Source organism: Paralteromonas sediminis, assembly GCF_003820355.1.
GTDB lineage: Bacteria > Pseudomonadota > Gammaproteobacteria > Enterobacterales > Alteromonadaceae > Alteromonas_F > Alteromonas_F sediminis.
The window spans coordinates 113,682-229,024 of the sequence record NZ_RPOK01000004.1 but is presented as its reverse complement, the minus strand read 5'-3'; the positions used below and the strand labels follow the sequence as shown (position 1 = coordinate 229,024).

Genomic DNA, 115,343 nt, shown 5'->3' with positions numbered 1-115,343 from the left:
GGTCCTGCGGGTGGGGATGAATTAAATCAGTTGCATCCGGGTGTCAATTACGGCTGGCCGGTAGTGACGCTGGGGAAAGACTATTCCGGTGCAAGGATCTCACCGTTTACGGCGTACGGTGGAATGCAAAACCCATTAGTAAACTGGACGCCATCTATTGCACCTTCAGGGATGGCTTATTACGCGAATGTGCATTCCCAATTTCCGTCCTTGCAAGGGCATGCACTGGTTACAACGCTGGTTGACAAAGCCCTTTATGCGATACATCTCGCAAACGGTCAGTTTTCGCAGCGCAAAGCGTTTAGCGATATTTCAGGCAGGTTGAGAGATGTGATTGTTTCTCCACGAGGGGAAGTAGCAGTGTTGAAAGACGGCGCGCAGGCCTCATTAATCTTATTAACAAGCGAGAACTGATCCCACCATCAACAATGTGAATAGCGGCTATAATAAGAGTAGCCACTATATTCATTCAAATTATGGTCGTAAGTGGTTATAATTCCGCTGTTTTACACATATGTGCCTTGCCCACTCTCCCGGCAAAGCCAGAAAATAAATTTAAGAGGACATCATAGTGTTAGAAGCTTATCGTAAGCACGTAGAAGAGCGTGCAGCAGAAGGGGTTCCACCTAAGCCACTCAATGCAGAGCAGGTCGCCGGTTTAGTTGAATTACTGAAAAACCCACCCGCAGGCGAGGAGTCTTTTCTACTGGAGCTTATCTCTGAACGCGTTCCTCCCGGTGTGGACGAAGCCGCTTATGTTAAAGCCGGCTTTTTGAGCGCTATTGTAAAAGGTGAGGCCACCTCTCCGCTCATCGACAAAGACGCAGCAGTGCAACTGTTGGGTAATATGCACGGTGGCTACAACATTGAAACACTGGTTGAATTACTGGATGATGCTGACCTAGCAGAACTTGCTGCTGAAGAGCTTAAGCACACCTTACTTATGTTCGATGCCTTCCACGATGTAGAAGAAAAGCACAAAGCAGGCAATGCGCATGCTACTGCCGTCATGGAGTCATGGGCAGAAGGTGAGTGGTTCACATCACGCCCAGACCTACCTGAAAAGGTGACGTACACGGTATTTAAAGTAACAGGTGAAACCAATACTGATGATTTATCACCTGCACCAGATGCATGGTCACGTCCCGATATTCCTTTGCACGCTCGTGCTATGTATAAAATGACTCGCGATGGCCTTACGCCAGAAAAGCATGGTGAAGTAGGTCCTCTGGCGCAAATCGAGGAAGTTAAGGCAAAAGGCCACCCTGTAGCTTTCGTGGGTGATGTTGTTGGAACTGGTTCATCGCGTAAATCAGCAACAAACTCTGTACTCTGGTACTTCGGTGAAGACTTGCCTGGTGTGCCGAACAAACGTGGCGGCGGAATTTGCATTGGTAGCAAAGTGGCGCCAATTTTCTTCAACACTATGGAAGATGCCGGAGCGTTGGTATTTGAAGCCGACGTTGAAAAAATGAACATGGGCGATGTTATCGATATCTTCCCTAAAGACGGCAAAATCACGAATACTGAAACCGGTGAAGTACTGGCTGAGTATAAGTACAAGTCACGTGTAATCTTAGACGAAGTACGTGCTGGTGGTCGTATCAACCTAATCATTGGTCGCGGCTTGACTGAAAAAGCCCGTGAAAGCCTTGGAATGGGCGCATCAGACTTGTTTATGAAACCTGAACAACCGGTTGATACGGGCAAAGGGTTTACCCTTGCACAAAAAATGGTTGGTAAAGCCTGTGGCGTTGAAGGTATCCGTCCAGGCACATACTGTGAACCTAAAATGACGACTGTTGGCTCTCAGGATACCACCGGTCCTATGACTCGTGACGAGTTGAAGGATTTGGCGTGTCTTGGCTTTAGTGCAGATTTAACGATGCAGTCTTTCTGCCACACCGCGGCTTATCCTAAACCGGTCGATATCGACACACAGCATACTTTGCCAGACTTTATTATGAACCGGGGCGGTGTAAGCTTGCGCCCAGGTGACGGTATTATTCACTCTTGGCTAAACCGCATGCTATTGCCTGATACCGTAGGTACAGGTGGTGACTCTCACACCCGTTTCCCACTGGGCATTTCATTCCCGGCGGGCTCTGGTTTGGTTGCATTTGCCGCGGCAACGGGCGTGATGCCACTTGATATGCCTGAATCTGTTTTAGTTCGCTTTAAAGGCGAAATGCAGCCAGGAATTACGTTGCGCGATCTGGTTCATGCAATCCCGCTGTATGGCATCAAACAAGGCCTGCTCACTGTTGAAAAGAAAGGTAAGATCAATGCTTTCTCAGGTCGTGTACTTGAAATTGAAGGTCTTGAGCACCTGACTGTAGAGCAAGCCTTCGAGTTGTCAGACGCATCAGCAGAGCGTTCTGCGGCAGGCTGTACAATTAAGCTATCTGAAGAATCTATCGCAGAATATTTGCGTTCTAACATTACTATGCTTCGCTGGATGATCAACGAAGGCTATGGTGATCCTCGTACCCTAGAGCGTCGTGCACAGAAGATGGAAGAGTGGTTGGCTAACCCTGAGTTGATGGAAGCCGATGCCGATGCAGAATATGCTGAAGTGATTGAGATTGACCTTGCTGACATTAAAGAGCCTATCCTGTGTTGCCCGAATGACCCAGACGATGCAAAAACCTTATCTGATGTTGCTGGTGACAATGTTGATGAAGTCTTTATTGGCTCGTGCATGACCAATATTGGTCACTTCCGTGCTGCAGGTAAGCTGCTTGAGCAATACAATCAAACACTGCCTACGCGTTTGTGGATTTCTCCACCTACTAAAATGGACAAAGCGCAACTCATGGAAGAAGGTTACTACAATATCTATGGCCGCGCCGGTGTGCGAACAGAAATGCCAGGATGTTCATTGTGTATGGGTAACCAGGCGCGTGTACTCGCGGGTGCGACAGTATTGTCAACATCTACTCGTAACTTCCCTAACCGCTTGGGAGATGGCGCTAACGTCTATTTATGCTCTGCAGAACTGGCTGCAGTTGGTGCGATTGTTGGTCGTATCCCCACTGCTGAAGAGTATATGGAGTACGCTGGCAAAATCGACTCAATGCATTCAGAAGTATTCCGTTATTTGAACTTTGATCAAATGGAAAGCTTCAAGGAAGCAGAAGAGAAAGCCAAGGCGAATATTATTCCAACTTTGAATTTAGCGTAGTATTTGCAATAGCTAATTCGTATAAGCCGGACAAGTAAATTGTCCGGCTTTTTTATTGCCAATTATCCAATAGCTTAGTAATGTCTGAATCCACCAGAATATAGGAAGTCACATAGGTATGTCGCATAGGGCTCAGCTGCTATTTGTATTGTTAAGCATGTTTTTTCTTGTCAATCCGGCAAGCTGGTCACAAGGCGAGCCAAGCCCCGTAGTTTTTGACACTCTCCAACTTTCGATTAATGGCATTCCCCTTGAACTTGAACATGCCGTTACCTATGAGCAAAGGGCAAGAGGCTTAATGTTCAGAAAATCGATGTGCGCTGATTGTGGGATGATATTTACGTTTAGCCGTCCTATTGAAGCAAGCATATGGATGAAAAACACCTATATTCCGCTCGACTTGGCATATGTAGATACGGAAGGTCAGATCACAGGTATTTATACCCTGGAACCACATGATTTAACGTCGGTTGTTTCCAAAAAAAAGGTGCGCTATGCCATTGAAATGAACCGTGGTTGGTTTGAAAAGAACGGAGTGAAAGTGGGTGACACTGTGGTCCTCAAAGAGTAAATGAAAGGCAATAATTCGTGAGTAATAGATTAAATATCGCAAAATTCGGCGGTACAAGCGTTGCCAACTTTGAAGCTATTTGTAATTGCGTCAAGGTAATTAAAGGTAATTCAGATACCCGGGTCGTGGTGGTGAGTGCTGCCGGTGGAGTGACTAATTTACTGGTTGAGTTAGCACACCATGCAATGACACATGTCGAAATACAAAAACGTATCGATGCAATCAAAGATATAGAGTTCAAGATCCTTGGTCACTTGGCACATGCAGAAGATGTTAAAGAGAAGCTCGGTGTTTTGTTATCAGAATTGGATACACTGGCGTTTCATGAAGAGATCCATCATACCGACTCCTTAAAAGACCAGCTGTTGTCTCTGGGCGAGCGTATGTCTTCACTTTTGGTTGCCGCCATACTTAACGAACAAGGGCAAAAAGCGCGAAATTTTGATGTTAGGAACGTATTAAAGACAGACAGTGTTCACGGCGCGGCTACGCCAAATCTAGCGCTTATAAAAACACAGGCATCGAGGTTACTTAAGCCTGAATTGGCGGACGCTATTATAGTTACGCAGGGCTTTATTGGCTCGGATGAAAATGGCATGACGACAACGCTAGGGAGAGGGGGATCTGATTTCTCTGCAGCGCTATTGGCCGAAGCACTTGATGCCGATAGTTGTGAGATCTGGACAGATGTTATTGGAGTCTACACAACCGACCCGCGTATTACTGACCAAGCCCGACCGATTCCCGAACTAAGTTTCGAGGAAGCCGCAGAAATGGCGACATTCGGTGCAAAAGTGTTGCACCCTGCGACCATGGAGCCTGCATTGCGACAGAACATTCGTGTGTTTGTTGGATCAAGCCGTGAACCGGAAAAAGGCGGAACCTGGCTGGTGAAAGACTGTAAAGAAGAACCCCCGTTTCGCGCTATTACGCGTAGAAAAGAGCAAGTGATGGTGACAGTCAAAACGCCGAAAATGATGTATGCACAGGGCTTTTTGGAGCGTGTTTTTGCGATTATTGCCAAACATAAGCTCAGTGTTGACTTGGTAACAACGTCCGAAATTTCGGTAGCGTTCACGTTGGATAACCCTGCCAACTCTGTAGCCCAAAGGCTTAACAAGCAGACGATTTCTGAACTTGAAACTATGTGTGATGTGACGGTAGAAGACGGCTTTGATTTGGTGACGATAGTGGGTAACCACATGCAAAGTGCGAAGGGCTGTACAGGTAAAGTTTTTGCTGCCTTAAATGATATTGAAGTGCGTATGGTGTGCTTTGGTGCTAATCCTCACAATATGTCTTTTTTGGTCAAAGAGGCTGTCAGCACACAGGTTGTAAAAGGGTTGCATAGTGTCCTATTTGAGTAAGGGTAAAATGCAAGGAAGCCAGGCATTGCAACCCCTTATTTCTCATGCCGAGTTAATGTCGGCTAAACGCATCCTTTTTATGAGCCATTTAGCCTTGGGTGACTTTGTTTACCACGGTCCCTATTTAGCTGCGCTAAAAGCCAATTATCCCCATTTAGAATTAGACATTTGGTTTGACGACAATAAGAACCGGTCAAAAGGATGGAAAAGTGAAAGAAATGAAGCGTTGACAGAAAGAATAAAAGACAGCGGCATTGCTACTGTCATTTTTCCTGTGGCCGGTAGCAATGATGAGAGACAAAAACTGATTCGTCGTGGCAATCGTCGTCAGTACGATATCATTTTTTATTTTTCAGCTAATCGCTCTTTGCAATTCGCTAAGTTGGCAAAGCAAATCGCAAGCACGGCTATAATTGTTGGCAATACGCCCCCGAAGGCATGGCTCAATTTACGTGAATATGCTTACTATAGGCACGTAAAGCGCAAATTTGTACTCGATGAAGTAACGGGCAAAAGAGAGCTGGTAACACACATTTTTGACCGTTGCAGAGAGCGCTATGAGCGGTGCTTTGGTCCCCTAAAACTACATAACACGCACAAGCAGGGGTTACCGGTTAATACTACCGAGAAAAGTCGTGGTGTTATTTCAGCCTGGATATCACAACAGGTTAGTGATCATTCAAGCCCCCTCGTATTACTCAATCCATTTTCAGGTTCTCAGAAACAAGATTTGAGTGCAGAGGCTTTTACCAGTGTTATAAACGCTATTTTTACGCACTATGAACAAGCGCACATCATCGTCAATGTACCGGCTTCATCAGAAATCGGTGTAAAGGCAGTACTAAAGGCCCATGAACTAAACCAAAACAGCCAGATAAGTTTATTCACGCAAAGCGATAATATTCACCTCCTGCCAGCATTGTTGCAGCAGGTAGACTTTATTGTCACGGTGGAATCAGCAATTACCCATTTTGCGTCTACTCTCCATTGTCCGCAATTGGCTATCGTTCGAGAAAATGCTGCGAGTCGGAGACCTATAGAGTACGTAGACCTTTTTTGGTGCCCTGAACGGATCCATAATGTAAGAGGAATAGAGTTGGCGCCGAAGGTTATCAGCGCCATGAGGTCACTTAAACTTTAAATTTGCGGATGGACTGTTGTAACTCTTCAGCTAAACGCGCTACTTCGTGGCTGGATTCTGACGTTTGCTGAGCCCCCGTGCTGGTCTCTTCAGCTATGCCGACAATCGTTTCAAGTTTTTCACTGATTTCCTGAGAGACTACATTCTGCTCTCTCGCTGACTGCTCGATTTGACTGCTAACATCGTGAGCTTTGTGGACTGCCTGAGTGATAGTGTCGAGTGCTAATGTTGCTTTTTCTGTCTGCTCAACGCATACGCCAGTTTGTTCTTTACCCTGATTCATCACTGCTACCGCTTTTTCCGCACCGGCTTGCAGTACTTCAATCATTGCATTGATTTCCTGTGTTGATTGCTGCGTTCTACTTGCCAGGGTTCTAACCTCATCGGCTACTACGGCAAAGCCTCGGCCTTGTTCTCCAGCACGAGCTGCCTCAATAGCGGCATTTAGTGCTAGCAAATTGGTCTGGTCTGCAACGCCGCGAATAACATCTAATATACCACCGATGCTGGCGCTGTCCTGATGTAGCTTGTTAATGACTTCTGCAGCTTCGTCAACATCTTTGGCGAGTACTTCAATAGTATTTCGGTTTTCAAGAGAAATCGTTTTGACTTTTTGGGCCTCGTCGTCAGCCTCCTGAATTTTACTCAGCGTATCTTCTGCGCTTTGTGTGACTAATTGAGAGGTAGAGTGCATTTCCGTTGTCGCTGTTGCAACCTGAGCAATCTGAGACTTTTGGTTCTGAATCGATGACGTGGTCTGCATGGTAACCGCTGACGTTTGCTCAGAGGCAGCAGCAAGTTGCTCTGCTCTAGCATGAATACCCTGAATCAATGTTTTCAGGTTATCAATTAACTTATTACAGTTCCTGGACAGTTGGCCAAATTCGTCCTTCTGCGAATCGTCAAGTCTGTGAGTGAGATCGCCTGAAGAGGCAACATTCAATAGTTCATTCACTCTAGCCAATGGCCTTGTAATGGCAATAACGGTTAAATAGCCAATAACCGCAGCCACCGCTAACGAGATAACCACCACAATAACGACCTGAATAGTGCCGCTGCTAACCGAACTTTGTACCCTCTCTTCAATTTCTTTCACTTTGCTATCAGCCAAGCCCAATAGATTCTCAAGCTCGACGATGCCTTCTTGGCTATTCACGTCTGACGCATTTAACGATGCCTCTGCTTGGTTTCGCTTAGTTAATCGCTCAACGTGCAGGTTGACTATACCGTCATTGGCTAGGACAGCATTGGAAGCCGTGCTGATAAGGTCTGCAATTTCATCGATTGTGCCTGTTGAATCTTGACCGTTGGCCGCGGTAACCATTTCACCAAGAAGCTCATTAACTTGGCCCACTACCAGCTCCACTTCGTTGCCAATTGTCTGAGCACGCTGAAGTGTTTGCGTTTTGATATATTCATTGGAAATGGTTAATAGCGTGAGAAGGCGAGTCTCAAGTCTTGCGCCAACCTCTAGAGCATTTTGCAATGCACGGCTTTCGGAGACTTCATCGAGATCGCCAAAGTCAAGAATGAGCGTAGATGCATCATCAGCGTTATATTCGACGTCTTCTAAACGCGAAGATATTTCGCCCCTAAGGTCCAGAAACTCTTGTTTGTAGGTATATACGTTCTGTACATTTTCTGCATAACTTTCATAGGCTTGTTTAACATTTGCAAGCGTGGCACGCAGGTGGGGATCTTTTCCTACAACAGTTTCCAGCAGAGAAATTTCTGATTCAAACTCTTCTTTACTGGCCTGGTAACGTTGCTTTTTATCACCCAAACCGTCCAGTGTGTCTTCAATGTAAGCTTCAAAGGTGATCCTGCCCATGTTGATAAAGCTGGTCTTCAGCGCATTACTTGCCGACAGAGTGGGGATGGCTAGCTCGTTCACCTCTGTCGTCGCGGAATCAATGCTGTTTAGATTGACGAATGATGACACGCTAATGACCACAAGGAGCAAACTGATAATAACGAAACCGCCAATAATGCGTGCTGCAACCGTAATATTCATGAGAAGACTCTCTTAGTTATTTTGCTGTTATTTTTGTTCTTGCTTAGTATCTATGTTGATTCTGACAAAAATTCATACACTTTTCACTAGACTTTTGTCATTTATCCTAATAGCGGCAGGGGAGAGGAAAGTTTTAAGCATGAATTGCCATTTTTTCTCGTGTTTCCAGACACCAAACAGTCATCTTGTTGCCCCAAACATATCCTGTATCTAATCCAATATAGTTACTTTTGTTTGTTTTTCCATTCAAACTTGCCCAATGACCAAAAACCACACATTCGTCAGGCTTCATTTTCTTGTTATTGACATCAAACCAAGGTAGAAGAGGGGAACGTGCCAGTTCTGGCGCACACTTTTCTTCAAAGTCCAGCGCAAGTTGAGGTGACAGATAACGCATTCGGGTCATGGCATTGATAACAAAAGTCAGCCGCTTCTTACTGTCTTTTGCCTCTTTCCAGCACACGGCTTCACTGGAGTACATATGCGGCAGAAAACGTTTGAAGTGTTTACTTTGCAGTTTTTCCTCAACTTCCTTTGACAGCCTAATGGCTTTGTCTGTGCTCCAGGAAGGATACAAGCCCGCGTGACAAAGCAGGGTATTGTCGTTAATGCGCCGCGCGAGTGGCTGGTGTCTTAGCCAGTCCGTATATTTGTCTACATCCTTAGAAGCCAACAGTTTTTCTAATTTATCTGCGCGTTTTGAGGCTTTTACGCCACTGTGAATTGCCAGTAGATGCAGGTCATGATTGCCGAGAACGGTTTTAAAGTTGTCTCCAAGGTCATAGAGAAACGCCAGCGTAGACAGAGAATCTTCGCCTCTCGCTACCAGGTCACCTGCCGCCCATAGGGTATCTTTTCCGGGTTGGAACTTAATTTTTTTTAGTAAACGCTTCAGGCCTTTATAACAACCCTGAATATCACCGACAACGTAGTTCACTCTGGGCTCCCTAATTTATACTTTGGGGTGTAGCCAGTCTAAATGGCAGAATTACTGCTGAAAATGATTCAGGTTCACTGTTTGGTGGGCGAGTCTGCATATCATAGCTACCTTGCATCACACCGACCTGTGTGTCGATCACGGCACCGCTGGTATAGCTAAAAAAATCATTGGGGGCAATCACAGGCTGCTTGCCCACAACACCCTCACCATGCACCTCTTTTACTTCTCCGTTGCCATCAGTGATAAGCCAGTGCCGATAAAGTAACTGGATGGGTATGTCGCCTTGATTCTGAATGATGACTTGATAGGCAAATGCAAACTGCCCTTTCTCACGAGTCATAGGGTCATTCAGATACTTTGTTTGAACATGGATAATGACAGGATAGTCCATAGACAAAATCGCTATGACTCATTAATCGTATTGGCGATGGTGGCAAAATCTTGCAATGAAAGTTTCTCTGCTCTTAACCCCGCATCGATCCCGAGCGCACTCAATTCTGCTTCAGATACAAAGTCTTTTAGGCTATTTCGAATTGTTTTGCGACGCTGACCAAAGGCTGCCTTACATACCTTATCTAAATGTTCTACCTGATTAAGTGACACAGGAGCCTGAGTATGAGGTACTAATTTTACAACGGCAGAATTTACTTTGGGAGGTGGGACAAATGCTCCGGGTGGTACCGTCAGGACGGGAATGACATCACAATAATACTGCGCCATAACTGAAAGCCTACCGTAATGCTTCGACCCAGGCGTGGCTGCGAGTCTGTCAACAACCTCTTTCTGCAGCATAAAATGCATATCGACAATGGCATCCTGATGGGAAAAAAGATGAAACATGAGTGGTGTCGAGATGTTGTAAGGCAAGTTGCCAAATACTCGAAGCTTACTTTGTCTCTCCTGGCTTAGCTGGCCAAAATCAAAACGCATCGCATCTTGCTCTATCACCGTCAGTTTCTGATGATGAAACGGATGGTGTCGCAATCGCTCGGCTAAGTCTCTATCCAGTTCAATAACGGTGAGTGCTTCAACGCGCTCACACATAGGTTCAGTTAGTGCCCCTAATCCTGGGCCTATTTCTATTAATACATCATCATTGGTTGGTGCAATGGCGTTGAGAATACGGTCTATGACCAACTCGTCTTTTAAGAAATTTTGCCCAAATCGCTTTCGAGCAGTATGGCCGAGGTGGGTTTTTGTCATTTTTGATGACCTGCTAATTCTATTGCTTTTTCAATCGCCAACTTAAAACTGCCAACGTCTATGTTTCCCGTAGCTGCGAGGTCCGTTGCGGTACCATGGTCTACCGACGTTCTGATAAACGGCAACCCGAGCGTAATGTTGACTGATGCGCCGAACCCCTTGTACTTGAGTACAGGAAGCCCTTGATCGTGATACATCGCCAATACCACATCGGCATCTTCCAGGTATTTAGGCTGAAATATCGTGTCTGCTGGCAACGGGCCCGTAATGTTCAAACCCTCTTCTCGAAGCGCATCTAATGCTGGCTTTATTGTCGTGATTTCTTCAGTACCAATATGCCCGTCTTCCCCGGCGTGAGGATTAAGCCCACAAACAAAAATATGCGGCTGCTTGATGCCGAACTTGAGTTTTAAATCGGTATGAATGATGTGTATGACTTTATGTAGACGCTCTTTTGTTATCGCGCGCGAGACAAATTCCAATGGAATATGCGTAGTGGCAAGAGCGACATTCAACCCTTTTGTTGCCAATAACATGACGACGTCTATGGTGCCAGACTGATGGGCAAAATATTCGGTATGACCACTAAACGAAATGCCTGCTTTGTTGATTGTGCCTTTGTGCACGGGGCCTGTTACTACCGCATCGAAGTTACCTTCCATATTTGCTTGGCAGGCTTGTCTGAGTGTCTCTACCACATAATGCCCATTGTCGCTATTTAGCTGCCCAGCGACGACAGGGACATCTGTTTGAATTGGTTTGATGTAAACAGACTGGGCAGGCAAAACCTGCGTATTGCCTTCAACGTAGTCCACCAAGTTAAGCGGTAAACGCAATTGGCTTGCCCGTTGACGCATAACCTCTGGATCGGCAAATACGACCAGCTGCGCATCCCAGGCGTGCTGAGCAAGCAGAACTACTAAGTCAGGACCTATACCAGCGGGTTCCCCTGGCGTAATGGCCAATCTGATCGGCACCATTTCGCTCTCCAATTAAGAGTTAGTAGGTTCTAATACTTCTATGAATGCCGAATCACGCATTTCTCGAATCCAGTTTTCAGTTTCTTCATTGAATTTTCTGTTAAAAATCAATTGCGAAGCGCGCTCTTCTTTGCGTTTGTCAGTTGCATCATCAACGCGTCTATCGAGAAGCTGAACCAAGTGCCAACCATGCTCTGAACGAACAGGCTCACTAAATTCACCTGGCTCAAGCGTTGCAAGTGCATTTCTGAATGCTGCAACATAGTTATTGGGATCAGCCCAGCCAAGGTCTCCGCCGCGCAATGCGGAACCAGGATCTTCAGAATGTTCTTTGGCAAGCTCTGCAAAGTCGAGTTCACCGGCAATCACTCCTTCTTTAAACTCCACCAACATCTTCTCGGCTTTTGCATCGCTTAGAATGATGGACGGCTTTATAAGAATGTGTCGAGCATTGACTTCTTCAATTTCAACTTTTTCGATGCCGCGTGTTTCCATTACTTTTAAAATGTGAAAACCAGCACCACTTCGAATGGGGCCGATAAGCCCTTCGCCATCGTTTTCCTGAACAGCTTCTGCAAAAAGCGTTGGCATAGAGTTGATATTTAACCAACCCATATCGCCACCTTCCAACGCTTCAGAGCCAGAAGACGAGGCGATGGCGATACGCGCAAAATCTGAGCCGTCATTGAGCAGTTCAATCACGCGGTCTGCTCTGCCACGTGCATCAGCAATGTCTTCGTCGGTCGGATCAGGTGGAAAGCCTATCAAAATATGGCCCAAGCGATACTCTGCCTGCTCTGCACCTTGTTGGTCCATAATGTCAATCAACGCGTCGACTTCCTGCTCCGTAATATAAATACGTCGTCTTACGTTAGCGCGCGTAACTTCACCTGTAATAAGTTCCTGACGAATGCTTTCGCGATAGTCATCATAGGTAATCCCGTCTGCATCAAGCTGAGCGCGTATATCATCAACGGTGACATTTTGGCGTGCAGCAATATTAGCAATGGTTTGGTCAAGTTGAGGATCGCTCACCTGTAAACCCATACGTTCGGCCATTTGCATTTGTAGATTGGTGACAATCAAGCGTTCAATAGCCTGGGTGCGCAGTGCACGCTCTGAGGGCAATGACTGATTGTTCTGTGCAGCATTGCGTTTGACGTCCGCTATCAATTTTTGTATCTCTGATTCTAATACCACGCCCTGGTCGACAATGACTGCCACTCTGTCGAGTAAGACTTCCTGTGCGGTAACAGGTGCCACTGTGAGCCACATTAATGCGACACTTGCTAGACAATTTCGAACTAAATACTTCATAAACTCTCTTATTTGAATTGGTATACACCTGACAAGCAGGTACTAATTTAAACTATAGGGTTGCCGATAGCCAAACATTCCATCTTTTAACATTTGTCTGTTGGATGACCGTGTACCAACACCTTTAAACGTAAACTGAAGCGCGATGCCCGAATCGTACTCATCGGTGCTTTGCGCGCCGGCCATATTAAAACGATTGCTCAAATGGCGCTGTGCAACTACTCGCAATGCCCAGCAACAAGATTCATATTCTATTCCTGTATATAGCTCCACACTCCGATGGCGTTCCATATCACGATAGACACGACCTACCCATTGCCAGTTCTTAGCTATTGGCCAGCTCGCGGACAAACCAAGCTGGTCAATCTTTTCACCGGATAAATTCCTCACATAACGTTGCGTAAACTGTACCAGCTTCTGCTCACTCTCTCTGTATTCTAAAGTAAAACTGCTTCGGTCGACTTTTTCGGTTTCAGACGCCAATTGCATATCAGCATGCAAAAACCATTTCGCATCAATGCGCCAATCTATTTCTGCGGCGACCGCTGAGCGGTTGTCCTGATTTCTGAACGTCGCGACTCTGCTATCAGCAAAGTAAAAAGTCTGACCAATGCTAAAAACAAATTGTTCCCGGTTTTTTTGGTCAATGACTCTTGATGTTACACCGACTGTCACCTGATTATTGTCGCTTATGCGGTCTAGGCCTGTAAACTCACGGCCACGAAAGAGTCCGTCAACGTCTGTTAAAAGCGCGGTTGAATCATAAAAGCCAATTGAATCCTGATTTTCATAAGAGGTATATAGATACTGAAATTTGGGTTCGAGCGTGGTAGTTGCATCGTCGCTCAACCAGCTGCCTTGACGTTCAAAGAAAAGTGCTCCATATAGCCTCGCCTGACCGATAGTTCTGGTAACGTCGTCTTCCAGCGGGCTGTCCTGTGACAGATTGTCTTGCTGGTAATACGTATTAAACAAAGTTGCCTGTGCACTGAGTTCACCCCACTGGCGGCGATAAGGAATGGATAACGTAGGTGCTACGTGTAATCTGAATGCAGTAGGCTCTGTCGTGGCTGCGTTGTCAAAATAGGCAGCCTCTGTGGTCAATTCAAAATCCAGTGCGTTTGATAAATGGGTTTTGTAGTCTAACTTGAACTCAGGCAAAGCCCGGTATGTACTCAGTTCTGTGCCAATGATTTCGAAATCTTTTAAGTATATGCTGGCGTTCAGCTCATCACTGTAATAATTGACGCCAAGAGTCCGAACCATATGCGTGTCGGCGCGGTTATAAAAATCTGACCCCAAATCTACAATGTAATTTTCATCACTCATTCCGTTTACGTTGACGGATACATACCAGTTTTCACTCAGCTGTCCTTCGTGGGTCAAGCGATAAAAATATCGATCAGGTCGGTCGTCAATATCGGTATCTTCGGGCAAATACTCCAAATTGAGCTGTCCATAGCTTGTATTGGTGAGGTATCGAAATTCAGTTTTAAACTGTAACCCTCTATTGGTCATTAAACGTGGTGACAGCGTTAGGTCGTAGTTCGGTGCTATGTTCCAATAATAAGGTTGCTCTATATCAACTCCTGTACTTGTAGAACTTGTAATGTTAGGAAACAACAGCCCGCTTTGTCGCTCTGTGCTTACGGGAAATGCAAAGTAGGGCAGATAAAAAACTGGAATGTCACCCACATAAAAGCGCGTATTTCTGGCTTCGCCTAACGGGGAACCTGGCTTCAGACTTATACTGCTAGCTTTTATTTGCCAATCTTCACCACCAAGCGGGCAGGTGGTAAAGGTCACGTCCTCTAGCTTCACGCCGTCTGATTGTTGAACGGATATATGTTCAGCTTCGCCGCGGCCGACAAACCCTGCCAATTGGTAACGTGAGTTGTCTAGTTGTAATGATTTTGCGATGGAGTCAACACTGACATTTGTACTGTCGACTTTTAGCACAGGGTCCTGATAACGAACATTCCCCTTTGCCGTGACTCGCTTACCATTTTCTTCCACCAATGCCTGCTCTGCACTAATTCGAGCGGTATTGGACAGAATTTGCACATCGCCCATGAAAGTGGCGGTGCGCTCTTCAATGATTTCGGCTTGCTTAGCTGACACCTTTATATGCCCTTCCTGCATCAGCTGTTCGGAGCTGAATTGAATGGGCGGAACCGTACACAAGGTTTGTTGTGCCTGAGCCTGGCATGATAACCCAAGTAAAATAAGGCTTGAGACAGAGATACAAAATTGTCGCGTGGTACTCTTTTTAAACATGCGTTTTGAACAATTGGCAGGCAGAATATTGATAAGAAAGTCGCTATTTTAGCCCTTTCGGGCAGAATAACAAAGCTTAAATCCAAAAGACTGAATTCATTTTTGCTTTTGGTTATAGTGACGCTAAATAAAATTAATATTGAGTAAAATTATGCCGGTGTGGGGAAGAATCCTCGGAGTATTATTTGGCTTTATGTTTTTAAAGATCCCAGGGGCGATTTTAGGCTTAATAGTGGGGTACCTGTTTGACCGTGCATATAGTCAGGACTTTTCTCAGTTAGGTGGTTTTGGGCGCTTTTTTACAAACCCAGACAGTTTTCAGCAGAACGCGGTTTTTTTCAACAGCTTGTTTGCAAGCCTAGGGCACATTGCCAAAGCAGATGGTAGGGTGACTGACAGTGAAATCGCTGTTGCGTCTGCACTGATGGATGAGATGCAGCTTCAAGGCAACGCGCGACAGGAAGCACAAACAGCCTTTCGTGAGGGAAAATCGGCTGACTTTCCGCTCATCGAAACGCTGAAGAGCCTCGTTGAGTTTTGTCATGGAAGACGTGATTTACTGCAAATCTTTCTCGAAATACTGATACAGGCTGCTTTATCCGATGGCGCGCTGAGTCCTCCTGAACAAAAGGTATTGGAAAAAGTTGCGCATGTATTGGGATTCAGTAGAGGGTCATTAGACTTCCTGATTCGTGCGCATATTGCTCAACAGCGATTTAGGCAGGGACAGCACTCACAGGACAGCTCGACACACACCTCGCAACTACCCGTAAAGGAGGCTTATCAAATACTTGGCGTTTCGCCTTCAGACGATGAGAAGACAGTAAAAAAGGCCTACAAGAAACGCATGGCCGAGCACCACCCTGATAAGCTGATATCAAAAGGCTTGCCCCAACAGGCCTTGGAGATGGCCAAGCAGAAAACACAGTCTATTCAAGCAGCATACGAATTGATCCGAAAACAGAAAGGTTGGTAGTAAGGTGTTAATCCGGCTTCAGGACCAAAAAGACATAGAACAATTCACTGAGTACCTTTGGTTGGAAAAAGGGTTAAGTGATTTAACACTTCAGGCTTATAAAACAGACATTAGCCGATTTGCACATTTTGCGAAAACAACCAATAGAAAAAAGCTGCGTGAGGTCAGTGCGGGAGACTGTCAGGCGTTTAAGGAATCCTTGCTCACCGACGGTCTAAAAGCCAGAAGTGTACAGCGCTATATCAGTACACTTAGGCGTTTTTACTTGTATCTCATCGATAATGAGATTCGCCTCGATAATCCTATGAGTAATATTGATTCTCCTAAGGTCGTTAACCCTCTACCGAGCTCACTCACGGAGGCCGAAGTAGAAGCGCTATTAAACGAGCCTCTGTTGGACGACCCTGTCGAATGCCGCGATAAAGCGATGCTTGAAGTACTTTATGCAACCGGACTCAGGGTGACAGAATTGGTCAGATTGTCACTAGACGAAGTCAGCTTACAACAAGGCGTAGTCAGAGTGGTGGGAAAGGGGAACAAAGAGCGTTTGGTGCCACTAGGGGAAGCGGCGATTGACTCGTTACAGATATATATGAGCGAAGCAAGAGGTGCCTTGCTAAAACAGGCTAACGATACTGTTTTTTTAAGTAAACAAGGTAACCAAATGACCCGACAAACGTTCTGGCACAGAATAAAGTTTTATGCGCAGAGAGCAAATGTTAAGCAAAAGCTATCCCCCCATACTTTGCGTCACGCGTTTGCGACGCATTTGTTAAATCACGGGGCAGACTTGCGTGTAGTTCAATTATTATTGGGGCATAGTGATCTCTCAACTACACAAATTTATACACATGTGGCAAAAGCACGATTACAATCGTTAGTGAAAAGCCACCATCCGAGAGGTTAGTGAAAGTGGGTGCGCCTTTTGGCGGTCTGTATAAGCGATGAAGTATGTATTTAAATGACGCCATTGAGGTGCAACAGAAGTTTGGAGTATTTTTTTGTGAATGGGTTTAGAAAAACAATTCTTTTAGCGGTAGCTTGTTTTACCACATTCGGTTGTATGGCTGATGAACACAGTGAATTGATAAAAAAGCTAGAGCAGTCGATGGGATGGGAAGTTACTGCGATAGCTGATGCGCCAGTAGATGGCCTTTATCAGTTGAATACTGCTCGTGGCATTTTTTATGCCTCTAAAGATGGTAAATATTTGATGCAGGCCAGAATTTACAACATGGACGCTGGTATGCGTGACGAGACAGAGGCGGCATTGTCGTCAATCAGGCTAGAAGGGCTCAAACAATTCGACGGTGATTACATAGAATTTAAAGCCAAAGATGAAAAATTCATCGTTACTGTTTTTACCGATATTTCTTGCGGATACTGTCGTCGACTGCACGAGCAAATGGGTGAATATAATGAAAGAGGTATTACCGTTCGCTATTTGGCGTTTCCAAGAGCCGGTACCCAAGGGAAGACGTTCAATGATATGATTTCTATTTGGTGCTCAAGTGATCAACAAGAAGCAATGACACAAGGTAAAGCCGGCGAGAATGTAGAACTCGCACGATGTGAAAACTCCATTGTCGAGCAATATCAGTTTGGCCAGAAAATTGGCGTAAACGGCACACCGAATATTATCTTGCCTAATGGCCGTTTGATCCCAGGCTATCAACCTGCACCTGCTCTGTTGCAAGCGTTACAGAGCGCGGGTTAATACCACGTAGCAATGAATACACAAATTATCCGCCGCCAACCCGTTGGCGGCATGCTGTCTTCTTCTTTGCACCCTGTCATCGATAAGATATATCGGAACCGCGGAGTTACCCAGCTTGAAGATGTCAATACGCAAGCAAAATGTCTGTTACACTTCAAAAGCCTATCCGGCATCCAAAAAGCGGTCGAACTACTGATTGATGCAATAGCTAAACAACGACGCATCGTCATTGTCGGTGATTTTGATGCGGATGGCGCAACAAGCACCGCATTGTGTATGCTCGCACTCAAGAGTTTTGGTGCAAAATCGCTTTCTTACTTGGTACCGAACAGATTTGATTTTGGCTATGGATTAAGCCCTCAAATTGTTGACGTAGCACATCAGGATGCTGCTGATCTCATTATAACGGTAGATAGTGGCATTGCCTGTTTGGAGGGCGTAGCTCACGCCAAAGCCTTGGGTCTTGACGTTATTGTAACCGATCATCATCTGCCGCCTGCTACTTTGCCCGACGCAGATGCCATTGTTAATCCGAATTTAGCAGATTGCGCGTTTCCCTCAAAAAATTTAGCCGGGGTTGGTGTCGCCTTTTATCTTCTTTCTGCATTGCGCAGTGCTATGGCTGACAGAGGGCTATTGAGTAAAACACAACCGCCACCTTCGATGGCACAGTGGTTAGATATTGTGGCGGTTGGTACTGTTGCAGATGTGGTTAAACTGGATAGCAACAATCGCATTTTGGTGCACCAAGGCCTGCAACGCATTCGAGCAGGAAAATGCAGGCCAGGCATTAAAGCGATATTGGATATTGCCAATCGGCAACCCGACAATCTGACCGCTTCTGACTTGGGATTTGTGGTTGGGCCTAGGCTCAATGCAGCAGGCAGATTGGATGATATGTCTACCGGCATTGAGTGTCTGCTGGCCGATGACATTTATCTCGCTCGTCAAATGGCCGCTGATTTAGACAGTCTAAATCAGCAGAGAAAACAGATTGAAAAGACGATGAAACAAGAAGCTGAACAACTGGCTGAAGCGCTTATCGCCGAGCAGTCGGGTGAAGTGCCATCAGCCTTAGTGTTTCATCATTCAGCATTTCATCAGGGTATCATTGGTATCGTTGCTGGAAGAATGAAAGACAGGTTTAACCGTCCAGTCATCGCGTTTGCAGACGCAGGAGATGGAAAAATTAAAGGTTCAGCCAGATCCGTTGAAGGTATTCATATCAGGGATGCCTTGGAAGACCTCAACCGAGAATCCCCCGAGCTGATAGACAAGTTTGGCGGCCATGCCATGGCGGCAGGTTTGACAATTAATTTATCTAACTTGGAGCGATTCAACCAAAGGTTCATGCAAGTGATCGCACGATTGGGCGTCGATCTTGATAGCGATAAACGCGTCTATACCGACGGTCCATTGCCGCTTGATTGCTTGACACTCGATTTTGTGCGCCTGTTGTACGCTTCAGGCCCATACGGGCAAGGTTTTCCCGCCCCAGCTTTCGATGATCAGTTTACGCTGATATCACAACGAATAGTGGGCGAAAACCACCTTAAAATGACACTTGAGCACACTAATGGGCAGCACCTAGAGGCGATTGCGTTTAACATCGATTTAGATGTTTGGCCAAACAATCAAGTTTCCCAGATTAAAGGTGTCTACAAACCAGAGATTAATGTGTTCCGAGGCAAACAAAGTCTGCAACTTGTGTTTGACTACATGGAGGCCTGTGTTTAATGGCAATGGACACGGAACTCATGGGTTATGTTATTCATCATAGGCCCTACCGAGAGACCAGTGTGATTGCAGACTTTTTTACTCGTAGTGAGGGCCGGGTAAGTGCGGTTGTGAGGGGTGTGAGAAAAGCAAAGTCAGACAAGAAGAGTTTGATCCAAGGTTTTCAACCACTGTGCCTGATGTTGATGGGTAAAAGTGAACTCAAAACCCTAAAACATATCGAGGCAAAAGAAAACGCCTTCAAACTACAGGGTGAGGCACTCTACTGCGGCTTCTATATGAATGAATTGCTCACTCGCGCCATTCCAAACGGACTCGCAGTAGAGCTGGTTTTCGATATGTATGAGCAGTGTTTGCAATCACTTACTTCGCTTAAGGACTACGATATCGTTCTCCGGCAGTTTGAGTTTTCGCTGTTGGAAGAGTTAGGTGTAATGCCCGATTTTACTGTGGAAGCACATTCTGGCGCGCCTATTGACCCCAACTCTGATTACGCTTTCACACCAGAAGTGGGTTTTACGCTGGCGCAGTATTCAGAATTCAAAATATGCGGGGCGCATATTCTGGGCTTGCAACAAGAAGCTTGGTCAAATGATAGTCGTAAACTGGCTAAATGGCTTTGCCGTCAAATGTTACTGCCAGTCGTTGGCCAAAAACCTTTAAATAGCCGCGCCTTGTTTAGACGCAGTTAACTGCAGTCATGCTACAATCGAGCTTTATTACTGAATCATAGGAATTCGCGTTAGCATGCTAAACCCCATTTATTTAGGTGTAAATATTGATCACATTGCCACCTTAAGGAATGCGCGAGGGACCCAGTACCCTGATCCCGTGCATGCCGCCGCTATCGCTGAGCGTGCTGGTGCAGACGGCATTACTGTGCACTTGCGTGAAGACAGACGTCACATCAAAGATAGAGATGTAGCGCTTCTGGCACAGACATTGGACACCAGAATGAATTTGGAAATGGCGGTAACAGAAGAAATGATAGCCATAGCGCTAAAAACGAAACCGACATTCTGCTGCCTTGTCCCCGAAAAGCGAGAAGAACTCACTACAGAAGGTGGTCTGGATGTAGTCGGTAACTTGGATGCTATCAAAGCCGCCTGTCAACAATTAGCTGATGCAGGAATTCTTGTATCTTTGTTTATCGATGCTGATCAGCAACAAATTGATGCTGCTGTGACATGCGGAGCGCCTTATATTGAAATTCATACGGGGCAATATGCCGAGGCTGTTTGTCCAGAACAACAAAGTGCTGAACTTGAAAAATTACGTCAAGGCATTGAATACGCGCATAATCAGGGGTTACATGTCAACGCTGGCCATGGTCTCCATTATCACAACGTCCAGCCTATTGCTGCTATCAAGGAAATAGAAGAGCTCAACATTGGGCACGCGATTATCGCCAGAGCAGCATTCGATGGTCTGGAAAAAGCCGTCGCAGATATGCGGAAACTCATGATAGAAGCGCGTCAGGGCTGTCAATGTCAGTAGTCGGTCTGGGTACTGATATTATTGAGATTGCGCGTTTAGGCGATGATCCTAAGCGGTTGAATAAGCTCGCCCAACGAATCTTAACAGAGAGCGAACTGGTTACATATTCAGCTTCATCGCAACCCGTCAGGTTTCTTGCAAAACGCTTTGCTGCTAAAGAAGCGACGGTTAAAGCGCTGGGGACAGGTATTGGAAACGGCGTGAGTTGGCAGCATATCGAGATTTCAAACAATGCATTGGGTGCCCCAGAGTTACAGTTAACTGAAGGTGCCCTTCGACAGGCTGAGGCAATGCATGCGTCTCAATTCGCCATTAGCATCGCCGATGAGCAGCACTATGCTGTCGCTACTGTAATACTCTCAAGAGTGTGAGCTGTGGTTCAATTTTATTCTGCGAAAAAAAAGAAAGCGATACGCACGATTGAGCGCGACAAGCTTAAGGTGACCGTGAATAAGGTAACCAGTCAGGGAGAAGGGCTATCTGCTAACAGAAAGCCGCCACTATTTATTCAAGGTGGTTTGGCGGGAGAAACCCTGTATGTTAAACAGCTCAGTAAGCAAAAACGTTACTGGCGGGGTGTTGCAGATGATAATTCAATAGAAAGCCCGCACCCCGCAAGGCAAACTGCGCCTTGTGAATGGTTTTCAAGCTGCGGCGGTTGTACTACACAACACTGCACGCCATCAACCATGTTGGAATGGAAACAACAGGATCTCGATGCACAATTTAAACGGGCCTTTGCATTAGAACAATTACCCTGGGAAGACGCTATCGTTGGCCCAACATTGCAATACAGACGAAAGGCCAGACTCGCTTATGATGGAAGAGACAAAAACAATATTCGATTTGGTTTCAAAGCGAAACATTCCACGAATATCGTATCGGTCTCTAACTGTATTGTACTGACGGTGCCATTGCAAAACGTACTGAAAACGCTCCATTCACGGTTAACTCGCAGTGCGCCACAACCCATAGGTCACGTGACAGTAATCGAATACGCCAATGGTGTTGGGATAACTATAAACTTTACTAAGGCGCCTTCTGCGCAGGTTATGGCATTTTGGCAGGACCAATTTACCCAATGGCAAGCGCATCAGCGAGTCGATATTTTTTTGCATGTAAAGCAAGCGTGCATAGCACACTTGACCGCGTTTAGTGACGATGCTTTGTTTATTTCAGTTGAGCAGGTATCGCACACTTCTACTGTACTCAAACCCGGTGCAAATGATTTCATACAGGTTAATGAAAAGGTGAATGCGTTGATGGTTGAACGCGCAATAACCTGGTTGCAGCCTAAGAAAAACGATACCGTTTTGGAGTTGTTTGCTGGGCTGGGTAATTTTACTTATGCACTTGCAGAGCGCTGTCTATCTGTTATCGCCTTTGAAGGCAGTGACGACATGGTGCAAAAGGCGAAACAAAATGCGCTACAACAGGGCATAAAAAATATTAATTGGCAATGTGCTGACCTGTCTATGCAGGCAATTGCGAACTCGCTCAACGAGTTTGCTCCAGATCTTATTATGCTTGACCCCTCGCGCGATGGGGCTGAGCAGGCATGCCTTACATTAAAAGATGCGCATGCAAAGCGAATATTGTATGTTTCTTGCAACCCTCAGACTTGGGCAAGAGATGCAAAAATATTGCTAAGCGGTCATTTCAGACTCGCAAAGATTGCCCTGATGGATATGTTTCCGTATACCGCACATACTGAAATGATTGCACTCTTTGAACGCGATTGAGGACTGATACACTGCATGGTTTCAACACGTAAAGTTCACCAAGCAACGCGCCCTGCTTTTGATGATTGGCTGTCTAGTCTTTCGTTGTCCGAGAGAACCCGTGACAAGTTACGTAATGTCATGGACAACCCAGAAATCCTGTTAGTTGGACAGGAGATGGTTGAGATTCTGCATGAACTCAATATGGATGATGTCACGCTGCAAGCCGCCCTAGTGTTTCCTTACTGTGAAAAACACGCATTAAGCGAGGAAGATATTGAGGATGAGTTTGGTACAGAAGTCAAACACCTGATAGTGGGGGTAAGACGTATGGATGCCATTAGGGCGCTATACGGACGCTCCTCCCCGGAACAACGGCTTGACGAACATAACGTTGACAGTATCAGGCGCATGCTATTGTCTATGGTTGAAGATGCGCGCGCCGTTGTGATCAAAATGGCAGAACGGATCTGCGCGTTGCAGCAAGTAAAAAAAGCGGACGAGGAAACCCGCGTTCTAGTAGCTCGCGAATGTGCCACTATTTATGCTCCCCTAGCAAACAGACTAGGTATCGGGCAACTGAAGTGGGAATTAGAAGACCTCGCGTTTCGGTATTTGCATCCAACCACCTATAAACAAATCGCCAAGCAGCTTGATGGAAAACGTAGGGAACGAGCTGATTACATCGACAATATCGTTAATGACATCCAGAGCCTGGTGGACAAACAAGGCGTAAAAGCACATGTATACGGCCGACCTAAACACATATTCAGCATTTACAAAAAAATGCAAAAAAAGGGCCTTACCTTCGACCAACTTTTTGATATTCGCGCGCTAAGGATTATTGCAGATAGGCTTCAGGATTGTTATGCAGCACTGGGCGCAGTGCATGCAACGTATCGGCATATCCCTAAAGAGTTTGACGATTATATCGCTACCCCAAAACCGAATGGTTATCAGTCTATCCATACGGTGATTATTGGCCCACAAGGCAAATCTGTGGAAATTCAAATCCGGACGCAGCAAATGCATCAGGATGCCGAATTAGGGGTGGCTGCACACTGGAAATATAAAGAAGACCGTACAGGCAAAGTCTCTGGCTTCGATGAACGCATTAATTGGCTAAGGCGCATTTTGTTGTGGCAAGAAGAAGTTGCAGAATCCGGCAACTTAGTGGAAGAATTACGCAGTCAGGTATTTGATGATCGCGTTTACGTTTTCACACCTAAGGGTGACATCATCGATTTGCCACTTGGGTCTACGCCGTTAGACTTTGCTTACTACGTACATTCCAATGTAGGTCACAGGTGTATTGGTGCTAAAATCAATGGGCGAATTGTGCCTTTCACCTATCAGTTGCAAAATGGCGATCAGGTAGAAGTCCTTACCGGGAAAGCGCTCAACCCCAGCCGTGACTGGATGCATCCTGGGCTGGGTTATGTGCATTCGTCACGTGCGCGCGCAACCATCCACTCTTACTTCAAAAAGCAAGATAAAGACAAAAATTTACAAGCTGGTAAGGAGATGCTTGAGCGTGAACTAACAAAAGTCGACCTTCCGCTAAAAGTGGCGGGAGAGGCCTGCGAAAAGTACAACGTGAAGAATGTGGATGACTTGTTTGCCTGTATAGGAGCAGGTGATATCCGCGTGATGACAGTGGTTAATTATCTGCAACAACTTCACGCGCCACCACAAGAAAAAGACGACGATTTTGTTCTGAAAAAACGTCAGCATAAACCCAAGGGTAAGCACGACAGCGTAGTGGTAGAAGGGGTAGGGCACCTGATGAGTCAATTGGCTAACTGTTGCCAGCCCGTGCCTGGTGAAGCAATATTGGGCTACATAACACAGGGTAAAGGGGTGAGTGTTCACAAAGAACAATGCCCCCAATTAGCAAATTTGCTGGATAATGCCCCTGAACGTGCCATTGAAGTGAACTGGGCACACTCATTGGCGGTTAGTTTTGAAACCACAATCATTTTGTTCTGTAATGATAGAGATGGCATGTTGCGAGATATTACAACCGTGGTGGCCAACGAAGGTGTTGGGTTACTCGGGGTAAATAGTCAGAGCTTAAAACACAATATGACGGCTCAGATCAATCTCTCGCTTGAAGTGAAAAATGCCGCTGAATTAACCAAGTTGGTTGGAAAGCTAAGACAAATACAAGGTGTCCTGGATGTCAAAAGAGAAGGATAATCTCGCACGATTACTGGCAATAGTGGAAACACTGCGAGACCCTGAGCAAGGTTGTCCCTGGGATCAAAAGCAGACCTTTGAAAGCATAGTGCCTCATACGATTGAAGAGGCATACGAAGTTGCGGATGCAATATTAAGCGGCGACAGAACAGCGATTAAGGATGAATGTGGAGATTTACTTTTTCAGGTAGTGTTTTATGCACAGCTGGCAAAGGAAGAAGGGGCGTTTGATTTTGATGATATCGCGGGTGCTATTTCTGATAAATTGGAAAGGCGTCACCCGCACGTTTTTGGTCAAGGGGGTAGAGACACCTTGTCTGATACTGAGCTAACAGCCCAATGGGACAGTATAAAAGCACTTGAAAACACGTCGAGAGAACGCGAGAGTGTGTTTGACACCCTGCCAACTGGGTTACCTTCCCTGAAACTTGCTTATAAAACGCAGCGAGCCTGTGCCAAAGTGGGGTTTGATTGGGATAACCCTGCTCCCGTTTTGGATAAAGTGAGAGAGGAAGTAGACGAAGTGGCGGTTGAGTTGAACGCACAGCCTTTCAATAAACAACGTCTTGAAGAAGAAATAGGGGATGCCTTTTTCGCTTTGGTTAACCTAGCCCGCCATTGTGATGTTGATGCAGACACCGCATTGAGAAAAGCGAATCAAAAATTTCAAAACAGATTTCGTCAGCTTGAGTCTATGGCAATTGAAGAAAAGCTGGAATTGAAAGACATGTCTCTCGAACAAATGGAGACATGGTGGACTGCAATTAAAATGCAGCAAGCCGATTGAATGAGGATGTAAAGGGTGGATGTACTCGTAAAGCTAACTAACTTACCAAAAGATTTGTGGGTGTATATTGCTATTGATATCTCGCTGACGCTTTTTTTACTCCTCGTGCTTCGTGTTATCCAAAGTAGAATGGCGTCGGTTGACGTTAAAGTAGAATTAAGTGAACGCGATAATTTTGCCTATGGCATAGGTATGGCAGGAGGGTTACTGGCTCTGTGTATTGTTCTGTCGGGTGTGGTTGGACGTCATCTTGATGCGGGCTATTTGCAGGCAGGGCAGGGCCTGCTCTTATTTGGGCTAGTGGGTATCATCTTGGTGCGGTTTGGACGCTTTGTGCACGACAAGCTCGTTTTGCAGCGTATAGATACGCCGGAGCAATTGTCGCAACGCAATGTGGGTGTTGCTTTAGTCGATGCCAGCAGCGCCATTGCCAGTGCTATCATTTTACGAAGCATGATCCTGTGGGTTGAAGGTAGTAACGCAAATGCCATTATCGCGATAGTGAGTGGCTTTATCGTGGTTTTAACTATTTTTGTACTGCTCACGCGCATCTACGAGTGGCGGTTTGCAAGAAACAATCAAAATGATTCATTTCAGGGCGCATTAAAACGAGGACACCTTGCGATAGCTATTGACCATATTGGAAACCTGTTAGGTACAGCCATTATCGTTACTAGCACGGTACATATTCTGGCTTATTCGCCAGAGGCCTATGTGAGCAATGTGACTGGCTGGTTAATAGTGTCTGTCATTCTTTCACTCTCGCTGCTGGTGTTGGTGAGTATTAGCAAGCACGCCTTGCTGTTGGGGGTGAACATCAATCAGGAGATCGACCAGCAACAAAACATTGGTATTGCCTGTGTCGGCTTTGTCTTGAACATTGGGTTTGCACTCATAGCGGTAGGGTTATTCTCGCAATAGTACTGAGTCGCTGAGTCTTTCACAGACGAAGACATCCTCAAACGGCATACTGGCTGGTTCGTCAAGCAAGGCTAATTTATTCTTTTTGGACTGGCTTTTTATCCACAGCTCGGCCTGTGTGGCGCTGCTTCGGTTGACTGTTTGCCAGAGTTGACGTGTTGTAAATGGGCCTTTGTTTCTCAGGTATTTTGCCCCGCCTTTGCGTTCGCCTCTATGTTGAGCCATACGTCGGTTTACGTCTGTTGTAATACCTGTATAGAGTTCACCATGTCTAGTTTCTATTATGTAGATAAACCAAGGTAAACACTGTGGTTGTTGGGTAGTAATGGCTGGTATACTCATTAAAAAGTGTTAAAGGCAAAGTAATGATAATCCCCGATTTTTCTAAAGCCAAGGTTTTAGTCGTAGGCGACGTTATGCTTGACAGATATTGGCATGGCGCTACCGGTCGCATATCACCCGAAGCGCCGGTTCCAGTAGTGAATGTCCAACAAGCCGAAGATAGACCAGGTGGCGCAGCCAATGTCGCAGTTAATGCCGCGTCATTGGGGGCAAAAGTCACCATATTAGGGCTGTGTGGTAAAGACGAAAATGCGCATATTATGTCTGAGAAGTTACAGTCCTACGACATTGCGTCTGCCTTAATAGAAACGCCTGATTATGCCACGATTACTAAGCTCAGGGTGCTAAGCCGGCACCAACAATTGTTGCGAATGGATTTCGAACGCTCGTTCACAGAGGTCGATAAAACGCCACTCATTGCCCGATTTAATGACTTGCTTGAACAACACAATGTTGTGGTAATGTCGGATTATAACAAAGGAACACTCAGTCATATTGAACCTTTAATCCAAGCTGCAAACGCACGGGATATCCCTGTGATTGTTGATCCCAAAGGCGTAGATTTTGCGCGCTATAAAGGCGCCAGTTACATTACCCCGAATGTGGCTGAACTTATCGCAGTAGTAGGAGAGACGCAAACCGAAGTTGAATTAACTGAAAAGGCAAATACGATTCAACAACAGCTTCAGTTAAGAGGTTTGTTGTTAACGCGTTCAGAAAGAGGTATGTCATTATTTGAGGGTGAACATTCACCTTTTCATCTACCAGCAAAAGCACGAGAGGTCTACGATGTAACCGGGGCTGGAGACACAGTAGTATCAACTCTGGCTTGTTGCTTGGGGGCTGCACTCGATATTCGCAACGCTTGCATATTGGCTAACTACGCAGCTAGCCTTGTGGTAGGTAAAGTGGGCACATCCACTGTAAGCGCTACTGAACTCGCTGTGTTTGCGCAACAGGAAGCTGCGCATCTAGATGGTGGAGTAACCAGCGAAGCACAACTTATACAAATGGTCCAAGCCGCTAAGTCTCGCGGTGAAACCATAGTTATGACCAACGGATGTTTTGATATTTTGCATGCTGGTCATGTGTCTTACCTGATGGAAGCCGCAAAGCTGGGAGACAGGTTGATTGTAGCGGTTAATACCGATGAGTCTGTTAAAGCACTCAAAGGGCCAGGGCGTCCTGTCAATAATGTTGAGCGGAGGATGGCGGTATTGGCGGGTCTCAAACCTGTAGATTGGGTTGTACCCTTTGCCGAAGATACACCGGCGAGGTTAATAGGCGAAGTACTTCCAGACATTCTGGTTAAAGGCGGAGATTATAAAATCGAAGATATTGCCGGCGGTAAAGCGGTGACCCTAGCTGGTGGGACAGTGAAAGTATTGAATTTTGAAGATGGTGTTTCTACTACCGGTATTATAAATCAGTTGGTTGAGCAACATAAGCAGTAGCCATTATCATAAGCATTAGGGTAAGCTAAACAACGTATTTGCAAACCCTTGCTAATCATCACAAGGCAGTCATTTTTCATGTATGAAAGTTATTATGGGTTGGACTCTAAGCCGTTTCAGCTTACGCCTGACCCCGCATTTTTTTACGCCAGCCGCTGGCACAAACGTGCTATGTCTTATCTACAATATGGGCTTTCTCAAGCAGAGGGCTTCATTGTCATAACGGGTGGAATAGGCACGGGAAAAACGACTATTGCCAATAGTCTACTCAACGAAATAGAAAACGATATTGTCGCTGCACAAATCGTTACGCCCAAGCTGACGCCAGATGAATTGGTGAAGATGGTGGCGTCAAAATTTGAGCTTGAAGTAGAAACAAATACCAAAGCGGATATTTTGAAAAAGCTGGAAGTATTTCTGTTTCAGCTCGCCAAACAAGGAAAACGGGCACTGTTGCTAGTGGATGAGGCACAAAACTTACCGTTGGAAACCATCGAAGAGCTCAGAATGCTGTCTAACTTTCAACAAGATGGTAAGCCTTTGTTGCAAAGCTTCTTGTTAGGGCAAGAAGAGCTGCAGCCGATTCTACGAGCACCCAATATGGAGCAGTTCAGACAGCGAATTGTTGCTTCATGTCATCTTGCTCCGCTAACCCTAGAAGAGGTGAAGTCTTACATAGAATACAGGCTGCATCATGCCGGCTGGGAAGGCAAAACGCTCTTCTCTGAAGGTGCTTACGATCAAATCTACGACTTTACGCGCGGTGTTCCTCGGAAAATAAATACACTGATGGATCGTATTCTTCTATTTGGTTTCTTGGAAGAGTTGGAATTCCTTGACGAAAGGGCTGTAGCGACCGTTATCGAAGAAGTAAAAAGTGAAATGTTTGAGCCCAATTCAGTGCAATCGGGGGAGCATGGGCCAGCGTCGGCGGCTGGCGATAACAAGGTGTCAGGTGACGAGTCAGATCTGACGCCGAATGGCAATGAAATCAAAGATGCGCAATATTATAAGGCTATATTAAGTGAACTGGTTGATGCGTTAGATGATGCCATTGGTCATAAAATAAGACTCACTCAATACATTGATAAATTACTGAAAAAGAAATACCGAACTTATGTGCGGTTAAAATCGGATGATAAAGATTAAACAAAAAAGGGGCGCAAGCCCCTTTTTATTTGAGTTTATATTTTAAAGAAAGATTAATCCTTTTTTCTTCCAGATCTCGACCACCAAAAGTGGTGTTATCCGTGTTATCTCTATCGAGGTAGCTCAACTCTATATTTGTTGACAAATTTCTTCCTAAAGCATGTCGGTAATTGATTGAAGTGCGCCATGTCTCTGACTCGCCATTAACATCCAAATCACGGGTTTGCTCGGTTTGTATATAACGTACAGACGCTGACAACTTGCCATTTCGGCCTAATTTATAACCAACACTAGTCGAGGCACTAACAGTATCTCGCTCTCTCACTATCTCAACATATTCGTCATTTGAGACGCTTAACGAAATCTGTGACGATAGCCTTTTTCCGGTAAACCCTATAGTGCTTGTTAATGCCTTGCGTAAGATAACTTGGTCTTCTATCTGGAAGTTTGGGTCTGTGAATTGTGCAAACACTTCTCCGGCTTCCAATTCATAGCTTAAGCTACTGGGTTGAAAACAGTCTGAGATCAACGTACTCCCAGCACTACAAACAAACACCCCCAAGCTCTGGGGTTCAGAAACTAGACGACTAAAAGTAGTCACAGACTCTGAATATGAAGCTATCCAGCGGATCCTTTTAGAGTTAAAGGTAAAGTTAACATTGGCACTGTCGCCATAAAAACGCGTTCCAAAGCTAGCACTGATTTTAGTCCTTGGGGAGAACGCCCATTCTGCATCCAACCCGACAAAAGTATCATTATCGTTGGATTCAAAGTCGGTATCGCTCTTATTGGCCGTAATCGTGATGACTCTGGTCGCACTTTGGCGGTAGGATACGCCAATACCAATGGAGTTGAATTCACGAATGGTATTAAATAGATCTAATTCTCTGCCTATTTGGTAGGCCTCATGTTGACCAACTGCTGTAATTCCCCAACTTGGCGCAACCATATAACTAGCAAAGCCAGAACCCTGTCTTGATTCAAAATCACGGCTATTTGACGCAGACCTATCAGTTTTTGAATAGTCACCGTTAACCTGCCAAATGAAATCAGTTGCGTTGTTCTTACTTTGCGCAGTTCCATTGGCAGAAAGAGACTTGTTGTCTACCCCTTGTGCAAGGAACTCTTCATTGCGATCTGCTGTTACAGATGAGTAACTTATAGTGCTTGTGGCATCCAAAAAACTGAATTCTTCTAAGTTGACAGTTGCAGCAAAACGGTTGGAGCGGGTTTTGGATAACTCGTCCTCGTTAAGCAGAAAGTCACTGGCAATGTTGCTATTTATGTTAACGTTATTATAAGACAAGCCACCGTTAGCGGATAAAATAAGAAACCTGTCTAATGGTGTCCATGCCAAATTATAAGTATATTCAGTGTAATCATCGGACCGGTTGTCTTCGTTAATTTCTCGTTCAAGAAACGTGTATCGACTCTGCACACTCGCATTAAACTTTCGCGACCTGTACAGAGCACTGACACCGGGCTCGACAATTATTGAAGCCAATTCCTGGTTTTCTTGCTCGGTCCTCTTTACATCCTGGAAAACACCAGATGATTCGACATCGGCAGTAAATGAAAAATCCGCCAATGCCATTGGAGACAAGGACATCACGGCTAAAGGCAATAGATGACGACCTTTCATGGACATCCTAATCTTCCTGTTCAGCATAGTAATAACCATAGTACCCGGTTCCATCCGTATCAGTGTTGACTGACTTATTTACCACAAAGCCAATTGCCATATCTGGATTCAACCTTCCGACTGCAAACTTAATATCATTGAGTCTTGACTTACCCTCTTCTGTAACTACCACGGCCTGCCCGGCAAAGTTTGCAAGAATAGCGGATTCGTTTATACCGATTAACGGCGGTGTATCTATGATGACTACCCTGTCGGAGTAACGATTGGCAAACTCATCGACAGTGTCATGCATCTTTTTACTGGCGAGGAGCTCCGTCGATAAATGGTGAGATTTACCAGAGGGAATGATTTTCAATTTATCGATATTGGTGTGATACATCACCTCAGAAAGATCACCAACTTCACCCAATAAATAATCCATTAGGCCTTTTCGCTTATCTATACCCAAAGTATTGCACACGTTAGGCTTCAAAACGTCTGCGTCTACCAATAACACGGTTTTGTCTTGCTCTATTGCAATGCTTAGCGCAAGGTTAACGGCCGTAAAGGTTTTTCCTTCAGAAGGTCGGCCACTTGTCACCATGATAATGTTGCTGTTCGTCAGGGTTTGAGATAGTTGGCCAAAACCATTTTGCAGTAGCTTTCGCTTGATTTCGCGATACTCTTCATTGACTTGGCTGCGTTTGCTCAACAGGGATACATGCCCATTTTCTTCCAATCGCTCTAAGTCAATGATGTATGATTTCGCTTTCTTCTCTGACTTCTCTGATGGTTCACTATTCTCACTCGCAATAGCTGGCTCTGGTTTGCTTTCTGAGTCTGCTACTGTCGCGTTTGCGCTGACTGCAGGTGTATCTTCCTGCTTTTCGCTTTGCTGTTGCTTTTTTGCAGCCTCAGCCTCTCTTTGTCGCTGCAGCGCTTTTTCTATTGTATTACTCACAAGACAAACCTCTGCAATAAGTTGATATTCATTAGCTCAGCTGCGACAAGTACAGCGTAAATGGAGACAACGCCACCGGAAGAAACAATAAAAGCCAGTATTCTTAACTTAGCTTTTTTCTTAATATTTGCCTTGTCTAAGTGAGTAACAACACCCCATATTGGGTAATCTGTAATGCTCGATAGCTGTGATCCCCTTACCAAGATTGGTTTTAATTGACTAATTAAAAACGCCAATGCAATACCAGCGCCAAAACCTAGCAACAACACGGAGGTATACATAATTAGGCGCTTAGGGCCAGACGGTTTATTTGGAATAAGGGGCGGTTCAATGATTCTAAACTGCAGTTCATCTGACGAAGAATCAGCTCTTCTGGACAGGTCGGCAGAGGCTCTTCTTGAGAGAAGTTGCTCGTATTTTCCTTTTATAACATCGTAATCTCTATTTAAGTCAGTTTCTTCAGCTTCAATTTGAGGGATAAGATCAATCTTGGCTTCAAGATCATTGATTTTATTGATCAAGCTTCCTTCCTTGACTCTCAGTGAGGCAACCTGACCTTCAAGAAGACTTATTTCTAGTTTAAGCTGCCTGTTCAGTTCGTTAAGCGGTGCACTGGTGCCGTCTTCAGACGCACTAGATAAAAAGGCATCTATTTCTTTCTGTCTGGCGGTATTCAGGCTATCAAGTAAGTTTTGCGCTTCAACAACATCGGGATGTCTTTCTGTAAAGCGTAATTTAAGACCATCAATACGCTCTTCAAGTGCTAAAATTCGTTCGTCATATCTCGTTTTTAAAACAAATGAATCTTCATTGGTCACCCCTAATCCATCGCTTGAACTAGCTCGGGTCAATTGCGCATTGATTGACTGAATAGTTTGTTGGGTTTGCTTTATTTCCAACTGGGTTTGTTCAAGTTGTTGCTTAAGAGCACTCAAACTGCTATAGAAGGTGCCTTCTCTGGGGAGAATGTCGCTATATTGACGTTTGAAGTCAGAACGGCGCAGCTCTGCCTCCCTGAGCTGGTTTTCGTATTCTGCGATTTGTTCGTTTATAAACCGGTCGGCAGTATCAGTCCCCCTGCGGTTGTTACCCAGAGCGCCTTCAACAAAAAGGTTAAGTGTCTCTTGAACGACTCTTTGGGATACAATCGGCTGCTGATGGCGATAGCTTATTGTGTAGATATTGCTTCTGCCTGTTCCTCTTAAACGAATACTGTCTTGCAAACCAGTGACTAAATCTTCGAATGCTGCCTCAGTCGTCGTGGTTATGTCTAAATCTGCGTCCCGCGCGATTTTTTCCACATTATCTCGACTAAGCAGCGTTCTCGCCATCATTTGTATTTCAGCTTGCGGGTTATCCTGAATCGTCAGGCCCTGCAAGAGAGGCTGAAGCACTGACCTTGTATCAACAAAAACAACGGCTTTTGAGTCATAGGTATCAGGTAAATTGGCTACGTAAAAGAAACCCACTGGACAAATTAGCCAGGAGCAGATCATAACGTAGCGCTTTTTTATCCAGATGCCCCTGATATAGTCGAGCACCATATTAATGGTTTGCTGTAAATCCTGCATTGGTTTATTAATTCCGTCTACTGCGTGCCGGTTCTAGAACCAGGCTTCTGGAATGATAACGATATCGCCAGGAAGCATATCTACATTTTTAGTAATATCCCCTTCGCGAATGAGGTCATCTATAGAAAGGTCGAATGTTTTCTTTTGACCATTAATCACCCTAACGAGCTTAGCTTTGTTGCCATTCGCAAATTCAGTTAATCCACCCACAGAGATCATAAGATCTAATAATGTCATATGTTCCGTGTAATTCACTGCACTAGGGTTTAATGCTTCCCCTATAACCCTGACTTGTTCACTCAAAGGGCCGCTGAAGCCATTCACACTTACCGTAACACGGGGGTTGTTGATGTATTCAGACAATACGGTCTCAATCTCTCGGGCAAGCATAGTCGGTGTTCTGCCTGTTACTTCAATATCCTCTACCAATGAAGTAGTCACCTTGCCGTCTGGTCTGACGATAAAGTTGCCCGAAATCTCTGGATTTCGCCAAACAAATATCGACAGTGTGTCACCAGGACCGATCAAATACTGATAGTTTTCAACGTCGGTAGTTAAAGAAGGGCGGGTAGTCGCCTCAGGTAGTGTAACAGTAGAGCATGCTGTTAGGCCGATAACTGACACCAAAAACGCGCTTCGTATAAGTGTACTAAAACTTTTCATTCGAGATCATCCTGCACTCATTGTTGGCTTAAGGTTCAAAATAATTTAATTTACCCATAAACTTTATCCACTATAATGCCATCGACTGAGGTAGTCTATTACAAATCATGACTTTATAAGTTTTAACTTTTTTGAAGAGGCAAAAGGATAAAAGTGGCGTCAAACAAAAAGAACCAAAATAAACGTTCAAATGTGCTTGTGGTAACGGAGGCAATACTCATTGCTTACGTGTGCTACATCGCCCACTTTATTATGTTGCAATTGGGTCATACTCTGCCCGTTGAACTGGAAGCGTTGGCAGTGAATATCGGTGTGATGACCATCGTAATCCTTTTATGTTCACTGTCTGTAGGCTTATATGAAACAAAGTTAAGGGAAACGTTTCGCGGTATTATCAGGCGGATATTTGTGAGTGTTGGCCTGAGTTACTTTGTTGTTGAAATAGTGCTGGAAGCCCTATTTAGTAACATGAAAATTGAGGGCTACTTCCTACCAGCCAGTTTGTGTATGGTCATTATAGTGCTGGTTTTGTTCCGTTACTTTACCAATAGACTTGGTCTGTTAGGTCTTGGTCGAGTGAGCATTGTGGTTTTAGGTGCGGGCGAAAGAGCATCTATCATTGAGCGAAGAATGCGTCGTGATGTGGATCGTATCGGATTTGATTTACTCGGGTTTATCCCTGTGCCGGGTGACAATCGGGAAGAAGGCATTAGAAACGAAAAACTCATTCACCTTAATATAGAGCAAAACCTTCAGCAATTTGTTGCCGAAAATGATATTGAAGAAGTCATTATCGCTTGTGATCAACGTCGTGGCACTCTGCCGATTGATGTCTTATTTGATTGCCGTTTACGCGGGGTGGAAGTGACTGATCTGCTTGATTTTATGGAACGGGAAACCGGGCAGATTGTTGTAAACCTGATGTACCCGAGCTGGGTAATCTATTCCAATGGTTTTCAGACACAAAACTACCTCAGAGACGCTCTTGATTATTCGATTAATGCCTTTTTGGCCACGCTAGTATTGTTTTTTGCTTGGCCATTTATGCTACTGACAGCCCTGATCATTTATCTGGATGACGGTCACCGCACCAAAACGTCGGTGTTTTATAAGCAAGAGCGAGTGGGGCTTAACGGCAAACTATTCAAAATTGTAAAATTTAGAAGTATGCGCCCAGATGCTGAAAAAGATGGCGCCAAGTGGGCCAGTGTTAACGATAACCGCGTTACCCGAATCGGACAGTTCATTCGGAAGTATCGAATAGACGAATTGCCGCAGCTTTGGAATGTATTTAAGGGCGAGATGTCATTTATAGGCCCTCGACCTGAACGCCCGCAGTTTGTTGAACAACTAGTTAGAGAAATCCCTTATTACAATCAGCGCCACAATGTGAAGCCTGGGCTGGCCGGTTGGGCACAGCTTAATTATCCTTATGGCGCAAGTATTGAAGACTCGATGGAAAAATTAAAATTTGACTTGTATTACGTCAAGCATCAGAGTCTTTTACTAGACATGCTGATACTGATTCGTACGGTTGAAGTCGTATTGTTTGGTAAAGGGCGGTAAAACTACTATGCCAAAGTTGTTGGATTCGCGACTTAATGCGATGACGGTAGACGTTGAGGACTACTTCCAGGTATCGGCGTTCGACAATGTCTTATCTCAAAAAGATTGGGATGCCTCCGAATTAAGAGTAGATAGAAATACGCATAAGCTGTTAGATCTCTTTGCTGAGCATGAGGTTAAGTCTACCTTTTTTACGTTAGCATGGGTGGCACAAAAGTGCCCAGACGTCATTAGGCGTATAGTTGACGAGGGCCATGAACTCGCCAGTCATGGTCTGGCGCATCAACGTATTAACACAATGAATAAGCAGCAGGTGAAAGAAGACATTTTCACCAGTAAGGCCATATTAGAAGATATAGGTGGCGTGCAAATTGTAGGCTATCGTGCGCCCAGCTTTTCTATCAATGGCAGTAACGAATGGGCATACGACATTTTAGTTGATGCCGGATTTACCTACTCTTCCAGTACTTATCCTATCGAACACGATTTATACGGCGTGCCGGATTGGCCTCGTTTTAAATATACCCGCCCAGAAGGCATTATAGAGATACCTATTCCAACCATAGTCAAGCAGAGTAAAAATATAGGAATAGGCGGGGGAGGCTATTTCCGCCTTTACCCCTACTGGCTATCCAAACGAAGAATCGACACCTTTATGAGAACAGAAAGCGAGCCGTATAGCTTCTATTTTCATCCTTGGGAAATTGACCCCGATCAGCCTAAAGTTCAAGGCGCAAGCTTTCGTTCCAATGTGCGTCATTACATTAATTTGAAGAAGATGGAAGGTAAGCTGATTCGGTTACTCAAAGACTATCAATGGGGAACGATGAAAGATGCTTATGGCATCAAGACTTAAAAATAATAATGTGAGCGTATTATGGAAAGAGAGGCTTCACCCCAGAAACTGCTGATTTGTTTTTCACTGCTACTCCTGACCTGGCTATTTTTCACGTTTGGGGGTATCGCTAGTGCAGTGGAAATTTGGTATGGCAACGAAATATTTAATCACGGTTTTTTAATCATACCAGCAGTTGTCTACTTTATTTATATTAAGCGAGGGCTTTGGCTTAGCAAAGAGATCCGCTCCTCTTGGCTTGCATTGCCATTTATTATTGGCGGGGTGTTGCTTTATGTGGTCGGCTTCGCAGGTGATATCCAGCTATTTATGCATGCAGCAGCTTTCGGCCTTTTACCCTTTCTGATCTTATCCATAATTGGTGTTCAAGCCGCTTATGCGATTTTGTTTCCTCTGGTTTTTATTGTTTTTACCATTCCGGTTGGCGAACAGCTTATCCCATGGCTACAGGAAGTGACCGCGGATATCTCCGTTTATATGTTAAAGCTAACAGGCGTACCATTATTCCGCTCAGGACTCTACATAGAAATTCCTCAGGGTAGATTTTTGGTCGCTGAAGCCTGCTCTGGCATTAGTTTCTTTATTGCCAGTATTGTTGTGGGGAGTGTTTATTCTTATTTAAATTTTGTCAGCACCAAAAAACGAATAGGCTTTATGGTGTTGTCGGTTGTGTATCCCATCATTGCTAATGCGATTCGGGTATATGGCATCATTCTTACTGGTTATTTGACCGATATGGAGCATGCTGTTGGCGCTGATCATTTGATTTACGGCTGGTTCTTTTTTGCCATTGTTTTATTTAGTTTGTTAGCAATTGGTGAGTGGGTAAGAGACAAAAATGCCGTATGGGAAGTCAAGCTCACGGCTAAAAATCAGGTTAATATTGCAGTCTCTATTCCGCTGATATCAACGATTATCGCCATATTTGTAGCGGGAGTAGTGTGGAAGGGGTGGATGGAAGAAGCCCAAAAAAGCAAAGCGTTGACGCCAGCGAGCTTTATTGATGTACCTTTACCCTTTAATCAAACTGAGCCTGGTGAGCTAACGGAGTTTGTCCCTGATCTTGCCAATCCAAGCGATATTGCCGTGTTTACCAGTGAGGCAACACCGACTCGCAATAACATTATTTATCAGGCTTGGTTTGACGGCCAAAAGAGTGAATTGGTTAGCGGATTACACAGACTCTATAACGAAAAAAGCTGGTCCCTCAGTAAGCAATTTCGTATTGATACCGCCACTGTTATGGGTATGCCAGTTCGTCTTATAAGTGACCCATTAGGTAACCTGCGTTTGGTAGCATCTTGGTATAAGGTGAATTCAGCAGTGTTCACCCAGCCCACCAAGACAAAGCTATATCAAACAGCCAATGTTCTCAGAGGAGAAGGGGCAGCGGGCCTCATGGTTATTGTATCTGTCCCTGTATCTTCAGCAAGCGACGACGCTGTCGACAATGCCAGCAAAGAACTGGTCTCTATCGTTGACCTACTGCAGACTAACCGTAATTAATAATGATGAAAAAAATCCTGTTATTAACTCAAAATTTCCCGCCAATTGAAGGCGGTAGCGGTCGTTGGTTTTGGGAATTGTACTCACGGTTACCCGCTGAGAATATTGTAATAGTTACTCACAATGAGCCAAGTGCAGAACTGGTCGATGAATCGCTTCAGGCAACTGTTATTCGAATGCCCTTGTACAGTCCAGAGTGGGGGATTAAGAGTATGACAGGTCTTAGGTTTTACTGGCGTAATGTGCGCGCCCTGAATGCCTTGGTTAAAGTGCACAACATCGATGAAGTTCACTGTGGCAGGGTAATACATGAGGGGGTCATTGCTTGGTTGTCCAGTTTCTTTGGTGGGAAACCTTATCGCTGTTTTGTGCACGGTGAGGATGTAGAGACTGCCGCGACTAGTCGGGAGCAGGCATTACTCGTTACACAAGTATGTAAGAAGGCACTAAACCTGATTTGTAATAGTGAAAACAGCAAGCAACTCACACAAAACTTTGGTTTTGCGCATTCTGAAAAGTGCACCGTAATTCACCCCGGCGCAGACTTTGACCGCTTCACCATAGCTGAAGAAGACATGGCTTTTAAAGAGCAAATGGGGTGGAAGGGCAAGTTTGTGTTATTGACCGTTGGACGTTTACAAAAGCGTAAAGGGCAGGATCACCTTATAAAAGCGATGCCAGAGATTGTAGCGGCTATTCCTAATTGTTTGTATGTGGTTGTGGGTAGTGGCGAATGTAAGGCAGAGCTTGAAGCTTTGGTTGATGAAAATGGTATGCAAGCTCACGTACAGTTTTTATCCGGCCTTGATGACCAAACACTGATTAGATGTTATCAGCAGTGTGATTACTTTGTTTTGCCTAATAGAACTATCGGCAATGACATTGAGGGGTTTGGAATGGTCCTGGTAGAGGCTCAGGCTTGTGGAAAACCAGTCATAGCAGGTGACTCTGGCGGTACTAAGGAAACTATGTTGTTAGGTGAAACGGGGCATGTGATAGCGTGTGATAATCCGAAAAGTATGGCCCAACATATCGTGCCAATTCTAATTTCACCAAAAAAATCTGCTGAATGTTATCGTGAATATGCAAAAACACATTTTTCTTGGGAAACGCACTTGAGCAAGTTTATAGAAATGTTAGAACGGTGATTTAGTCCAGTCTTGTTTTAACAACTTTAGCTGGGTTGCCAGCCACAATAGACATTGGGGGAACATCTTCTATTACGACCGAGCCGGCGGCAACAATGCTGTTATCTCCAATATTGGCCATTATTAATGACCCATTGCCCAACCAACAATTCTCCCCTATTGATACTTTCTCAAATACACCGCCTTGTTCCTTGATAGGTTTACTGCTGTCACTGAAGTTATGTTGTTTTTTCCCGCTCATAATATGCACACCGCTACCCAGTAAGGTATTTTTACCAATAGAGCAGCGCCCGATATTGCATTGTGGGCCAACATAACAGCCTTCGTGAAGTTCAGTATCATGCTGAGATAACAAAACCAAAAAAGAAATCCTCGCATTAGGATGGCAATGCGTCAGTGTAAAACGGTAGAAACCTGCTCTTAAAAAGCACCCAACTTTTCCAGGGATCAGTGACAATCCCTGGCTAAAGCTACTCAGTACTTCATCTTTTGCAAAGAACAAGCTGATACCAAAAAACAACAGAGTGATTGGGAATATCAAAATGGCAAACATTAAGAACACAGCTTGTTTGATGACATGTCTCACAATGCGACAGCCTCGACCAGCGGTTTTAGTTGGTTTTCCCAGCTATAAGACGCTCTCAAGGCCTGATAGGCTCGTTGTGCTTTTTGTTCAGCATTGTTGCTATTTGTCGCTGCCTCTATGCATGCATTTGCAAAGTGTTGTGCTTCATTGGCAATGAACATGGTTTCGCTATTGGCAAAGCTAATGCCTTCAGCGCCCATTTCAGTGGTAACAACCGGCAAGGCACACGAGGTGGCTTGAAGTACTTTATTTTGAACGCCTCTAGCTAACCTAAAAGGGGCAACAAAAACCGAAGCCATATGGTAATAGGGCAATATATCCTTCACAAACCCAGTAACGTCGATGTCAGGATCTTTGTCCAGAGCTGTGACACTTGATGTTGGATTCATGCCTGCGATAACAAACTTTGCTTCTGGAAGGCGTTGCTTGATTTCTTTCCAGCACTTTTCGTAAAACCAAACTACTGCATCCACATTGGGTTTATAGTCCATTACGCCTGTAAATAAGAATACGGGAAATGGTGGTTTAGCATCATTTTTACCAGGGTGAAAAGCATCAAAATCCATACCATTATTTAACTTGGTTACTGGGACGGTATTGCACACCTGCTTGCTAAAAAGCGCTATTTCTGTTTCAGCTATAAGAAAACATCGATCAAAACTGCGATTTACAGCCGCTTCTAGCTTGCGGATCCCGCGGGACTCACGCTGGTATACCCATTTCATTGGCCCCTTAGTGTTATTGGCATACTGCGCCCACTTATCTGAATCAACATCCATGAAATCCATCAACAGAGTCACGTGTTCTTTTTTAGAAGCTGCGCTCTCCAATACATAAGGAGCAAGGCTTGACGCTGTTAGTAGTATGGTAAGAGGTTCTCCTTGCTCTGCGTCTGTCTGCAATTGTTTATGTAATTGAGAAGAATGAAATGCGCCCACACTAATAGGCGCCCCTTTTAAAAAAGCAGTAATATACCGGAACAAGCGGTTTTGCATGCCAAAGAGGGTCACTTTGATATTAAGGTTCTTGGCCAGCTCAAAAGCTAATTCATCATCTTCTCTTTCATGGCGCAAACTGTATACACGTACCGCATGACCCTGCTCAACCAGATGTTTAATCTGGTGATAGGTTCGCAATTTTTCACCTTTGTTTGGTGGATAAGGCACTCGCTGTGCAACTACAATAATCATTAAATCCAATATATTGCTATTTTTGGATAGTCTATGTCAGACGTTGTTTAGTAACAAACCCATTTCATTGTTATTTCAACTTTTTATTGTTAACTAGCCTTGCTGAGCCTCCATCGCGCGACGTGATTCTGCGATTAACTTGGTTACCGCTGATCACAACATCGTGCGTACTGGTAAACCGGTATTCAATGGCGTTGGGATAACGACCATTCATGAGTATGGTGTTATTAGTGATTTCAGTATGTGGGCTGCTCTCCAATATTATGCCAACATCGGCGAACCGGTGGTGTTTTGCAGTATGAACAATCAAATTATTAATAATTTTTCCGCCTGTATTCTGATTACTGGAATTGCCCATTCCAAACCCAATGCCTCGGTCAGAATCAATAATCGTATTACTAATTACTAAGTTGTTACTGCTATTGTTCCAAATATGAATAGCATGTTGAGCAACCCTCTCAGCGGGACTGGCTATGGCCTTGAAAGTATTGTTAGCAATGGTCCAGTTTCTAATTCTGTGAGCATCTATTCCACCAATGTAATATTGTGGTCCGATGCCTGCAGAATATTCAAAAAGGCAATGAGAGATATGACCAAAGTCTGCATGTGGACTATCACTTTCTTTAGTCGCTGACACCTTAAACAGTTGCTGGTAGGCATCTCTTAGCACGCAGTTTGTTAAAGTAAAATTATCTGCGTCAGCTTCCGCTCTTACTTGGATCAAGTGATGGGAGGCTGCTTCAAGTGTTATGCCACTTACGCTGATGTTTTTTGCAGCAATATCTAGCAGTACTTCAGTAGTGGCGGAAGGTCGCATGCCTTTCCCTCTCAAAATGACATCATTTGCGATGCCGGATGCACTGACGAGCTTTGTATTTGCTTCTGTGAACTGAAGTCGTTTATCTAACTCATAAACGCCTGCAGTAACTTCAATACTGTCCCGAACTTGATTGTGATTTGCTGTAACCAGTGCTTTGTACAATTCTGATTCTGAGCTGACCCGGTGGACATCTGCTTCACTGTTGGTCAAATAACCAACCCAAAATGTGATGCAAATAACGATTTTTGTTAACGTCATTGGAAAGCTCTCATTCATTAAGATATTTCACTATTATTCACTTAGTTGTTTTGGCATTCTACAAGCTGTGGAGAAAAGTACACCATACGAAGTTCGAAGTGCGTTTGCTGTGTGACGATATTTCGGATTTAATTTTGATTTTGTGTTGATTTAAATAGGTAATTGGATTTGTACAACATAATCATGTTTGCTTATAACGAAGAAGCAAACATTAAAACTTCGATTGAAAGCGTATATAAGAATACGGATGCAAAATTAAATCGGTATTTGATTTTGGCAAATGGGTGTACAGATGCCACGGTACAAATTGCCGAGGAATGTAAAAAAACGCTTGAATTTGCTAAATTGGAAGTCGTAGAGATTGAACTTGGCGATAAATGCAATGCATGGAATACCTATGTTCATGATCTGAGTGATGAGGTTGATACGCATTTTTTTTGTGACTCAGACATTAATTTCTCTGATGATTGTTTTTCCAAAATGAGCTCAAAGTTGGAACAAAGCCAACCCGAAACAATGATCATTGCAGGCATGCCGCTATCAGGAAGAAATATAGCGTTCTACAGGTCATTAATTATTGAGAGAGCCTGTTTCTTCGGCAATCTTTATGGGATGAGAAGTTCTTTTATTAAAAGAATTAGAAGCGCTGGGTTCAGATTGCCAGTTGGCCTTAATTGGATCGACTCATTCCTGACCAAGGCAGTAAATACTGACTTGGAGTTCTTCGATCATAATCTCCCAAATCGTACAACCTGGATTGAAGGTGTCGGGTATAAATTTGAAAGCCTTAGCATTACTAAAAAGAGTGACATTAATCTATATATCAACAGAATAGCACGGTACGAATTAGGAAAGCTGCAAGAGGTGATACTTGATAGCACTCCAGTAAAAGACTGGCCAAGAGACCTCAATAGTATTAATCAAACTATTTGGAAAGAATTTAATAAGCGATCAAAACATTTAGGGTTCGTAAAAAAGTATTTGGTTAAAAAGCGTCTTAAGAAGCTTTTGGATAAGGGGTAAGAGCAGAGGGTGAATTGTATGCGCTTGAAACTTTGTGGTACTGGCAATGCGACTTGGTAGAGTTTTTGTCTATGTCTTTTGGTGTTTCGCTTTGTTGCTAGGTGGAGTCTTTGGCGCACAATATGCCATTGAAAAAGGTATTGTTGATCTCTCTAATATCGAAAACTTTGTTAAGAGAACTGTGGATAAAACTTCTAATTATTCTGACAGTTCAAATGCATATCTTGAAAACCCAAGAACTTTTACCACTAAGCTTTCTGAACACTACATGCTGACTTTAGTGGGTGAAACGCGTCTTAAAGCGGGAACATTTGGCGCCTCTCGATTAGCTTGGACGCCAGGAACCATGGCTGTATCACCTGACGAAACACAATTGTTTGTCGCAGGGCATGCACAAAAATCCACAATTGGTGCATTTAGTATTGGCGATTTTGCCTTAGAGAAAAAAGTTTCTGATTTACCTATAGCACCAAATTCGCAACCTTTTCATCCTACCAGGGAAGGAATTGAGTTGCGTGACAGAGAGAATAAAATAGGTCGTATCACTGGGCTTGAAGTCATAAACGGAAAGCTTTGGATGAATATGGCGCAATATTATGATGGCAGTGGAAATCAGCGGTCAACCACTATAATCATAGATAATCCTGACCATATTGGTGGTAGCAGAAGTGGATTTCACGAAATTGAAGGAGCCGTAAGAGCGGCGGGTTGGATGGGAGAATTACCTCAAGTTTTTAAAGCATTTACTCCTCATACTCACTACACAGGATATGCTAGCAACTTACCGATCAACTCACGTTTGTCTATGGGGCCAAGCTTTTATGCATTCACGCCTCGATACGATAAAAAAGAGGGAGGGAGAATTTTTTTTCCAACGGAAGAAGTGTTGAGCTACTCACTGAAAAACCCACTTGGTGTTTATGGTGTGAGTGATAATACAGATATACACAAACTCTGGAACGAGCTGAGTGTCGCCAATATTGGTTTCTTTACTAATAGTGCGACGCATTACATTTTAATCGGCACGAATCGCGCCATGGAGTCTGAAATCTCATATAAAAAACGTAAGTCTGATGGTTCTAAATGCTCAGGTTATTGTTCCGAAGTGAAAGCAGACAAAGTCAATTATTTTTGGTTATATAGTACCAAGGATCTAATCACTTCAATGCGCGGTGATATAGCGCCTTACGAGCTAACTCCCATTGAATTTGGTCGTTTAGAATTATATCGCGACAGCCATTCAATTAGAGGGGCAGATTTTAACCCGACTACGCATACCTTATATATTTTACTCAGTGGAGCTGACGACACTCAAAATCGAAACGAAAGTCAGCCACTACTACAAAAGTATCAACTCACTGAGAGATAGACAACATTAATGAGCAGTCTTGAATTCCAATGAAAATACTTCACGTAACCTATGACATGCGCATAGGTGGTACAGAAATGGTGATTAGGAGCCTGATCGAAGGTGGTCATTGTTCAAAATTCGAAATGTCAATTTTTTGTATCGAATCAAAAATTGGTCCTTGGGGTGAAATGCTGAAAAATAGTGGTATACCGATAATTGCTTTTGACAGAAAGGAAGGCTTAGACCTGACGCTATTACTCAAGATCCGAAAATACATTAGGGCAAATGCTATCGATATTGTCCATTGTCATCAATATACGCCTTGGGTTTATGGTGTTCTGGCTGCTGCAGGAACAAGAGCAAAGGTCATGTTTACCGAGCATGGCCGATTTTATCCTGACCGCAGCAGCTGGAAAAGGAAACTGATCAACCCACTTTTGTCTTACTTAACCGACAGTATTACAGCCATTTCTGACGCCACAAGAAAGGCGTTGGTAGATTTTGAATTTCTTTCATCAAAAAAAATACAGCTCGTTTACAATGGTATTGAGCCCTTTGAACAACCAGTTGGAATTGAGCAATTAAGGATAGAGCTGGGTATCTCTTCTGACGCCCCCATACTGGGAACTATATCTCGATTTGATCCCATCAAAAACCATGTCTTAATGCTCAAGGCCTTTAAGCTAGTTTTGACAAGATTTCCTAATGCTGTATTGATTGTAGTGGGAGATGGGGAGGAAAGACAGAATATAGAAGCATGCATTAACCGGCTAGCAATCAATGACTCTGTCATTTTGACGGGCTATCAGGTATCACCCAAGAAATTTCTTGCACTGATGCAGATATTCCTACTTTCATCTCTAAGTGAAGGAGCATCGATGACATTATTGGAGGCAATGAGCTTACAAAAGCCTTGTGTTGTTACGGACGCAGGAGGCAACGGTGAACTTATTCAACACGGTTACAATGGTTACGTGACAGAAAACAATAACGCTGATGCATTTGCTGAAGCGATAATAAAACTCTTGGAAATTAACAGTGTTAAAGAGTTTGGTCAAAATGGTTATCTTAGGTTCCATGAGCTATTTACCAATACCAATATGATTAAGCGATACACGTCAATATACGAGACGCTGCATGGTTAAATTTCTTACAATCCTTGGACTAATTGCTAGTGCATTTTTGGTTAGTTCTGCACCATGGGTCTCAGCCCTAATTTACTCTGTAGTTTCAGTCATGCAGCCACAATATGTTTGGTTTTGGGTGTTTGAGGATATTCGTGTATTTAGAATCTCTGCAGCTATAGCTATTATAGCCTGGATATTGTGCGCTTTCAGGGGGCAGGTTAACTGGCAAGTATACTCGTCAGGACAATTCAAAGGCATGGTCGGCTTGCTGATAATATTTTATCTTTCTACCTGGCTAACGCCATTTGAGACTTATTCTGCGGCCGTAGGTGGCGATTTAGTAGTGAGCATCTTTACTACCATATTTATTATGTATTTCATTGTTTTAGGTCTTCTTAACAAGCCAGAAATTGTTAAGTACTTTGCATTTATGTTTATTGGCATAACGCTCTACTACTGCTATTGGGCAAATGACCATTACTTCTCGAATAATTGGGCTCAGTTCCTAAATGGGCGTTTGAAAGGGCCTGATTTAAGTCCATACAGAGACGGTAATGTCTTTTCTATTGTTTTTACAACAGGGCTTTCATTCATATTATTCGGAATTCTATATTTCAAGCGAAGTTGGATAAAGATTTCTCTGGTTTTATCGGTGCCTTTTGTACTACATGCATTAATTTTGTTCGCATCTCGTGGCGCTCTCCTCAGCGCTGGCGTGTTGGTTCTATTCTTTGCCTTTGTGGTCAAGTCTAAATCTCTAAATATTGCCATTGTAATAGGCTTTATTGGAATGCTAGTTTGGCAAGGCGGGGCATTGACAGACAGAACTACATCTACCATTGCTAAAGCAAATGACAATCAAGTTGAACGCCCACTTAATCCAAGATTGGTTTCGTGGGGAATTGGTTGGGGACTGGCTAAGGAGTACCCCCTATTAGGAGTGGGACCACAACGGTTCCAATATGCTTCCAGAATCCACTTTCCTGAAAAAGCGAAACATGTTGCACATAATACTTTTTTGAATTTCTCCGCTAATACCGGTTTTATTTCGGGATTTATTTATATCATGTTCTTTTATTGGTCATATAAACAATATAAGTATGTTAAAGCTAATACAGATCAAGATTCGGACCATGGTTTTGTCAATCTTGCTTCTATGGGGGGGCTTATAGCTTTTTTTGTGGGAGCAGTATTTCTGGACTTAATTATCTTTGAACCCTTTTACTTTTTGTTGCTACTAATTTCTGCCAATTACTATATGGTAAAACGAAAAAATGAAGAAAATCCCTTGCAGGATCAGAAAAATGCTACTTATCAAAAGGTTAAAAACAAACGGGCAATATAGTCTTCAAGTATAAAATCATAGAATTGTGATGATACGTGTCATTTAATTCTAAAAACAGGTATTAATAAATATGACTCGGAAGGTTTTTTTTGTTGGCGTCGGGGCACAACGGGCAGGAACTAGTTGGATGTACAATTGCCTGAACAAGCACCCAGAGGTTTTTATGCCTCAGAAAGAAGTTCACTTCTTTGATAGTGGATATGAAAAGGGAACTGATTGGTATTCAAATTTGTTTGAAACGCAAAAAGCAGTAAAAGCAGTTGGCGAGATTACTCCTGATTATATGTCTAAGGAAGTTTTTTTAGAGCGACTTAAAAGGTTTGCGCCTGAGGTAAAAATTATTGTTATTTTGCGTCATCCCATAGAGCGAGCATTTTCCGCGTTTAATTTGTATAAGTTACACGGTAAAGTAAAAAGCAATACGTTCGAAGAAGCTTTAATAAAAGATCCACATATACTCACTCAAAGTTTATATTCAGAGCAATTGGAGTGGATAAATGCGAGGTTCAAGCCTGAGCAGGTTCTGGTGAGTTTTTATGACGATATAGAAATTGAGCCGCTCAATTTTATGAAAAAGGTATTTGTCTTTCTTGGCATTGATGAAAGTTTTGTACCACCCAACTTAACTGTTAAAAGAAACGTGTCCGCCTTGCCAGAAGTGCAAAATTTTCTAAAAATTCCAGTGATCCAGAGTTATCTTTTGAACTCTTTCTTAAAGAAACCATTTATAAAGTTCAAAAAGTCAAAAGCGGGTAAAAAGCTCAAAACAGTTATCCTAACAAAGTCAGAACAATCCTCTAAAATTCCGTCATTACCAGAGAAATACCTCTATAAAGTTGCTATGGACATAGAAAGAGTTTCTGAATTAACAGGGCGAGATTTAAGTAAGTGGATTAAAAAGCTAAAAGTAGACTAGGCCCCATGACATTAAAGTTGAAACATGGCGTGATCGCTGGCTCTTTATCTATTGTTTATCAACTATTTAGACGACTTATTGGCATCGTTTCTCTTATTATTTTGGCTAGGATACTAACGCCTGAAGACTTTGGACTCGTTGCAATCGCACTTATTTTTCTCAATTTTGTTGATGTAATTACTAATTTTGGTGGAAAAAGCTACTTGTTGAGTAGGGAGTCTATAGATGATCAGATGGTCCTTACCAATTGGTCTTTGCGCTTTGTTCTAAAAAATACAGTGGGCCTTCTACTTGCTCTTAGCTCCTTTTTAATCGCAAATTACTATGATGATCAAAGATTGGAGTTGATAATTCAGGTTTTTGCTTTGCAAATTTTTTTAGGAACCCTAGCTAGCCCTGGCCTTATCTACAAACGAAAAAAACAAGAATTAGGCGCAATTACTCGATGGAATATAGTTACTAAGGTTATTTCAACTGCTTTAACAATTTATATTGCTGTACGGTATCAGACTTATTGGGCTTTGGTGCTAGGACAATTAATCAGTGTATGTGGCGGTGTATTGTCAAGTTATATCATTGCACCTTTAAGGCCCCGTTTTACATTTAAAGCAGTGAAGGCGCAATGGGATTTCGCGAAATGGATTTTACCCCAATCTATTCTTAACTTTTTTCGCAGTCAAATAGATGCACTCTTTGTTAGTACAGTGTTTGATAAGGCTATTATGGGTGCTTACAACTCAATGCGTTATTACGCGAGCATCCCCTCGACCATCTTTATCAATCCCATCATTGGTACTACACTAACTCAATTCTCCGAGTTTAAAAACAACTTGCCTTATTTTAGGAGCCAGCTCCAAGTTACATTCTTTGCCTTTTCTGCAATTGCTGCACCAATTATAGACATTATGCGTGTTAAAGATGAGGCAATTGTATTGATCGTGTTGGGGCAAAAGTGGGTCGAGTACGCTGACTTGTTTGGCATATTTGGTGTCTTTATTATAGTGACAACCATCAATAGTATCGTTTCTCAAATTGTAATGCTAAAAGATGCAACTAAGGTCCTGCTTTTCTACTCGTTAGGCTCGATCACCTTTCAGGTACTGTTGTTTACTTTTATGGATTTTCAGGATGTATATCATCTGGCAAAACTTAAGATTGCGATTGATGTGTTTCTTGCGCTCGGTTTTTACTTTTATGTAGTCCTAAAAATTTTAGGCGTCAAAGCTCTGCGAGATATAACATTACCGATGATTTTATCTATAATTTCTGTTGTTGTCGCCAGCCAGGCTATGTCTTTCCTGCCAAGTATCGACCATTTGTTTTTAGGTTTGATGGTTTATTGTAGCGTCTATATGGTGATATATGCCTCAATCCAATTGACGGTAGTCTTTGTTTTGAAAAACAAGGTGTATTGTTTTGGCTATCTTTGGCGGTTGATTGATAGTGTAAAAGGAAAGCTATACCTTTCTTTGAAGAGGGCGAGTTGACCTTGCCAAAGTAAGACTGGGTCAATAAGTGAATTATCTCACCGAAGGAATGTTAGTAACTTGGGAGTAAGGTCAATTAGAGCACATACATGTTATATTCTCCGTTTATCTCAATCGATGATGTAACTTAGAATTCTGGGAAAACTATAATGGACCATCTTGTTTCGGTAGTCATGCCTATGCTCAATGGAAATCCTGAGCATATAAAACAGTCAATCGAAGGCATACTAAAACAGACCTACAAAAATTTTGAGTTTATTATTATTGATGATGGTAGTAACGAAGAAACAAAACAAATACTACAACATTACGCTTCGCGAGATTCAAAGATAATTCTATTAACAAATGACAAGAATTATGGAGTTGGTTATTCATTAAACAAAGGACTGGAAACTGCTAAAGGAGAATTTTTCGCGAGAAATGATGCAGACGATATATCACGTCCCGAGAGACTCAAAATCTTAGTAGAACACATGGCTAACAACCCACATTTAACACTTTGCGGGTCCGATGTGGAATATATTGATATGGAAGGGAAAATAATAGGGTCACATCCTATTAGTGAAGATTCTGAGCTCCTCAAAGCAGAATTGTTGTTGAATAGCCGAATTTGTACTCCTAGTACAATTGTTAGAACTCGTGCAATTAAGGAAGTTGGTGGGTTTCCACAAGTTAGGAATGCAGAGGATTATCTACTTTTCCTTAAGTTAATAGAGAAAGGCTATTTGTTTGGGGGGCTTAGGAAGTCGCTCCTCAGTTATAGAATAAATGAAAATAGCCTCACTAGAAAACACCGCGATGACCAGTTGAAAATTGCATTGGGAGGTTCTTACAAACATGTTTGTCGCGAAATAGAACCTATTGACGAGTTCGCTTTTAAAAGGTTTTGGCTAAGCGTGGCTAGCCAAGGTGAAAACAGAATGCTACTTTCTGATTTATCTAAGGTGCGGCCTATTTTAAAATTCATTCGACGCGAGCCTTCGTATTCAAAAGCATGGGGAGGAATTTTGAAGTGGGTGTTTTGGACAGGATTGAATAAAAACTCTTCCTTCAGAGATCTTGTAATTGCATCGTATTTTCGATTTATATTTAGAGCTTTTTAGCTGCAAAAGGAAAAACTTAATGAAACTATACTATTGGGAGTCAACTCACGGCAATGTAGGGGACGATATTAACCCATGGCTATGGAAAAGGCTGCTCCCAGGTAAGTTTGATGATAATGAAAATTTGTTATTTATTGGGATTGGCACCCTGCTAAACCATCATATTCCAATTGCTGACCGATATATTGTTGCTACATCTGGCTTTGGCTATGGAGAAGAGCCAAAAATAGATGAACGGTGGGAGTTTTTAGCTGTGCGAGGTAAAAGAACAATCGAAGCTCTCAACTTACCAGATGAAACGCTTACTCTTGATGGGGCCTATTTATTATCAAAATACATCGATATTTCAGGAATTGATAAAACTGATGATATTAGCTATATCCCACATGTATTTAGCATGGAAAAAGCTGACTGGGACCATTTTTCTCGGCTAACAAATGTCAATGTGATTGACCCAAGGCTAGCAGTTGAAGATTTCATTATAAAGTTGGCAAAATCACGAGCCGTAATCTGTGAAGCAATGCATGGCGCAATCATTGCTGATACTTTTGGTATTCCATGGTTGCCTGTTAAGATGTATGACCATATTAATGAAAACAAATGGTTGGATTGGACAGAATCATTCGATTTGGGTATTGAGTTCAATTATTTAAAACCTATTTGGATTGGCGACAAGAAAAAATCGAAAAAGGTACAGTTTAAAAATAAGATAAAAAGAAACTTAATAGGTATGAACTTGTTTTCTGGGAAGTTTGATGCTCCTCCTCCTAAAGCATCTAAAGATGAAGATCTTAAACGGTTGGCTAACGAACTCAAAAACATACAAAAGAAAGAGTTTTACCTATGTGACAGAGATTTAATGAACAGTAAACTAAATACGCTAATCGAGCTGTTAAGTGATAAATTTGATACCGAAATTAAGTTTACAAAAGTTATTCTCAACCCTTAACCTTTTTTATATGCCCTATTTTTATGTTTAATTTTTTAAAAAGTAAAAAAGCATCTTCAGAAGTGTTGAACAAAGCGATGCTACTTGTTGTAGGGTTCAATAAGACCGGAACAACATCTATACATCGTTTGGCTCAAAAGTCTGGGTACAATAGTGTTCATTGGGATGAAGGAAAAATTGCTAAACGTATTCTTTATAATGCAGCAAACAATATTCCTTTGTTATCAGGCTATCATGATTCATATCAGGTTTATTCTGATATGGCATTTAGGTGTGGAAACTTTAGATTTGACGCAAATTCCTTGTTTATGCAGTTAGATCATGATTACCCTAATGCAAAATTTCTATACAATTATCGCGACATCGATGCTTGGCTAGAAAGCAGAATTAACCATGGTGAAGTTGTTGATGGTGAGACTAATATTCAATACTATCGTCGATTGTTTGGTACTAGTAACGATCTAAAAATTAAGAACTTTTGGCGCAACGAAAGATTACGATATGAAGATGATATTAGGGCATACTTTGACGGTACAAATAAATTAATTGAACTTAATATAGAAGACAACAAGTTTGTCGATAAATTAAATAACTTTTCAGGCTTTAATTTCAAAATAGATGCTTGGGGGCAACACAATCAAACCTGATAACTATTCAGTAGTGTGGTAAGCCCTACCACACTAGACTCTTTATTGCCTTATAATTGCATAAACCTTAACTAGCTACGATTGCGTGCTCCTCACAACCGTTTATAGATAAATAAAGTTTAATCTATCTATTTTCTGTAGATACCCATCATTTTCTTGGCACACTGCTTCCAAGTGAAAGTTTTGATATGTTTATAGCCTTTTTCTATTAACGCTTGTTGGAGCGATTCATCGGTTACTAGTTTGGCCATCGCATCAGCGAGAGAATCGGCATCCCCAATCAATATAGCGGCATCGCCCGCGGCCTCTGGAAGTGAACTGTTGTCTGATGTGATCACAGGTACACCGTAAGACATGGCTTCGAGTACGACTAACCCAAAACCCTCATATTTACTGGGATAAACAAACACATCGGCATGTTCGTACAGGTTTTTTCTAGTGTCATCAGAGATAAAGCCAGTGATGACGACTTTTTCTTCCAGTCCGTTTTTCGCAATGATCGCCTCAACCTCATCCATGCTCTCGCCTGGTGCTCCGGCAAGTATCAGCTTTTGTTCTATTTTGTCAGATATACGCGCAAAGGCATCCACTAACATAGCAACATTTTTACGCGGCTGAATGGTGCCTAAAAAGAGAATATAGGGTGTGGTATATTCGGCTTCTTGTGAAATGTGGTTACTCGGATCACTCCCTTCAAAACCTTGATAAACCGTGGTTATTTTGTCGTGATCGATACCTTCTTTTACACAATCCCGTTTTGTAGAATCAGACACAGTCACAATATGACTGGCTTGATGCATACTTTTTAACGTCCATTCTTTCAATATTCTGTCTAAACCAGTGCCATGGACTTCCATATAAAAATAAGCCAAATCGTGGATCGTCAGTACGGTTGGAACACTTGTCTTGGGTAAAAAGTGGTTAGGGCCATGAAAAACATCTAACCTGTCTTTCCAAAGCCAAAATGGCAGTACATAGTCCCACCATATTCTGGGACGTGTTGCTGCTAAGTCTCCAGGGCTATAGACAGGCCGATGTTTGACTTGTGGGTGATGAGCGAGCCAATCAAGTTGCTTTTCACCCATACTAGTTTTTTGGTAATAGAGGTAAAAGATATCATCCCTATTTGCCTCTAACAGAGACTCTACCAGTCCTATAACATAGCGGCTAATGCCTGTTTTATGGGAAACCTTAACCGTTTCTATATAGATGCCAATGCGCAAAACCTTGTTCCTTTACTTTCTACGCTGCATGTAATTATCAAACCACATTTGATACATCAGCATACTCCACAAAACAGCGCTATGGTCGTAGGTCTCTGACTGGTGCTGTGACCAAACTTTTTCTACTTCATGCATATTAAAAATATCACAAATCCCCGCTGTTCGTTCAAAAAGATAACCGTACGCTAGGGGTTTTAGTTCGTCTCTAAACCACCTTGCCAAGGGTACAGAAAAGCCCATTTTTCTTCGGTACAGAAGGGACTCTGGTATAAAGGGTTTAAAGATTTCTTTGAGTATGTATTTTTTCTCACCGTCACGGTATTTCTGGTCTGACGGCAGCGCCGCAGCAAATTCGGCGACCCTGTAATCGAGTAGTGGTGCTCTAACCTCTAAAGAGTTGGCCATACTCATGCGATCTACTTTAACCAGAATACCGCCGCACAAGTAGGTTTTAATGTCGGTATACAGGATTTTGCTGAGATGATCGGGCCCCTCACAGGCTTGATAAGCCTCTATGGTAATGGTGCTGGGATGATAGTCACCGAGCTTAGCGAATACGTCACCCTTGGCTAATTTGTCCCAGGTTGCTTGTTTAATTTGGCTATTCGTGATGAAAAAGCCGTACGCTGGGTCATTTGCCAATGTTGTGAGCAATGAATTGGCTTTTTGTGTCACTGGGCCCGGAATTTTTCCACATACCTTTGCTAAAGGTGGGAAAAGGCTTTTCCTGATAAATTCAGGTACGCGCTGACGCCATTTGTTCTCAATATCATCCGTGGTGTATTTTTGATAGCCGGCAAACATTTCATCGCCGCCATCGCCGGCAACGGCTACCGTCACGGCCTGTCGGGCAAGTTCTGAAACAAAGAATGTTGGAATGAGAGAAGGGTCAGCAAAAGGTTCGTCAAAAAAGCTGACAATGTGTTCAATTGAATCAGCGACATTCTGATGAACGGTAAACTCGTGATGCTCAGTATCATACTTTTGAGCTATAACGCGAGCAAATTCTGCCTCATTGTAAGCCTTGTCAGTAAAGCCAATCGTGCATGTTTTTACAGGAGTTTCACTTTGCTCAGCCATCATGGCAACTACCCCAGAGCTATCAACACCGCCACTCAAAAATGCACCGAGCGGAACATCACTGATCATCCGTTGTTTTGTTGCCGTGCGAAGTAGGGCAGTCAGTGCTTCCTGATTTTGCTCCTCAGTGTCTTTTCTTTGTCTGGCAAAACTCACATCCCAATACTGCTCAATCGTTTTGCCCTCGGCAGTGATTGTCATTGTATGCCCGGCTGGTAACTTATGGATGTGCTGAAAAATACTCTTAGGATCAGGGACATATTGGTAAGTAAAGAAGTCATATACTGCATCTAGCCTGATATCCCGAGGAATATTCTCCAGTGTCAATATCGCCTTTATTTCAGAGCCAAACGCAAAGCGCCCACGATCTTCAAAATAATACAGTGGCTTTTTGCCCAGCCTGTCCCTTGCAATAAAGAGTGATTGCGCTTTTTTATCCCACAGCGCGAAGGCAAACATGCCATTTAGCTTATTTACACAGGCTGCCTTTTCCTTTGCATAAAGCGCGAGTATTACCTCTGTATCTGTGTGGCTTTGAAAACTAACGCCTTCAGCTTCGAGTTCTGCTCTCAATTCTAAAAAGTTATAGATTTCTCCATTAAATACGATGACTAAGTTTCCATCAGCTGAAAACATAGGCTGATTGCCCGCCTCTGATAGATCAAGAATACTTAATCGGCGGTGACATAGTCCCACGTTGTCGTCTATGTAAACGCCACCCGCATCGGGGCCGCGGTGGAGAATTGCTTCGCCCATTTTCTGCAGCGTGTCCGCATCGCCTTCTTTTTGTGAAAATTGAGTAAAACCCGCAATACCACACATATGTCCGCCTACAAACTAATATAAGGTCTTAAAAACGCGCCAAGCTGCGTGGCTAAAGAAGTCGGCAGTTTACGCCAAGCACTCTCGATGCCTGAACGAAGCGCGCCTTTTTGGCCACTTGAATGTTCAGGCAGTAAACTGCCTTTACTATCAAAGGTTTGCCATTCCAATAATTCAGGCTCAGCGCCCCATTGTTTCTTGAATTTAAAGGTGCCTTCGTTAAACGTAGAGCGGCCAAAGTCGAAATGCTGAATGTGATTGTCGGCACAATGCGACAACACTGACCAATATAAGAGCATATTGGGAGCGAGCTTGTTGAATGCCTGAATGGTCGACGCCCATGGTATGCAAGCACTACTACCATTTTTTAAAACAATGCCCGCGCCAATGGGTTGCCGATCCGTGTAAACAACACTGATAAGGGCATTGGTCTTGTAGGCAGCAATCACAGCCTTAAACCATTTCTTGGCATGAGCTGGAGAGCCAAGATCGCGCATATTTGTACTGTACACATAGTAGAAGTCGTCAATCAGCTGCAAAGAAGACCTTGTTTTGAACGTGAGACCATTTTTTTCTGCCTTCCTTACTTGGCTTCGAAGCTTACTCTTAAACGATGCCATTAATTCATCTGAGGTATCGGGCAGCGAAAGCATCATTCGGACCTTTTTTCCATCTAGCGTTTGTGCCTCTTGCGTTTCCTTTGATATTGCCCTGATTTGTGTAGCTTTGGCACCTGTACGCTGAGCAAGGGAAATAGCGCTGTCCAACAATTGCTTTTCTACATGCTTATTGTCCGCAATGATGAAGCCTAAATCGCAGTAGGGTAGTGAAACTAATCGATTGCTAATCAAAGGAACTGAAAAGTCTACCATGGGCAAAACGCCCAACACTTCTCCATTACTATTTCTGGCAAGTAGTCCAGCAATAGTTTGCTTATAGCTGTTTTCTACTGCCTTCATCCAGTCAAATCTGTGATAGGGAGTGGCACTGGGATGCTGTTCAACGTAGGTGTTCCAGGCAGCTTCGTCTGAATAAACAGCGCGGGATACATCAATAGATAGCGGTTCATTCATAAGCATTCTGCCATGTTAAAAGTGCCTCTGTATCGCCAGTTTGTTGTAGTAACCTAGCGGCTTCTGTAATGGTAGAGAAAGTAACATTAGCCTGGCCCTGGAGATGTTTTACTGTTCTCGCTATGCGATCACAAATAAGAGAATACGCTTCATGGTTATTTAATAAACCGGTCACACCGTCTATCAAACTTGAACTGTGTAAATACATGTGAATGACTGGATGTTGGTTCTTTAGGCAAACATCAACCAGAGTACACATATCGGTCGCACGGGTTAGTTCTGGGCTAAGATATATCTTTCTTAGCGCGTGCGTGTGCCACAACAAACCAATGGGTTTAAACCAACTAATAGGGGGCGCTGAAAGGGTATTGTGCACCTTATTTGCAAAATCAAAGCATGATCGATTAAACCCGGCACTAACAGGGATTTCCACAAGGTTCCGTTGAGCGCCAGTCACAAGCGGGTTGTCAAAGCTGGGGTAATAAGGTATTTCTGGGGCCCCTTCACACGTAAAATATTCATTTTTGTAAAAGGGATAAACACTGGAATCTACCTGATAACCTCTTGTCTCTAAAAGCTTTAACGTGCGTCCGTCTATGCCCCAGCGTCCGCTGCGAAAAGAGCGGGGTATAACTTGAAACTCTTTAATCAGTTTCTCAGTTAGTGCATCCAGCTTTGCAATGACTTGCTCGTCGGGCAGGTTAATAACATGAGATTCTAACTCTGTGGTTTTTCCATAATAGGGAGGGTTACACCATGGGTGTAAATGCGCACCAATTTCAGCATAACGGCTTCTTGCAATATCCTGCATAACCGTTTTTGAATGCTTATTTGCTGCAACGGCATAATCGACAAAATAGGTGGTTTTAATTCCTAACCCTTCACAAAATGTTAGAAAGTCCGGTAATTTGTCTACGTTGCGAACTGAAAAGTTATCATCGGGAAACTCATCGTCCCAGGACCACTCCTCTTCTGTGTCTATGGTCAATACAAATATAACGTTTTGCTTAGCCATGTTTCCGTTCGTTTAATAAGCGTGTAAACAAGGTGGTGTATTCATTAGCCATGCGCTGAGCGGAATAATGGGTCTCTACATAGCGTCTCGCATTATCTGCCAGTGTTTTTGCTTGAACCGTGTCGTCTAGCAAGGCTTCCCAGTCAGCCAGTATCTGCTTTTTATCATGCAATTTTGCCAACAAACCGGTTTCATTGTGTGTGATAAGCTGATCGATGCCGGGGATATCATAGGCACTGACAGGAATGGCCATTGCGCAGGCTTCCATCAAACATCGCGGTATACCCTCGAGAGTCGATGTCATCACAAAAAGGTCAAAGTCTCTTAGTAGTTGAAGCCTGTCTTGTCTAAACCCGAGATAAGAAATTGCATCTTGGCTTTTTAATGTTTGAGCATAAGCTTCCAGTTTTGGCCTGTCTTCACCATCACCCAGCAACAACAAAGTAATATCTTGTCTTTTTGCATACAAGGCATCAAAAGTATCCAAAATATCAATGATATTTTTTCTGCTAATCATTTGCCCCACAAAGCCAATGGTTTTAATCGCGTCAGCAGGCTTTTTCTGCTTAGTCAATCTAACCGCCTCAACTTCCGACAAATCAACACCATTTTGTATATAAGTAAGATTTTCTTCTTTTACTTTGAAGCGCCTTGCGTCTCCCATGAGTTGCTGGGACAAAGGCGCAACATGGTCTGCATAGCGCATAGCCTGACAACCCGCCCAAATAAACAGCCGCAATTTAATATCATCAGCGTTCTCAAAACCGTGTGGCGTAACAACACACGTTATACCTGCTTTTTTTGCCGCCAGTACACCAATTATGTCGGACTTGTAACCATGAGTGTGCAAAATATCGATGTTGTTCTTTTTTATGAGCTCAGCTAGTCTTTTGACGACGGAGAGGTCGAAGCGACTTTTCATTGGAAGCTGATGAGTGGGCCCGATCTCCTTGAAATGTCTGACTAGTTCAAGATCTTCTGTTCCCGGTTCCAATGTAACAACAAGCTCGCTCTGAGTCTCTTCAGGTAGGTGTTTCGATAAGGCCAGAATCCATCGCTCTGCGCCATAGAATCCTGTCGAACATATAAACTGCAATACTTTCATTAATTGTGTGAACTCGTTGATATTTCGGACCAAAGCCCGTTAATTGTGCCTATTGCCCTTGCAGGGAAATACGCAATATAGAAGTAGATGCAGTGCCACAGCGTTGTTTCTTCCCTAACCAGCCATTTAAGTCGAATAGCGTATACTAAAATGGGAACAAAAGTCATTAAAAGTGCAATGGCAGCCATTGAAAAGCTGCCCATAACAGCCGAACCAATCGTTAATATTGCGAAAGCGCAGGGCATTAATGGAACAAAAAATGACGGCCATTCTGAGAGTGGGATCTTTCTGCCTTTAATGGAGGCCAGATTTGATTGTCCCCGCCAAATCTCTTTTTTGAACATTGGCCTAAACGCCTTGTCTTCGCCAATATGCACGTAGTGTGTCTCGCTGGTGTAATACAAGCCACCAAGCTGGGCTACACGCTCAGTGAAATAGTAATCTTCACAGGTAATTAGGTGCTCTGGAAAGCCACCTACGGCGTCAAAAGTCTCCCGTTTTAAGAACAAGTTCCTGCCAGGTAGGAAGGTCACAGTTGTATCTAAATGTGCATTACTTAGCGCTGTTCTGATACGTTCTAACGGCGGCGCAAAGGCCGAATTAACCTGCATGGCACTTGCTAACACTATGCCTTCTCGCTGTAACGTCGTCAGCATGGTAAGTAGCCAATTGGGCGCTAAATCAATGTCTGCATCTAAAAAAGCAAGGAAACGTCCTTTGGCATGGGACACGCCAAGATTTCTGCTTTTTGAGATAGTTTGTCCGTCCTGACTAAATACTATCTCAAGTGGGAGTGTTGCCTTCATGGCCTGTAACGCATCGCTCGCTTCAGTATTTTGGCTTACAACGATAACTTCTATGGTGTTGCCATTTAATTCTAGGGCTTGGATACTGGCCAGTGTCTGCAACAGCATGTCATCCCTTCCTTTGTGCGGGATGATGAAAGAAATATCCGTCATGGCTTACCTAAAAATCGTTGTAGTTGGGGGAAACGCCGCACTAACTGGCGACGTTCTCTAGACAAAGAAAAATGTAGCAATGTATTTTTGAAGAATGTTGCAAAGGTGTCAGTGCGGTATGTAAAGTCAGTGCGCTCGAGGTTATGTTGTGACCAGAGAAAACACTGTAATCCCATTTTTTCGTACTCTGCATAGTGAGCATTTTGCATCAGCAGGCATAAAACCCGAGTGGTCTTAGTCTCTTCTGACGAGGATAGGCGGGTATAAATGCCTTGTTTAAACCGCGTTATTTTTTCTTGGCATTGCCCCTTTTCTGATTGTGATAGAAAGGGAAGAATAAAGCTTAATACACAGAGTTTTCTGCAATCTTGTGCTGTCCAGGTTTGGTTCGGAAATTCCAATATATCAGCCTTGTCTAAATACAAGTACTCGTGCTCAATCATCCACTTGCCGTAATGTAATAAGCTGTTAATTATGGCGATAGTGGCTGCACAAGGGGCATTGTCAGAGTGTGTTTGTAAAACAGACAGGTAGCGACAAACTGACTGACAGAAAACGGTATAGAACCACGTGTTTTCAACATTGCTCAAATCTCTGCTGGCTAGGTCATCCCGATAACTAAATGTGCTCAGAATGACGTTTTCAGCTTTGCCCATGAAGGCTTGTTTTCCGGTAACTTCGTAGCTGTCAATAAGTGCATTGATATAATTGGCCGTGCCGCGGTCTAGTGGATATTGACCAGTAATCACATCTTTTAAATCAGATCTGCTTCGGTTTCTACAAGCTAAGACTAACGCCATTAGCGTATTGTCACCCTCATAGACAGTTTTAACCCACTGGCATAATTTCAAAACGGCCTGTTTTGATGGAGGATATTGCGTCAGCAAATAATGCAGTGCCAGCCCTTGGGTGTAACAATGCTGACCACCTGGGCCACCGCCACCTGCATGGTCGTCATAAACATTACTGGGCTGATTTGCTGAGTAGGTTCTGTGCGTCGCCGTGTAAGCCTGAACATAGTGGTCTGTGTGCCAAAATAATCCACCTGAATATTCCGGCTTATCATCCTTGGTGTGGTAAATATCAATATCGGCAACGTGTTTTGCTAAATGATCAGCTAAAACAAACCACTGCCGATCGCCTGTTTTGAGCCATTGCGACAGCATGCCAAAAATAGGATCATACTGATTGTTATAATGAGAGATAAAATATGCAGAGTCTTTGTCCAATGCCCGTTCATGATCTGCATAGAGCTCTCCGAAATTACGCCAACCAAACATATCAACGGATTTATTTTTCTGTTCAAAGCCAGCTTTGCCATCCAAAGCCACATTGATTAACTGGTTAAGCGTCGCGTCAGTTTCGCCACCGTGCATACTGGCAATTGCATGCGTAGACGCGACATAATCTGGGTCAATTTTTGCTAATAATGCGCGGCATGTTCCTTCAGTGTGAGAGATCGTAAACGTGCGGGTTTTTTGTTCTCCGGGTTGGAGTTCAATAGGCGGACTGCTCTCAGCACCAAGCAGTGACAAAGATAGCCTTTGCTCTTCTATTAAAAGCTGCGAGGGAAAGTTCTGCCAAAACAGATCAGGCGTTATAAAGCTCATATTTTCTGCACTTTCGCCTTCCACTCTCAAACTCGGTGATGCAGTATCACCTTGTTCAGTAGCATGACCGTTATTTACTAATTTATATCCTTTGAACGGCAAATTGACTTTATTGCTTTTATCTACATGGATTGGGGAAAGCCAGTCATCTCCGCCGCTGGAAGCCTGATGAAGACAAGTCTTACCTTCCGAAAGCTGCCACTGGGCGCTCTCTGAAGTTTTTAAAGAAACCTTGCCTGAGTGAGCAGACTTAAAGCACCAGTTTATTGCTTTGATATTAATACTGTTTGGATCGCCCAAATCCCATTTGCCATTAGGGTGAACCGCTGCGGCAGGGTTTGTTATTGTAATTGCAACGTCAATGTCGCCGTTTATTAAGTTAATAGAAGTGCGCGCTGTTACCTTAACCTGTTTATCTATGTCTGTTGTAACAACGCCAATTTGTGTAATTTCAGCACAAATATAGTGGTGCTTCGAACGATAGACATTGAACTCACATTCAACGACGGCTTCATCCAAATGCGAAACAGGTTCGGCAAACAGGTATTCCAGTGATGACCCGGTGATAGACGGTGTCGAAATGTTTAACAGTTTACGCTTATCAACAATAATCTCGCCTTCTCCAGTAGCAATGTGAAGGCAATGACCTTTTTCTTGAATAGGATAAGTAAGGGAGTGAAAATCTATAACCTTGGCTTTGCGCAAATACAAAGATTTCTGTTGCTTAGCGTCCAATGCTATCAGGGTTTTGATACCAAGCCACTTGATACTGCCATCAGGCCACAAGGTTATCGGTGTAAAAGCGGCATCAAATACCTCAGATGTTGCCGCGTCTATCAGCTCTATGGACTCAATATGCCATATCAAGCCTTTCTGCAGAGGAATTCCAGTTCCCAAAAGTGAGTCGCTCAGATGGAATGCGCCTGCATTAGTGACTGTCAATATATCTGCCAGATGGCTAAGATTACTCTGAGCTTCCATTACTGCTTCGATGTCTTTTTATTCGCATAATTTTCGCCGATGATACACGAATGAATGGTAACTAATAAACATTTGGCTTACTGGCAGGATTAGTTGCCCTTCATGCTTTGACGCGTTTGTTTAACTATGAATGAAAAATAATGTCAGGAAATTTTACAGGTCGTAAATAATTTCTGTGTGAAAAAATGTTAAATTCATTTAAAACAATCACTTAAAAACTTGGCATTCTGTTTGCTATGTTTTTTGTGCGTCTAATTTTTTGTATTTAAGAACACAGGACAACGGAAATGAAAACAGCAAATAAATTAATCGGAGCACTTGCAGCATCAATGCTTACCTGTGCTTCTGCACAAGCTGCACTTATTACTGAGTGGGGCTTTGAATTGGATTCAGCGTTTACTGATTACGTAGGTGGTCAAAATATCACTGAAGATAATACTAATGCTTTCTACAACGCCCCTACTTATGTTGCATGGGGAACAGGCACAGATAAAAATCCTGGCCTTCAGTCATCATTCAACCTCGGCGCTGGAACTAACGGTAACCTTGTTGGGGATGTAGATACTAACGGGGCATTCGTAGACACACTTGAGTTAACTCACAACAACTGGGAAATTAAATCAGGCGGAGCTATCACTGGAGCGACATTGTCAACGCGTCTAAGTTTATCAGCTAAGGCAATTGATGGATTTCCAATTGATCCGATTCTTTTTCCTGACCTGCCACAACAGATTTTCGATATTAATTTCAAAGAAACTAAAAACAGCGGTGACTGTGTTGTTGACGATGATGGCCCAAAATGTAGCGATATTTTAGTCATCAATATAAACGATGCGGGTGGTTTTAACCCAATTTCAGGTGCTTTTGAACAATCTTTCGTAATAGATGGCTACAAGTACACTGCACAAGTTAAGCTTGACGGTTTGACAACACTTGAAGATTCTGTGTGTGCTGCGGCAAATGCAGGTTCTGGTTGTATTGGTTTGACAACAAAAGAACAGCAGTCTAACTCTTTCCAAGGTTCTTTCGCTATTGCTGCCACGTTTGTTTCAGAGCCTGCTGCGATTGCTCTACTGGGTTTGAGCCTTATCGGTCTTGGCGGTTTCCGCCGTTTTAAAAAATAATTTGGCGTTAATAAAAAACCTCCCCTTTTTGGGTAATGCCGTTCACTTAAGGTGAGCGGCATTCTTCTTTTTAGCGAACGGGTATCGACTTTTCGATACTTTCAATACCCTCGGTTAGCTTCGTTCTCGTGTCCCTTATAGCTTAAATTGGCTTGCATGTCTTTCGATATCTAATATCAGTTTATAGGGATATTGCCCAGGGCATAAATCTGCATCTGAGTCAGTTTGTAGATAATATGCGAGGACTCTCTGAAGCTTAATTGATTAGGGAATACGCAGTTGAGTGACTTAGCCATTAACACCACACAATCGACCTCTTGAGGTAGAACAATATCCAGCTTATTAATCAACTGTCGGACGGACTCGGTCCTGAACACTAACATGCCAATGACTGCCCATATCATGGTATCCATGGGAAGTTTGCGTTTGCGCAACGTCGCCACACCATTGGAGCCTAAACAGGCTTGAGCGACTTCTGGCTCTAGCACATCGGCCAAACTGCAAAACTCAGTGAGACGAGAAATCGATGTGCGGGCGAGCGCTTCTAGAGATCGGTCAACCGATCAGAAAATTATATTTCTTAACTGTTCGGCATTACCCTTTTTGGAGAGTTTTTATTCCTTAATTGCTATCTATACCTGTAGCGCATGTATCATGAGAATAAATGCAGATGTGTGCATCAACGGGCATAATAGTTCAGACACTCGTTTCAGAATTTACCGTTGAGCTTTTTAAAAAACTCTTTTTAACAATCCAAAGGGAGAGTAATCTACTTTAGCATCAACTGTTTTAGATATTTGACAAGGCTTACAAACACCGCATGGCTTTTCAAAAATAGGCGTATGACAAAACCAAGTATCGAGCATAAGCTTGTCAAAGCTGTGCTCTTTGGCAATGTCAGCCATTTCTTGCTTTTTGATGTGTAGTACAGGGAACTTATAGTATTTGTAAATTTCCAAATCCTTATTGAAGTTTTCTTTTAATCTAGCGTTTTCTGTCGCAAAGTCCACCATGTTTTCAAGCATAAGCTTCTGCAGTTGGCTTTGATGGTTGTGTTCATGACTTTGAATTGATAGCTCAAGATCATTTAATTGATGTTGTTCCGCAAAAAGTGCGAGCCATTCATATTGAGTTCCCACGTGCATTTTAGATTTTAACGAATTATATGATTCAGAAATTGAAGCGTTAGGCTTAAGCTCCCACCTATAATATATCTTCGTCGGCAACAGCTTGCTAGTACCAATTTTTTCTTTAACTTTTAAATAAATTTTTCTTATCGCAAGGAATTCTTGCCTAGTCGACTTTCTATTGTGGTCCACAATGTAATAAGGTTGTACAGTCTCATTATCAATAAAAAGAGCTTGTAACAACCTAAAAGTTGAATCCCAACCGCCTGTCCATAAAATATTTTTCATAGTTCAAATTTGCCCATAACCTAATATGTTGGGTCATTACTCGATAATTAAGCTTTGAGTTTATCGACAGTGGCTATAGTGGTCAATAAAACTCTTACAGGTTTCATGCCTTATGACTTTCGCTAATCGCCGAAGATTCAAGTTTGTAATCAGAGAGTTATCTCACTCGATGAGTGGATGCGTGAATAAGGTATAAAGGTACGCAAAAGTTCAAAAAAGTACCAACAAAAGTATATAGCTAAAACCAACGATCTGTTAACCTTCGAGAGGTTTTAAATTATTGACAAGCGTTTATGCAAAGCTTTATCAGTTCTTTTCTGTTCGCACTATCAAATAGACTGCGATACTTAAAATCTTCACTATTGTTCAAAGTAAGATTTTACAAGTATCACGGCTACTTTCCCGATTTAAAGAATCCACAAACATTCAGTGAAAAGCTGTGTTACAGAAAGTTCAAGGGAGATGCAGTTGAGTTTTCTAATATCGCAGATAAGTTTGCTGTAAGAGACTATGTCACGAGAATAGTGGGAGAAAACTATTTGATACCATTACTCGGGGCATATGATTTTATCGATAGTCGTATATGGGAAAATTTGCCTTCTTCTTTTGTTTTAAAAACGTCGCACGGTAGTGGTGAAAGGCATGTTCATATAGTTAGAGATAAGAAGAGTGCCAATGATATTGAGGTAATTAATCAAATAAACGAGAGCTTAAAGGAAGATTTTGGGCTGGTAAGTTTGCAGCCTTTTTATAGTGTAAAGAAAAGACTCGTATTAATAGAGGAATTAATTGGGCATGGTGATATAGACGACTTCAAGTTTCACTGCTTTCAAGATGAAGTCTTTATACAAGTTGATATCGATAGGCATGTAGGACATAAAAGAGCACTATATGATCGAAACTGGAATAGGCTCGATTTTCATCTTGGTACATGTACTAGAGCAGAGGTAGGAGTTCCTAAGCCAAAAAACTTAGAAGAGATGCTGACTATTGCAAAAAAATTAGCTAATTCAATGGCATATATTAGAGTCGATTTATACAATGTAGACGGAAAAATCTATTTTGGAGAAATGACCATTGCCCATGGAAACGGCATGTCTCCTTTTACTCCGACTGAAATGGATATGGAATGGGGGAGGTTATGGAGAAATTAAAACGGTGCTCTTTCCTATTCAAGTTTATAACTACAACTTTGTTTGGACCGAGATGATTTTCGTCACTATAGGTATTTTTGGGGAGTGAAATAATGAAAGATGCACCAAGGATTTTATTGGCAGGAATTGCTAAAAACGAAGGGGCTTACCTACCTGAATGGGTTTTTTTTCATTTGAATTTAGGGGTGAAAGGCATAGTCGTATATGTCAATAATACTGACGACAACTCAACTAAAGTTTTGGATAAGTTAGGTGAGCAATATCCTGTTAAATACAAGGTCGTCGATGGTATAGATGGTAATGATGATGAACGTTTACTCAATATGATTGGTGATGATTTTAGAATGAGAGCTGCTTTACATTCTAAAAGCTATGCAGATATTTACTTAAATACTGACCCAGAAGAGTATGACTATATACTTTTTCTCGACATTGATGAGTTCCTCTGTTTGGATAAAAGTATTGAATCGTTGGCTAAGACAGAAATCTTTGAATTTCCAGTCATCCACTTTCAATGGTTTGCAGCATCGGGTGACGATGTTCCTTTTTCACTGCTTGATAAACAACTCAAAGGCGAAATGGACCAGTTTACTAAATATATGGTAAAGACAGGGAGTCCAGATATGAAACTTTATTCTTCTCATATAGCACGATTGTCGTGTGGAAGGTTCAAAGTTTCAGATTCAGGTGTAATAATTCACAGGGTGCTTAGATCTAAAAAGGAGTATTTGGCGTTGATAGCACGTTCTAATCCCTCAAACAGCAATTTGGCTAACGGATTCAAGCTGAATCGAAGAGGGTGGACCAACAAAGGTAGTAAAAATTTACCAGCCAGATTTAGTTACCTTTTTGAGAACTATGAAACTAGGTTTAAGGGTTTTTGTCATTCATGTGGTATCGAGCAAGAAATCGAAACGGCCAGGGCCAATGTCTTAGATAGAGCTGCTGCGGTGGAGCGGAATATTGAAGCCCTAAATTTACAAAATGAACAACTTGGTAGGGTACTGGCTGGCACAGGTCTTAAGCATTTTAGTTTCCTAAAGTGGCTCAAATCTGAGCTGAAAGAAAGAACTATCCGGGCTCTTTTCCATAGTCTTGTATTGCAACACATTCCAATAATGAGTCAGATAAAATTTAAATTGGGAATATATAAAAAAGATAAATTTTTAGATTAGTTTCTATTTAAGATAAGATAATTTTTATTTTTCTTAGTGTGTTTATTAACCTGTTTTTGACATTTTCAGGCCTGTTAGTGATATAGCAGAGCTGATATTTTTGACAAGCCAAACTCTGCTTATACTGATTGTCTCCACCCATAAAGTCATATAGCAGATAACCTTTTTCTGCATAGTAACTTACGGCAAAAGAATGCATGACTAATCCGGGTTGAAAGCGATTATTATCATCAAAATAATCAATGGCTGATAAGTAAAAGAAGACATTGGAACCATTCAAAAAGTTATAGAGGTATCCAAGCAGCTTGTCGCCTGCCTTAAATGTGAGTATTTCTACGCAACTGGTCCCCGAAGGGGTCGAAAGCAGGGCTTCGTGAAATTCGACGAAATGGGGGTTATCAAATCCGCTCCCTACAAGGGTGTGTGCCCACCGAGCTTTGTGTATTCTCTGCAATGCAGTCCATTCGGTTTCGTTGATGCCTTGTGCATGCACTTGCATGTTAATTTCGCCGTAGGCTTCTGAAATGTACTTGCGAGCACGTCTTATCTTACTGCGAGTATTGGAGGATAAACTTTTTAAGTAGTTGTCTATATTAGAAAATGTCGGCTCAAGTTTTACTGAGTATCCCTCAACGTAATCGACACAAGATTCAAAACTTGGATGATTGGTCCAACTATCCTCTTGAGCAGTGAGTGCAATAATCCACTCGTCAATATGCTTTTGCTTACAACACCAATTTAGGAAAGCCTCTGTCGCGTGTTCACGGTGACATGGCGCAACTAAAAGATCATTAAATTCTATCCAAATCTGGTCAAAATCTTCTTTACCCGTTCGGTTTAAATACCCTTGTCGTATAGGTAAACCAGCTACACGTCGAGTGTGAAAGCAAACAAACCCAAGGGCAACAAGCTCTTCAGCAAGATATATTTCGATGCAAAGTGGTTTGAGGTGTAATACTTGTTTAAGCCAAGGGCCTATCCAGAACCAATCAAGAAATGCGTTGGTTTCTGCAAGAGAATCGTATAACGCACACCATTTATGTCGAATGCTCTCTGAGTCAAAGTTGTCAATGGCCTTTACCACATACTGCGTCATCTTGATTGCTGTGCTTTCCGTATTCTTTGACTAAAAGTAAACGCCCTTATAATGCACTATTAAATGCAAAAGAAACAAGGTGTGCTTACATTCATGAGGGTAATTGCTTATTGATAGTATTCTTAATGTCTTTAAGCATCATCCTAAAACTGGGTGATAGGCTTTTCATCAAAAGCTCAGCATTAATGTAATAGGGGGCGCGCTGACCGTGATATTCGATTGTCGGGCCAATCTTTATGAATTTAATCCCAATAAACCCCATGCTTCTGGCTAATCGTGGCTCCATCATCACAAAAGCATGGTTAATCCCCATCTTAAAGGCAATAGAAGCAGCGCTCATATATAAACCAATGGCAATAAATGGAAAACAGCGCAACTCAGTCTCGGAGTAAATCTCTTCGTTTATAACACCCGTGGCCGCGCCAGGGTGGGTATCAAATTTACGCCGTCTAAATTGCTCAGGTACCGCTAATCTGGATAATTCGCAGATTTGGGTTCTATCAAGTTTGTCAGGTGTGAACTCTGGGTGTTCAATAGCATCAGCACAGTATTTCTCAATAGGCAGCAATTGTCCCTCCTCGCGTGGAGTAACTAATCGAATCGTGCCGGCGTATGCCTCAGTTGCAATATGTTGAATAAGACAATGCACAGAAAATGCATCGAATTCATCAACTTCCAATCCGTCGGGTTTGACAGGTTCAAATGCTAACTCGTCGCAGTAAACGTTGTGACGAATCTTAAAGACTTCCTGTTGTAGTTCTTTAGAAGTGGCTACCTTGGGTGCTAAATACTTGGCGAAGTGATTTGAAATTGAAGCGGCTTCTCTCAGCTTTTTATAGCTCTTCCATAAGCGATTCACCTTATCGGCTGCGCCCGCAAATAATCCCATATCTTGGTTACCCAAATTTACGCTCACCGGTTGTATTTTCCACATGTTGCACCATTCACACTCATTGCGAACGGTCTAGTTTGAACAAATTACAAACTTGCTGCTTGGTTTATTGTGCTTCAAATTTGTACTTGAGTATAGCAAAGTATTCGTAAAGTGCATGACGTGTCTTTTCAAGGGAGTGAATGGAGGGCATGGCAATGTAAGGGCTTAACTCACCACTGCTGTGAAAGTTAACACTTACTACGTCTGCATGCATTCCTAGCTCGGCGGATAGTGCAGCAACGCGATAGGCATGGGTGGCTGACGTAACAATGATAATGTTATTTTTGCCAACTATCTGTGTGATGCTCTGCAGTTCTTCTCGTGTCGAGCTGCCCTGCCCAATTATGTGCAGCTGTGACTCTGAAAATCCAAACGTACGGTGCAGTGAGGCCGCTTCTTGCGAATAGTTTACGTTTTCGTCTTTAAGAAAGTTTCCACCTGTGAGGAGAAGAGTGGCTCCGTATTGACGGGCCAAATGGTCTGCCATTAGCTGACGTTTTAGTGAGCATTCTGACCATCTGCTTATGGATGGGGATTTTCCATTTGTCTGATAGAAACAAGCCAAAGGCAATATGAAGTCTGCAGACTTATCCTGAACGTATGGCTCAGCACTAAGAGCCCCATGTTCAAGCGGGTAGATGAGAAGATCAGAGATATAGGGCTGGGAAAACACTAACAACCAACAGATAGCCGTGATATAAAAAACTCTGGCTTTGCGCCTGTGGCCAAACTTATGTAGCAAGGCCCCTGCTATGGAGAGAATAAAAGCCAACTGAATGGGTGAAATCATTGCAAGGGCAATGCTTTTTAACAATGACATAAATAGATAATGAAGACGAAAAAAGGAGTAAATGGTGTCACATTATAAAAGAAAGTTCGAGGCTCGCTTTTTAATATTATGTTGCTTGGTTTTAGGGAGTATTCACAGTGTGCACGCTTCCGTCGTCGACACAATTAAACAGGTTACTCCTTCGGTAGTAGCCATTGGCATAAAAACCCCATTGCAATATCAGGGCAGCAAGGTCTTGGGCACGGGGTTTGCTGTAGGTGATGGTTCCTATGTTGTTACCAATTATCACGTTGTATCTGAACCCCTTGCAGTGGATATTGTACAATTTTATGTGGTGTTATCAGGTACTGGGCAAGAGGTGAATGAAATTAAAGCCGAAGTGCTTGCCATCGACCCTATTCATGATATTGCCATTCTTAAAATGGACAGTGAATTACCCCCCTTAAAAATGGCCAGTTCAACCCTTCTCGATGTGGGGACAGATATCGCCTTTACAGGGTTTCCTATAGGGGCAGTGTTGGGTCTTTATCCGGCAACACACAAAGGCAGTATTGCGGCAATTACACCCGATGCTATTCCTGCGCAAAACGCAGACTTACTGACATTGAACATGTTAAAACGCCTTAAACAGCCGTCATTAATTTATCAATTAGATGCAACGGCATTCCCAGGCAACTCAGGGAGCCCGGTGTATGATCAGAAGACAGGTAAGGTGGTTGGCATTATTAACAAGGTGATCGTAAAAGATACCAAAGAGAGCGCACTTTCAAACCCGACGGGTATTTCTTACGCTGTGCCGGTGGAAAAAATAAAGTCGTTAGCTCAAAAGCACAATGTCGACCTGTGATTTGGACCATAGCTATCACAATTGTCATTTTCAACGTGTACAATAGCGGGCAAATCTTTTTAAACATATAAACGGACATTACTTTAATGAAAGTGTTGGTAACAGGTGCAGCTGGCTTTATTGGTGCTGCGGTGAGTAAAGTACTGATCGCAAGAGGTGATACGGTCGTCGGCATAGACAATTTGAATGACTATTACGACGTCAACCTCAAACACGGTCGTTTAGAAGATGTAAAATCCGTGGAAAACGCGCACTTGTTTACCTTCAAAAAGGTTGCGTTAGAAGACAGAACGGCCATGGAGGCACTATTTGCTGAGTCTGAGTTTGATGGGGTAGTGCATTTGGCAGCTCAAGCAGGTGTCCGGTATTCGATTGAAAACCCCCATGCCTATGTAGATTCTAACTTGGTGGGCTTTATGAATATCCTTGAAGGTTGCCGTCATCATGCTATCGCCCATCTCGTTTATGCATCTTCAAGCTCGGTATATGGTATGAGTGAGATCATGCCGTTCAGTGAGCAACATAATGTTGACCATCCTGTCAGCCTTTATGCGGCGAGTAAAAAAGCAAATGAGTTAATGGCGCATACCTATAGCCATTTATACGGCTTACCCACTACCGGTTTGCGCTTTTTTACCGTTTATGGCCCTTGGGGACGTCCAGATATGGCTCCGTTTAAATTTACCAAAGCCATATTGAACAATGACCCTATCGATGTTTATAACTTCGGCAATCACAGACGTGACTTCACCTACATTGATGATATCGTCAATGGTGTTGTGCATGCGTTAGATACAGTCGCCACAAAAGATGACGCTTGGAGTGCTCAGTCGCCAAACCCAGCAACAAGTAAAGTACCTTATCGGATTTACAACATAGGTGCGCAAACGCCGGTAAACCTGATGGACTTCATTGAAGCGATTGAGAGTGCTTTAGGCAAAACAGCGCAAAAAAATCTATTGCCCATGCAACCGGGTGACGTACCTGATACGTATGCGGATGTTCAGGCTTTAATAGATGCAACAGGTTACAAGCCACGAACAACGCTTAAAGAAGGTATAGGCAAATTTATTGAGTGGTACAGAGCCTACTATCAAGTTTAATGTTTCAGCTGCGCCAGTTTGGCAGGTAAAAACTGTTTTACTGTCTCGTAACCAGCGTTGTAAAGCATGGTTTTTTGTTCTGGCGTCATAGCAAAGTCAACGGCTGACATATTTCCCGTGTCAATGACTACGGTGTGATGCCAAAAGTTTGCATGAACATATTCCCTTGATAGCGCAGTCATAAAAGTGCGTATTAACATGGTGATGTATTGAGGCAGCATAAAGCGTTTTCTGTGATCGAATGAAGGTGCGCTTAGCTGACTGCGCAAGCGAAAACAGACATTGGGTGTACCGTCCCCTTGCCAGTCGTTAAACAAGGCATCTTCAGACAAAATAGCGCCGTCAACTAATAGGTGCTTTTTGTACACGGTTGAGCTGAAGATTAAAGGGATAGACATCGAGTACCTTACTGCCTGAGAAATTTTCATTTCCGGTGAGTTTGCTTTATTGAACACGACAGGCCCACCCCCATTTAAATCGGTTGCGATAACATGAAGTGAAAAGTCCAGGTCGGCAAATGTTTTTCCTTCTAGAAGTTTATCCAACCAACTTTCAAACTTTTTCCCCGATGATAACCCGCCATGCAATAACAGCCTTATTAGAGAAAAGTCACGAAATTGTTTGAAGTCAGTGGAAGTAGCAAGCGCCAGTATCTTCTCTAATGGCATTTTACAGGCGTAGAGCGCCGCAACAATAGAGCCTCCGGAAATACCCACCATGGAATCAAACTCCACGTCGATCTCTTCTAACGCGCGTAATATCCCTATATGCGCTGGTAAGCGCGTCCCGCCACCTGAAAAAATAGGAACAATACGTTGAACCATAAAAGGCTGAAAACTATCAAAAATACTGCGTCATTTAACTGTAGTCGTTCCTGACGAAAATGAGAAATAAGCGCCGGGGCAATTGGCATACCCGGCATCTTATAAATGGTCTATTGTTGTGTTTGGGTGGCTTTCATTTTTTGCCGCATGGCATGAAGTAACGGCTCAGTATAGCCATTGGGCTGGGCTGTACCTTCGAAAATAAGGGCTCTGGCCGCTTGATAACCAAGACTGCTTTCGGGATTAGGCGTCATAGGAATATACTCCTTGTCCGTCTTGTTTTGTTCATCAACCAGCACGGCAAGGCGAGATAAAGATTCGTCTACTTGTTGTTCGCTTACTAGGCCATGTACCAACCAATTTGCAATATGCTGGCTGCTAATTCTGAGTGTTGCACGGTCTTCCATCAGTCCTACGTGGTTGATGTCTGGCACTTTCGAGCACCCAACACCCTGATGAACCCAACGGACCACGTAACCCAAAATGCCCTGTACATTGTTATCTAGGTCATTTTGTATCGCGTCATCGTCTAGCGGTTTGTCATTGAGTAAAGGAATATCAAGAATAGCATCAATGCCATCAAAATCTATTTCTGCTAACGTTTTCTGTACAGCAAACACATCAACGTCGTGATAGTGCAGCGCATGCAATGTTGCTGCCGTGGGCGAGGGAACCCAGGCAGTAGAAGCGCCCGACTTAGGATGGGCAACTTTTGCTTGCATCATATTGGCCATTTGATCGGGAATGGGCCACATTCCTTTGCCAATCTGAGCTTTACCCGACAATTCACACGCTAAGCCTGTAACAACATTCGCTTTTTCGTATGCATGGATCCAGGGACGAGCCTTCAACTCGGCTTTCGGGGCAAACGCACCGGCCAACATAGAAGTATGAATTTCATCACCCGTTCTGTCTAAAAAGCCAGTGTTAATAAACACCACTCTCTCACTGGCTGCAGCAATACAGGCTTTTAGATTAACACTTGTGCGTCTTTCTTCATCCATGATACCGATTTTTAGGGTATTCGGTTCCAAATCAAGCATGGATTCAATCTCACCAAAACATGCATTGGTAAATGCAACTTCTTCAGGACCGTGCATCTTTGGTTTAACGATATAGACACTGCCCGTTTTGGAATTCACGAACTTTCCGCGTTTGAGCAAATCATGTTTGGCGATCAATGACGTGATCACGCCATCCATCAGTCCTTCATAAATCGGGGAGCCATCCAGCAAAATTGCATCAGACAGCATGAGATGGCCTACGTTACGCACAAACATTAAGCTGCGTCCGGGCAAACTGAATGCTTCACCTTTAGGTGACGTGTAGACCCTATCATTATCCATAGTGCGCACAAGGGTTCTATCTCCCTTCGCTATCTTGGCTTCCAAGGTGCCGAGCATCAAGCCTAGCCAGTTTTGGTAAACGAGTGTTTTATCTTCTGCATCAACGGCGGCGACAGAATCTTCACAATCCATAATAGTGGTAATTGCTGCCTCTACGACGACGTCCTTAACGCCTGCTGTGTCAGTTTTACCAATGGCATGCGTTACATCAATTTGTATTTCTATGTGCAAGCCGTGGTGTTTAAACAGCAATGTCTCAGGTTTTTCGGGGTTCCCCGTATAGCCGACAAACAAATTCGGCGAACATAAAACTGTTTCCTGATGGGATGAGGTCACTGCAATTAATTTTGTCGATGCTACCTTGTATTGGCACACATCCGCGTGTGAAGCGTTTTCTAAAGGAATAATGGCATCAAGATAGGCCTTCGCTTTTTCTATAACGGCATCACCACGTTGCTTGTTATATCCTTTGCCAGGGGCTAATTCACCCTCTTGCGGGATAAAGTCTGTACCGTACAACGCATCGTATAAGCTTCCCCACCTTGCATTGGCTGCATTCAGCGCATACCTGGCGTTGTTTATAGGGACGACTAGTTGAGGACCAGCCATGGAGGCAATTTCCGGGTCAACATTATGCGTGGTTATTTTGCACTCAGTCGGTTGCTCAACGAGATAACCAATGGATGACAAAAATTGCTTATAGGTATTAATCTCAAGCGAACCTCCAGCTTTATGGTAGGCATCGATCTTGGCCTGGAGCTCATCTCTTTTGAGTAGCAAGGCTTTGTTTTTTTCCATGTTGTTGGCTAAGAATGCTTCAAAGCGTTGCCAAAATACTGCCTGATCGATACCCGTCCCAGGTAAAGCCTCGGTGTTTATGAATTCATCCAACATGCTGTCAACAGCAAGACGGCCTCTTTGAACGCGTGTTGTCATAACAACCCCTTTTGTTTTGTGTGACCAGGTAAAACGTAATGACCCTAGTGTAGGAGGCTTGGCGATAAATTTTTAATTTATGGTTTCTATTTCAATCATAAGTTTCATGAATGTTTAGGTTGGTTTATTTTGAATGGAATCTGCGACTTCGGTAATCAACCGTCGTAACCAGACATGGCCGGCATCGTGATGCAACAATGCACTCCAGGCCATTTTTAACGCGATTGGCGGAATGTCGAAAGGGGGGGCTTTCAGCGCCAGCCCGGGATCATCTTTGAAAATACTGGCTGCGCGAGTAGGCAGGGTAGCGACTAAGTGCTGATTTTTGGCCATTTGCAAGGCTGAATGATAATGTCGGGTAAAGACTCTAATATCCCGTTGCTTGCCTATTTTGGTTAGCTCTGCATCGACCCATCCGAGCTTTTGTACTTCATTCGGGTCGACACCCACGCCAACACCAAACCCCGTCTTACTGACCCAAATATGCTGACTGCTCAAATAGCTTTCTAAGTCAAAGTTGTCTACCAATGGATGACTAGCACTGATAACACATGAAAAAGTGTCGTACCAAATCACCTTTTGATGGAAGGATAGTGGCAGCTCTTCAAATCGATTGATGGCCATATCCACTTTTCCTTGTTCTACGTCGTGAAACGTAACATCACTGGGAGTTATTATGTCCAGTGTGATGTTAGGAGCAAGTGTTGACAGTCTGCCGATAAGTTCAAGCAGCAGCGTTGATTCTGCGTAGTCGCTGGCCATGATGCGAAAGGTTCTGTCACTCAGTGCAGGATCGAACTCAGTTTTCGGTTGAACAGCACTTTCTAGTTGACTGAGCACATCGCGCACCACGGGTTGCAGCTCAAGGGCTCTTTGCGTTGGGGTCATACCCTCGCTGGTTCTTACCAATATCGGATCATTGAACAATTCTCTTAAGCGCTTCAACCCATTGCTCATAGCAGGCTGGGTAATACTTAACTGGTTTGCCGCTTTAGTGACACTCCCTTCACGCAGTAATACATCAAGATAAACGAGGAGGTTAAGGTCAACTTTTGCAATATTCACAAGATTTGTCATCACGGTAGGATTTGTTATATCTAATGCGGTTTTGCCATGTTAGTCAATCCAGCGGCAATAAAAAAAGCTCCCGAAGGAGCTTTGCATGACTGACTGGTTGGGAAACCTATTTAGTCAAACTGATTCATGGTGTTGTCATCACCTGACGCTTTCAGTGCCTGGTCACCAGAGAAATATTCTTTGTGCGTATCACCAAGGTCTGAGCCAGCCATCGCCTGGTGTTTAACACAGGCGAGTCCCTGACGAATTTCCTGACGCTGTACACCGCGAACGTAAGCAAGCATGCCCTCTTCACCAAAGTAGCCTTTGGCAAGGTTGTCGGTAGACAACGCCGCCGTATGGTAGGTGGGAAGGGTGATCAAGTGGTGGAATATACCCGCTTCACGGGATGCATCTTTTTGGAATGTGCGCACTTTTTCATCTGCGGCCGCCGCTAGCTCACTGTTGTCATAATCGACCGACATAAGGGCATCACGATCGTAAGCTGATACATCTTTGCCTTCTTCTTTCCATGCGTCAAATATCTGTTGACGGAAATTCAGCGTCCAGTTAAACGACGGAGAATTGTTATAGACTAACTTGGCATTTGGTACTTTTTCCCGAATTGCGTTTACCATGGCAGCAATCTGGCCTACGTGCGGCTTTTCTGTCTCAATCCACAACAAGTCAGCGCCATGTTGCAAGGAGGTGACGCAGTCAAGCACTACGCGGTCAAAACCCGTATTGTCTTTAAATTTAAACAAGCCATTGGGCAAGCGAACGGGTTTAACTAACTCACCATTTTGTTTGATTACCAGGTCACCTTCATTGAGTGATGCGATATCGGTTACCGGTGACGTATCGAGGAAAGCATTGTATTGAGATGCTAAATCACCTTTAGACTGAGACACAGGAATTTTCTGTGTAAGGCCCGCTCCTAGAGAGTCTGTTCGAGCTACGATCACGCCATCATCTACACCCAACTCAAGGAAGGCGTATCGTACCGCATTGATTTTGGACAAGAAATCTTCATGTGGGACGGTTACTTTGCCGTCTTGGTGACCACATTGCTTGGCATCTGACACCTGATTCTCAATCTGAATACAGCACGCACCTGCCTCTATCATCTTTTTGGCGAGTAAATAGGTGGCTTCTTCATTACCAAAACCCGCGTCTATGTCGGCGATGATTGGTACCACGTGCGTTTCATAGTTATTGATTTTCGCTTCTATCTCGCCGGTATCCTGACCACTTGCTTTGGCCGCATCAAGTTGCTTGAACAAGTCGCCAAGCTCACGGGCATCTGCCTGGCGAAGGAAGGTGTAAAGTTCTTCTATCAGTGATGCAACGCTGGTCTTTTCGTGCATGGATTGATCAGGTAAGGGGCCAAACTCAGAGCGCAAAGCCGCCACCATCCAGCCTGAAAGGTATAAATAGCTTTTGTCAGTGGTACCCTGGTGTTTTTTCACGGAAAGCATTTTTTGTTGGCCGATAAAACCATGCCAACAACCCAGTGATTGTGTGTAACTGGACGAATCAGCGTCGTAGTCTGCCATGTCTTTACGCATTATGCCTGCGGTGTACTTAGCGATGTCTAGGCCGGTTCTAAAACGGTTTTGAACCACCATTCTTGCTGCATAGTCTGCATTTATCCCACTCCAGGGCGCACCTTGTGAAGCGGTAAGTGTAGTAAGGTGTTTTAAAGCATCTGTATATTGGGACATTGTTTTACTCCTCCCAGATGATGTGTAGGGCACATCGGTGTGTTTTGTTGTTATTTATAGTAGTCATTGCTTTAAATAATGTAAGTCTATGGTATTTATTTTTGGTATTCATGTCATGAATGATTGGCTGGCGTATTTAGTGCGTACGTTTTTTTCTTGAGTTGGCCTATACTAGGGAGAGCTTGCAAATGTGGAAGGGTGACAGATGAGCGGCGTACTTGCTTCCGTTGACCAAAGGACAAAACTTGTCGGGGAGAACCGGCTTGAACTTTTGTTATTCCGGCTTGGAACTCGGCATGTCTTTGCCATCAATGTCTTTAAGGTAAAAGAAGTCATCGGTGTGCCAAAAATGAATGCAATGCCAGGCTCTCACTCGCACCTGCACGGTGTCACTATGTATCGCGGTACATCTATTCCGATTATCAATCTGAACGAGGCCATCAAGCTTCGTACTAGGTCGGATATTGCAGAAGGTCAGGGCAATGTGATCATCACCGAGTACAACCGAAGTGTTCAGGGCTTTTTAATTGCAGAAGTGCTAAGTATCGTGAATACCTCATGGAAAGATATTCAGCCACCACCTAACTCAATCGGCAAGTCTAATTACCTCACTGCCATTACACAGCTTGATATCCAAGGTAAGCGTGAGCTGGTTGAAATTATAGACGTTGAAAAAGTACTAGCTGAGATTATCGATTACGATGTGCGTATCTCTGAAGCTGTGTTAGATCAGGATATTGTTCCCCATTTAAATGGGAAGACGGTATTGATCGTCGATGACTCCTCAACGGCCAGAAAGCAGATTAAAGATACACTCTCTCAGTTAGGTCTATCGTTCATTGAATGTTCAAATGGCTTACAAGCTTTGCGTTTATTGCAAAGCTGGGCTGATTCAGGAGAAAACATCTACGACAAAATCCTTATGATGTTCACAGATGCAGAAATGCCGGAGATGGACGGGTATCGGTTGACGGCTGAGGTGCGTGGCGATCCTCGAATGAACGAGCTTTTTATCGCGCTAAACACATCATTAAGTGGCAGTTTCAATCAGGCCATGGTGGAAAAGGTCGGGTGTGACCGTTTCATCTCAAAATTTCAACCAGACGGATTAGTTGAAGTAGTACAGGAGCGAATGGGCCAAATCCTCACAAACGATTAAAAAGAGGCTGGATGAACACAACTTTGTTGGTAAACTAGGGTCTTATGCAGCGTAAATAGTTTAAAAATAACCATCAAGGAAGTGTGCATGTTGTCGCGTACCCTTTTTAGAAATCTATCTGCCATCGTTTGTTTGAGCACACTTTGTTTGAGTACTTCGGTAGTTGCAGAGACTAAACCCAAAAATATTATTATGGTTGTTGCTGATGGCATGGGGCCGGCATACACCTCGGCCTACCGTTACTACCAGGACGACCCAAGTACACCTGAAGTGGAAACAACGGTTTTTGACCAATTAATCACAGGCAGAGCATCAACCTATCCGGCCAACGTATCTGGCTTGGTGACTGATTCGGCTGCTGGTGCGACAGCGCTTGCTGCGGGCATTAAAACCTACAACGGCGCTATTGGCGTTGATAAAGATAAGCAGCCCGTCAATACTGTTTTGCGCGAGGCCAAACGACGCGGATTAAGAACGGGCCTGGCGGTAACCTCACAAATTGTGCATGCTACACCTGCCTCTTACGTTACCCATAACGAGAGCCGCCGCAATTATGATGCGATTGCCGACAGGTTTTTTGATGATCGTATAGAAGGACAGTTTGTTGCCGATGTTATGTTAGGCGGCGGGACTGATTATTTTATTCGTGAAGACAGAGACCTGGTGGCGCAGTTTATCGACGCAGGCTATCAATACTCCGATGATTACAACAAACTGGCGACTTATCCGTCAGGTCAGAACGTGTTGGGATTATTTGCACCTGTAGGTCTTCCGTGGGCCTTGGATGACAGAAGAGAGAATCGTCTGGCGTTTTTGACCAAACAAGCAATTAGACATTTAGAAAATGAAAATGGATTTTTTCTTTTGGTTGAAGCAAGTCAGGTGGACTGGGCCGGGCATGCCAATGATGTGGCCAGTGCGATGGCTGAAATGCATGATTTAGCGATGACAATGGCTTTTTTACAAGATTATGTAGAAGAAAACCCAGATACATTAGTCGTACTGACTGCTGATCACAGTACTGGCGGCTTAACGATAGGCGCAGGCGGCGATTATCGGTGGGAACCGCTCTGGCTAAAAGCGATGAATGCATCGGCAGTTACTGTTGCACAGCAGTTTCCTCTGGAAGAGAACCCAGTTGAATATGTGAGTGAGACGCTTGGTTTTAGACTCAATGAAACTGAGGCGGAAGCGATTGTGGCTTTGGTCACCGAAGAGGACGTTAGAGCACGCCACAAAGGGGTGACTAAGATTTTGGATGAGCGCACGAACACTGGCTGGACTACGTCAGGACACACTGGCGTTGACGTTGAGGTGTTTGCTATGGGGCCTGGCCGCGCGTCTTTCCTTGGGCATATGGACAACACCGATATTGCCAAAAAGCTGTTCGCACTAATGACGAATCCCAAGCAGTCAAATATGTCGCTAAGTGATCAAACTGATAGTTCTGAATCTGATGGTGAGCAAGAAAATGACGTGTGCGACTTTAAAACCGACTGGCGCTGCTAAGCAAGATTAACACTGATGTTCAGGTTTGCCATAACCGGTGAGCTCCATAAAGCCCTCACCACTGTGGCTTCCCTGAACATTTACTCCACCTTCGTAATAGACGAATGTGCCACAATTCCATTGCGACCGCTTAAACGGTGTTATTTGTACTGACACTGATTTTTCGGGTATTGACAACACCCAGTCAAGCGGCACGTCATCATTTTTTGTCGGTGATAAAGAAAATACGTTTTGCGCGAGTTTTTCTGCTTGTCCGGAAGCACTTATATAGGTGCCGGTATAGAAGTCTGGTTTGTTTTCTATTCTCAACCTGAACACCATAATTTTGTCCCCAGAATCTAAGTGCAGAGAAAACCAATCCCATCCAAGCACGGTTTCATCAACCAACTGTGAAGTCCATTCGTGGTCATACCATGCGTTACCTTTCAGCGTTTTTGTTTCACCATTAATGATAGCCTTTGCTTTGGCAGATAGAAATGGGTAGCTGTAGTAATAGGAAACATGCGCACCGTTGGCTGACTTAGTACTTATACCTTGATCACCGTGAGTCACTACAGGCCCATTGTTTGCAATCTCAATATCTAATTCCGGACCTTGCCAGAAGTCCACGCTCAAGTTTGCTGGGAAGGGAGAAGCTGTTTGCCCCTGCCATAGCCAATTGTCCAGTTGGAGTGAAAAAGGAGATGAGTTAACCTGCAAATATGGCATGGTTGGTTCGGCAAATCGTTCTTCGAAAAAGTGCTCTTCAGGGGTGTGCAAGGAGGCGTGCGCCATATAAGTTTGCTCTCCTTGGCGGTTGAAACGAAACAATGTGTATTGAAATGGGTAGGGACGCTGCGTCTCATCGCGCAATACTATGGTTAAATACCACCACTCAAGCTGATATTCAGGGTGAGGAGCATGATCAGCAGGCAGTTTTACGCCCGTAAGTCTATCCACGTGTTCGTATTGATAATGACTCTGTGGAGATGAAACGTTAGCAAAAATTGATGTTTGCTTAGGCGCGGGGCTACAACCGCTTATCAACCCAGCACACAGTAAAAATAAACCTGCAAAGCCACTGGGCAGACGACGCGCAGAAGCGCGATAGAGCGAAAGCCAGCAGACTACCAGCATACCAATAAAACCACTTAACGCGATAAACCCAATCGCTGACGGTTTAATGTTTAGCGGGTAGGTCCAGCCAAAGGCATTAACGTTCACGATGCTGATTAGAACATGGGAAAGCACTAAACCCGCCGGTATTGCCAGTAGTGTAACAAGCAAACAAATGAGCGCAAACTGAGTGAAAACAGCACCTTGTATTACCCTAAACTGAATGCCTAACGCACTTAGTATGCGAATATGTCCACTCAGATGCCTACTTAACAAGGCTATGGTAATGGCAAAAGAGAGTGCGGAAATAATTAGCGCGACTACAGTCAGGCCGTCTGTGAGTATAAAGGTTCGGTCAAAAATTCCCATCGATAGCGAGAGTAAGCCTGACTTAGTGAGAAAAGAAGCATTAGGTAAAACAGATACCAGTAAGTGTTGGTAATCCTGCCATTTACCTGTGTCAGACATCACGGCTACAACATTGTCTAATTTGCCTGTACCTGCCAGTAATTGAGGTGCGACCAAGCCATTACCATTAGGGTTACCGTAATCGTAGTAGATACCCATAACAGATAGCGTGTGGGTCAGGTTCTCAATTACCAACTCAACGCTATCGCCAACGTAAACGTTGTTCCGATAAGCGAACTGCTGATTGATAAACAGAGCTTCACCTGTTTCAAAACGCTTCCACGGCTCAGTAGCACTTTTGTGGAACGTCAAACCCTCTCTATACTGCGGTGTAAGTGGGTAATCACTTAAGTTTATTGGCGTTTGATTGAGTAGCGCGGGTTTGATTCTACGGTAAATCAAGTTAACGCTGTCATCAACGGGCACGTTTTCAGGCTGGTCGGTGTATACGTAGGCAGGGGCTACGAGGCGTTTGCTTAACCAATCATTGGTCGCAGTTCTGAAGCTGTCTACCATACCAGTAAGGCCGATGATACAAACCAGTGAAATAAAATAGGCACTGGCAGCCAGTTTGCATCGGCTGGAAAGTGCTTCTCCACTTTTTAAAGACCAATGAAGTAAGGCGTTCTTTTTGTTGACCAGATGTGCGAATAGGCGGAAGCAAGTGGGTACTAGGGTAGTCATGACTATACAGCCAGCAAGAATAACGAGTCCAATGGCGGTGAGATCAGCTAGTTTAGTTTGAAAGCTGAAAAGTAGGTAACCGACAATACCAGTAGTAAGTGCTGTCAGTGCAGTAGTGTGCCATGACAGAGTATTGTTTGTCTGAACAAGCTCTGTTTTAAGCGCTTGTTTTAATGGTATGAAAGTGGCGATGGCGACACCAATTACGCAGAGCAAAACACAGAGTAAGGCTACAGAAATAAATGAAACTGAGTCTATAGAAAAAGGGGATCGTAAAAGGTTGGACAGGGTTGCGGTAATACCCGTATCAAACTGCGTAATTGCCCAAAATCCCAAAAGTACACCCAGTAGACTCCCTACAAGACAATAAAAACCGAGTTCAGTTATCAGGCCTACAGTAATGGCTTTTTTTGTTATGCCTAGTTTGTGTAAGTGGGAGATTGTTGTGTGACGGTAAGCCAATAGCATGGACAAGGCGTTGGTAACAATAAACAGACAAACTAGCACCATAAGCCCGCCCATAGCCACTAAGTGAAAAGAAAAGCTCTTACCCATTTCTACAGAGTCATTAGCTTGTATCACTTTTTGTAGTGATAAGTGTTTGGGAAGCATATCAGTAAGGGCCGAGAGCTCATCTGATGAACGTGGCATAAGCAGGTAAATGGCATTGACCTCTTGATTGTCGCTTTGTGGAAAAAGCGCAAAAAAGTCTCTCAAAGGCAGCGCAATAGCATAAGGTGAATTGGCTGTTAGTTGGGGCAGAGGCACATCTCCAACGATCAGAGGAGGGGTGTTTATTTCTGCACCTAAATCGGCGCTGTCTCCGTCTTTTATGTTGAGCAGAGCGGCGGCAGGTTTAGAAATACTGCCAAAGCCAATTGGCGGTAGTGCAGCTGTTGGCGCGCTATTATCGACAATAGTGTTTCTAAATCGGCTGTTTAGCAGGGGGTAAATATCGATGCCCCATATTCGGAACAGTTGCCCTTTTTTATCGAGGGTTTGCATAGTAACGGCAATACTGTCTATCACGCCCTGTTTGCGCAGTTCGCCGTAGTCATCCAGTGTTATTGGCTGGTTTGACCTCGACGTGATGGCATAACTTGGGCCGCTAGTTACTGGCTCTAGGGAAGATAAAGCGGCCTGATTAATGACCAAGACGCTGCTTAAACCTGCTCCAGCGGTGATAAGCGCAAAAAATACCAGTGCTATATAAATCCAGTGCTTTTTAGCGTGCAGAAAAAACAGCTGAAGGATAACAAAATAGGGTTTCATATTGGTTGCAGTGAACCCTGGTAAATCATCCGCGTTTCATCAGCGAGCTTAGCAACGTCCGGCGCGTGCGTAACAACCAGTAAACTGGCTGATGTTTCTTTGGCAAGTGCAAACAGTAAATCAGCCACTTTATTACTGGTATTTTCATCCAGATTACCCGTGGGCTCGTCAGCTAATATCAACGATGGACTATGAATAAGGGCTCTGGCAATGGCTACGCGTTGCTGCTCACCCCCAGACAGTTTGTCGATTGACGCCCTTTTGAGCGTTGTAATGCCCAAGGCCGCTAGAAGTTCATCAACACTGCGCCTAGGCGGGATACCCAAGTAGCGCGCAGGAAGTAAAATATTGTCCTCAACACATAAGCAATCGATCAGATTAAATTGCTGAAAAACCATGCCTATGTGCTCTGCCCGAAAACTGTCCCGTTTGTCCTCTGACATGATGGAGATAGTTTGGTCGGCAAGAAAAATACGACCGCTGCTGCAGGTGCTTAAACCGGCAATCATATTGAGTAACGTTGATTTACCCGAGCCCGAAGCACCCATTATGGCCAACGACTGTCCTTTGCCGAGGGACAAATTAATGTCGGAAAACAGAGGCGTGGGCGAATGGTCAAACTGCTTACTGACTCTTTCTACCCTGAGCATAATGTGTACTGTGCCTCTGTACTGTCTACTTAAGAAATATTTACGTAAAAAGAATGGCTACTGGTTTACAAACTTGTCAATATCTTCGCCGGTAAGTTTTTGTATTTGCGAAAACACATACCACAAAGCACCAACCAGTAAGATTGTGCTGGGTATAACAATGACGGGGTAACTCAAAGCCGTCATTCTGCCTAATTCTTCGGTATAGGCGGTTGTGCCTGGCTCACTGACCAAAATCATTTTGGCTAAGATGTAATTAAGTGCGGAAGACAAGAAAAACGAACCGGCGACAACGTATGAACTTAACGCTAGAACTTTAGAAAAGCCCTCTTGTGCGTTTTGTTCATCAAGCGCCTTATTCAAATTGGCCCAATTAATAAGTTGGTCATTTAGGATAAGAACCTTGACCAAGGGTTTATTGGTATATTGTGTGATCAGCACAGCAAGCCCAATTACACCGGGAATGGCAGCCTCTTTAATTGCCATATACTCTGCAGGAAGTTTTAGCAAACTGATCCCACCCGTGAGCAATACGCTTAAAATCCCCAGAATAGAAAATGCGTTTACTTTTCCAGACTGTTTTAAATCCCACAGGCCATAGCAGAGGGGAAAGGCCAGGGCGACAACTACGCTCCAGGCTGGCCCTAAATACGCTTCCGAGCTACCGTAACTCATAATGGCCACCGGGATAGCAATATTAAAGATTAAGTTGCCGAAAAAGCCCGGTCGTTGTTGCTGTTCTGTTTTTGTTTCAGTCATTTATTAAACGTACCATTTTACGGTTTTATAATAAGCTGGTTGATTATACGAAAAGTTTTTTCTGTTGTCCCTTAGCCCACAGTCTTGCTGCGACTAACCCCATGAAGAATCCGGCTAAATGAAACTCGAAAGAGACACCTGCACGAATGGGTAACACGCCCCACATCATAGAGCCATACACAACAGCGACACACAAGGACAGAATTATGAGCAAAGGTCGCCGGCTTAACCAGCCTCCAATTAAGCAGAACCCGAAGTATCCATAAACCAGACCGCTGGCGCCAATGTGGAAAGCAGGGCGGGCAAAGATCCAGACTAACAGTCCGCTGGTGACGATGATAAACAAGGTGATTTTCCAAAAACGCTTTTGCCCCCACTGCCAAACAATGACCCCTAACACAGCCAACGCAGAAAGGTTGGCAAGCAGATGACCGATACTGGCATGTAGCCAGGGGGCGGTGAAAATCCCGTATAAATGTGAGACAGAACGGGGAATAAGACCAAAATGGTTAAGACCTCGTCCTAACAGTATATTGACCAGCTCCAGTGCAATGAACGAAGCTAAAAAAAGCAAAAAAGGCTGTAATTTAGAAAACACTGCGTTCCTGCCAAAGAGTCAGTCTAAAATGATATGGGGTAAAAATCGGCTCATATCCTGAGTCACGGTTTGCTTGTCCTCACGAATCGACATACCGGCAGGTTGGTCATCTACTAACCAACTACCGATAAGGGTGTGATTATCACCAAATTGTGGAACCGGAGCGAATTGCTGATAGATAAACCCCTCTTCCCCGTATGGACCTTCTGATAGCATTTGCGTGTGACCAGTCGGCAGGTCAATAAGACTAATATTAGCGCCTTCCCTGGAAAGCAAAGGCTTTTTTATCCACTTACCAGACAAACCGGAGGATAGCTCATCTTCAAAATAGGCAGGCAGTAAGTTGGGATGGTCGGGGAAGAGCTTCCACAGTACCGGAAGTAGGGCCTTATTCGAGAGAATAGCTTTCCAAATCGGTTCTATCCAGCCAAGAGTTTGTTCAAGGAGCGGTTCAGCAAATTCTTCGCGTAACATGAACTCCCAGGGATAGAGCTTAAAACAGTCAACAATGGGCCTGTCAGCTAAGTCAGTAAACACGTCCGTGTCGGCAATACCTATGTCTTCTATGTAGACGAAGTGGTTTTCAATGCCTGCTTCTCGTGCACAATCCTGTAGGTACTGCACCGTCCCCCTGTCTTCTTTTGTGTCTTTACAACAGGCAAAATGTAATTGGTCAATCTGGTTAATATAGGCAATTTCTTTAAAGCGCGCGACGAGCTTTTCCTGTAATGAGTTGAATTGATCAGCTGCCTTAGGAATATTTCCAGCGTCCACTTCTTGCTCTAGCCATAACCACTGCCAAAAACCAGACTCATAGAGAGATGTTGGTGTATCTGCATTGTTTTCGAGCAACTTAGCGGGTGACTTGCCGTCATAGACAAAGTCAAGTCTCGAGTAAAGACTCGGATCGCGATGCTGCCAGGAGTCGCGAACAGCATCCCACGCCGTGGCAGGGATTGCAAAATGGCGCAGAACAGACTCATTGTCGAGCACAAAGTCTACCGCTGCCAGACACATCTGATGAAGTTCGGCGGTAGGGTCCTCTATATCCTGTTCTACTTGTTTGAGAGAGAACTGATAATAAGCACTTTCATCCCAATAAGGCTCGCCGTACATGGTATGAAAATGAAAGCCATATTCTTGTGCTAACTTTTTCCAGTGCGCTCGCGGAGGGTGGGGAACGCGAAGCATTACCCTCCCCAACTGCCTTTTCGAGAGCTGCTGCCCCAAGAGGATTTAGCCCTTACACTGCTGCCAAAACCGCCTCGTTTCATCGTGCGATTTACGGTTGGCTTTGGTTTATAGATATCCTCTCTAACTTTGTATTTACGTTTGCGAATGTCGCCGTCAAATACGTAACCATCGGCCATTATCCATCTGGAGCGGAAAGGACTGTGTCTTGAATAAGAGGTGTACATGGGCTGGGTATAATAACGTTTTGGTGAGAGCAGGTTACTCACCATATAGCCCGCCATAAAAGGAATAAAAACGCCGCCTGTGTCGAGCTGACGACACTGATTTGGGCCAAACTCATACTCACAATCATATTCTGTAGAGAACCGCGGCCCCGTCCTTGCTGCTTCAGTTAAGGCATCTTGATAAGCAGATCGACACAAGTCCGCTGCAGAGGGGTAATCGTCAATACAGTCTTCTACAGAGGTGTAAATGTTTGCTTCGGTTCTATTGTCAGCACAAGCACTTAGCATCACTCCGGACATCCCTACAATCAGTGGTTTTAGGGCGAAGGACTTGCGCATTTTTGAAAGGTCTATTCCTCGTGTACGCTTTTGATTTGTTGCGTCCATGATCGCCCCCTTAGTAGGTCATACAAGCCGCGTTAAGCAGGCCCACTGACACTGACATAGCGGCCAGCATGGTGCCAGCAGATACTTCGTTGTTGTTAATGCGTTCTGCGATTTTTGGCATAAAGGTAAATCTCAAAAGTGCAAATGCCAGAGACTGAGCAATAATGGCAACGCCACCCCATATTGCAAAATCGACGAGACTGACAGAATTCGCTGCGGCACCAGACAGCGCGATGGCAAAACCAATTAATGCACCGCCAAACCCAATGGCAGCCGCGGTATTTTTATCTTCTTTAACCAGCTTCCATTCGTCGTGCGGCGTCACGAAGGCATAAACGACTTTGAAAACAAACAAAAAAGCCACCGAGATAGCGAAGTAAAGTGCAAAGTTGCCGAGCCCGGCGATTGAATCGTATAAAGCGTCCATATTGTTTCCTTAACCATTTATTCTTATATCAGCAGGCTGAATATCAAAGCCAGTACTGATGACCAAACATCTATCGGCGTTATTACCAATAATTTTCTCTTCACCTACCACCAAAAGCGATTCTGTTCTGTCGTCATCAAGTGGACGTTCATAAAGCATCATAAATTGGTCAGTTTCACTCGTATCACCGTCTTCTTCGAAGGTCTTTTCCGTAACAGCTACTGGCGGGGAAACCTCGCCAACTGCATTCCAAACACGTGTGAACTCGTTCCCGTCAACCTGATAAGTAGGCGTGGAAATGGTATGGTTCAGTGCTTGCGTCCATTGACTGTCATTACCAATTGTTTGCGTATCATAGAAATACCAGAGCTTTACATCAGTAATATGGTTTTCAGTATCACCGCCGTCAAGAATGATTTGTAAGAACGCATCATCGTCTGTGTAGAACCGAAGCATCTTGCCGCCAGAATCCAAATGGGCCTCGCCTACCGCTTGAATAAGGTGATGCGAAGCGGGCTTTTCTATGGTGAGCTCAGGAGTAATCAGTTTGAGTTTAAGTTCGTCTAGTTCAAACGAACCACCTAAGTAAAGTCCCATTATTTGGGGGGACTCAGGTCTTGATGGCTTTGCGGGTTTGCTACCAAACAGTTTTGAAAACATTTACGCCTCCGAGGCAATGCGCTGCCACTGAATATTATTGACACGCTCATCAGCAATATAAAATAGTTTGTCGCCTGGCTGAATAGTGTCAGTGAATGCGGGATTGACTTTCATTTGTCGATAGCTGCCTAGTGGTGCAATGCTGATGAGTATTGCGTTGTAGTGGCGCTTCAAGTTCACAAAAGCCGTTTCTACCGACATGGTGCCTGTATCGTCGGGTACGGTAATTGAGTACTGCGCCTGTCCATCTTCTACATTCAATAAATCGTGATGTAATATGCTTGAGCCTGGATCAAAAGCTGATTTAGCTAACATTTCTACTGCAACACTGGGCGTGCATTCGACATTCGGGCAGTGGGTTCTTAGCAGGCCAACTAGTGTATCATCATTAAAATAGGCGACTTTATGTGCATCTGGATTTCGGCTTGCGCAATACAGCGCGGTGGTCATGGTGACATCGTCCTGCGGATTATCAATAAGAATGGTTCTCGCTTCTGCTACTTTTGCTCTGTCCATGTCAATATCGTTATTGAAGGATTCGACGCGAACAAACTCAACCTTTCCTGGCATGGGGTTTTCAATATCGGCTTTCACACATAGTACAATTTCTGGCTGTTCGTAAGAGGTATCCCGTTCTCGCAATAACAAATTTAACAATTGAATCGTGCGCTGCTCGTTCCATCCTATCACTAAGATATGCTCAGAAACCTGGAGTGATTTCATACCTTTAAACCCTTTTCTCAACTGAAGTGAAACCCATGCTGCAATCTTCCCAATAACCCAGGCGAATAGCGACAAACCAAAAGGGATGACGTAAAGTGCAACGATCCATTTTCCGGCAATACTCGACGGCGAGTAGTCACCGTATCCTACGGTTGAGGCAGTGACGGTAAGCCAGTAGACAAAATTGCCGTCAGCAACAATGTCTTCTTCTCCGGCCCAATCTAATAACGCAAATGCCACAAGCCCATACAAGAGCGTGAGTATAAAAATGGTCGACCAGTTAGAGTTGGCGAAGTAACGCAGCATGACTTTGCGAACTTTAATCCAAGGTGCCATTTTGCATCCCTACAGAGTAAACATTGGGGATATCATGTCAGACTACCCCCAATGCATTCAAGTACTTACTATTTTCCAAGGATACGGCTAAGTTCATCATCGGCAGATGCCTGGCCACCCTTTATCCCCGCTGCTGCCAGACGCGATTCTAAATCGTCTGTCGACTCAGCCTGGGCTAACTCCTCGGCGGCTTCCAGTTCTGCCCCTTTCAACTTTTGACGTTCCTGAATTCGCGACAGAGATTCAGTAGCAGTTTTCATCTTGCTGTTTGCACCCATGTGGCGCGACGAAACGGAAACCTGAGCCTTTTGAACGGTTTCTGTTGCCTTAACCATATCAACCTGTTGCTCCAAGCGACGTAAATTAGCCTTTGCCTGGTCAATATTGGCTGCCAATTGCTTCTCTGACGTGCGAAACTGATCAAGGTAAGTCTGTTCGCTATCACGCTGAGCTCTCAAGTCTGCCACCTTCTGTGCGCAATCAAGCGCCAATTGTCTATCTGAGTCGGCTGCTTTGCGAGCGTGCGCCTCATATTCAGCAATAGACTGATCAAAGCCGTCAATTTTCTGCTGTGACAATTTACATTTGGCCAAAATTTGCGTGCGTGCGTGATCCGACTTGCGAAGCTCTTCTTTTGCTTCTCGAATTTCCTGTTCAAGAATGCGAATAGCTTGCCCGTCAGCAACAGCTTGTGCTGCTTCAGTGGCACCACCTTTAACTGCAGTAATTAATTTTTTCCATACAGACATATCCGTCTCCTCTATTCACTCAATGCGTGTAAATGACCTTCGTAAGCGTCTAAAAACGCCGCGACATTTTGAAATAAGCTGGCAATTTCAATTTCAATACTCTCTGCCTTTGATTGCGAGCTAAGCGCACCGAAAGCAACATAATATTCTTCGTTGTCGATAGTCGAAATTCCTACAGTTGTTAACGGAAACAACATGTGTGTAGACAAAATGTCGTGATTTAACGCGCCTTTGTCTTTCACCTGTGCTGCACTAAACAACACACTTTCAACCACTATCTGTTCACCGCTTACGGCTAGCCATGCATCCAGCCCATCACTGTTTGCAATCAGCAAACAATCGCCTTCATGCGTTACTACGTAATCGTCTTTGTTTTTTAACAAGTCTTCCAGCTGTGCTAATTCCCACGCCATTTTTATCTCCTTCACCGTGTTGATGTGATACCTGTATGAAAACTTAACATTACCCTTCTGGTACCAGCATGCAATGGAATTATGACTAATTTTCAAGATCAGCCTAGACGTAAGAGATAAATACGTCAATAATAAATACAATCCGAATGTGTAAAAAAATATGTTTTTGTAAATTATAATACCCAAATGTGTAGGATTTTTAGATGTGGCGAGAAACGGTTTCAAGAATTATTAAATCAGAAATGTCTGCCAGAGGCGTCAAATATCAGGATCTCAGTGATCGTCTAAAAACACTGGGCATTCAACAATCAGCAGATAATTTGCGCAACAAGATAAATAAAGGCATTCTTGGCGCCGATTTGTTCGTTCAGATATTATTATGTCTCGAATCACAAGCGTTGGATATGGTGCGGGTAAAAGGCATAACCGAGGATGTAAAAAAAAATGCGCCCAATAAATGAGCGCAAATAGAGCGATAAGTGCCGGGAGGGCAAATATTCAGTTTCTCCGAGAATAGAAGTAAAATGACCACGCACCAAGCTTTTAACGTATCAAAAACGCGTCTAGCGTATTTTTTTTAATACCAATCTTTTAATGCAGGCCAACTTTTAATCATGAAATTGTCAGATTTTCATTTTGATTTACCCGAACATTTAATTGCTAAATATCCAACCGCCCAACGAACAGCCAGTCGGTTACTCACTTTGGATGGGAATACGGGAAAAGTTGAGCACAAGGCCTTTACTGATTGCATAGACCTTTTACAAGAAGGTGACCTTTTAGTGTTCAATAATACAAAAGTTATTCCTGCCAGAATGTTAGGAAAAAAAGAAACTGGCGGGAACGTTGAGGTGCTTGTTGAGCGCATCACCGGAACACACGAGTGCGTTGCGCATGTGAGAGCTAGCAAAGCACCAAAGGCTGGTACACATCTTATTCTTGAAGGCACCGTCAATGTTAAAGTGACGGGTAGGAGAGATGCTTTATTTGAGCTTACATTCGAAGAGAAAGACTCAGTATTAAGTCTTCTCGAAAACTATGGGCATATGCCGCTTCCTCCCTATATTGACAGACCAGACGAAGATGCTGACAAAGACCGATATCAAACGGTATACAGTAAAGAACCAGGTGCAGTTGCTGCGCCCACAGCCGGACTGCATTTTGACAAAGATATACTAAAAAAGCTTGAGGAAAAAGGTATTCAACAAGCTTTTTTAACGCTGCACGTGGGCGCTGGCACGTTTCAGCCTGTGCGGGTTGACGACATAACAACGCATAAAATGCATGCAGAATTCGCTGATGTTCCGCAAGATGTCGTAGACAAAATTGTCGCAACAAAAGCGGCCGGAAAGCGGGTGATTGCAGTGGGAACGACCTCGGTTCGCTCGTTGGAGACGGCAGCCAAAGTCGCCGGAGATCAATTAATCGCCCCTTACTGTGACGACACAGATATCTTTATTTATCCGGGGTTCGAATTCAAAGTTGTTGACGCTATGTTCACAAACTTCCATTTGCCTGAGAGCACCCTAATGATGCTTATTAGTGCTTTTGGCGGTTATGACAACGTGATGCAGGCCTATCAGCAAGCCATTGCTGAAGAGTACCGCTTCTTCAGTTACGGAGACAGTATGCTGATTTCTCGGAAAACTGCGTAGGAAAAAGCCACTAACTAGAAAAAAGTTGCTATACTCCGTGCCCATTTATACGAGTAAGCTGAATTAACTGTGAATGTGAGTATGTAAACCGGCTCACGTATCACCATAGCGTTTTGAATTATATGCAATTTGAACTAGACAAAACTGATGGAAAGGCGCGCCGCGGGCGTCTTGTCTTTGACCGAGGTGTGGTAGAAACGCCCGCATTTATGCCGGTGGGCACTTATGGCACTGTGAAGGGGATGACGCCTGAAGAGTTAGCGGATTCCGGTGCGCACATTTGTTTGGGAAATACCTTTCATTTGATGCTTAGACCTGGCACAGGCATCATTCGCGAGCACGGCGATCTGCATGATTTCATGCATTGGGACAAGCCCATACTTACTGACTCCGGTGGCTTTCAGGTGTTTAGTCTGGGAGACTTGCGCAAAATTACTGAAGAGGGTGTGACTTTTCGTTCGCCAATCAATGGTGAAAAAATCTTGCTCACACCAGAGAAATCCATGGAAGTGCAGCGAGACCTAGGTTCAGATGTTGTTATGATATTTGACGAATGTACGCCTTATCCTGCAACGGAACAGGAAGCCAGGCTGTCTATGGAAATGTCTCTTCGATGGGCCAAGCGCAGTAAAGACGCACACGGTGACAACCCTGCGGCTTTGTTTGGGATTATTCAGGGCGGTATGTATGAGAACCTGCGTGATGTTTCACTGGCTGGCCTAGAAGACATAGAATTTGACGGTTATGCCATAGGTGGATTGTCTGTAGGTGAACCGAAAGAAGACATGATCCGCATTATTGAACATACGGCGCCAAAAATTCCAGAAAATAAACCGCGCTATCTGATGGGAGTTGGAAAGCCCGAAGATATTGTCGAGGCAGTGCGTCGCGGCATAGATATGTTTGATTGTGTTATGCCAACACGCAATGCGAGAAACGGTCATTTATTCGTCACAGAAGGTGTCGTTAAAATCCGCAATGCCAAACACAAAACAGATACGCGACCGTTAGATGAAAATTGCGACTGTTACACTTGTAAAAATTATTCTAGGTCATATCTACACCATTTGGACAAGTGCAATGAAATATTAGGGGCACGTTTGAATACCATTCATAACCTGCGCTATTACCAACGTGTGATGGAAGGGTTACGTGACGCTATTGATAAAGGTGAGCTCGATGCATTTGTTGAAGAGTTCTACGCCAACAAAAATATGCCGGTTCCGGCACTATCATAATTAAAACGAGATTCGGGGAATACCATGGATTTTTTTATTTCTAATGCTTATGCGCAAACAGCGGGTGGTCAACAAGGTGGCGGGCTTGAAATGCTCATTATGTTGGCTGTTTTTGGTTTAATCTTTTACTTTCTTCTTTATCGGCCTCAGGCAAAGCGAGTAAAGGAGCACAAAAATTTGGTTTCTTCTTTGAGCAAGGGCGATGAGGTATTAACCCAAGGTGGGTTGGTTGGAAAAATCACTAAGGTGAGCGACGACAAAGACTTTATTGAAGTATCTCTGAACGAAAGTAACAATATTGTCGTTCAAAAGTCCTCGGTGACTGCTGTATTGCCAAAAGGCACCATGAAATCTCTGTAAGGAACACACTGTGTTAAACCAGACTTCTATTTGGAAGGTTCTCATCACGGTTTTTGTTGTGGCAATGTGTGCATTATACGCATTGCCCAACATTTATGGTGAGGATCATGCCGTACAAATTTCTGCAGGTCGTGACGCACAAGTCACTCAAAGCACAGTCGCAGAAGTTGAAACTACATTGAAAGCGAATGACATCGCTATCAAACGATTAGAGTTTGAAAATGATCAAATACTCGTTCGCGTTTCTGATTCAGATACGCAATTAAAAGCGCGAGAGCTGCTTGAAAAGCAGCTAGGCGATGATTTCTTCGTTGCCATGAATTTAGCGCCGGATACACCAGCGTGGTTAGAAGAGATTGGCGGCACGCCTATGAAGCTAGGCTTAGATCTTCGTGGCGGTGTTCACTTCCTCATGGAAGTGGATATGAATGAGGCCATAAATAAGGCGTTAGAGGACGCCGTGGGTGATTTCCGCACAGCACTTAGAGAAGAAGGCTTGCGATATCGCACGGTCAGACAAGTCGAAGAACATGTAGACATCGTTTTTCGCGATGAGGAAACGCTTGATAGCGCAGAGTTCTTTCTTCGAAATCGCAACAGAGATTTAACCTTCACTGAGCGTGATGGATTGGTGCTTAGGGCGTCTTTTTCTGAGGCGCGTTTGGCAGAAATTCGCGACTACGCGGTTAAACAAAACATTACCATTATTCGCAACCGTGTTAATCAGCTTGGTGTTGCTGAGCCGCTTGTGCAAAAGCAGGGTGCTGAACGCATTGTGGTTCAGCTTCCGGGTATTCAGGATACGGCAAGAGCCAAAGAAATCCTCAATGCTACGGCGACTCTTGAGTTTAGGATGTTGGACCAGACAAATGATATTCGCGATGCACTGAATGGGCGTGTGCCTGCAGGTTCACAAATTGTTGAAGATCAGCAGGGTGTTCCGCAATTGCTTGAGAAGCGCATCATGCTTACGGGTAACCACATTATTGATGCCAATAGTGGCGTAGATGAGTACGGTATTTCTCAGGTTAACATTTCGTTGGATTCGGAAGGCGGAAACAAGATGTCACGTGCAACACGTGGCAATATTGGACGCCCTATGGCAACGGTATTTATTGAGTACAAAGCCACCGATGAGCGTGACGAAAACGACAAACTTGTTTTTGAGAAGCATGAAGAGGTGATTAGTGTTGCCACCATTCAGGCGCAGTTGGGTAGTCAATTCCGTATCACAGGTTTGGACTCACCAAAAGAAGCACGAGACTTAGCGCTGCTTCTTCGCGCAGGTGCCCTTATTGCCCCTATACAGATTGTTGAAGAACGGACTGTTGGGCCGAGTCTGGGACAGGAAAATATTGATTTAGGTATGCAAGCCATCATGTGGGGCTTGGCCGCCGTACTGGTCTTTATGCTTATCTATTACAAAGCGTTTGGTGTGGTAGCTAATGTAGCTTTGTTAGTTAACCTGGTCATGATAGTCGGCATTATGTCCATGATCCCTGGCGCAGCCTTATCGCTTCCGGGGATGGCAGGTATTGTCCTTACGGTCGGTATGGCAGTAGATGCAAATGTGCTGATATTCGAGCGTATACGCGAGGAACTGAGGGACGGAAGAAGCCCTCAACAGGCCATTCATCATGGCTATGACAGTGCTTTTAGCACTATCCTTGATGCCAATATTACTACCTTTATCGCAGGCATGATCCTGTTTGCAGTAGGTACCGGGCCAATTAAAGGCTTCTCAATTACGTTGATGATTGGTATTTGTACATCCATGTTCACCGCTATCCTGTTTACCCGTGTTCTTGTTAATGCGGTCTGGGGTGGTCGTCGTGTTGAAAAACTGGCAATTTAAGGGGTTACAGACATGCAACTATTGAAATTAACCTCTACTGTCGGCTTTATGAAATTGCGCATGCCCGCAATGATAGTGTCGACATTGCTTATTTTAGCTTCTTTGGCTTCACTGGCAGTAAACAAGCTCAATTGGGGGCTGGACTTTACCGGTGGGACCCTGATTGAAGTGGGCTATGAAGAAGCTGCCAACCTAGAGTCTATTCGGTCATTACTTACCCAAGCGAATTTTGGCGATGCTATTGTGCAAAATTTTGGTAGTAGCCAAGATGTTTTGATTCGTATCGCGCCCAGAGAAGGGGTGAAAGCCGTTGATATTGGTGATCAGGTTATCGCTGCGCTGCGATCTGACGGTACTGCGGTTGATATGCGCAGAATTGAGTTTGTCGGGCCCAATGTGGGTGATGAACTTACAGAGCAAGGCGGGCTGGCTATGCTGGTAGCCCTGATCTGTATTCTGATATACGTGGCGATGAGATTTGAGTGGCGATTTGCATTGGGGTCAGTTGCCGCTCTAGTCCATGACGTGATACTCACACTCGGCCTGTTTTCAATTTTACAGCTAGAGTTTGACCTAACGGTACTTGCAGCAGTGTTAGCGGTAATTGGATACTCACTGAACGACACCATTGTGGTTTCAGACCGCATCCGTGAAAACTTCAGGAAGATGCGCAAAGGTGAGCCGATTGATATTATTAACGAGTCGCTTACACAAACTATGAATAGAACGATCATAACGTCTTTAACCACTATTCTAGTGCTATTGGCATTGTTTTTTAAAGGCGGTGCTTTGATCCACGGGTTTGCTACAGCGCTATTGTTTGGTGTGATTATTGGTACTTATTCGTCCATTTACATTGCTAGCTCTGTCGCCTTGTCGCTGGGGATCAGTAAGGAAGACTTGATGCCACCAGAGGTTGAAAAAGAAGGTGAAGATTTAGAACCCCTTCCGTAACCAAGGCTTCTACTAAAAAACCCGCTTAAGCAAGCGGGTTTTTTGTTTACATCGTCTCTTGGTGTATTGCTTCTCTGAGTGCGGTGGGAATAAATAATTTATCAGCCAGTTGAGCAAGATACTGCTTTGACGCCAACTGGTTAGTGTCAATAGCCAGTACTGACGCAGTGTAGACCTCGATAGCCGTTTCTGAATCGGGTGTGGCAGTCACGAGAGCGTCCAACGATAATGGATTTCGAAGCTCATCAAATAATGATGCTTTCTCTTCTACCGACAGGGTCATTTCTTCTACATGGGCAAAAATACGTGACTGTTCCTGTGGATCAAGGTGTCCATCGGCATATGCTGCCGTGATCATTGCGCGCATAATAAGCAGTTGCCCGTTATCACTTTGGTTGTCTTCTGCAATCTGTTCGAAGCGTTGCGCGGGTATGCTTTCTGGCACATAGTTAAAACGAGAATGTTGAGGCGATTGAGCGCCTTTCGCGGTGCTATATTGCTGATAGGCTTTCCATGCTAACCCTCCCACTGCCGCGAGGGCACCCACTTTAAGCGCAGTTTTACCTGCCTTTTTAGACTTTTTGCCCATTACCATATTGGTTAATGAGCCACCTACTGCGCCTCCTGCCATGCCGCTAAGGAATCCACTTTTACTGAGTCCAGATAACATTTTATTAAGGTCTTTCATTTTATTCTTCTTCCTAGCCATGAATTGTCCATATCATCCATACTGACATGAATAATCAGGGGTTCAAACAGTCTGATCCAGATCAACCCATCCTCTTTTTCGAAGAGTAGACTATAAATAGGGGGAAAGATATGACCAACAACAAGCCTATACAGCAGATTAAGCCAATACAACATTCAGACTCTGGTATCCAAAGTGCAACCGCGAAGACGCCTAGCTTGGCCGAGCGAAGACACAGTGAACAGTATATCAATGAAGCATTTCGCTCAGGTGAATACCCCTATAAAAGAAAAGTCACGCGGCAGTTTTATGAGCAGCATAAGCATGAACTTCAAGTCGAGCTATTAAAGCTTCAAAAGTGGGTAAAGGAAACCGGGCAGCGTGTAGTCATATTGTTTGAAGGGCGTGATGCCGCAGGGAAGGGCGGAACTATCAAACGTTTCATGGAGCACCTCAACCCTCGTGGAGCCAGGGTAGTCGCACTAGAAAAGCCCACAGATGAAGAAAAAGGGCAGTGGTATTTCCAGCGGTATATAAAGCATTTGCCCACGAAAGGCGAGATCGTATTATTTGACCGATCATGGTACAACCGTGCCGGTGTTGAGCGAGTCATGGGATTTTGTGAACCCAATGAATATTTAGAGTTTATGCGACAAGTCCCTGAACTTGAACGCATGCTGGTTAGGAGTGGAATACGCTTATTTAAGTTTTGGTTTTCTGTGACACAAGACGAGCAAACCCGACGCTTTAAAAAGCGAGAACTTGACCCTCTCAAACAATGGAAGCTAAGTCCTATCGATAAGCTGGCGCAAAGTAAATGGGATGACTATACCGAGGCAAAAGAAGCCATGTTTTTCTATTCAGACACCGCCGATGCACCTTGGGTTGTGGTCAAGTCGAATGATAAAAAGCGAGCAAGACTTAACTGTATGCAGCACTTTTTGCATTCGCTTCCTTATCCCAATAAGAACCTGCATATAGCCAAAGCGCCTGATCCTCTCATTGTTGGGCAGGCCTCCACTGTTATTGAACGGGACGAACACATACTGGGTAAATCACTACATCCAGAACAATCCAGATAGCTTTTACTATATTTCTCTTCAAGTAGGTTGCACATTACGACGTAAGATAAGGTATATTCAACCCTAATAAGTTGAAGGTATATTTCTTATGGCTGATTTTCAGTATGACTATCTCATTGTTGGTGCAGGCCTATTTGGTGCAGTATTTGCTCGCCAAGCTTTGGATATGGGCAAACGGGTGATAGTTGTAGATAAAAGAAAGCATACCGGCGGCAATATCTTTTGTGAAAACATTGAAGGAATAAATGTCCACAAGTATGGTGCGCATATTTTTCATACGAGCAACAAGGACGTTTGGGAATACGTAAATCAGTTCGTATCTTTCAACAGATACGTAAATTCCCCAATAGCAAACTTTCGCGGGAAACTGTACAACCTGCCTTTCAACATGAACACTTTCTATCAGCTTTGGGGGGTCAGAACACCTGAAGAAGCGAAAAGAAAGATAGCTGAAGAACGGGCGCCTTATAATGATTTAGAGCCATCTAACCTTGAAGAGCAGGCTTTGTTTTTAGGTGGGAAAACCTTGTATGAAACCTTAATAAAAGGTTATACAGAAAAGCAATGGGGGCGCCCTGCAACACAAATTCCGTCTTTTATTATCAAAAGATTGCCTTTCAGGTTCACGTTTGACAACAATTACTTCAATGATTTTTATCAGGGTATACCTATAGGTGGGTACAATGTTCTAACGGATGCTTTATTAAAAGATATTGAGGTTAACGTAGGTGTCAATTACTTTGCCAACAAAAGCCATTTAGATGGTCTTGCAGAAAAAGTGCTTTATACTGGAAAAATAGATGAATTCTTCAATTTCGAGTACGGGAAATTGGAATATCGCAGCTTGCACTTTGAAACTGAAATTTTGGATTTAGAAAATTTTCAGGGAAACGCGGTAGTAAACTATACAGCAAGAGAAGTACCGTATACGCGAATTTTAGAGCATAAACATTTTGAGTTTGGTAATCAGAAAAAAACGGTGATAACCAAAGAATATCCACATGAATACAGCAAAGATAATGAACCCTACTATCCCATTAATGATGCTCCAAACCAGGCATTATTATCCCTTTATCAGTCTTTAGCTGATTCAGAGCCATATGCGAGCAAATATCTGTTCGGTGGAAGGTTAGCAGACTATAAATATTACGATATGGATGACACTATAGAAGCTGCTTTAGCGTTGAGTCGACGAGAGTTAGTTACGAGCAAGTGAACACAACGATAGCAACAGATAAAAAGAATAATTTACATGCAACCACCCATTTACCTGATCAATTTGGATAAAAGTCCAGACCGGCTGCAAACCTGTTCACAGCGACTGGCTGAGCATAGCCTTTCCTTTATCCGGGTCCCAGGTGTGCTTGGTGCAGCCTTGTCGCAACAGGAAATTGCCGCGCATTACTCCTCAGAGCTCAATCAGCAAAATTATCACAGGCCTTTGAGTTCAGGTGAAATTGGTTGCTACTTAAGCCACCGAAAAGCGTGGGAGAAAATTGCACATGGTAAAGCCCCCTACGCAATTGTGCTCGAAGACGATATCAAAATAGTGGGATCTCTGGCTGACACTGTTCAGGCTCTGGACAACATATCGTTTGAGTGGGACGTAATTAAGCTGGCTGCCTACAGAAATAGAACTCGACGCGTTGTGTTTCGTCACTCTCTAGTTGAAGGAATTGAACTAGTCTTGCACAACAAGCCAATGAGCGGAGGAGCCGCCACAGCTATCAGTAAATTCGCTGCCAAAAAGCTACTCACAGCCACAGAGCAGTTTGGTCGGCCTGTTGACGTCGATATTCAGTGCTGCTGGGAGACGGGGACGAATGTACTGTCTCTATTGCCATACCCATTTGCACAAGATTTGAGCTATGAAAGCACTATCAAAACAACACCTGCAAAAATGAAAAGTCATTTCTTTCAAAGAAAGAAAAACCAGTTAATGGATGGGCTAAAAAACAAAAAGTTCACGTCGGATTATCTTACTTCATTGCGAGCTGCAATTAGTAAATCTGGCGGTTAAACTAATATTGAAGCGTTGTTGTGTTTGGCTTAGTAGGTATGTCAGATTATTTTACACGACATCTGACCAGTTGTTAAAAAACCATAAAAAACAACAGCTTTTAATTTGGCATGCTGCTTGCTTTCTCTCTGGTGGTAGTAGTTAAAACCAGGAATGTAGTATGAAAAAGTTTATTTCAATTCTTGCCCTCACAGCAGTGATGTGTGCATCTCAAGCTTCTGCGGCATTGATAGCAGAATATAATTTCGATGATAGTCAGGCCAACAATTCTGTTGATGCGGCTTATGATTTGGCAGTGCAGGGTAGTGCTCCAGACCTGTCAACAGGGGCTTTCTATTCTGATGGTAACGCGTCTAATAGGTTGGAAGTTGCCGGTCCAGGTGGAATGAGCGACTGGACAGTGTCTCTATGGGTTTACACTGAAACTCAAATGCAAGGCACCTTCAAAGGTATATTCAGTAATTTTGATAGCCCTAACACAGCCTATTCATGGCAGATAGACAGTCATGACGGTGACTACCGTTTGTTATCAAAACAAAATTCAAACAACGCTTTAGCGCTTGGGCAAGCTAAGTTGTATCAATGGCAACATATAGTGGTACAAAAGTTTGGTGGCAACAATGCGAGACTATACCTTGATGGAAGTCTGGTAGGTACAACTGGTTTTAACCCAGGTGGTTTGCAAAACTTCCGTGTGGGTACTAATAGAAACACGAACTCAGCATTCGCAGGGTTTATCGACAATATCCAAATATGGAACGACAGCCAGGTCAATGCGAATGCAGTTTTCCAAAAAGGCGTGGGTTTTACTACTGTATCTGCACCGCACGCAGTGGCGCTATTGGTGCTTGGATTTGCTGGGCTTGTGTTATCTCGCAAGAGAATGAATTAGTAATTCCCAAAATTTTTTATTTATCTCAAAACCCAAGTATTTTACTTGGGTTTTTTTGTGTCTTGAATTGTGACTCAAGTTTGCATAGCGTTGCTTTAGAACGCCAGTGAACTGAGCTGAAATACGCGGTTTGTAGCCTCAGAATGTAAAAAAGTGTATCAATTTCTGTCATTTACTGACACAGCGATGAAGCATTTGTACACTTAGTCAATGTTATAATACTGTGAGCCGTAATGCCTTTGAGATACAAGCGCCTTGGGCACGTCATTCTACTGCTATTGTTGTCTACCTCAAGCTCAGCAAGCTTTGCACGTTGCGAGAGTAACTGTGATAACTCCGAAGTAACTTGGCAGTTTGATGTGGGACTTGCCATTTCCTACAGAGCCGGAATAGTAGACAGTTTAGAATATGAAGAAGGCCAAAGCAGTCTGTCGTTGCTGTTGGCTGGTGGCGTGTATTACGAAGATTTCTTTCTTGAATCTTCACCGCTGTCACAACATCCGTTTACCATTGGCTATACTCTCGCATCGTCAAATGATTACAGTATTAATCTCGTTATGGAATCGTGGTTTTCTGAGATTAATCCAGAAGACGCTGTAGATGACTCTCTTGAAGGTCTAACTGTAAGAGAAGGCTCACTTGAGGTAGGGCTAGAATATACACGTGCATTTACCAAATACGATTTAAGGGTACGGTTGTTACACGACGCATTGTCACGTCATAAAGGTAGCATCGCAACGATAGAATTGGCGCGCCCTTTATTCTTTAAGTCGACGTTAGTGATACCTTCAATAGGCGCTACCTTCATTAGTTCACCAGCAACCCAATACTACTATGGCGTATCAACTGCTGAGGCAAAGCCTGGACGACTGGCATATAGTCCAAATGATGCTGTTGTGACATCCGCGCGCATATATATTGAGAGACCCATGAGTAAAAGCTGGTCACTGGTTGGTTATGGGGGCTATGCAGTACTAAGTTCTGCTATTGCCAATAGTCCTATTGTTAGTCCCAGAAGTGACACCTACTACGGGGGAGTGGGGGTGCTATGGACATTCTGAACAGGAAGTTCGGAATACTGGGTTTTGGCATTGCGTGCTTAGTCATTACTTTACAAGCTGTTGCCATGCAAAAACAGCATAAAACAGGTGCACAAAACGTTGCATCTTTGCTGGCAAGCCCAGGCGTGTGTGAGATCCCCGATGATGCGGTGAGTTGTGAAATGTCAGTGAGCTTTATCTGGGAAATGCCTCAGGTAGAAAGCGTGTGTCTGTGGGATAGTTATCACGCTAAACCCCTACAATGTTGGCATGATGCTATGACGTCAACCTGGCAGATTACGTTTCGTGGAGGTCAAGACCGGGAGTTTTTTCTCAAGTCACATTCTTCTGATGAAGTTTACGCCCGCACCAGCATTAAAGTGATGGGGGCCATTGAGCAACGGCTAAGAGCCAGACGGCGCCAAGGCTTCTGGCGTATATTCTGACAGATTTTGACATCTACCGGACAACTTTTCACACAATGCAGACAGATTGATATTGGCGTTGGTTGTACCTTTTGTTGCGTAAATTCAAATCACTCAACAAGGAATACAGTCATGAAAAAAATACTATTTATCGCGATAACAACCGCGCTTATTTCTCCATCATTATTGGCGCAACAAATCAGTCCGCAAAATGAGATTTTGCGCCCACTGACTAACAAAGCGGGAGAGATTCAGATAGGCGGCGGAATTGGTTATTTAGATGGTGACAGAGACGGTAAGTGGACAGCTGGTTTACATGCAAGCTATGGCTTCACTGACAATTTAACCTTAGGTGCAGAGGGATTGACTTATCGCTTTATAGAGAGAGCTGATTCCGCTACTGGTTTTGAAGCGGCTATAAGCGGCGGTTTGCGCGGTTACTATGAGCAAGGCCCGAATGAAGCCTTGGCATATGGCACAGATATAACGGGGAAATATGTTTTCTCACCCGATCTAGCTGTGTTTTTCGGTGCAGGCTATGTGTTTTGGAACGAAAAGAACCAAGATAACCGTAAAGAAATTAACTACACGTTGGGTGTACAGAAAAACATAATTAAAAATGCTACGATTTCATTGGGCTATACCTACAGAGATCTTGGGTCTAATTTTGCCCAGAATAATGCTAATGCCTATCATGCTCGGTTTAACTACAGCTTGAATAAAAATTGGGATCTCGGCTTGATTGCCAGCTACACAGATTTCGATGCAGAACAAAACGGGTTTGATACAGAGGATTTCGCTCGCAGAGGTGCGGGCGTATATGCTTCATATCGGTTTTAATAAATAAGGACAAGAGAAATGGCGTCAGTAGACAAAACTGAAGGACACCTGTTTTTGGTAGAGGACGACCCATCGCTGGCTGCACTAGTGACAGAATACTTTGAAATGCAAGGTTTTAAAGTATCTGTCGAGTCGAGAGGCGACACGGCTCTGGCGCGCATTCTCACTGAAAATGTCGATTTAGTGATACTGGATCTCATGCTTCCAGGGAAGAACGGATTAGATGTTTGTCGGGAACTCAGATCAGAATCAAAAGATATTCCCGTCGTCATGCTAACGGCGCGTACGGATGACATTGACCAAATCGTGGGGTTAGAAGTAGGAGCAGACGACTACATATGCAAGCCTGTTCAACCTAGACTTTTGCTCGCGAGGGTTAATGCGCTGTTAAGGCGTGCGCACTCGACAGAGAGTGCTAATACCAATGATGGGGCTAAACCAGAAAGCCAAACCCGCCAGTTCGGTTCATTGTTTATCGACATGCGAAAACAACAGGTGGTGCTTAACAACAATGAGGTTGAGATGACGACTAATGAAATGGCACTCTTGTGGCAGTTTGCGCAGAATGCCGATACCGTGTTAAGTCGTGATGCGTTGTTGAATCAACTACGTGGCTTTGGCTACGACGGACTGGACCGCACCGTGGATATGCTTGTGTCTAGGCTTAGAAAGAAGTTGGGTGATTCAGCAGAAAAGCCAGAACGTATTAAAACAGTATGGAAAAAAGGCTATTTGTTTGTAGCGGATGCCTGGTAACGCATGCGTAGCTTGTTTTTTCGGCTCTACCTGTTTTTAATTCTAACCTTTGTTGGTCTTGGGTGGAGTCTGGACAGGCTCTATGATGCCAATATTCAGCAGAGTAACTTAACGACAGACTTAGATCTTCATCAAGGCACTTTGTTTTTGCTTAATCGCGAGTTAGGTCGGCTCCCACCTCAGCAACAGCGTATCCATTTGCAGGCGCTAGAGGCCTCATTTGGTTACCCAATCAAGATGCTTCCATTTCCTTTGCCCACCGAGTCAGATATTCCCGTAGCCAATCTTGAACAAGAGCAAATGACCTACCTCGCCAGAGGAGGCATTGTTACTCTGTTTGACGATACACTCGGCACGAGTTTTTTCTTACAGAAATTGAATCAACAGGATGATGTGCTGGTACTCGGTCCTATTTTCAACGATTCATCTGAAATCACAGAAATAGGGCTCACCAGTGTCTTTTTGGTTGGCTTAGCACTGAGTGTTTTTATTTGGGTGTGGCCCATTTCTAGAGGCATAATGCGCCTGTCAAGCACAGCTGATGAATTTGGTGCTGGCAACCTTGGCATTCGGCTCCCCGAAAACCTCAGTGGCCCCCTTAATGGTTTAGCGTCTCATTTTAATGCGATGGCGGCAAGAATCGAGAAGCTAATCCAGTCGCATAAATCTTTATCTCATGCGGTATCTCATGAACTGAGAACGCCCATCGCAAGGATCAGATTTGCGCTTGAAATGGTCAGAGAAGCAAAAGATAAAGCAACCCAGGATAGGTTGCTTAATACTATGGATAAAAATATTGAAGAGCTAGACGGCTTGGTAGAAGAGTTGCTCATCTATGCACGCTTTGACAGAGAAGAGCCCCAGCTTAATTACTCACACGTGCCTGTTATCCCTTTGATTTCTGAGGTCATAGCACCTTATCAGCAGCAGTATCGAGATGTGTTTTTTAGTCAAAGAGTGGAAACTGGCGAGGGAGTCATCGAGCCGAATACGCTCTATTGTGATAACGCGGCTATTGCCAGAGTCATCGATAATCTTGTTAGAAATGCGGTTAGGTATGCTAAAAGCCATATTGAAATAGCAGTAAAACAAACAGAAAAAGGAAAATTGTTTATCTCCGTGAATGACGATGGTGACGGCATACCTGAGCATGAGAGAGCGAATTTATTTTCGCCTTTCGTAAGGCTTGATGACAGCAGAGATCGCAATTCTGGTGGTATAGGGCTAGGACTGGCTATCGTAAAACGCTATGTAGACTTGCACAAAGGGCGTGTCTACATTGATACCTCACCCATTGGTGGTGCAAGTTTTATCCTGGAATTTGATTCGTCGATTACAAATTGAAAACGCTTGCATTTGGACTTTTCGATAAACTCCTTCGCATCTTAACTGCTACAGGAAATTCGAAATGAAAAGCAAGCTTGAAAATGTTGGCTTGGCGCTTCTAGCATTGTTTGTATCTGCCCAGATAAATGCGACAGAAGTGCAGATTAGAACTAATTTAGGAAATTTTAATGTCAACCTTTTTGATACCCGCACTCCCGTCACGGTAGACAATTTTCTAGCATATGCGAATGCTGGGGCATACGCACAGACCATAGTCCATCGCTCCGAGCCAGGTTTTGTTATACAGTCTGGTGGGTTTGTTTTTTCAGACACGGCAGGATTCGAAGAAATTCCAACGGGCAATGCCATTGCCAACGAACCTGAACTGTCCAATGTCCGAGGAACCATTGCTATGGCGAAGCTTCCATCGGATGAAAACAGTGCCACGAGCCAGTGGTTTATAAACCTTGATGACAACAGTGCCAACCTCGATGTGCAAAATGGTGGATTTACTGTTTTTGGTCAAGTAATCGGTGAGGGGATGGATGTTGTCGATGCGATTGCGTCTCTACCGCGATTTTCAACCGGGAGTTTTTCTGCATTACCATTACGTGACTATACGGCATCTGATGCGTCAAATAACGTCACTATCACGCGTGAGAATATGGTGATTATTGAAGACATCGTTATTGTAAATGATGCGCAAGTGACTAACCCAGACATTACCCCAGTTGCCAATACGCGCATTGATCAATTGCCTACCACTCCAGATACGGGGTCTTCAGGAGGAGCCGTTTGGTATCTGTTGGCTCCTCTTTTCATGCTGGCTGTTCGCCGTGCTCTAAAGCGTCTTTAAATGCTTAAGCAGCCCCTGAATCACTTTGGGGCTGCCAGCAACAATTTCTCCGCTGTATAGCGGGTCATTGTTGCCTTTAAAATCCGTAGCGATGGCACCGGATTCACGCACCAATAGTTCACCTGCCGCGATATCCCAAGGTTTAATGCCCCTTTCCCAGTAACCGTCAAAACGCCCTGATGCGACATAGGCAAGATCTAAGGCCGCGCTGCCTGTTCGGCGAATATCCCCAGATTCTGCAAAAATTTTGCAAAACGCATCGTTAAATGTAGGAAATTGCTCGCGATGTTTAAAAGGAAAACCCGTGCACAAGACTGTACCGCCTAGGTCTTTAGGTTTTGTTGCGCGGATGCGATAGCCATTCAGTTGTGCACCTGTACCTCTGCCAGCGGTAAACAACTCGCTGCGAACAGGGTCAAACACAAGTGCTTGCTCTAAGCGTCCCTTGTGCAAAAGTGCAATAGAGACACAAAAGTGAGGAATGCCTTTGATAAAATTGGTTGTACCATCAAGTGGGTCAATCACCCAGGTAAATTCAGCATTTTCGCCGGTATTACCGGTTTCTTCGCCCAAGAAGGCGTGATCAGGATAAGACTGCTGGATTTTGTGGATGATAGCTTGCTCGGCTTCTCGGTCTACCTGCGTGACAAAGTCGTTGGCGCCTTTTTGCTCTAAACGCAAGTCATCACGGTTTTCGTAACCGCGCATAATGATATTACCCGCCACGCGTGCAGCGCGCACGGCAATGTTTAGCATTGGATGCATCGTCTTACCCCAATTGTAAAAGATCAAAGAACGCAGATGAGTATAGCCTAAAAGCAGCACCTGCTGAAAATTCGCGCGGATAGTAGCAGAGACGTCAAGTTTATCCAAGTGTGATACACTAAATTCCTGCTTTTTATTTATCAGTTGTATCATGTTGGAAAACATCAAAATTGTACTTGTTAACACCTCACACACGGGGAATATAGGCTCTACGGCCAGAGCAATGAAAACAATGGGCTTGAGTCACCTTGTCTTGGTCGACCCAGTCAGCCCTCCGGATGGCAAATCCAGTGCCCTTGCCGCTGGAGCGGGTGATGTGCTGGCAAACGCAACTACGGTGGCCACTCTGCAGGAGGCCGTATCCGATTGTGGCCTGGTTGTTGGCACGTCTGCGCGTTCACGCACCCATTCTTGGCCTATGCTCGAACCGCGGGAGTGCGGTGTAAAGTTGATCAACGAAGTGAATAATTACCCCGTTGCCTTGGTATTTGGCAGGGAAAACAATGGCCTTACCAATGAAGAACTTCAGCAGTGTCATTTTCATGTATGTATTCCTGCTAATCCTGATTATAGCTCACTGAATTTGGCGGCTGCAGTTCAGACATTGTGCTATGAAATACGTATGGCTCATCTTCAGACGACAACCGGTGCAGGTGTAGACGCAGAAGTCTCTGAATACCCGCTCAATGAGGATCTTGAACGTTTTTATGTGCATCTTGAAGACACGTTGACCCAGACAGGTTTTATTGTGCCCAATCATCCAGGTATGGTGATGACAAAACTGCGGCGGCTATTCAACCGTGCTAGACCTGAAGCGCAAGAACTCAATATTTTAAGAGGTATATTGTCATCAATTGATAAAAAGGTGCCCAAAGTCGATGATTGAACGCATTAAAGAAGACATCAAAAGTGTTTTTCATCGCGACCCGGCGGCCCGAACTACTTTTGAAGTATTAACAAATTATCCAGGTTTACATGCATTATGGCTGCACAGAGTGGCTCATAAATTGTGGAGAAATAACCTGAAGTGGCTAGCAAGAACACTTTCGACATTAGGGCGCTGGCTCACCGGTGTAGAGATTCATCCCGGCGCAACCCTAGGACGCAGAGTATTTATTGATCACGGGATGGGGGTGGTGATTGGTGAAACCGCAGAAGTAGGCGACGATGTCACACTGTATCACGGCGTAACGCTAGGAGGCACAAGCTGGAATGCGGGAAAGCGCCATCCTACACTGGGTGATAATGTGGTAATTGGTGCCGGTGCAAAAGTATTAGGCCCCATCACTATTGGCAAAAATGCGAAAGTGGGATCGAACTCTGTTGTGGTAAAAGACGTGCCAGCCAATGCCACTGCCGTAGGCATCCCAGGACGTATTATTCCTGCCGGTGACGCAACGAAAGAGGATAAAAATTCTGCAAGAGAACACATTGCAGAAAAATTTGGATTTGACGCTTACGCCGTGTCACCCGACAACCCTGATCCTGTGGCTAATGCTATGGGGGTAATGCTTGAGCATATGCACCTCATGGACAGTAAAGTCGAAGAGATGTGTAAAGTTATCCAGTCAATGGGTGGTGAAGTCTGTTCCAAAGATCTCAATGCACTAACGCTCGACGATTTTGCTGAGACTGGGATTTCCCCTGTTGTTCCTGTTTCCAAGAAAGCACAACAAGAAGCATTCGATCCCAAAATTTAGTGGTGTCGTGGGAGCGATGTTGTATGTCAACGAGCAACACCGACCATGATGGGTAATACTTGACTGTTTTACTCAGGTTTGTAGAATAGCCTCATCAAATAGTAGAGGTTTCTATGAAGCTGACTTCAAAAGGGCGTTACGCCGTCACCGCAATGCTCGATGTAGCGTTACACGGACAAAAAGCGCCAGTTTCCCTTGCCGATATTTCGGAACGTCAGGAAATCTCACTTTCCTATCTGGAGCAGCTGTTTTCAAGGCTTCGTCGTGAACAGCTCGTTGAAAGCGTTAGAGGTCCAGGGGGAGGATATCGCTTAGGGCGAGCTGCGCACGATATTGCCGTTGGCGAAGTCATTCGCGCTGTCGATGAATCCGTTGATGCGACACGATGCCAAGGGCAATCTGATTGTCAGGGTGGCGAGCGTTGTTTGACCCATAGCCTTTGGGAAGACCTGAGCGACAGGATTAGTCTGTTTCTCAATGGTATTACGTTGGGCGAACTAATGGATAAGCGCGATGTGCAGGCCGTTGCCGGGCGACAAGATAAACACGCTTCTCGCAAACGCGATATAGAAATCAGCCTTCAACTGTAAACCCGATATTGTAAGCGTCTTATGCACCCGACTATCTATCTAGATTACGCATCAACTACGCCTGTTGACCCTGCAGTAGCCAAAGTCATGATGGATTGCCTGACACTTGATGGCAATTTTGCTAACCCAGCTTCACGTTCTCACAGACCTGGCTGGATGGCAGAAGAAGCGGTAGATATCGCTCGCCATCAAATAGCGGACGCGGTAAACGCAGACGCTAGAGAAATCATTTTTACTTCGGGTGCAACTGAATCTAATAATCTCGCTATAAAGGGCGCGGTTGACGCAATCGCTCAGGAAAACAAACACATCATCACAGTGGCAACTGAACACAAAGCCATTATAGATGTATTTGAGTATTTGACGACGAAAGGCGTTGAGGTAACCTACCTAAAACCCGCAAAAGACGGCTTAGTATCTGTATCTCAGTTGGAAGAGGCTATTAGACCTCACACAGTGCTGGTTAGCATAATGCACGTTAACAATGAGACTGGCGTAATTCAGGACATTGAACGTCTTGGGGCCGTTTGTCGGGACCATAATATCTTATTTCACTGCGATGCAGCTCAAAGCACTGGCAAGTGTGACATAGATTTAAGTACCATGCCGGTTGACCTTATGTCGTTTTCTGCCCACAAGACCTATGGGCCCAAAGGTATTGGAGCCCTATTTATCCGGCGTAAACCAAAGGTGCAGATTATTGCGCAAATGCATGGTGGTGCCCATGAGAGAGGGTTTCGTTCAGGTACGTTACCCACCCATCAAATTGTTGGCATGGGTAAAGCCTTTGAGATAGCGGCACAAGAAAGACTCCATGAGCAGGCGCGTATCGGACAGCTTCGTGATACTTTATGGGAAAGCGTTCGGCATTTGCCGGATATCAGGCTCAATGGTCATGCGTCTCGTCGCGTTGCTAACACCCTCAATATCAGTTTTGGTCAGCTCGATAGTCAGCAATTAATGCCTGCGCTTATGCCATTAGCCGTGTCGTCTGGCTCAGCATGCACCTCAGCGACTATGACACCTTCGCATGTGTTGACAGCGATGGGTGTGGACCAGGTTCATGCTCACAGTGCCATTAGAATTTCACTTGGCCGCTTTAGCACCAACGAAGAAGTCGATTTTGCTGCAAACCATATTGTTGATGTCGTTAGCAAACTAACTGCGCTTTAGATGCGTAAAACTAGGTTGTTTTTCTGTTTTACGGGATAGCGAAGAATACTTGAGTAAAATACTCAGGAAATATACAATACGCGGCATTCGGGCAATATGCTCCACAAACTTACTACTTATAGGCTCCCATCATGACTGAACAAATCGAACAGGCATTGTCGAGACAGTATGAAGCGGGTTTCGTCTCTGAGATCGAGTCTGAAACATTCGAGGCTGGGCTAAACGAAGACATTATCCGTCGCTTGTCAGCAATGAAGAACGAACCTGAATGGATGCTGGAATGGCGTCTAAAGGCATACCGTACATGGCTTGAAATGGATGATCCGGATTGGGCCCACTTGGATTATCCGCCAATCGATTACCAAGCGGTATCTTATTACTCCGCTCCCAAGAGCATGAAAGATAAACCCAAGTCGCTCGACGAGGTTGATCCGGAACTGTTGCGTACTTACGAAAAGCTGGGTATCCCTCTTCACGAACAGGAAATGTTGGCAGGGGTTGCGGTTGATGCGGTGTTTGATTCGGTTTCAGTGGTGACAACCTTTCGCGAAAAGTTAGAAGAAGCCGGTGTTATTTTTTGCCCAATTTCAGAAGCGGTTCACAAGTATCCAGAATTGGTTAAAAAGTACCTTGGTTCTGTGGTTCCGCGCAGCGACAATTATTTTGCTGCGCTTAACAGTGCTGTATTCACTGATGGATCGTTTGTTTACATACCAAAAGGTGTGCGTTGTCCGATGGAGCTTTCTACCTATTTCAGGATCAACGAGCAAAATACAGGGCAATTTGAACGGACGCTTATTGTTGCGGATGAAGGTAGTTATGTGAGCTATCTAGAAGGGTGTACGGCACCCCAGCGCGATGAGAACCAGTTACATGCTGCGGTGGTAGAGCTGGTGGCGCTGGACGATGCAAAGATCAAATACTCTACCGTTCAGAACTGGTACCCCGGCGACGAGCAAGGGCGCGGTGGCATTTATAACTTCGTGACTAAACGCGGTATTTGCCATACCAATGCAAAAATTTCTTGGACACAAGTTGAAACCGGTTCTGCCATTACATGGAAATACCCAAGCTGTGTGTTGAAAGGCGACAACTCTGTTGGCGAGTTTTATTCAGTTGCGTTGACACGCGGACGCCAACAGGCAGATACGGGGACCAAGATGATCCACTTGGGTAAAAACACGCGGTCTACCATTATTTCAAAAGGTATTTCTGCGCGAGACAGCAACAATGCTTATCGCGGCTTGGTGCAGATGGGTCCAAAGGCCGACGGTGCTCGAAACTTTACACAATGTGACTCTCTGCTCATTGGAGACCAATGCGGTGCACATACTTTCCCGTATATAGAAAGCCGGAACCCAAGTGCTATCGTGGAACATGAAGCAACCACATCCAAAGTGAGTGATGAACAAATGTTCCTATGCCAGCAACGTGGGCTTGATCCGGAAAAAGCGGTTTCTATGATTGTGAATGGTTTCTGCAAAGAAGTATTTAAAGAATTACCAATGGAATTTGCTGTTGAAGCCGGCAAGTTGCTTGAAATCAGCCTAGAAGGCTCAGTGGGGTAAACATGTTATCTATCAAAAACTTAACGGCTAGCGTCGAAGAAAAAACCATCCTCAAGGGCCTAAACCTAGAGGTTAAGCCTGGCGAAGTGCATGCGATCATGGGGCCCAATGGTGCCGGCAAAAGTACACTGGGCTACGTGCTATCAGGGCGCGAAGGCTATGAAGTTGAAAGTGGTGGCGCCGAGCTAAATGGCAAAGACTTATTAGATATGGATATTGAAGAGCGTGCCCGAGAAGGTCTGTTTTTGGCTTTCCAGTACCCTGTTGAAATTCCGGGCGTAAGCAATATGGAATTCATGAAAGAGTCGGTCAATGCTATTCGTGAACAGCGTGGAGAAGAGCCTTTATCCGCCGCTGAGTTTCTGAAGAAAGCTAAAGAGGCATGCAAACAAGTTCACCTACCGCTGGACTTTCTAAAACGTGGCGTCAATGAGGGCTTTTCCGGTGGAGAGAAAAAGCGTAATGAAATTATGCAAATGATTTTATTGCAGCCCACATTGTGTATCCTGGACGAATCTGATTCTGGTTTAGATATAGATGCCTTACAAGTAGTCGCAGAAGGCGTGAACAGCCAGCGTAGTGAAGACAGAAGCTTTATTGTAGTGACCCACTATCAGCGTTTACTTGACTATATTAAACCCGACTTTGTGCATATCTTAGCCGACGGCAAAATTGTTAAAAGCGGCGATGCATCGTTGGCTTTAGAAGTTGAAAGTGAAGGCTATGCATTCCTTAATAAGGTGGAGGCTACGGCATGAGCCAGTGGCTAGATCAAGTCATCGAACAAGCTGCTAATTTGCCTGCGGAAGGTTGGTTAGCGCAGCAGCGGCACATGTCGTTAGCAAAACTGAAAAATCGTCGTTGGCCATCTAGAAAGACCGAAGCATGGCGTTACACCTCGCTTTCACCTATCGAGAAAAGACAGCCATTGACCGAAACAAGTGATACTGCGACCGTTGCTGTACCTAACATCAATGGTCTTGATTGCATTGATTTGGTGTTCAGTCAGGGGCAGCTTGTCAGCGAGCTTTCTTCAGTTTGCTTGCCAGAAGGTGTACGTGTGTTCTCTTTAAATAGCGCCGACGCAAGAGAATTAGCCGACGGGCGATTTACTGCTATTAAACCAGAGCGTCATCTATTTGGCCTGATAAACGATAGTCTGATAGAGGCGGGGGTGGTTATTCACATTGCCGAAGGGGTTAAAGTTAAACAGCCTATTCGCATTGTGAATGTAACCTCAGGCCATGCTGACAATCATTCGCGCTTGCTGGTAAGTGTTGCTCAAAGAGCCAGTGCTGTGATCATCGAACACGGTGAAGGTGTTGACGATAGTATGAATACAGCATTTTCCGAATTTGATATCGCTGCTGAAGCATCGCTTGAACATTACCGTTTTGCCCTCTTTACTGACAGTGCCCTGCATGCCGGTGGAAGTCATTTTAGATTGGCAGATTCTTCCTATCTAAATAGCACGATATTGGGTTTTGGCAGCAAATTGTCCCGGCTTGACGTGGATGTAGAATACACAGGCGAAAACGCCAATGCGGATATCAACGCCATGTATTTGTTGGCCGAAGGCGAAAATTTCGATTTCCAATCCTGCATAGAGCATGCAGTACCTCACTGCACCACTGATGAAAAAGTCAGAGGCATTGTCGGAGATAAGGCAAAAGCAAACTTTAATGGGCGTATTCACATTCATCGCCACGCTCAGAAAACACTGGCTGAGCTGAATAATCGCAACCTTCTTCTGTCTCGAGGTGGACAGATCAACACCAAGCCAGAACTGGAAATCTATGCTGATGATGTAAAGTGTGCTCATGGCGCTACAATTGCAGAAATTGAAGAGCGGGCGCTTTATTATCTTTTGAGCCGAGGAATTTCGCGCTCACAAGCATTGATTATGCTTAACTTTGGTTTTATTCAAGAGCTCATTAATGAAATCAACAATGAGGCGATTCGCGAGTGGATGACAGAGCTACTTCGCACTCGCTTTGCGCGCATGGAGGTCAAATGACCTTTGACGTAAACGCGCTGCGTGCCGAGTTCCCAATTTTGTCGAGAAAAATTGACGGAAAGCCTCTGGTCTATCTAGACAGCGCTGCATCGACTCAAAAGCCTCAAGCGGTAATTGACGCAATTACTTCGTTCTATACAGAATGCAATGCAAATGTGCACAGAGGTGCACACGCTTTATCTGACGAGGCCACACGCCGTTATGAAAAAGCAAGGGATAGCGTTTCGAAGTTTGTTAACGCAAATAGAAGGGAAGAGGTTATTTGGACATCGGGCACTACCGAATCCATAAACTTAGTCGCGAATGGTCTTGCTCAACGACTTGATCCCAATGATGAAGTGGTGGTCACTGAGATGGAACACCATGCAAATTTGGTCACCTGGCAGCAGGCGTGCGAAAAAGCGGGAGCGACACTAAAAATTGCCAAAATCAATGATGCGGGTGAGTTAGACATAGAGTCATTTAAAGACCAATTGTCAGAAAGAACGCGTTTAGTGGCCTTTCCTCACGTTTCCAATGCTCTCGGGACAGTCAATCCAATCGTTGAATTAACTCAAATTGCAAAGTCTACGGGTGCTTGGGTACTCGTTGACGGCGCCCAGGGAATAGCGCACGGCGGAGTAGATGTTCAGGCAATCGGCTGCGACTTTTACGCGTTCTCTGGACACAAGCTGTTTGGCCCTACTGGGATTGGTGTGTTGTGGGGGCGTTTTGAT

The 115,343-nt window shown here is 44.0% G+C and carries 105 protein-coding genes and 1 pseudogene (2 of these 106 cut by a window edge); 62 read left to right on the top strand and 44 right to left on the bottom strand.

Annotated elements, in window-relative coordinates; translation table 11 throughout:
* From DRW07_RS13180 to DRW07_RS13160, 5 genes are all read left to right on the top strand, one after another.
* Window positions 1–414, top strand: partial view of a PQQ-dependent sugar dehydrogenase gene (locus DRW07_RS13180; protein WP_338067768.1) — the end only. 783 nt of this gene lie to the left of the window's left edge; the window shows 414 of its 1,197 coding nt (coding positions 784–1,197); its start codon lies off the left edge, out of view; the stop codon is at window positions 412–414.
* A gap of 157 nt (window positions 415–571) precedes the next feature.
* A complete protein-coding gene (acnB, locus tag DRW07_RS13175; RefSeq protein WP_124028396.1) occupies window positions 572–3,184 on the top strand; it encodes a bifunctional aconitate hydratase 2/2-methylisocitrate dehydratase in 2,613 nt (870 codons plus the stop codon).
* A gap of 118 nt (window positions 3,185–3,302) precedes the next feature.
* On the top strand, window positions 3,303–3,755 hold the full coding sequence (locus DRW07_RS13170; protein ID WP_124028395.1) for a DUF192 domain-containing protein: 453 nt from the start codon (window positions 3,303–3,305) through the stop codon (window positions 3,753–3,755).
* Between the two features lie 17 nt (window positions 3,756–3,772).
* On the top strand, window positions 3,773–5,122 hold the full coding sequence (lysC, locus tag DRW07_RS13165) for a lysine-sensitive aspartokinase 3 (RefSeq protein ID WP_124028394.1): 1,350 nt from the start codon (window positions 3,773–3,775) through the stop codon (window positions 5,120–5,122).
* On the top strand, window positions 5,115–6,263 hold the full coding sequence (locus DRW07_RS13160; RefSeq protein ID WP_165870489.1) for a glycosyltransferase family 9 protein: 1,149 nt from the start codon (window positions 5,115–5,117) through the stop codon (window positions 6,261–6,263). The genes lysC and DRW07_RS13160 overlap by 8 nt, the downstream gene beginning before the upstream one ends.
* On the opposite strand, the gene DRW07_RS13155 is transcribed toward DRW07_RS13160, so the two are convergent.
* From DRW07_RS13155 to DRW07_RS13125, 7 genes are all read right to left on the bottom strand, one after another.
* Window positions 6,253–8,277, bottom strand: coding sequence for a HAMP domain-containing methyl-accepting chemotaxis protein (locus DRW07_RS13155; RefSeq protein WP_124028392.1), 2,025 nt, complete (start codon window positions 8,275–8,277; stop codon window positions 6,253–6,255). The genes DRW07_RS13160 and DRW07_RS13155 overlap by 11 nt on opposite strands.
* Window positions 8,278–8,410: 133 nt before the next feature.
* Window positions 8,411–9,214, bottom strand: coding sequence for a symmetrical bis(5'-nucleosyl)-tetraphosphatase (locus DRW07_RS13150; protein ID WP_124028391.1), 804 nt, complete (start codon window positions 9,212–9,214; stop codon window positions 8,411–8,413).
* A 10-nt stretch (window positions 9,215–9,224) separates the two neighbouring features.
* Window positions 9,225–9,608, bottom strand: a complete 384-nt coding sequence (gene apaG, locus DRW07_RS13145) for a Co2+/Mg2+ efflux protein ApaG (protein ID WP_124028390.1) — start codon at window positions 9,606–9,608, stop codon at window positions 9,225–9,227.
* An 11-nt stretch (window positions 9,609–9,619) separates the two neighbouring features.
* Complete coding sequence (gene rsmA / locus DRW07_RS13140) at window positions 9,620–10,420, bottom strand: 16S rRNA (adenine(1518)-N(6)/adenine(1519)-N(6))-dimethyltransferase RsmA (RefSeq protein ID WP_124028389.1); 801 nt, start codon at window positions 10,418–10,420, stop codon at window positions 9,620–9,622.
* The gene (pdxA, locus tag DRW07_RS13135) at window positions 10,417–11,400 is read right to left on the bottom strand and encodes a 4-hydroxythreonine-4-phosphate dehydrogenase PdxA (RefSeq protein ID WP_124028388.1); all 984 of its coding nucleotides are present in this window, start codon (window positions 11,398–11,400) and stop codon (window positions 10,417–10,419) included. Before pdxA ends, rsmA begins: the two co-directional genes overlap by 4 nt.
* Window positions 11,401–11,412: 12 nt before the next feature.
* Complete coding sequence (gene surA, locus DRW07_RS13130) at window positions 11,413–12,675, bottom strand: peptidylprolyl isomerase SurA (RefSeq protein ID WP_377923168.1); 1,263 nt, start codon at window positions 12,673–12,675, stop codon at window positions 11,413–11,415.
* 84 nt (window positions 12,676–12,759) lie between these two features.
* Window positions 12,760–14,994, bottom strand: coding sequence for an LPS-assembly protein LptD (locus DRW07_RS13125; protein ID WP_124028386.1), 2,235 nt, complete (start codon window positions 14,992–14,994; stop codon window positions 12,760–12,762).
* 151 nt (window positions 14,995–15,145) lie between these two features.
* On the opposite strand from DRW07_RS13125, the gene djlA reads away from it, so the two are divergent.
* The 11 genes from djlA to DRW07_RS13070 all read left to right on the top strand — a co-directional run bounded on the left by djlA (window position 15,146) and on the right by DRW07_RS13070 (window position 26,549).
* On the top strand, window positions 15,146–15,970 hold the full coding sequence (gene djlA, locus DRW07_RS13120; protein WP_205665399.1) for a co-chaperone DjlA: 825 nt from the start codon (window positions 15,146–15,148) through the stop codon (window positions 15,968–15,970).
* Between the two features lie 4 nt (window positions 15,971–15,974).
* Window positions 15,975–16,877, top strand: coding sequence for a site-specific tyrosine recombinase XerD (gene xerD, locus DRW07_RS13115; RefSeq protein WP_124028385.1), 903 nt, complete (start codon window positions 15,975–15,977; stop codon window positions 16,875–16,877).
* 96 nt (window positions 16,878–16,973) lie between these two features.
* On the top strand, window positions 16,974–17,687 hold the full coding sequence (gene dsbC / locus DRW07_RS13110; protein ID WP_165870498.1) for a bifunctional protein-disulfide isomerase/oxidoreductase DsbC: 714 nt from the start codon (window positions 16,974–16,976) through the stop codon (window positions 17,685–17,687).
* A gap of 12 nt (window positions 17,688–17,699) precedes the next feature.
* A complete protein-coding gene (gene recJ / locus DRW07_RS13105) occupies window positions 17,700–19,424 on the top strand; it encodes a single-stranded-DNA-specific exonuclease RecJ (RefSeq protein WP_124028383.1) in 1,725 nt (574 codons plus the stop codon).
* Window positions 19,424–20,116 carry a DNA repair protein RecO gene (gene recO / locus DRW07_RS13100; protein ID WP_124028382.1) on the top strand — a complete coding sequence of 231 codons (693 nt, stop codon included), beginning with the start codon at window positions 19,424–19,426 and terminating at the stop codon, window positions 20,114–20,116. Before recJ ends, recO begins: the two co-directional genes overlap by 1 nt.
* Before the next feature lie 55 nt (window positions 20,117–20,171).
* The gene (gene pdxJ / locus DRW07_RS13095; protein ID WP_124028381.1) at window positions 20,172–20,921 is read left to right on the top strand and encodes a pyridoxine 5'-phosphate synthase; all 750 of its coding nucleotides are present in this window, start codon (window positions 20,172–20,174) and stop codon (window positions 20,919–20,921) included.
* Complete coding sequence (gene acpS, locus DRW07_RS13090; RefSeq protein WP_124028380.1) at window positions 20,912–21,292, top strand: holo-ACP synthase; 381 nt, start codon at window positions 20,912–20,914, stop codon at window positions 21,290–21,292. The genes pdxJ and acpS overlap by 10 nt, the downstream gene beginning before the upstream one ends.
* Before the next feature lie 3 nt (window positions 21,293–21,295).
* Window positions 21,296–22,663 carry a 23S rRNA (uracil(1939)-C(5))-methyltransferase RlmD gene (gene rlmD, locus DRW07_RS13085; protein WP_124028379.1) on the top strand — a complete coding sequence of 456 codons (1,368 nt, stop codon included), beginning with the start codon at window positions 21,296–21,298 and terminating at the stop codon, window positions 22,661–22,663.
* Between the two features lie 15 nt (window positions 22,664–22,678).
* On the top strand, window positions 22,679–24,841 hold the full coding sequence (gene relA / locus DRW07_RS13080; RefSeq protein ID WP_124028378.1) for a GTP diphosphokinase: 2,163 nt from the start codon (window positions 22,679–22,681) through the stop codon (window positions 24,839–24,841).
* On the top strand, window positions 24,822–25,628 hold the full coding sequence (mazG, locus tag DRW07_RS13075) for a nucleoside triphosphate pyrophosphohydrolase (RefSeq protein ID WP_124028377.1): 807 nt from the start codon (window positions 24,822–24,824) through the stop codon (window positions 25,626–25,628). The genes relA and mazG overlap by 20 nt, the downstream gene beginning before the upstream one ends.
* 15 nt (window positions 25,629–25,643) lie before the next feature.
* Entirely contained in the window at window positions 25,644–26,549 is a 906-nt protein-coding gene (locus tag DRW07_RS13070) for a DUF350 domain-containing protein (RefSeq protein ID WP_124028376.1), read from the top strand.
* Here the strand turns inward: DRW07_RS13070 and DRW07_RS13065 are convergent.
* Window positions 26,535–26,891 (bottom strand): GIY-YIG nuclease family protein, encoded by a 357-nt coding sequence (locus DRW07_RS13065; protein ID WP_124028375.1) that lies wholly within the window; start codon window positions 26,889–26,891, stop codon window positions 26,535–26,537. The genes DRW07_RS13070 and DRW07_RS13065 overlap by 15 nt on opposite strands.
* A 23-nt stretch (window positions 26,892–26,914) precedes the next feature.
* Between DRW07_RS13065 and hldE the strand changes: the two genes are divergently transcribed.
* Complete coding sequence (gene hldE / locus DRW07_RS13060; protein ID WP_124028374.1) at window positions 26,915–28,345, top strand: bifunctional D-glycero-beta-D-manno-heptose-7-phosphate kinase/D-glycero-beta-D-manno-heptose 1-phosphate adenylyltransferase HldE; 1,431 nt, start codon at window positions 26,915–26,917, stop codon at window positions 28,343–28,345.
* Window positions 28,346–28,423: 78 nt separating this feature from the next.
* Window positions 28,424–29,494 carry an XrtA/PEP-CTERM system-associated ATPase gene (locus DRW07_RS13055; protein ID WP_124028373.1) on the top strand — a complete coding sequence of 357 codons (1,071 nt, stop codon included), beginning with the start codon at window positions 28,424–28,426 and terminating at the stop codon, window positions 29,492–29,494.
* A 25-nt stretch (window positions 29,495–29,519) separates the two neighbouring features.
* Here DRW07_RS13055 and DRW07_RS13050 read toward each other — a convergent pair whose 3' ends face one another.
* Genes DRW07_RS13050 through DRW07_RS13035 form a run of 4 tightly spaced genes read right to left on the bottom strand, consistent with a single transcriptional unit; the run spans window position 29,520 to window position 34,310 of the window.
* On the bottom strand, window positions 29,520–31,136 hold the full coding sequence (locus tag DRW07_RS13050; protein ID WP_165870496.1) for a TIGR03016 family PEP-CTERM system-associated outer membrane protein: 1,617 nt from the start codon (window positions 31,134–31,136) through the stop codon (window positions 29,520–29,522).
* A 7-nt stretch (window positions 31,137–31,143) separates the two neighbouring features.
* On the bottom strand, window positions 31,144–32,076 hold the full coding sequence (locus tag DRW07_RS13045; RefSeq protein WP_124028371.1) for an XrtA-associated tyrosine autokinase: 933 nt from the start codon (window positions 32,074–32,076) through the stop codon (window positions 31,144–31,146).
* Window positions 32,073–33,647 (bottom strand): XrtA system polysaccharide chain length determinant, encoded by a 1,575-nt coding sequence (locus DRW07_RS13040; protein WP_124028370.1) that lies wholly within the window; start codon window positions 33,645–33,647, stop codon window positions 32,073–32,075. Before DRW07_RS13040 ends, DRW07_RS13045 begins: the two co-directional genes overlap by 4 nt.
* 33 nt (window positions 33,648–33,680) lie before the next feature.
* Window positions 33,681–34,310, bottom strand: coding sequence for an XrtA/PEP-CTERM system exopolysaccharide export protein (locus DRW07_RS13035; RefSeq protein WP_124028369.1), 630 nt, complete (start codon window positions 34,308–34,310; stop codon window positions 33,681–33,683).
* Between the two features lie 153 nt (window positions 34,311–34,463).
* Here DRW07_RS13035 and DRW07_RS13030 point away from each other — a divergent pair, with 153 nt between their 5' ends.
* The 4 genes from DRW07_RS13030 to DRW07_RS13015 are packed head-to-tail and all read left to right on the top strand — an operon-like array spanning window position 34,464 to window position 39,386.
* Window positions 34,464–35,876: a TIGR03013 family XrtA/PEP-CTERM system glycosyltransferase gene (locus DRW07_RS13030; RefSeq protein ID WP_124028368.1), complete on the top strand. Its 1,413-nt coding sequence runs from the start codon at window positions 34,464–34,466 to the stop codon at window positions 35,874–35,876.
* A gap of 7 nt (window positions 35,877–35,883) precedes the next feature.
* Window positions 35,884–36,732, top strand: coding sequence for an XrtA system polysaccharide deacetylase (locus tag DRW07_RS13025; protein ID WP_124028367.1), 849 nt, complete (start codon window positions 35,884–35,886; stop codon window positions 36,730–36,732).
* Window positions 36,733–36,753: 21 nt separating this feature from the next.
* A complete protein-coding gene (gene xrtA, locus DRW07_RS13020; protein ID WP_124028366.1) occupies window positions 36,754–38,238 on the top strand; it encodes an exosortase A in 1,485 nt (494 codons plus the stop codon).
* Between the two features lie 2 nt (window positions 38,239–38,240).
* The gene (locus DRW07_RS13015; RefSeq protein ID WP_240630629.1) at window positions 38,241–39,386 is read left to right on the top strand and encodes a glycosyltransferase family 4 protein; all 1,146 of its coding nucleotides are present in this window, start codon (window positions 38,241–38,243) and stop codon (window positions 39,384–39,386) included.
* 1 nt (window position 39,387) lies between these two features.
* On the opposite strand, the gene DRW07_RS13010 is transcribed toward DRW07_RS13015, so the two are convergent.
* From DRW07_RS13010 to DRW07_RS13000, 3 genes are all read right to left on the bottom strand, one after another.
* Window positions 39,388–39,972, bottom strand: coding sequence for an acyltransferase (locus tag DRW07_RS13010; RefSeq protein WP_124028365.1), 585 nt, complete (start codon window positions 39,970–39,972; stop codon window positions 39,388–39,390).
* Window positions 39,969–41,162, bottom strand: coding sequence for a TIGR03087 family PEP-CTERM/XrtA system glycosyltransferase (locus DRW07_RS13005; protein ID WP_124028364.1), 1,194 nt, complete (start codon window positions 41,160–41,162; stop codon window positions 39,969–39,971). The genes DRW07_RS13010 and DRW07_RS13005 overlap by 4 nt, the downstream gene beginning before the upstream one ends.
* Window positions 41,163–41,232: 70 nt before the next feature.
* Window positions 41,233–42,240 (bottom strand): right-handed parallel beta-helix repeat-containing protein, encoded by a 1,008-nt coding sequence (locus DRW07_RS13000; protein WP_165870495.1) that lies wholly within the window; start codon window positions 42,238–42,240, stop codon window positions 41,233–41,235.
* Between the two features lie 168 nt (window positions 42,241–42,408).
* Between DRW07_RS13000 and DRW07_RS12995 the strand changes: the two genes are divergently transcribed.
* The 9 genes from DRW07_RS12995 (at window position 42,409) to DRW07_RS12955 (ending at window position 52,188) form a co-directional block, all read left to right on the top strand.
* Complete coding sequence (locus DRW07_RS12995; RefSeq protein ID WP_124028362.1) at window positions 42,409–43,263, top strand: glycosyltransferase family A protein; 855 nt, start codon at window positions 42,409–42,411, stop codon at window positions 43,261–43,263.
* Between the two features lie 46 nt (window positions 43,264–43,309).
* Window positions 43,310–44,632: a hypothetical protein gene (locus DRW07_RS12990; RefSeq protein ID WP_124028361.1), complete on the top strand. Its 1,323-nt coding sequence runs from the start codon at window positions 43,310–43,312 to the stop codon at window positions 44,630–44,632.
* Window positions 44,633–44,661: 29 nt separating this feature from the next.
* Window positions 44,662–45,759, top strand: coding sequence for a glycosyltransferase (locus tag DRW07_RS12985; RefSeq protein ID WP_124028360.1), 1,098 nt, complete (start codon window positions 44,662–44,664; stop codon window positions 45,757–45,759).
* On the top strand, window positions 45,752–47,086 hold the full coding sequence (locus DRW07_RS12980) for an O-antigen ligase family protein (RefSeq protein WP_124028359.1): 1,335 nt from the start codon (window positions 45,752–45,754) through the stop codon (window positions 47,084–47,086). The genes DRW07_RS12985 and DRW07_RS12980 overlap by 8 nt, the downstream gene beginning before the upstream one ends.
* A gap of 70 nt (window positions 47,087–47,156) precedes the next feature.
* On the top strand, window positions 47,157–48,002 hold the full coding sequence (locus DRW07_RS12975; RefSeq protein WP_124028358.1) for a sulfotransferase family protein: 846 nt from the start codon (window positions 47,157–47,159) through the stop codon (window positions 48,000–48,002).
* A gap of 5 nt (window positions 48,003–48,007) precedes the next feature.
* Complete coding sequence (locus DRW07_RS12970) at window positions 48,008–49,489, top strand: oligosaccharide flippase family protein (RefSeq protein ID WP_124028357.1); 1,482 nt, start codon at window positions 48,008–48,010, stop codon at window positions 49,487–49,489.
* 149 nt (window positions 49,490–49,638) lie between these two features.
* On the top strand, window positions 49,639–50,592 hold the full coding sequence (locus DRW07_RS12965) for a glycosyltransferase family 2 protein (RefSeq protein ID WP_124028356.1): 954 nt from the start codon (window positions 49,639–49,641) through the stop codon (window positions 50,590–50,592).
* 19 nt (window positions 50,593–50,611) lie between these two features.
* Window positions 50,612–51,541: a polysaccharide pyruvyl transferase family protein gene (locus DRW07_RS12960; RefSeq protein ID WP_124028355.1), complete on the top strand. Its 930-nt coding sequence runs from the start codon at window positions 50,612–50,614 to the stop codon at window positions 51,539–51,541.
* A gap of 23 nt (window positions 51,542–51,564) precedes the next feature.
* Window positions 51,565–52,188, top strand: coding sequence for a sulfotransferase (locus tag DRW07_RS12955; protein WP_124028354.1), 624 nt, complete (start codon window positions 51,565–51,567; stop codon window positions 52,186–52,188).
* Between the two features lie 128 nt (window positions 52,189–52,316).
* Here DRW07_RS12955 and DRW07_RS12950 read toward each other — a convergent pair whose 3' ends face one another.
* The 7 genes from DRW07_RS12950 to DRW07_RS12920 are packed head-to-tail and all read right to left on the bottom strand — an operon-like array spanning window position 52,317 to window position 62,056.
* The gene (locus DRW07_RS12950; protein WP_124028353.1) at window positions 52,317–53,411 is read right to left on the bottom strand and encodes a glycosyltransferase family 4 protein; all 1,095 of its coding nucleotides are present in this window, start codon (window positions 53,409–53,411) and stop codon (window positions 52,317–52,319) included.
* A 12-nt stretch (window positions 53,412–53,423) separates the two neighbouring features.
* On the bottom strand, window positions 53,424–55,313 hold the full coding sequence (gene asnB / locus DRW07_RS12945) for an asparagine synthase (glutamine-hydrolyzing) (protein WP_124028352.1): 1,890 nt from the start codon (window positions 55,311–55,313) through the stop codon (window positions 53,424–53,426).
* A gap of 8 nt (window positions 55,314–55,321) precedes the next feature.
* A complete protein-coding gene (locus DRW07_RS12940) occupies window positions 55,322–56,386 on the bottom strand; it encodes a FemAB family XrtA/PEP-CTERM system-associated protein (RefSeq protein ID WP_124028351.1) in 1,065 nt (354 codons plus the stop codon).
* A complete protein-coding gene (locus DRW07_RS12935) occupies window positions 56,379–57,401 on the bottom strand; it encodes a polysaccharide deacetylase family protein (RefSeq protein ID WP_124028350.1) in 1,023 nt (340 codons plus the stop codon). The genes DRW07_RS12940 and DRW07_RS12935 overlap by 8 nt, the downstream gene beginning before the upstream one ends.
* Window positions 57,394–58,506 carry a glycosyltransferase gene (locus tag DRW07_RS12930; protein WP_124028349.1) on the bottom strand — a complete coding sequence of 371 codons (1,113 nt, stop codon included), beginning with the start codon at window positions 58,504–58,506 and terminating at the stop codon, window positions 57,394–57,396. Before DRW07_RS12930 ends, DRW07_RS12935 begins: the two co-directional genes overlap by 8 nt.
* On the bottom strand, window positions 58,506–59,465 hold the full coding sequence (locus tag DRW07_RS12925) for a glycosyltransferase family 2 protein (RefSeq protein ID WP_124028348.1): 960 nt from the start codon (window positions 59,463–59,465) through the stop codon (window positions 58,506–58,508). The genes DRW07_RS12930 and DRW07_RS12925 overlap by 1 nt, the downstream gene beginning before the upstream one ends.
* Window positions 59,462–62,056 carry a hypothetical protein gene (locus DRW07_RS12920; protein WP_124028347.1) on the bottom strand — a complete coding sequence of 865 codons (2,595 nt, stop codon included), beginning with the start codon at window positions 62,054–62,056 and terminating at the stop codon, window positions 59,462–59,464. The genes DRW07_RS12925 and DRW07_RS12920 overlap by 4 nt, the downstream gene beginning before the upstream one ends.
* A 287-nt stretch (window positions 62,057–62,343) precedes the next feature.
* Between DRW07_RS12920 and DRW07_RS12915 the strand changes: the two genes are divergently transcribed.
* Window positions 62,344–63,180: a THxN family PEP-CTERM protein gene (locus DRW07_RS12915; RefSeq protein ID WP_124028346.1), complete on the top strand. Its 837-nt coding sequence runs from the start codon at window positions 62,344–62,346 to the stop codon at window positions 63,178–63,180.
* Between the two features lie 290 nt (window positions 63,181–63,470).
* Here DRW07_RS12915 and DRW07_RS12910 read toward each other — a convergent pair.
* Together DRW07_RS12910 and DRW07_RS12905 are read right to left on the bottom strand one after the other, a co-directional pair.
* Window positions 63,471–63,704 (bottom strand): annotated as a pseudogene (locus tag DRW07_RS12910) (transposase domain-containing protein); the annotation flags it as partial.
* A 207-nt stretch (window positions 63,705–63,911) separates the two neighbouring features.
* Window positions 63,912–64,595 carry a hypothetical protein gene (locus DRW07_RS12905; protein WP_124028345.1) on the bottom strand — a complete coding sequence of 228 codons (684 nt, stop codon included), beginning with the start codon at window positions 64,593–64,595 and terminating at the stop codon, window positions 63,912–63,914.
* 293 nt (window positions 64,596–64,888) lie between these two features.
* Between DRW07_RS12905 and DRW07_RS12900 the strand changes: the two genes are divergently transcribed.
* Window positions 64,889–65,749: an ATP-grasp fold amidoligase family protein gene (locus DRW07_RS12900; protein ID WP_124028344.1), complete on the top strand. Its 861-nt coding sequence runs from the start codon at window positions 64,889–64,891 to the stop codon at window positions 65,747–65,749.
* A 92-nt stretch (window positions 65,750–65,841) separates the two neighbouring features.
* Window positions 65,842–66,924, top strand: coding sequence for a glycosyltransferase family 2 protein (locus DRW07_RS12895; RefSeq protein ID WP_124028343.1), 1,083 nt, complete (start codon window positions 65,842–65,844; stop codon window positions 66,922–66,924).
* Window positions 66,925–66,931: 7 nt separating this feature from the next.
* Here DRW07_RS12895 and DRW07_RS12890 read toward each other — a convergent pair whose 3' ends face one another.
* The 3 genes from DRW07_RS12890 to DRW07_RS12880 all read right to left on the bottom strand — a co-directional run bounded on the left by DRW07_RS12890 (window position 66,932) and on the right by DRW07_RS12880 (window position 69,744).
* The gene (locus DRW07_RS12890; protein WP_124028342.1) at window positions 66,932–68,020 is read right to left on the bottom strand and encodes a GNAT family N-acetyltransferase; all 1,089 of its coding nucleotides are present in this window, start codon (window positions 68,018–68,020) and stop codon (window positions 66,932–66,934) included.
* Window positions 68,021–68,111: 91 nt separating this feature from the next.
* On the bottom strand, window positions 68,112–68,954 hold the full coding sequence (locus DRW07_RS12885; RefSeq protein WP_240630627.1) for a PEP-CTERM/exosortase system-associated acyltransferase: 843 nt from the start codon (window positions 68,952–68,954) through the stop codon (window positions 68,112–68,114).
* A gap of 64 nt (window positions 68,955–69,018) precedes the next feature.
* Entirely contained in the window at window positions 69,019–69,744 is a 726-nt protein-coding gene (locus DRW07_RS12880) for a YdcF family protein (RefSeq protein ID WP_165870494.1), read from the bottom strand.
* Between the two features lie 61 nt (window positions 69,745–69,805).
* Here DRW07_RS12880 and DRW07_RS12875 point away from each other — a divergent pair, with 61 nt between their 5' ends.
* The gene (locus DRW07_RS12875; protein ID WP_124028340.1) at window positions 69,806–70,591 is read left to right on the top strand and encodes a S1 family peptidase; all 786 of its coding nucleotides are present in this window, start codon (window positions 69,806–69,808) and stop codon (window positions 70,589–70,591) included.
* 86 nt (window positions 70,592–70,677) lie between these two features.
* A complete protein-coding gene (locus DRW07_RS12870) occupies window positions 70,678–71,694 on the top strand; it encodes an NAD-dependent epimerase (protein ID WP_124028339.1) in 1,017 nt (338 codons plus the stop codon).
* On the opposite strand, the gene DRW07_RS12865 is transcribed toward DRW07_RS12870, so the two are convergent.
* The 4 genes from DRW07_RS12865 to DRW07_RS12850 form a co-directional block, all read right to left on the bottom strand.
* Window positions 71,691–72,518 carry a patatin-like phospholipase family protein gene (locus tag DRW07_RS12865; RefSeq protein WP_124028338.1) on the bottom strand — a complete coding sequence of 276 codons (828 nt, stop codon included), beginning with the start codon at window positions 72,516–72,518 and terminating at the stop codon, window positions 71,691–71,693. The two genes, DRW07_RS12870 and DRW07_RS12865, sit on opposite strands and share 4 nt — an antisense overlap.
* A 110-nt stretch (window positions 72,519–72,628) precedes the next feature.
* On the bottom strand, window positions 72,629–74,800 hold the full coding sequence (locus DRW07_RS12860; RefSeq protein WP_124028337.1) for a malate synthase G: 2,172 nt from the start codon (window positions 74,798–74,800) through the stop codon (window positions 72,629–72,631).
* 114 nt (window positions 74,801–74,914) lie between these two features.
* Window positions 74,915–75,865: a LysR family transcriptional regulator gene (locus DRW07_RS12855; protein ID WP_124028336.1), complete on the bottom strand. Its 951-nt coding sequence runs from the start codon at window positions 75,863–75,865 to the stop codon at window positions 74,915–74,917.
* A 122-nt stretch (window positions 75,866–75,987) separates the two neighbouring features.
* The gene (locus tag DRW07_RS12850) at window positions 75,988–77,580 is read right to left on the bottom strand and encodes an isocitrate lyase (RefSeq protein ID WP_124028335.1); all 1,593 of its coding nucleotides are present in this window, start codon (window positions 77,578–77,580) and stop codon (window positions 75,988–75,990) included.
* Window positions 77,581–77,785: 205 nt separating this feature from the next.
* On the opposite strand from DRW07_RS12850, the gene DRW07_RS12845 reads away from it, so the two are divergent.
* Together DRW07_RS12845 and DRW07_RS12840 are read left to right on the top strand one after the other, a co-directional pair.
* Entirely contained in the window at window positions 77,786–78,739 is a 954-nt protein-coding gene (locus DRW07_RS12845) for a chemotaxis protein CheV (protein ID WP_124028334.1), read from the top strand.
* An 87-nt stretch (window positions 78,740–78,826) separates the two neighbouring features.
* Window positions 78,827–80,248, top strand: coding sequence for an alkaline phosphatase (locus DRW07_RS12840; protein ID WP_124028333.1), 1,422 nt, complete (start codon window positions 78,827–78,829; stop codon window positions 80,246–80,248).
* A gap of 6 nt (window positions 80,249–80,254) precedes the next feature.
* On the opposite strand, the gene DRW07_RS12835 is transcribed toward DRW07_RS12840, so the two are convergent.
* The 11 genes from DRW07_RS12835 to DRW07_RS12785 all read right to left on the bottom strand — a co-directional run bounded on the left by DRW07_RS12835 (window position 80,255) and on the right by DRW07_RS12785 (window position 90,827).
* On the bottom strand, window positions 80,255–83,707 hold the full coding sequence (locus DRW07_RS12835) for a lipocalin-like domain-containing protein (RefSeq protein WP_124028332.1): 3,453 nt from the start codon (window positions 83,705–83,707) through the stop codon (window positions 80,255–80,257).
* Window positions 83,704–84,357 carry an ABC transporter ATP-binding protein gene (locus tag DRW07_RS12830; protein ID WP_124028331.1) on the bottom strand — a complete coding sequence of 218 codons (654 nt, stop codon included), beginning with the start codon at window positions 84,355–84,357 and terminating at the stop codon, window positions 83,704–83,706. The genes DRW07_RS12835 and DRW07_RS12830 overlap by 4 nt, the downstream gene beginning before the upstream one ends.
* Window positions 84,358–84,414: 57 nt before the next feature.
* Window positions 84,415–85,116, bottom strand: coding sequence for a VC0807 family protein (locus DRW07_RS12825; RefSeq protein ID WP_124028330.1), 702 nt, complete (start codon window positions 85,114–85,116; stop codon window positions 84,415–84,417).
* Between the two features lie 43 nt (window positions 85,117–85,159).
* Entirely contained in the window at window positions 85,160–85,714 is a 555-nt protein-coding gene (locus tag DRW07_RS12820; protein ID WP_124028329.1) for a rhomboid family intramembrane serine protease, read from the bottom strand.
* Between the two features lie 18 nt (window positions 85,715–85,732).
* Window positions 85,733–86,905: a glutathionylspermidine synthase family protein gene (locus tag DRW07_RS12815; RefSeq protein ID WP_124028328.1), complete on the bottom strand. Its 1,173-nt coding sequence runs from the start codon at window positions 86,903–86,905 to the stop codon at window positions 85,733–85,735.
* A complete protein-coding gene (locus DRW07_RS12810) occupies window positions 86,905–87,519 on the bottom strand; it encodes a DUF1190 domain-containing protein (RefSeq protein ID WP_124028327.1) in 615 nt (204 codons plus the stop codon). Before DRW07_RS12810 ends, DRW07_RS12815 begins: the two co-directional genes overlap by 1 nt.
* Before the next feature lie 10 nt (window positions 87,520–87,529).
* Window positions 87,530–87,946 carry a DUF350 domain-containing protein gene (locus DRW07_RS12805; RefSeq protein ID WP_124028326.1) on the bottom strand — a complete coding sequence of 139 codons (417 nt, stop codon included), beginning with the start codon at window positions 87,944–87,946 and terminating at the stop codon, window positions 87,530–87,532.
* 9 nt (window positions 87,947–87,955) lie between these two features.
* On the bottom strand, window positions 87,956–88,606 hold the full coding sequence (locus DRW07_RS12800; RefSeq protein ID WP_124028325.1) for a YjfK family protein: 651 nt from the start codon (window positions 88,604–88,606) through the stop codon (window positions 87,956–87,958).
* Window positions 88,607–89,665, bottom strand: a complete 1,059-nt coding sequence (locus tag DRW07_RS12795; protein ID WP_205665398.1) for a potassium channel family protein — start codon at window positions 89,663–89,665, stop codon at window positions 88,607–88,609.
* Window positions 89,666–89,733: 68 nt separating this feature from the next.
* A complete protein-coding gene (locus DRW07_RS12790) occupies window positions 89,734–90,414 on the bottom strand; it encodes a PspA/IM30 family protein (protein ID WP_124028324.1) in 681 nt (226 codons plus the stop codon).
* Window positions 90,415–90,425: 11 nt separating this feature from the next.
* Window positions 90,426–90,827 carry a DUF2170 family protein gene (locus DRW07_RS12785; protein ID WP_124028323.1) on the bottom strand — a complete coding sequence of 134 codons (402 nt, stop codon included), beginning with the start codon at window positions 90,825–90,827 and terminating at the stop codon, window positions 90,426–90,428.
* A gap of 203 nt (window positions 90,828–91,030) precedes the next feature.
* Between DRW07_RS12785 and DRW07_RS12780 the strand changes: the two genes are divergently transcribed.
* The 6 genes from DRW07_RS12780 (at window position 91,031) to secF (ending at window position 96,889) form a co-directional block, all read left to right on the top strand.
* Window positions 91,031–91,288: a DUF6471 domain-containing protein gene (locus DRW07_RS12780; protein ID WP_124028322.1), complete on the top strand. Its 258-nt coding sequence runs from the start codon at window positions 91,031–91,033 to the stop codon at window positions 91,286–91,288.
* Between the two features lie 153 nt (window positions 91,289–91,441).
* Window positions 91,442–92,482 carry a tRNA preQ1(34) S-adenosylmethionine ribosyltransferase-isomerase QueA gene (gene queA / locus DRW07_RS12775; protein ID WP_124028321.1) on the top strand — a complete coding sequence of 347 codons (1,041 nt, stop codon included), beginning with the start codon at window positions 91,442–91,444 and terminating at the stop codon, window positions 92,480–92,482.
* A gap of 122 nt (window positions 92,483–92,604) precedes the next feature.
* Window positions 92,605–93,720, top strand: a complete 1,116-nt coding sequence (tgt, locus tag DRW07_RS12770; RefSeq protein ID WP_124028320.1) for a tRNA guanosine(34) transglycosylase Tgt — start codon at window positions 92,605–92,607, stop codon at window positions 93,718–93,720.
* A 24-nt stretch (window positions 93,721–93,744) separates the two neighbouring features.
* Window positions 93,745–94,080, top strand: coding sequence for a preprotein translocase subunit YajC (gene yajC / locus DRW07_RS12765; protein WP_124028319.1), 336 nt, complete (start codon window positions 93,745–93,747; stop codon window positions 94,078–94,080).
* A gap of 10 nt (window positions 94,081–94,090) precedes the next feature.
* Entirely contained in the window at window positions 94,091–95,935 is a 1,845-nt protein-coding gene (gene secD, locus DRW07_RS12760; protein ID WP_124028318.1) for a protein translocase subunit SecD, read from the top strand.
* A 12-nt stretch (window positions 95,936–95,947) separates the two neighbouring features.
* Window positions 95,948–96,889, top strand: a complete 942-nt coding sequence (gene secF / locus DRW07_RS12755) for a protein translocase subunit SecF (protein WP_124028317.1) — start codon at window positions 95,948–95,950, stop codon at window positions 96,887–96,889.
* Between the two features lie 46 nt (window positions 96,890–96,935).
* Here secF and DRW07_RS12750 read toward each other — a convergent pair whose 3' ends face one another.
* Window positions 96,936–97,598, bottom strand: coding sequence for a tellurite resistance TerB family protein (locus tag DRW07_RS12750; protein WP_240630623.1), 663 nt, complete (start codon window positions 97,596–97,598; stop codon window positions 96,936–96,938).
* Window positions 97,599–97,708: 110 nt separating this feature from the next.
* Here DRW07_RS12750 and ppk2 point away from each other — a divergent pair, with 110 nt between their 5' ends.
* The 10 genes from ppk2 (at window position 97,709) to DRW07_RS12700 (ending at window position 106,814) form a co-directional block, all read left to right on the top strand.
* Entirely contained in the window at window positions 97,709–98,659 is a 951-nt protein-coding gene (gene ppk2 / locus DRW07_RS12745) for a polyphosphate kinase 2 (RefSeq protein WP_124028316.1), read from the top strand.
* Window positions 98,660–98,747: 88 nt separating this feature from the next.
* The gene (gene glf / locus DRW07_RS12740; protein ID WP_124028315.1) at window positions 98,748–99,875 is read left to right on the top strand and encodes a UDP-galactopyranose mutase; all 1,128 of its coding nucleotides are present in this window, start codon (window positions 98,748–98,750) and stop codon (window positions 99,873–99,875) included.
* A gap of 36 nt (window positions 99,876–99,911) precedes the next feature.
* Window positions 99,912–100,679, top strand: coding sequence for a glycosyltransferase family 25 protein (locus tag DRW07_RS12735; protein WP_124028314.1), 768 nt, complete (start codon window positions 99,912–99,914; stop codon window positions 100,677–100,679).
* 160 nt (window positions 100,680–100,839) lie between these two features.
* On the top strand, window positions 100,840–101,571 hold the full coding sequence (locus DRW07_RS12730; RefSeq protein ID WP_124028313.1) for a LamG domain-containing protein: 732 nt from the start codon (window positions 100,840–100,842) through the stop codon (window positions 101,569–101,571).
* Between the two features lie 233 nt (window positions 101,572–101,804).
* Window positions 101,805–102,632, top strand: coding sequence for a MipA/OmpV family protein (locus DRW07_RS12725; protein ID WP_124028312.1), 828 nt, complete (start codon window positions 101,805–101,807; stop codon window positions 102,630–102,632).
* A complete protein-coding gene (locus DRW07_RS12720; protein WP_124028311.1) occupies window positions 102,620–103,057 on the top strand; it encodes a DUF3019 domain-containing protein in 438 nt (145 codons plus the stop codon). The genes DRW07_RS12725 and DRW07_RS12720 overlap by 13 nt, the downstream gene beginning before the upstream one ends.
* 111 nt (window positions 103,058–103,168) lie before the next feature.
* On the top strand, window positions 103,169–103,876 hold the full coding sequence (locus DRW07_RS12715; RefSeq protein ID WP_124028310.1) for an LPS-assembly protein LptD: 708 nt from the start codon (window positions 103,169–103,171) through the stop codon (window positions 103,874–103,876).
* Between the two features lie 18 nt (window positions 103,877–103,894).
* Window positions 103,895–104,632 (top strand): response regulator, encoded by a 738-nt coding sequence (locus DRW07_RS12710; protein ID WP_124028309.1) that lies wholly within the window; start codon window positions 103,895–103,897, stop codon window positions 104,630–104,632.
* Window positions 104,633–104,635: 3 nt separating this feature from the next.
* A complete protein-coding gene (locus DRW07_RS12705; protein ID WP_124028308.1) occupies window positions 104,636–105,976 on the top strand; it encodes an ATP-binding protein in 1,341 nt (446 codons plus the stop codon).
* Window positions 105,977–106,040: 64 nt separating this feature from the next.
* On the top strand, window positions 106,041–106,814 hold the full coding sequence (locus tag DRW07_RS12700) for a peptidylprolyl isomerase (RefSeq protein WP_124028307.1): 774 nt from the start codon (window positions 106,041–106,043) through the stop codon (window positions 106,812–106,814).
* Here the strand turns inward: DRW07_RS12700 and suhB are convergent.
* Window positions 106,800–107,579, bottom strand: a complete 780-nt coding sequence (gene suhB, locus DRW07_RS12695; RefSeq protein ID WP_124028737.1) for an inositol-1-monophosphatase — start codon at window positions 107,577–107,579, stop codon at window positions 106,800–106,802. The genes DRW07_RS12700 and suhB overlap by 15 nt on opposite strands.
* 151 nt (window positions 107,580–107,730) lie before the next feature.
* On the opposite strand from suhB, the gene trmJ reads away from it, so the two are divergent.
* From trmJ to DRW07_RS12655, 8 genes are all read left to right on the top strand, one after another.
* Entirely contained in the window at window positions 107,731–108,465 is a 735-nt protein-coding gene (gene trmJ / locus DRW07_RS12690; protein ID WP_124028306.1) for a tRNA (cytosine(32)/uridine(32)-2'-O)-methyltransferase TrmJ, read from the top strand.
* Window positions 108,458–109,279, top strand: coding sequence for a serine O-acetyltransferase (gene cysE / locus DRW07_RS12685; protein ID WP_124028305.1), 822 nt, complete (start codon window positions 108,458–108,460; stop codon window positions 109,277–109,279). Before trmJ ends, cysE begins: the two co-directional genes overlap by 8 nt.
* A gap of 113 nt (window positions 109,280–109,392) precedes the next feature.
* Window positions 109,393–109,869, top strand: coding sequence for a Fe-S cluster assembly transcriptional regulator IscR (gene iscR / locus DRW07_RS12680; protein ID WP_124028304.1), 477 nt, complete (start codon window positions 109,393–109,395; stop codon window positions 109,867–109,869).
* 21 nt (window positions 109,870–109,890) lie between these two features.
* Window positions 109,891–111,042 (top strand): IscS subfamily cysteine desulfurase, encoded by a 1,152-nt coding sequence (locus DRW07_RS12675; protein WP_124028303.1) that lies wholly within the window; start codon window positions 109,891–109,893, stop codon window positions 111,040–111,042.
* Window positions 111,043–111,173: 131 nt separating this feature from the next.
* The gene (gene sufB, locus DRW07_RS12670; protein ID WP_124028302.1) at window positions 111,174–112,610 is read left to right on the top strand and encodes a Fe-S cluster assembly protein SufB; all 1,437 of its coding nucleotides are present in this window, start codon (window positions 111,174–111,176) and stop codon (window positions 112,608–112,610) included.
* A 2-nt stretch (window positions 112,611–112,612) separates the two neighbouring features.
* Entirely contained in the window at window positions 112,613–113,368 is a 756-nt protein-coding gene (sufC, locus tag DRW07_RS12665; protein ID WP_124028301.1) for a Fe-S cluster assembly ATPase SufC, read from the top strand.
* Window positions 113,365–114,627: a Fe-S cluster assembly protein SufD gene (sufD, locus tag DRW07_RS12660; protein ID WP_124028300.1), complete on the top strand. Its 1,263-nt coding sequence runs from the start codon at window positions 113,365–113,367 to the stop codon at window positions 114,625–114,627. Before sufC ends, sufD begins: the two co-directional genes overlap by 4 nt.
* Window positions 114,624–115,343, top strand: the 5' portion of a protein-coding gene (locus DRW07_RS12655) for an aminotransferase class V-fold PLP-dependent enzyme (protein ID WP_124028299.1). 498 nt of this gene lie beyond the right edge of the window; only the first 720 of its 1,218 coding nucleotides appear in the window; it begins with the start codon at window positions 114,624–114,626; its stop codon lies beyond the right edge, outside the window. Before sufD ends, DRW07_RS12655 begins: the two co-directional genes overlap by 4 nt.

Bases quoted from the DNA above. Each gene is read 5' to 3' on its own strand.
- DRW07_RS13170 (WP_124028395.1), top strand. From the start codon at position 3,303: ATGTCGCATAGGGCTCAGCTGCTATTTGTATTGTTAAGCATGTTTTTT.
- DRW07_RS13155 (WP_124028392.1), bottom strand. From the start codon at position 8,277: ATGAATATTACGGTTGCAGCACGCATTATTGGCGGTTTCGTTATTATC.
- apaG (WP_124028390.1), bottom strand. From the start codon at position 9,608: ATGGACTATCCTGTCATTATCCATGTTCAAACAAAGTATCTGAATGAC.
- rsmA (WP_124028389.1), bottom strand. From the start codon at position 10,420: ATGACAAAAACCCACCTCGGCCATACTGCTCGAAAGCGATTTGGGCAA.
- pdxA (WP_124028388.1), bottom strand. From the start codon at position 11,400: ATGGTGCCGATCAGATTGGCCATTACGCCAGGGGAACCCGCTGGTATA.
- surA (WP_377923168.1), bottom strand. From the start codon at position 12,675: ATGTGGCTCACAGTGGCACCTGTTACCGCACAGGAAGTCTTACTCGAC.
- DRW07_RS13125 (WP_124028386.1), bottom strand. From the start codon at position 14,994: ATGTTTAAAAAGAGTACCACGCGACAATTTTGTATCTCTGTCTCAAGC.
- djlA (WP_205665399.1), top strand. From the start codon at position 15,146: ATGCCGGTGTGGGGAAGAATCCTCGGAGTATTATTTGGCTTTATGTTT.
- recJ (WP_124028383.1), top strand. From the start codon at position 17,700: ATGAATACACAAATTATCCGCCGCCAACCCGTTGGCGGCATGCTGTCT.
- recO (WP_124028382.1), top strand. From the start codon at position 19,424: ATGGCAATGGACACGGAACTCATGGGTTATGTTATTCATCATAGGCCC.
- pdxJ (WP_124028381.1), top strand. From the start codon at position 20,172: ATGCTAAACCCCATTTATTTAGGTGTAAATATTGATCACATTGCCACC.
- acpS (WP_124028380.1), top strand. From the start codon at position 20,912: ATGTCAGTAGTCGGTCTGGGTACTGATATTATTGAGATTGCGCGTTTA.
- relA (WP_124028378.1), top strand. From the start codon at position 22,679: ATGGTTTCAACACGTAAAGTTCACCAAGCAACGCGCCCTGCTTTTGAT.
- mazG (WP_124028377.1), top strand. From the start codon at position 24,822: ATGTCAAAAGAGAAGGATAATCTCGCACGATTACTGGCAATAGTGGAA.
- DRW07_RS13065 (WP_124028375.1), bottom strand. From the start codon at position 26,891: ATGAGTATACCAGCCATTACTACCCAACAACCACAGTGTTTACCTTGG.
- hldE (WP_124028374.1), top strand. From the start codon at position 26,915: ATGATAATCCCCGATTTTTCTAAAGCCAAGGTTTTAGTCGTAGGCGAC.
- DRW07_RS13055 (WP_124028373.1), top strand. From the start codon at position 28,424: ATGTATGAAAGTTATTATGGGTTGGACTCTAAGCCGTTTCAGCTTACG.
- DRW07_RS13050 (WP_165870496.1), bottom strand. From the start codon at position 31,136: ATGAAAGGTCGTCATCTATTGCCTTTAGCCGTGATGTCCTTGTCTCCA.
- DRW07_RS13040 (WP_124028370.1), bottom strand. From the start codon at position 33,647: ATGCAGGATTTACAGCAAACCATTAATATGGTGCTCGACTATATCAGG.
- DRW07_RS13035 (WP_124028369.1), bottom strand. From the start codon at position 34,310: ATGAAAAGTTTTAGTACACTTATACGAAGCGCGTTTTTGGTGTCAGTT.
- DRW07_RS13025 (WP_124028367.1), top strand. From the start codon at position 35,884: ATGCCAAAGTTGTTGGATTCGCGACTTAATGCGATGACGGTAGACGTT.
- xrtA (WP_124028366.1), top strand. From the start codon at position 36,754: ATGGAAAGAGAGGCTTCACCCCAGAAACTGCTGATTTGTTTTTCACTG.
- DRW07_RS13015 (WP_240630629.1), top strand. From the start codon at position 38,241: ATGATGAAAAAAATCCTGTTATTAACTCAAAATTTCCCGCCAATTGAA.
- DRW07_RS13005 (WP_124028364.1), bottom strand. From the start codon at position 41,162: ATGATTATTGTAGTTGCACAGCGAGTGCCTTATCCACCAAACAAAGGT.
- DRW07_RS13000 (WP_165870495.1), bottom strand. From the start codon at position 42,240: ATGACGTTAACAAAAATCGTTATTTGCATCACATTTTGGGTTGGTTAT.
- DRW07_RS12990 (WP_124028361.1), top strand. From the start codon at position 43,310: ATGCGACTTGGTAGAGTTTTTGTCTATGTCTTTTGGTGTTTCGCTTTG.
- DRW07_RS12985 (WP_124028360.1), top strand. From the start codon at position 44,662: ATGAAAATACTTCACGTAACCTATGACATGCGCATAGGTGGTACAGAA.
- DRW07_RS12980 (WP_124028359.1), top strand. From the start codon at position 45,752: ATGGTTAAATTTCTTACAATCCTTGGACTAATTGCTAGTGCATTTTTG.
- DRW07_RS12975 (WP_124028358.1), top strand. From the start codon at position 47,157: ATGACTCGGAAGGTTTTTTTTGTTGGCGTCGGGGCACAACGGGCAGGA.
- DRW07_RS12970 (WP_124028357.1), top strand. From the start codon at position 48,008: ATGACATTAAAGTTGAAACATGGCGTGATCGCTGGCTCTTTATCTATT.
- DRW07_RS12965 (WP_124028356.1), top strand. From the start codon at position 49,639: ATGGACCATCTTGTTTCGGTAGTCATGCCTATGCTCAATGGAAATCCT.
- DRW07_RS12960 (WP_124028355.1), top strand. From the start codon at position 50,612: ATGAAACTATACTATTGGGAGTCAACTCACGGCAATGTAGGGGACGAT.
- DRW07_RS12955 (WP_124028354.1), top strand. From the start codon at position 51,565: ATGTTTAATTTTTTAAAAAGTAAAAAAGCATCTTCAGAAGTGTTGAAC.
- asnB (WP_124028352.1), bottom strand. From the start codon at position 55,313: ATGTGTGGTATTGCGGGTTTTACTCAATTTTCACAAAAAGAAGGCGAT.
- DRW07_RS12940 (WP_124028351.1), bottom strand. From the start codon at position 56,386: ATGAATGAACCGCTATCTATTGATGTATCCCGCGCTGTTTATTCAGAC.
- DRW07_RS12935 (WP_124028350.1), bottom strand. From the start codon at position 57,401: ATGGCTAAGCAAAACGTTATATTTGTATTGACCATAGACACAGAAGAG.
- DRW07_RS12930 (WP_124028349.1), bottom strand. From the start codon at position 58,506: ATGAAAGTATTGCAGTTTATATGTTCGACAGGATTCTATGGCGCAGAG.
- DRW07_RS12925 (WP_124028348.1), bottom strand. From the start codon at position 59,465: ATGACGGATATTTCTTTCATCATCCCGCACAAAGGAAGGGATGACATG.
- DRW07_RS12920 (WP_124028347.1), bottom strand. From the start codon at position 62,056: ATGGAAGCTCAGAGTAATCTTAGCCATCTGGCAGATATATTGACAGTC.
- DRW07_RS12915 (WP_124028346.1), top strand. From the start codon at position 62,344: ATGAAAACAGCAAATAAATTAATCGGAGCACTTGCAGCATCAATGCTT.
- DRW07_RS12905 (WP_124028345.1), bottom strand. From the start codon at position 64,595: ATGAAAAATATTTTATGGACAGGCGGTTGGGATTCAACTTTTAGGTTG.
- DRW07_RS12900 (WP_124028344.1), top strand. From the start codon at position 64,889: ATGCAAAGCTTTATCAGTTCTTTTCTGTTCGCACTATCAAATAGACTG.
- DRW07_RS12895 (WP_124028343.1), top strand. From the start codon at position 65,842: ATGAAAGATGCACCAAGGATTTTATTGGCAGGAATTGCTAAAAACGAA.
- DRW07_RS12890 (WP_124028342.1), bottom strand. From the start codon at position 68,020: ATGACGCAGTATGTGGTAAAGGCCATTGACAACTTTGACTCAGAGAGC.
- DRW07_RS12885 (WP_240630627.1), bottom strand. From the start codon at position 68,954: ATGTGGAAAATACAACCGGTGAGCGTAAATTTGGGTAACCAAGATATG.
- DRW07_RS12880 (WP_165870494.1), bottom strand. From the start codon at position 69,744: ATGATTTCACCCATTCAGTTGGCTTTTATTCTCTCCATAGCAGGGGCC.
- DRW07_RS12875 (WP_124028340.1), top strand. From the start codon at position 69,806: ATGGTGTCACATTATAAAAGAAAGTTCGAGGCTCGCTTTTTAATATTA.
- DRW07_RS12870 (WP_124028339.1), top strand. From the start codon at position 70,678: ATGAAAGTGTTGGTAACAGGTGCAGCTGGCTTTATTGGTGCTGCGGTG.
- DRW07_RS12865 (WP_124028338.1), bottom strand. From the start codon at position 72,518: ATGGTTCAACGTATTGTTCCTATTTTTTCAGGTGGCGGGACGCGCTTA.
- DRW07_RS12860 (WP_124028337.1), bottom strand. From the start codon at position 74,800: ATGACAACACGCGTTCAAAGAGGCCGTCTTGCTGTTGACAGCATGTTG.
- DRW07_RS12850 (WP_124028335.1), bottom strand. From the start codon at position 77,580: ATGTCCCAATATACAGATGCTTTAAAACACCTTACTACACTTACCGCT.
- DRW07_RS12845 (WP_124028334.1), top strand. From the start codon at position 77,786: ATGAGCGGCGTACTTGCTTCCGTTGACCAAAGGACAAAACTTGTCGGG.
- DRW07_RS12840 (WP_124028333.1), top strand. From the start codon at position 78,827: ATGTTGTCGCGTACCCTTTTTAGAAATCTATCTGCCATCGTTTGTTTG.
- DRW07_RS12835 (WP_124028332.1), bottom strand. From the start codon at position 83,707: ATGAAACCCTATTTTGTTATCCTTCAGCTGTTTTTTCTGCACGCTAAA.
- DRW07_RS12830 (WP_124028331.1), bottom strand. From the start codon at position 84,357: ATGCTCAGGGTAGAAAGAGTCAGTAAGCAGTTTGACCATTCGCCCACG.
- DRW07_RS12825 (WP_124028330.1), bottom strand. From the start codon at position 85,116: ATGACTGAAACAAAAACAGAACAGCAACAACGACCGGGCTTTTTCGGC.
- DRW07_RS12815 (WP_124028328.1), bottom strand. From the start codon at position 86,905: ATGCTTCGCGTTCCCCACCCTCCGCGAGCGCACTGGAAAAAGTTAGCA.
- DRW07_RS12810 (WP_124028327.1), bottom strand. From the start codon at position 87,519: ATGGACGCAACAAATCAAAAGCGTACACGAGGAATAGACCTTTCAAAA.
- DRW07_RS12805 (WP_124028326.1), bottom strand. From the start codon at position 87,946: ATGGACGCTTTATACGATTCAATCGCCGGGCTCGGCAACTTTGCACTT.
- DRW07_RS12800 (WP_124028325.1), bottom strand. From the start codon at position 88,606: ATGTTTTCAAAACTGTTTGGTAGCAAACCCGCAAAGCCATCAAGACCT.
- DRW07_RS12795 (WP_205665398.1), bottom strand. From the start codon at position 89,665: ATGGCACCTTGGATTAAAGTTCGCAAAGTCATGCTGCGTTACTTCGCC.
- DRW07_RS12790 (WP_124028324.1), bottom strand. From the start codon at position 90,414: ATGTCTGTATGGAAAAAATTAATTACTGCAGTTAAAGGTGGTGCCACT.
- DRW07_RS12785 (WP_124028323.1), bottom strand. From the start codon at position 90,827: ATGGCGTGGGAATTAGCACAGCTGGAAGACTTGTTAAAAAACAAAGAC.
- DRW07_RS12780 (WP_124028322.1), top strand. From the start codon at position 91,031: ATGTGGCGAGAAACGGTTTCAAGAATTATTAAATCAGAAATGTCTGCC.
- queA (WP_124028321.1), top strand. From the start codon at position 91,442: ATGAAATTGTCAGATTTTCATTTTGATTTACCCGAACATTTAATTGCT.
- tgt (WP_124028320.1), top strand. From the start codon at position 92,605: ATGCAATTTGAACTAGACAAAACTGATGGAAAGGCGCGCCGCGGGCGT.
- yajC (WP_124028319.1), top strand. From the start codon at position 93,745: ATGGATTTTTTTATTTCTAATGCTTATGCGCAAACAGCGGGTGGTCAA.
- secF (WP_124028317.1), top strand. From the start codon at position 95,948: ATGCAACTATTGAAATTAACCTCTACTGTCGGCTTTATGAAATTGCGC.
- DRW07_RS12750 (WP_240630623.1), bottom strand. From the start codon at position 97,598: ATGGCTAGGAAGAAGAATAAAATGAAAGACCTTAATAAAATGTTATCT.
- ppk2 (WP_124028316.1), top strand. From the start codon at position 97,709: ATGACCAACAACAAGCCTATACAGCAGATTAAGCCAATACAACATTCA.
- glf (WP_124028315.1), top strand. From the start codon at position 98,748: ATGGCTGATTTTCAGTATGACTATCTCATTGTTGGTGCAGGCCTATTT.
- DRW07_RS12735 (WP_124028314.1), top strand. From the start codon at position 99,912: ATGCAACCACCCATTTACCTGATCAATTTGGATAAAAGTCCAGACCGG.
- DRW07_RS12730 (WP_124028313.1), top strand. From the start codon at position 100,840: ATGAAAAAGTTTATTTCAATTCTTGCCCTCACAGCAGTGATGTGTGCA.
- DRW07_RS12725 (WP_124028312.1), top strand. From the start codon at position 101,805: ATGCCTTTGAGATACAAGCGCCTTGGGCACGTCATTCTACTGCTATTG.
- DRW07_RS12720 (WP_124028311.1), top strand. From the start codon at position 102,620: ATGGACATTCTGAACAGGAAGTTCGGAATACTGGGTTTTGGCATTGCG.
- DRW07_RS12715 (WP_124028310.1), top strand. From the start codon at position 103,169: ATGAAAAAAATACTATTTATCGCGATAACAACCGCGCTTATTTCTCCA.
- DRW07_RS12710 (WP_124028309.1), top strand. From the start codon at position 103,895: ATGGCGTCAGTAGACAAAACTGAAGGACACCTGTTTTTGGTAGAGGAC.
- DRW07_RS12705 (WP_124028308.1), top strand. From the start codon at position 104,636: ATGCGTAGCTTGTTTTTTCGGCTCTACCTGTTTTTAATTCTAACCTTT.
- DRW07_RS12700 (WP_124028307.1), top strand. From the start codon at position 106,041: ATGAAAAGCAAGCTTGAAAATGTTGGCTTGGCGCTTCTAGCATTGTTT.
- suhB (WP_124028737.1), bottom strand. From the start codon at position 107,579: ATGCATCCAATGCTAAACATTGCCGTGCGCGCTGCACGCGTGGCGGGT.
- trmJ (WP_124028306.1), top strand. From the start codon at position 107,731: ATGTTGGAAAACATCAAAATTGTACTTGTTAACACCTCACACACGGGG.
- cysE (WP_124028305.1), top strand. From the start codon at position 108,458: ATGATTGAACGCATTAAAGAAGACATCAAAAGTGTTTTTCATCGCGAC.
- iscR (WP_124028304.1), top strand. From the start codon at position 109,393: ATGAAGCTGACTTCAAAAGGGCGTTACGCCGTCACCGCAATGCTCGAT.
- DRW07_RS12675 (WP_124028303.1), top strand. From the start codon at position 109,891: ATGCACCCGACTATCTATCTAGATTACGCATCAACTACGCCTGTTGAC.
- sufB (WP_124028302.1), top strand. From the start codon at position 111,174: ATGACTGAACAAATCGAACAGGCATTGTCGAGACAGTATGAAGCGGGT.
- sufC (WP_124028301.1), top strand. From the start codon at position 112,613: ATGTTATCTATCAAAAACTTAACGGCTAGCGTCGAAGAAAAAACCATC.
- sufD (WP_124028300.1), top strand. From the start codon at position 113,365: ATGAGCCAGTGGCTAGATCAAGTCATCGAACAAGCTGCTAATTTGCCT.